Below are 112,364 nucleotides of genomic sequence, written 5' to 3' on the forward strand. Positions count from 1 at the left end.
TCCGCCGCAGGGGAGGGCACGACGCTGACCTGGACGGTTCCGCTCGCCTGAGTGGTACCTCTGCGCGGGGGCGTGCCGCGATCGGGCGACGCATCGCCTCTGCGGTACCACTCGCGCGACAAGCTCGATGCTGTCGTCTGCCTTCTACGTTCGAGGAACTGAGTTCAGTCGACCAGTTCGCGTGTGTGGACGCTGGAGTCGGGGAGGATGACCACCTCGCGGTCGTCCGTCAGGACGTGCAGGAACCCAGGCTCGGCTTCGAGGACATATCCCTCGACGACGCCCTCGTCCGTCTCGATCCGTTCCGCGCCCATCCACGGAACGTCGTTCACCGCGGCGAGGATGAGCACGCCTGCGGCGGCGAGCATCGACACACGTCGACTGATCCGCAGCAGCACGTCGTGCACGGCACCGGTGCGCCACCACAGCCTCATGACCGAGACGACGATTCCGACGGCCGCGGCGCCGAGAGGCGTCCACAGGTTGCCGAAGGTGACGGTCATCGACAGCGCCATCGTCAGCAGTGTCACCGCGCCAAGCACGATCGACACCGTGATCGTTCCGCGGTGCCGATCCATCGGCCACAGCACACGCATCAGCACGATCGGCAGCAGCAACGCGATGAAGACGCCGGTCAGCACGGGCTGGCCGACGACCGTTCCGAACGCGATCGGAAAGGCGTCCGAGAAGTCGAACGTGTCGGCGATCGCCGCGACCGTGTGCCAGTCCCAGTGCGCCACGGCGAGCATCCGCAGCACCAGGAACAGCACGGCCACTGCTGCGGTGGTCCCGAGTTGGACGCTCAGCTCACGGCCGCCGGACGGGTCACGATCCGGCGAGTCGGCGTCAGCGGTCACGACCGCGCAGTTCCGTCGCCAGGACGGCGACCTGGGTGCGACGCTGCATGTCGAGCTTCGACAGGATCCGCGAGACGTAGTTCTTGATCGTCTTCTCGGCGAGGAACATGCGGTCGGCGATCTGCCGGTTGGTGAGTCCTTCGCCGATCAGCGTGAACACCTCACGCTCCTGCGACGTCAGCTGGGCGAGGGGATCGGTGGGCTCGCCCTTGCGCAGCTTCGCGAGAAGCGCACCGGTGCTCTTCGGATCGAGCAGCGAACCGCCGTTGCCGACGGTCCGCACCGCTTCGATCAAGTTGTGGCCCAGGATCTGCTTGAGCACAAAACCCGACGCGCCTGCGAGGACTGCCGCGAGCAGGGCGTCGTCGTCGGCGTAACTGGTCAGCATCAGACAGCGGATGTTCGGATTCTCTGCTCGGACGTCCCGACACAGTTCCACACCGTTGCCGTCGGGGAGTCGGACGTCGAGCACCGCCACGTCGGGTTCTGCTGACGCGATGCCGACCCGGGCCTCACCGACGGTTGCGGCTTCACCGACCACCACGAGATCGTCGGCGGTACCGAGCAGGTCTCGGAGTCCGCGTCGGACGAGTTCGTGGTCGTCGACGAGGAACACGCGTACTCGGCGTCGGTTGGGATCGTGAGGTCCAGCGGTCATGTCAGCAACGTTACCGCAGGTGAGGAGTGGACTCGGGGCCCAATCGACTCGGGACTTTCGGCTCAGGACATGACCGGGTCCGCGTCGTCATGGTGGATGCCATGACTGCATTGATCGGTTCGTCGATGACCGGCTCGGACCTGCTTCGTGAACTCCTTCCCGATTGTGAGCGGGAAGTGGAACGACATATGAAGCTCACGCGCGACTGGCACCCGCACGACTACGTCCCGTGGGACGACGGCCGCAACTTCGCAGCGCTCGGCGGCGTCGACTGGGACCCGGAGCAGTCGCAGCTGTCGGAGACGGCGAAAGCCGCGATGATCACGAATCTGCTGACGGAGGACAACCTGCCGTCGTACCACCGGGTGATCGCCGACAATTTCACTCTCGACGACGCCTGGGGCTTCTGGGTGGGGCGGTGGACGGCCGAGGAGATGCGGCATTCGATCGTCATGCGGGACTACCTCGTCGTCACCCGTGGGGTCGACCCGGTGGAGCTGGAGAACCTTCGGATGGAACACATGACCGGCGGGTACAACCCGCTGCCGGACGACGACGGCCAGCGTGACCACAGTTTCGACATGCTGTATGCGGTGGCGTACGTGTCGTTCCAGGAGCTGGCCACCCGGGTCAGTCACAAGAACACCGGCAAGGCGTGCGGCGACCCGATCGCCGACCGCATGCTGCAGCGCGTGGCAGCTGACGAGAACCTGCACATGATCTTCTACCGGAACATCGTCTCCGCGGCTCTCGACGTGGTGCCGGACGAGGCGATGGAGGCGATTTTCACCATCGTGTCGAACTTCGCCATGCCGGGAGCGACGATGCCCAACTTCCGCCGCAACGCCGTGTTGATCGCCAAGGGCGGGATCTACGACCTTCCGCAGCACATGAACGAGGTGGTGATGCCGGTCCTGCGCAAGTGGCGGATCTTCGATCGCGACGACTTCGGTCCGACGGGCCAGATGTACCGGGAGAAGCTCGCCGCGTTCCTCTCCCAGATGGACGTCAAGGTCACGAAGTTCGAGGAGTCACGCGCACGGGCCCTGGCCCGGGCCGAAGCACGGATGTAACACGTCGCCGACTACTGTCAACGGTCATGGGGCACCCTCATTACCTGGCCGGACTGGACCTGCGGGACCGACGTGTTGTTGTCGTCGGAGGCGGAAGCGTCGCGCAGCGTCGACTGCCGAACCTGCTGGCAGCAGGCGCGGACGTGCATGTGATCGCAGTCGATCCGACACCGACGATCGAGTCTGAACCCACGGTGACGGTCCACCGTCGGCCATACGCCGCCGGTGATCTCGACGGTGCCTGGTACGCCATCGCATGCACCGACGATCCGGCGGTGAACGCTGCGATCGTGGCCGAAGCGACCGAGGACCGGATCTTCTGCGTCCGGGCCGACGACGGTTCGTCCGGCACTGCGGTGACACCGGCGTCCGGCCATCACGGCGATCTTCAGTTCGGAGTGCTCGCCGGTGGCGATCACCGGCGTTCCGCGGCCGCCCGCGCCGCGATCACCGCGGCATTCGCGGACGGCACGTCATTGACCGTCGAGGACGACAACCGTCATGCGCCGGGAGTCGCCCTCGTCGGCGGTGGGCCCGGCGCCGCCGACATGATCACCGTGCGTGGCCGCAGACTGCTCGCCGAAGCCGACGTGGTCGTCGCAGATCGCCTGGCACCCGTTGCACTGCTCGACGAGCTCGGCCCGCAGGTCGAGATCATCGACGCGGCGAAGGTGCCGTACGGCCGTGCGATGCGTCAGGAGCAGATCAACGAGATCCTCGTCGAGCGGGCGAAGGCCGGGAAGTTCGTCGTCCGTCTGAAAGGCGGCGATCCCTACGTGTACGGGCGCGGTTTCGAAGAACTGCAGGCGTGTGTCGAGGCCGGGGTCCCGGTGACGGTGGTCCCGGGTGTCACGAGCCCGATCTCGGCTCCCGGTCTCGCGGGAATCCCGGTGACTCACCGTGGAGTGACCCACGAGTTCGTCGTCGTGTCCGGTCATGTGGCACCGGATCATCCGGACTCGCTGACCGACTGGAACGCGCTCGCCCAGTTGCGAGGCACGATCGTGTTGATGATGGCGGTCAAACGGATCGACGTGTTCGCGCAGGCCCTGCTGGCCGGAGGGCGCCCGGCGGACACGCCCGTCGCCTTCATCGAGAACGCCTCTCGTCCCGATCAGCGGCTCATTCGCACAGACCTCTCGCACGCCGCGCAAGCGGCGAGCGACGAGGGACTGATCGCGCCTGCGATCGCGGTGATCGGGCCGGTCGCCGGATTCACCGACATCGATCGTGCGGTGCTCCTGTGAACGCCCGCATGGCCGCGGGAGTCTCCGGCGCGCTTCTCCTCGTGGCCGCGGTCGCAGCGTGGTTCGTCAGTCCGGTGATCACCGCGGTTCTCGTCGGGCTCGCGGTGGTGGTGATGTCGGGGTGGCAGATGTACCGCCGCCGCGCCGGCATCGAACCGCTTCCCGAATCCGGGTTCACCACGATCGTCGTCCCGCTTGTGTTCGGCGCGCTCGCGGTCACAGCTCTCAACGGCTGGATCTACCGGATCTCCGCAGACGCGGGTTCCGGATCCGGCGACCTGCGCATGCTGATCGGCCTGATCACCGGTGTCATCGGGATGGCTGCAGCGTACGGCTACGGCCGTATCCGGGCCCAGAAGGCTCAGATCGCCGCCATCGACGACGAGGACTGACGAACGCCGGGTCAGCCCTCCGTGACGACGGTGATCTCGACGGGCGAGGTCACCTCCACTCGCTGACCTGCGTCGGACAGCACGGCGGCCAGTCCGTTGACGTCACGGACGTTCCGGCGTGTGCGGACGAGTTCGTGCGCGACGAGACCCTTGTAGTGCTTGTTGAAGTGGCTGACCACCTTGCGCGTCCCGTTCGGGTACTCGGTGACGACGGTTGCGGTCACCGAGCCCGAGACGGGCCCGAGCTTCTGGTAAACGCCCGACCGCAGGTCGATCACGAAGTCGTCGATCGCGTCGAGCGCGGGAGAGAGGACCGGCTTCCACACGGAGCCTAGAGTCCCGAAACCCGGAAGCTTCGATCCGCCCGAGAGGCGGTACGCCGGAATCTCGTCGGTCGCTGAGACGACGCCGAACAGCGCCGATCCCACCATGAGGCGATCCGCCGCCTTCGTCTTCGACGCACGAGTCATGCCCGGGTAGTCGAGGGCGTCGTAGAGAACACCCGTGTACCGAGTGATCGCCGGACGGGTCGGGCTGGTGAACAGCTCTGCGTTGCGAGCGACCTCGGCGATCGCCGCATCACTCGCGCCAAGGCCGAGTGCGTCGCGGGAGGCGTTGAGGTCGGACGACAACCCGACGACGGCGTCGGCCACACGTCGGCGTACGTCGGTGAGCGCGGGGAGCGACAGCGATTCGAGGTCGAGCGGGGCCGACGTCCCGCCGTCGGACTTGGTCTCCGAAGGAGGCAGGATCACGAGCACGCGACCACCCTAACGAACGCCGCGTCACCCGCACTAAGCTGGACTACCGTGATCACACGCATGTCCGCACTGTTCCTCCGCACGCTCCGCGACGACCCCGCCGACGCCGAGGTTCCGAGCCACAAGCTCCTCGTCCGCGCCGGCTACATCCGACGCACCGCACCAGGCGTCTACTCGTGGCTGCCGCTCGGCCTGCGAGTGTTCCGGAACGTCGAGCAAGTGGTGCGCGACGAGATGGACGCGATGGGCGCTCAGGAGATCCTGCTGCCGGCGCTGCTCCCTCGTGATCCGTACGAGTCGACCGGCCGATGGACCGAGTACGGCCCCAACCTCTTCCGCCTCAAAGACCGCAAGGGCGCAGAGATGTTGCTCGGTCCCACCCATGAAGAGATCTTCACTCAGCTGGTGAAGGGCGAATACAGCTCGTACAAAGACCTCCCGGTGATCCTGTACCAGGTTCAGACCAAATACCGCGACGAAGAGCGGCCCCGCGCGGGTATCCTCCGCGGGCGTGAGTTCGTCATGAAGGACTCGTACTCGTTCGACCTCGACGACGCGGGACTGCAGGTCTCGTACGACAAGCACCGTGCCGCATACCAGAGCATCTTCGACCGTCTCGGCGTCAAGTATGTGATCGTCAAGGCGACGGCCGGAGCGATGGGCGGCAGCCAGTCCGAAGAGTTCCTCGCCGAGTGCGAGGTGGGTGAGGACACCTTCGTCCGCAGCACCGAGTCCGACTACGCAGCCAACGTCGAGGCAGTCGTCACCACCGTGCCGTCCGCGCGGCCGATCGACGGCCTGCCTGCGGCGGTGGCACACGAGACCGGCGACACCCCGACGATCGAGACGCTCGTCGACTGGGCGAACGCGACCCTCGACGGGGAGTACACCGCTGCCGACACTCTCAAGAACGTGATGGTCAAGATCCGCAAGCCGGGCGGCGAGTGGGAGATCACCGCGATCGGCGTTCCCGGCGACCGCGAAGTCGACTTCAAGCGGCTCGAGGCGTCCGTTGAGCCGGCCGAGGTCGAGCTTCTCGAGGAGTCCGACTTCGTCGCGAATCCCGCACTGGTCAAGGGCTACATCGGCCCCAAGGGTGTGCAGGGCGCGGGATTCACATATCTCGTCGATCCTCGAGTGGTCGAGGGCACGTCGTGGATCACGGGCGCCGACGTGAAGGGGCAGCACTTCGTTGACCTCGTCGTGGGCCGCGACTTCACTCCGGACGGAGTCATCGAGGCCGCATCGGTGCGCGACGGCGACCCGTCGCCCGACGGCAAGGGAGTTCTGACCTCGGCCAAGGGCATCGAGATCGGCCACATCTTCCAGCTCGGCCGCAAGTACGCCGACGCCTTCGAGCTCGACGTCCTCGGCGAGAACGGAAAGCCGGTCCGCGTCACGATGGGCTCGTACGGTCTTGGAGTGTCGCGGATGGTCGCCGTCCTCGCCGAGCAGATGCACGACGACAAGGGACTGCGCTGGCCGCGCGAGGTCGCGCCCTTCGACGTCCACCTGGTGATCGCCAACAAGGACGAGGCCGCAGTCGCAGGCGCCGAGGACCTTGCCGCCAAGCTCGACGCTGCAGGCGTCTCGGTGCTCCTCGACGATCGCAAGGCGTCACCCGGGGTGAAGTTCAAGGACTCCGAGCTCCTCGGCATGCCGATCGTCGTTGTCGTCGGACGTGGTTGGGCCAACGGCACCGTCGAGATCCGCGACCGCTTCACCGGTGAAGCCGTGGAAGCTCCGGTCGACGGCGCGACTGACGCCGTCCTTGCCGCAGTACGCGGCTAGTCACGCTTAAGGTTCGCCGATTCCACCGATTCTTTCGGCGCACAGCCGGAGATCGCTCGAATCGGGGAACGTTACGCGCCGGGGAAGGGAACCGTCGTCGGAGAGACGCCCTGCGATGCACGCCAGTGCGCGATGCGCAGGGCGGAGTCTGCGAGACCGTCGACGCCGAGCCTGCGGACAGTCGTGTCGGCTGCCTGTTCCACGAGAGCACGGTAGGCCTGGGCACACGCGTTCTCCGCCTGCAGGATGGCCTTTCCAGCGGTGGCGCCGTCGGTGACGTCGAACGGCAGGGTGTAGCCGGCTGCGGGCACCCGTTCGTTCGACCCTGCCGCGACCAGGGCGTTGTTCAGCGCGTCACGGCGCACCCGATGCTCGGCGATGTACGTGCCGACGAGAGTGCGTTCGTCACCCGTGGCGAATGCCGTCGCGAGACCGTAAACGAAGATCGCGGTGTTCTCTGCGTCGGCCGCGGTGGACAGTGCGTCGACTTGGCTCATGCGAGCTGGACCTCCGTGAGGGTGCGGCACGCGGCCGACGTGGATGCGAGTAGACCTGCGACGAAGCCCTCGGCGGCGACGGCCGACGTCGCCGCAGATTTCGTGGACGCGGTGAGCGCAGCGCGCAGTGCGTCGATCGTGGTGATCGCGGGCGCCGCATCATCGATGCGAGCCGCGGACGAGGAGTGCAGTCTGTTCACTTCGTCACGCAGTGCCTGCGCGTGTTCACCGCGCTGTGCCGCGACGACTCCGAGTGCGGCGGTGTACTCGGTGACCCGCGGGCCGAGCGACTGAGCGGCCTTCTGCTCGCGAACTGCCGCTTGCGCGTGCTGGACCAGCATCTCGGCGGTGTCGCGCTGCTCGTCGAGTGTCGGCCCGCATGCTGTGACCGAGACTCCGGCGGCGACGACGAGGGGAACCGCAGCCGCTCCGCGTAGGACTGCGCGGCGAGATGGTCCGGGGTACGGGTAAAGGGCAGTCACGTTGTCGAATTCTGCCAGTCCCTCGAATCGACTACACTCAGCAGGCCCCGAACGGAGCGTTCTCCCACACGTACAGTGGACCGTCAGAACGGGGCGCAGATCAGGAAAGTCACGAGGTGAGGGCACGATGAGCGGCGACAAGACCGAGATGATCGGAGCCGTCGTCGAACCGGTTCTCACCGGCGCAGGCTACGACCTCGAAGAGATCGCACTGCTGACCCCGCCCGGGCGACGCGACGTCCGAATCGTGGTCGACCGCGACGGCGGGGCGAGCCTCGACGCGATCGCCGAGCTGAGTCGTGCCGTCGACGAGGCGCTCGAGGCATCCGGCGTGATGGGCGAACAGCCGTACGACCTCGAACTCACCACGCGGGGCGTCGGGCGGCCGCTCACCGCAGAACGCCATTGGCGGCGCTCGACCGGCCGGACCGTGAAAGTCGCATACACGGCGGACGGAGTCGACAGAGACGTCGTCGGGCGGATCGGGCCGATCACCGATGGCGCCGTGACGCTCGTGAAAGCAGACAAGGGCCGCCTGTCGACAGTCGACGTGGTTCTCGACACGATCACACGCGCCGTCGTCGACGTCGACTTCCATCGGCCGGGTGAAGCGGAGTTGCGGGCCTGCGGCCTCGACGACGCCGAGATCGCGCGGCGACGCGAACGCACAGACAACTGAACAAAGAACTGAACAGACAACTCAACCCGACAAGCGAATAGGAGTCGCCATGCACATCGACATCAGTGCTCTCCGCCTGATCGAAGCCGACAAGGGCGTGTCCATCGACACCGTCATCACGGCCATCGAATCGGCCCTGCTCACCGCGTACCGTCACACCGACGGTTTCGCGCCCAACGCCAGGATCGACGTCGACCGCAAGAGCGGTGCGGTTCGAGTGATGGCGCAGGAGCTCGACGATGCAGGCGTTGTCGTCCACGAATGGGACGACACCCCCGAAGGATTCGGCCGCATCGCCGCCACAACAGCACGCCAGGTGATCCTGCAGCGTCTGCGCGACGCCGAGAACGAGAAGAACTACGGCGAGCTCGCCGCCCACGAGGGTGAAGTCGTCGGCGGCGTGGTCCAGGCGGACGCCCGTCTCAACGCCAAGGGCATCATCGTCGTCCAGATCGGTTCGGACGCGAACGCCACCGAGGGCATCATCCCTCCCGTCGAGCAGGTTCCGGGGGAGCAGTACAAGCACGGCGACCGCATCAAGTGCTACGTCGTCGGAGTGACGCGCGGGATGCGCGGCCCGCAGATCACCCTGTCGCGCACGCACCCGAACCTCGTCCGCAAGCTGTTCGCTCTCGAGGTGCCGGAGATCGCGGACGGCTCGGTCGAGATCGTCGCCGTCGCGCGCGAAGCCGGACACCGTTCGAAGATCGCGGTCCACACCGGCGTCAACGGACTCAACGCGAAGGGCGCGTGTATCGGCCCGATGGGACAGCGCGTGCGGAACGTGATGAGCGAGCTGTCCGGGGAGAAGATCGACATCATCGACTTCGCGTCCGATCCCGCGGTGTTCGTCGGCAACGCGTTGTCGCCTGCGAAGGTCCTGTCGGTCACCGTCATCGATGTCGAGACCAGCGCCGCACGAGTCATCGTGCCCGACTACCAGCTGTCGCTCGCGATCGGGAAGGAAGGTCAGAACGCACGCTTGGCTGCGCGTCTGACCGGGTGGCGCATCGACATCCGGTCCGACACCGGCGACGGCGGTCCCCGCGAGACGCCGGAGAGCAATGAGGGGGACGTCACACCTGACGCGGCGCACGACAATGCGGTGACGTCGGGCCCGTCCGATGAGCTAGACTGACCTGTGGCTCCTCGAACGTCGACCGCGCCGGTCCGTACGTGCATCGGATGCCGCCGTCGCGACAACGCTCCCGAACTGGTGCGTGTTGTCGCTCGGCGAGCGCCCGGTGAATCGAGCGCCGTGGTGGTCGACACCACGAGGAGTCTGCCGGGACGTGGCGCCTGGCTGCATCGCACAGCCGACTGCTTGTCGGCCGCGATGCGGCGACGAGCCTTCGGTCCGGCGCTACGGGATCGCGGTCTCACCGTGAACCCGCAGGACCTCGCCGATCTGATCGACGAGATCACGCCAACAGATCCCACGCGGGATCAGGACAGGTAGCAGAGAACCATGAGCACACCGTGAAGTCTCCACGATGAGCACGTTGACCGAATAAATCGAGGTCGCAGCGGGAAGCCCGCTCGACCTCCAAGTGAGGAGAGCAGTGGCAGGCAAGGCCCGCGTTCACGAACTGGCCAAGGAACTCGGCGTTCCCAGCAAGACAGTGCTGGAGCGTCTGAAGGAGCAAGGCGAGTTCGTCAAATCCGCATCGTCGACAGTGGAAGCCCCCGTGGCTCGTCGACTGCGTGAATCCTTCTCCGGCGGTTCCGCCGGAGGCGACGCCCCCAAGGCGTCCCCCAAGCCCTCGGCTGCGAAGCCGAGTCCCGCGAAGCCGGGTGTCCCCGGTCCCAAGCCCGGTGCACCGAAGCCGGTGCCCGCGGCACCCGCAGCAGCAGCACCCGCACCGTCGGCTCCTTCGCCGCGTCCGGCGGCTCCCGGACCCCGTCCGGGCCCCGCGCCGACTCCGGCGGCACCGGCTCCGAAGCCCGAAACTCCGCAGGCACCCGCCGCGGCTGCGCCGGCTCCGGCGGCCTCCGCTGCTCCGGGCCCGAAGCCGTCCGGACCTCGTCCGGGTCCGCGTCCCGGCCCGCGTGCACCGCGTGTCGGCAACAACCCGTTCTCGTCGGCGCCCGCTCCTGCGCCTCGTCCCCAGGGCGGACCTCGCCCGGGGCCGGGTCAGGCGGGTCCGCGTCCCGGCGGCGGCCGTCCCGGCGCCGCAGGCGGACGTCCCGCACCCGGTCAGGGCGGTCCCCGTCCCCCGGCCGGTGCAGGCGGTCCCCGTCCCAACCCCGGCAACATGCCTCCTCGCCCGTCTCCCGGTGCGATGCCGCAGCGTGCGGCCCGTCCTGACGCTCGGCCCGGTGGCCGTGGCGGTCCGGGCGGCCGTCCCGGCGGCGGTGGCGGCGGATACCGCGGCGGCCCAGGCGGCGGCGGTGCTCCCGGTGCCGGTGGCGCACCCGCGGGCGGTTTCCGCGGTCGTCCCGGCGGCGGTGGCGGTGGCAACCGTGGACGCGGCGGCGCAGCAGGCGCCTTCGGCCGTCCCGGTGGCGCTCCGCGTCGTGGACGCAAGTCGAAGCGTCAGAAGCGGCAAGAATACGATTCGATGCGCGCTCCCGAGGTCGGCGGCGTCCGTCTGCCTCACGGCAACGGCGAGGTCATCCGCCTCGCTCGCGGCGCATCGCTGTCCGATTTCGCCGAGAAGATCAACGCCAACCCGGCGTCGCTGGTCCAGGCCCTGTTCAACCTCGGCGAGATGGTCACGGCGACCGAGTCGGTCAACGACGAGACGCTGGAGCTGCTCGGCGGCGAGATGAACTACACGGTTCAGGTCGTCAGCCCCGAGGACGAGGACCGCGAGCTTCTGCAGAAGTTCGACCTCACCTACGGCGAAGACGAAGGCGACGAGGACGATCTCCAGCAGCGTCCCCCGGTGGTCACCGTCATGGGTCACGTCGACCACGGCAAGACCCGCCTGCTCGACACGATCCGCAAGGAGAATGTCGGCGGCGGCGAGGCCGGCGGCATCACCCAGCACATCGGCGCGTACCAGGTGAACACTCACCTGAACGACGAAGATCGCCTGATCACGTTCATCGACACCCCGGGTCACGAGGCGTTCACCGCCATGCGTGCCCGTGGTGCGAAGGCCACCGACATCGCGATCCTCGTGGTCGCGGCCGACGACGGCGTCATGCCGCAGACGGTGGAGGCGGTCAACCACGCGCAGGCGGCCGACGTGCCGATCGTCGTGGCGGTCAACAAGATCGACAAGGAAGGCGCCGACCCGGCCAAGATCCGCGGTCAGCTGACCGAATACGGTCTGGTGCCCGAGGAGTACGGCGGCGAGACCATGTTCGTCGACATCTCGGCCAAGCAGGGCGAGAACATCGACGCGCTGCTCGAAGCCGTGCTGCTCACCGCGGACGCATCGCTCGACCTGCGTGCCAATCCGGACATGGACGCACAGGGTGTGGCCATCGAAGCCCATCTGGACCGCGGTCGCGGCCCGGTGGCGACGGTGCTCATCCAGCGCGGAACGCTCCGCGTCGGCGACTCGATCGTCGCGGGCGACGCCTACGGTCGTGTCCGTCGCATGGTCGACGAGCACGGCGACGACGTCGACGAGGCGTACCCGTCGCGTCCTGTCCAGGTCATCGGCTTCACGTCGGTGCCGGGTGCAGGCGACAACCTCCTGGTGGTCGACGAGGACCGCACGGCACGCCAGATCGCGGACCGTCGTAATGCACGCAAGCGCAACGCGCTCGCTGCACGCAGTCGCAAGCGCATCAGCCTCGAGGACCTGGATTCGGCCCTCAAGGAGACCAGCCAGCTGAACTTGATCCTGAAGGGCGACAACTCGGGCACCGTGGAGGCGCTCGAGGAGGCCCTGCTGGGCATCGAGATCGACGACGAGGTGTCGTTGCGTGTCATCGACCGCGGCGTCGGCGGCGTCACCGAGACCAACGTCAACCTGGCGGCGGCTTCGGATGCGATCATCATCGGCTTCAACGTCCGTGCCGAAGGCAAGGCGACGGAGCTGGCGAACCGCGAAGGCGTGGAGATCCGCTACTACTCGGTCATCTACCGGGCGATCGAGGAGATCGAAGCAGCGCTCAAGGGCATGCTCAAGCCGATCTACGAAGAGGTCGAGCTGGGACGCACGGAGATCCGCGCGATCTTCAAGTCGTCCAAGGTCGGCAACATCGCAGGCTGCATGGTCCAGTCGGGTGTGGTCCGTCGCAACGCCAAGGCACGTCTGCTGCGCGACAACGCCGTCATCGCCGAGACCGCGACGATCTCGTCGCTGCGACGTGAGAAGGACGACGTCACCGAGGTCCGCGAAGGCTTCGAGTGCGGTCTGACGATCACCTACAGCGACATCAAGGTCGGCGACATCATCGAGACCTACGAGATGGTGGAGAAGGCGCGAGACTGATGGTCGATCATGCACGAGCCGCACGGCTCGCCAAGCGGATCACCACCATCGTGGCCTCCGCCATCGGCTCGGAGATCAAGGATCCCCGGCTGGCGAACGTGACGATCACGGATTGCCGCGTGACCGGAGATCTTCACGACGCCACGGTGTTCTACACGGTGATGGGCGCGTCGGTCGACGCCGAGCCCGACATCGCCGAGGCACAGGCCGGTCTGGCCGCCGCCACCGGTTCCCTGCGCTCCAAAGTGGGTGCGGGGACCGGTGTGCGGTTCACGCCGACACTCCGGTTCGAGCTCGACACGGTGCCGGATGCGACGCGAGCGATGGACGAACTGCTCGCTCGCGCCCGTGCTCAGGACGAGCTGGTCGCTCGGGCCGCACAGGACGCGAAGCCTGCGGGGGAGACCGATCCCTATAAGCACGACGACGAGTCGTCGCCTGGGGAGTCGTGAACCGGGCGTCTGCCTCAGCGGTCGCGTCCGCTTTGCGGGACGCGGGTTCGGTCGTGATCATCAGTCACGTCCGACCCGATCCCGACACCATCGGTAGTGCACTCGGACTCGGACTGGGACTCGCATCGCTCGGCATCACCGTGCGGTGCGGGTTCTCCGGTCCCGAGCCGCTGCCGAGCACACTTGTGGAGCTGCCAGGCGGCGAACTGCTTCAGCCATTGACAACCCCGTCTGCCGGGGAGGTGGCCGTGGCCGTTGATGCCGCGACGCCGAGTCGGCTCGGGGAGTACGAGGCCGTGTTCTCCGCGGCCGACACCACCGTCTGCATCGATCACCACGTGTCCAACCCCGGGTTCGGCGATCTGGACTTCATCGACGCCGAATCGGACTGCACCGCGGTGCTGGTCCTTCAGGTGCTCGACGAACTCGGCGTCGAGCTGAGCGCCGACATAGCGACGTGCTTGTACGCAGGCCTGGTCACAGACACCGGGTCGTTCAAGTGGGCGCGTCCCGCGTCGTTCGAAGTGGCTGCGCGACTGCTGAACGCGGGCGTCGACGGCGGCAAGTGGAGCCGAGTCCTACTCGACTCGCATCCGTACGCCTGGCTGCAGATGGTCTCCCAGGTGCTCGGGACGTCTGTGCTCGACGAGACGGCCTGTGACGGACGTGGGCTCGTCTACGGCTGCGTGAACGCCGATGCGATGGCGGACATGAGCTGGGACGAGTCGGAGAGTGTCATCGACATCGTCCGCACCGCCCGCGAAGCCGAGGTCGCAGCCGTGTTCAAAGAGGCGACGGAGGGATCGTGGACGGTGTCGCTGCGGAGCAAGGGCGCCGTCGACCTGGTCCCGATCGCGCGGGCGCTCGGCGGCGGTGGACACACTCGTGCTTCCGGCTACTCCGACTCCGGGACGGCCGACGAGGTCGTCGCCCGGCTGCGCGCACTTTTGTAGTCGTTCATGCTCAAACTCGCCGCGTCGGCACTGGTCGTCCTCGTGGCGCCGCCGCTCTACCTCATGCTCGACCTCGCCGTCGTCGGGCGGCTCGGCGCTCACGAGTTGGCGTCGCTCGCGGTGTCGACGCTGGTCCTCGGGGTGATCTCCACCCAGTTGACGTTCCTGTCGTACGGGACCACCGCTCGGTCGGCACGCGCGTTCGGCGCGGGTGACCGAGACCGGGCCGTCGACGAGGGGGTGCAGGCCACCTGGATAGCGCTCGGCGTCGGCGCTCTGATCGTCGGCACCGCCTGGGTCGCCGCACCATGGGTCACGGGTGTCCTGGTGCCCGACGACGTCGTGGCGTCCGATGCCGCTCGGTGGCTTCGCATCGCAGTGTTCGGAGTCCCGTTGATCCTGGTGTCGATGGCCGGCAACGGGTGGATGCGCGGCGTGCAAGACACCCGGCGACCAGTGGTCTATGTGGTGGCCGGGCTGTCTGTCGGCGCCGTGCTCTGCGTGGGACTCGTCCACGGACTGTTCGGCCTTCCACGGCTCGGATTGGAGGGCAGCGCTGTCGCCAACCTCGTCGGTGAGTCGATCACCGGCGCGCTCTTCGCGTGGCGACTGATCCGTGAGGCGTCGGGTCGGTTGGCGCCGGTAGCCGACGTGATCCGCGCCCAACTCACGATGGGCCGCGATCTGATCCTTCGCAGCCTCTCGTTCCAGGTCTGTTTCGTGTCGGCGGCCGCGGTCGCCGCACGGTTCGGTGTTGCGCAAGTGGCCGCCCACCAGGTGGTGTTGCAGATGTGGGAGTTCACAGCGCTGCTGTTGGACTCGCTCGCCATCGCCGCCCAGCAACTGGTCGGCGCAGCGCTCGGAGCGAAGCTGTTCGACGACGCGCGTAAGACGTCGACCCACGTCACGAAGGTGTCTGCCGCCGTGTCGGTTGCAGTGGCCGCTGGTCTGGCTCTCGGGGCCGGACTTCTCCCGCGGATCTTCACGTCGGATCAGGGGGTTCTCGACGCAATCGCCACACCGTGGTGGTTCTTCGTGGTGATGCTGCCCATCGCGGGTGTGGTCTTCGCGCTCGACGGTGTGCTTCTCGGCAGCGGCGACGCCGCGTTCCTCCGCACGGCGACCCTCGCCGGTGCGCTCGGCGCATTCCTGCCGATGATCTGGCTGTCCCTTGTATTCGACTGGGGTCTGGCCGGCATCTGGTCCGGTCTGCTGCTGTTCATGATCACCCGGCTCGCCGCCGTCGTCTGGCGGGTCCGCTCAGGCGCCTGGGTGCGATGATCTCGCGATGCGGGGACTTGGTTCAAGCAGATGCGCGTTCAACCATTACCGCTCAGCCTGAGTAGGCGCCGTGTGCGCCGTGTTGCTTCTGAGCGGTAATGGTTAGACGACATAGGCAGTCGGCCAGCCAGATCAGAAATGGGTCCGTCGGGTCGTCGTCGTCCGCTTCAGCGGCGTAGACCTCTTCCGGCGGTAGCGCGTGTCTCCGGCCAACACGGTTCGTCGTACCCGATCGCAAGGAATCGGAGGAAGTCGACGGCGACTTCGCTCTGTGACTCGATGCCGACCGTTGTCGGCGCGCCAGTCGAACATTGTGAGGATCGGTTGTGGCGTGACGGTTCCGGCGGGGAGCTGTGCGACGAGACGGTCGGTGAACGGAGTCATGGACAGGACGTATCGCTGGATCGCGCGCGTAACGCGGTGTACCGTGGTGAACATGTTCAGTGAACATGTTCAATCCACAAGGGCGGATCAGAAGTCCGCAACCCGAGCGCGGGTCGTCGCCTCCGCCCAGAAGCTGTTCGTCGAGCAGGGATTCGGTGGCACGACAATTCGCCGGATCGCCTCAGACGCGGGGGTCAGCGTGGGAACCGTGATGGGCGTCGGCGACAAGGACTCCCTGCTGCTCTCCGCGTTCGACGGATGGATCGGGGCCGTGCACGAAGCCAGAGGAGCGGTGTCGCCTGGCGGCGATCCGGTCACTCGGATCGGCGACGTCGTGCAACCGTTCCTCGACATCTTCGACGCCGACCTCCACCTGGCACGAGAATACGGAGCTGTTCTCGCGCGGGGGTCGCAGTCGACCGAGGTGTTCGGCGCTCTCGCCGTCGCGCTGCAGAACGACTTCGAGGCGGTGTTCGCCGATGCAGGTCTCGGACCGGATGCGGCACCGGCCGCGCGGGCGGTCTACCTTGCCTACCTGGGCCTGGTGATGACGTCCGCCGTCGTCGACAGTGATGCAGTCGCCATCCGTGCCGACCTCGAAGCCGTTGCCGCCGTGCTCATCCGCTCGACCGTCGCAGATACGCAACCCGAGGAGTCATGATGTTCTCAACACCCGATCCGGTCTGGCCCGTCCTGTTGCTCGCCGTTGTCATCGGCGGGGACGCGCTCATGTCGATCCGGCCGCCGGCTTTCATCCGTGACTGCTACGCGGGTGTCGGCTTCCCGCTCGAATGGGGATGGGCTCTTGTGTACATCAAGGTGCTCGCCACCGCGGGCCTGATCGTCGGAGTCTGGCACGACGGAGTCGGAGTGGCGGCGACCGCGGGCGTTGTCGCGTACTTCGTCGCCGCGTCCATCGCACACATCCGAGCGGGCTTCGTCGGTGTCACCTTCTGGGTCAACTGCTTGGGAATGCTGGCGCTGTCTCTCGCGGTCCTGGGCTGGTCGTTCGTCTGGTGATCCGTTCCCGGACCGCTTCCTCGAGCCACAATGCGCCATTGGCGGCGGCAGCCGTCAGCCAAGCGATTAGCACCGCGCCAGACACGCTTTCGGTGAGCTGACCTGACGATGGGGCGGATGTCATGAAATGAACTACCAGCAGCGCGTATCCGAGAATCACCACGATCGCCGCCGTCACGAGCCCGAATACTCCGATCCCGACCCGTCGTGCGGCAGACCATGCAACGACGTACGCGAACGGCCAGCCGATCAGAAACAGCGTCCCGTCGTTGACGACCTGGAGGAGTACGACTGGAACCGCGGTGGCTGCGATCGCAGTAGTTGCTGCGAGAGTGGCTCGGCGGGGCCGAGCGATCGTGTAGAGCACTGCGCCGTAAAGCATCGCATTGACCAGTAGGCCCGCGACGGTGACAGCGCTGGGAATCTCGCCGAAGGACGTGAGCAGCACGACAGAGGCGGCGGTCGACACTAAAAGGGCGGCACCGGCGATCGCAGTGCGCAGCCGAGAGTTCGTCGGCCGCGTCACGCCAGGATCATGTGCTGATACTGCGGGAATCTATCCACGAACTTCTGCACGTACGTGCACACCGGAACCACCTGGCGGCCTTCGGCCTCGAGAGCGTCGAGCAGTTGGACGGTGAGTAGGCGAGCGAAGCCTGCGCGTCCGAACTTCTCGGTCACCACGGTGTGGAGGATGACGATGTCACCACCTGCGGTCGGTTCGTAGCCCACCAATCCGATCAACTCGTCGCCCGACCACATCTCGTAGCGGTCCCGGTCCGGGTTGTGGCGAAGAACAGGGGACGGATCGAGTTCCACTGTCGGCGGTGGAACCGGGGTGGGATGCGTCATGGCTCCACGGTAGCCCTCTCTTCGCGGCGCGCGTCTGATCCCGAAATGAACGAGGCCCTCGCCGACATCCGCGGCACGCATGCATGCCTCGTCTGTCGTCGAATGCCTCGGATGGTGGCGCGCGGCGGTGATCAGCAGTGAACCGACGCGTGCGACGATGAACGCATGGCGACTCTCTGGGCGATCAGCGATCTGCACGTCTCGCACCGCGGCAACGAGCAGATCCTGGAGCAGATCCGGCCCACGGACCCGGGGGACTGGCTGATCGTCGCGGGCGATGTCGCCGAGCGCACCGACGACATCGTCGACACGCTGCGGCGCCTCGCGGCGCGTTTCGCCAAAGTCGTGTGGGTCCCCGGAAACCACGAGCTCTACACGACGGCGAAGGATCCGCTGCAGATCTTCGGCGTCGCCCGGTACGACTACCTGGTGCAGGCGTGCCGCGACCTCGGGGTGGTCACGCCGGAAGACATCTACCCACTGTTCGACGCGGGGGACGGCTCGGATCCAGTGCGGGTCGTCCCGATGTTCCTGCTGTACGACTACACGTTCCGCCCGGAGGGCACCTCGACCACCCTGCAGGCGCTGGCCGTCGCCCGGGAGCGGAATGTCGTCGCGACGGACGAGTTCCTCTTGTCGCCGGAACCGTTCGGAACGCGCGACGCGTGGGGACGAGCCCGGATCGACGCCACCCGGACACGGTTGGAGGCGATCGATCCGAGCGAGAAGACCGTGCTGATCAACCATTGGCCGCTCCGACGAGAACCGTGCGACGCATTGATGTACCCGGAGTTCGCGTTGTGGTGCGGCAGTGAGCTGACCGCCGACTGGCACACCAGGTTCAACGCCGTGTGCAGCGTCTACGGTCACCTGCACATCCCACGGACAACCTGGTACGACAGTGTCCGGTTCGAGGAGGTGTCGGTAGGCTACCCGCGCGAATGGAAGCGGCGCGGTCTTCCGCGCCCGTTGCTGCGCCCCATCGTGCCGGACGGCGGCATCACACCTGACACGCTGCCCGAGCACGGTGCGCGGTTCGACCTGCCGCCGGACTACGAGGAGAAGGCGGCCGAGTTCCGCAAGCGCATCGAGGAGCGGCGCGCCAAGCGCGACAAATGAGCATGGCAAAATCGAACACATGATCTCGCGACTCGTGCCGTCCGGCGTGGGCGCCGCCGAAACATTCGGCGACCCACCCGGACTGACCGCCATGCCCGCCGAAGAGAGCCTCATCTCGCAGGCGGTGGAGAAGCGTCGTCGTGAGTTCATCACGGCCCGACACCTCGCCCGGCAGGCTCTCGGGCAGCTCGGATACGACCCGGTGCCGATCCTGCGGGGCGAACGCGGCATGCCGTTGTGGCCGAACCAAGTGGTCGGCAGCATGACACACTGCGACGGCTACCGCGCCGCCGTCGCCGCGTACACGATGCAGGTCCGCTCGCTCGGCATCGACGCTGAACCGCATCTGGCGTTGCCGGACGGCGTCCTCGGCCACACCTCGGTTCAGGCCGAGCGCGACGTTCTCGCCACCCGTGACGACGACCTGCACTGGGATCGCCTTCTGTTCTGCGCCAAAGAGGCGACCTACAAGGCGTGGTTTCCGATCACGCACCGTTGGCTCGGCTTCGAGGACGCCCACATCACATTCACTCGGGACACCGACGGCTTGAGCGGCACGTTCACGTCCACCATCCTGATCGACGGCTCCACCATCGACGGGGGCGACCCGCTCCTGACGTTGCCGGGGCGGTGGGCCGTGACGGACGGCCTGATCCTCACGACGATTGCGCTCACCTGATGGCCGATTCCAGTATCGACAACGCGGGACTGCTCATCGTCGACAAGGCTGCCGGAATGACCAGCCACGACGTCGTCGCCAAAACTCGCAAGGCGTTTCAGACCCGTAAAGTGGGTCACGCGGGCACCCTCGACCCGATGGCGACCGGTGTCCTGGTGATCGGTGTCGAGAGGGCCACCAAGCTTCTCGGTCTGCTGTCGCTGACGACGAAGTCGTACGCTGCGACCATCCGGCTCGGCCAGAGCACGAACACCGACGACGCCGAGGGCGACGTCCTCGAATCGGCGGACGCGAGCAGCGTTACCGACGACCAGGTCGTGGCCGGCGTCGCTGCGTTGACCGGCGACATCCTGCAGATCCCCGCCAAGGTCAGCGCCATCAAGGTCGACGGTCGACGCGCTCACGTCCTCATGCGCACGGGGGAGGAGTTCGAGCTCGACGCCAGGCCTGTCACCGTGTCGAGGTTCGACATTCTCGACATCCGCCGTGACGGTGCGTTCGTGGATGTCGACGTCGACGTCGACTGCTCGTCAGGAACCTACATCCGTTCCCTCGCGCGGGATCTCGGCGCCGGTCTGGGCGTGGGCGGTCACCTGACCGCGCTACGCCGCACGGCCGTCGGGCCGTTCACCCTCGACCACGCGCGGACGATGGATGCCGTGTCCGAGGCACCGGGGCTGTCCCTCGGCATCGACGATGCGGCGAAACTGTGTTTCCCGCTGCGCGAGATCACCGACGACGACGCGGAGTCGATCAGCCAGGGCCGCTGGTTGGAGCCGGTCGGGATGAAGGGGGTCTACACCGTCGTCGACCCGTCCGGGCAGGCGATCGCGCTGGTCCAGGAGAAGGGTCGCCGCGCGAGCTCGGTCATGGTCGTGCGCCCGGCCACCCTCCGCTGACCACTCACACGAACAGGTGCGGCTGCGCTCCTGTGACGTGAGGTTCCCAACCCGGGTCACCGGCCATGACGAATGCCGTCCAGACGGCGTGCATCCGGGTCGCTAGGGCCTGGTCGGGGGAGTCGCCGACCAGGCGGTGCGCGTCGTCGAGATGATCGAAGACGTAGGGGATCTCGACGGCGTGGCCGGCTCGGATGCCTGCAACCGGGCTGTGCCGGCCGAACTCGTACAGGAAGGTGTGAGCGTCCGGCCGGGCGTCGGCGATGTTGATCGTCGGGTCGGAGAACCCGGTGCGTGTCAGTTCGGCGCACAGCGCGTCGCCCGGAGTGACGCCGCTTGCGACGAGTTCGGTGAACCGATGGGTCTGGAGACCGGACCGAGTCAGGAATGCGGCGGCTCCCGCTTCGTCGACCGCGGCGACGATTCCGGTCGGCGCCAGGAAGAAGTGGAACTCGTCGGCATTCCAGCCCGCGAGCAACGGCACTCCCGCGCCGGCACCCTGCGCGATCGAGGCGACAGGGTGCGCAGGGAGGACGTCACCGTCGATCACTGGAAACAGGCTCATGATCCCTTGGCCCGCGGCGATGACCGACTCGCCCCACATAGATGCATCGGGGTTCATCGACAGTTCGAGCGCCATCTGCGTCTGGGCTGCGAGCAGATCCTCGGACGACACGGACGCCCAGCCGTCGGCGGTCGCCTCGACGCCGAGGATCTCGCTGATCCTGGCACTCAGCTTGCGGGCATCGGCGATCGCCGCGGCCGCAACGCCGTTGCCGCTCTCCATGACGGCCCGCTGGAAGAGTCCGACGGCACGCGGTGACGAGAGGAGCGACGCGACGCTCATGGCACCCGCGGATTCACCGACGATGGTGACCTGCGACGGGTCGCCGCCGAACGCAGCGACGTTGTCGCGCACCCATTCGAGGGCGGCGATCTGATCGAGCAGTCCGCGGTTCTCCGGCGCGCCGTCGATCGACGCGAATCCGGGCGCTCCGAGGCGGTAGTTGATACCGACGAACACGATGCCGTCGCGGGCGAAGGTGTCGCCCGCGTAGATGCCGACCCGGTTGGCACCACGTGTGAAGGCGCCACCGTGGATCCACACGAGAACCGGAAGGTCGTCGGCGTCGGTGTCTGGGGTCCAGACGTTGACGTTCAGGTAGTCGTCGCCGGGAGCGTTGACGTTCTCCAGAATGGAGCCGATCGGCTCCGGGTACCCGACCTGCGGTGCCGCGGGCCCGTATTCACCGGCGTCGCGCGGCTCGGTCCAGGCAGCGTGAGGCCGCGGTGCGGCGACTGCGAGATCGCCGACAGGTGCTGCGGCGTACGGGATTCCGAGGAACGCGGCGACGGTCGAACCGTTGCTCGTGGGGACAAAACGGCCACGGACTGGGCCGGACGCGGTCTCGACGACTGGATGCTCGATTGAGGCGGAGGTCACATCCTGCACCCTATCCGCTTCGGGCTCGGCGAGACGGGTTCCCCAAACTCAGCACTCAGAACACCGGTCGAGGGTTATCTTCCCTCGGCATTCGCTGAGAGTACTGAGTTTGGGTGTGTCAGGCGCGTTCGAGGAAGATCGCGCGGGCGGCGATGTCGCCGAGGTGGATCGGCGTGCCGTCGTCCACGCAGACGGTCACCGTGCCGGCGAAGGGGCGCTTCTCGGTGATCCGTACTCGGCAGTCGAGGCTGATGCCGATCTCTTCGAAGTACCGGAGCATCTCGGGGTCGGAGTCGGAGATCCGGGTGATCGTGCCGACATCATCGACGTTGAGATCGGCGAGCTGGAGCGACGGCGACGAGGGCACCGTTCCGTTGGCGTCCGGAATCGGATCGCCGTGCGGGTCGCGTTTGGGATGGCCGAGCTTCGCGTCGATGCGCTGCAGGAGAAGCTCGGAGACGGCGTGTTCGAGGACTTCGGCATCAGTGTGGACCTCGTCCCAGCCGTACCCGAGTTCGCGGACGAGGAAAGTCTCGAGGAGTCGATGACGGCGGACCATGCCGACGGCGGCTTCACGGCCGGTGTCGGTCAGAGTCACAGCGCCGTAGGGAGCATGGTCCACAAGGCCCTGATCGGCGAGCTTGCGGATACCTTCCGACGCGGTGGACGGGGACACGCTCAGCTTCTCGGCCAGCAGTTTTGTCGTCACCTTGGTGTCGGACCACTCCTGCGACGTCCAGATCACTTTCAGGTAGTCCTGGGTCACTGACGAGAGTTCGTCGACCGGGCGAGAGTCGGGCATGAACCAAACCTTACCCACCGGGCACTGCCGAGAGTGCGCACGAGTCGTACTCTTAGACCCGTGTTGCGTTGGCGAGGTTTGGACGAGGTACCTGCCGGATGGGGTCGCTGTGTGGTGACCATCGGCGTGTTCGACGGCATTCACCGTGGGCACGCCCAATTGGTGAACGCGGCGACGCGTGCGGCGGCGGAGCGCGGAGTGCCCGCCGTCCTCATGACGTTCGACCCGCATCCGTCCGAAGTGGTCCGACCGGGGAGTCACCCGCCGCAGCTGTCGACGCTGCGACGCCGCGCCGACCTCGCGGAGGAGATGGGAGTCGACGTGTTCTGCGTCATCCCGTTCACCCCGACGTTGGCGGCGCAGTCGCCCGAGGAGTTCGTTCACGAAGTCCTCGTCGAGCAACTGCATGCCGCAGAGGTGATCGTCGGCGACAACTTCACGTTCGGTCACAAGGCGCTCGGCGACGTCCCGAAGCTCCGGGAACTCGGCCATCGATTCGGTTTCGAGGTGACCGCGGTGTCGTTGTTCGGTGAGCACGCTGTGACCTACTCGTCCACCTACATCCGTTCGTGCGTCGCGTCGGGCGACGTCGAGTTGGCCGCAGAAGCGCTCGGGCGACCGCACCGGGTCGAGGGTGTTGTCGTCCACGGTGAACGACGCGGCCGAGACCTCGGATACCCGACGGCCAACGTCGCTCCGCCGGAGCATGCGGCCATCCCCGGCGACGGGGTCTACGCCGCCTGGTTCACCGTCCTCGGCGACAAGGAAGCGGACGACATCCGCGTCGGCGAGCGCTACGCGGCGTCGGTGTCGGTCGGAACCAACCCGACGTTCTCAGGACGCAACCGCACCGTCGAGGCGTACGTCCTCGACGTCGACGCCGACCTGTACGGACAGCACGTCGCCGTCGACTTCGTCAGTCGTCTGCGCGGCATGGAGTCGTACGACGGCATCGACGCCCTCATCGCCGCCATCGCCGACGACGTCGACCGCACCCGGACGATCCTCTCGGCGGAGTGAGCGCGCGTCTGTTCTGAGAGGGTGGGCTGCCGACGATTCTGACCTGGGTGGACGACCTGGTAACGTACACCGCTGGTGTCGGCTGCGGTCCGTGGCGGCGCACCCTTTCCCTGGTGGGGAAGTCTGGAGCACGGACTGGAAATCAAGGAGACTCTCATGGCATTGACCACTGAAGAGAAGAAGGCCATCCTCGCCGAGTACGGCGTGCACCCGACCGACACCGGTTCGCCGGAGGCTCAGGTCGCGATGCTGACCAAGCGAATCAAGGATCTCACCGAGCACCTCAAGCAGCACAAGCACGATCACCACAGCCGTCGTGGTCTGCTCCTGCTCGTCGGTCGTCGTCGTCGCCTGCTGAAGTACTTGGCCGGCGTGGACATCAACCGCTACCGCTCGCTGATCGAGCGTCTGGGCATGCGTCGCTGACGTAGCCTCTCGACTCCGCTCGAGAGCGGAGAAGATTTCACCTTCGAGGCCGCGACCCACACGGGTTGCGGCCTCGAAGTGTTTTTGCAGGGTGAATGCTAGAATGTCCGTGCGATGAAGGTGCGGTACGCACGAATGGTCGTGACACGTCAGATCGGTCCTCGGTAGTGGCTGTCGGAAGTGCAAGGGCACATCCGGCCGCTTCGATCGAAGGCCGTCTACTCACAGCGCGAGGTGCGCTGTTCACGACCATAGGGCCGTTCCCACACTCTCATCTCGGTAGACCCCCGCGGCGCCTCGCTGCTGAAGGGTCTGCAACTGCATATCGCCTCGCGTGGATCGCGACGGCACAAACAAAGGAAATTCCACTTCATGACTGATGTCATCAACGACGACTTCGACGATTCGATCACCGAAGTCTCCGCTGTCATCGACAACGGGTCGTTCGGCACCCGCACGATCCGCTTCGAGACCGGCCGCCTCGCGCTGCAGGCCGCAGGCTCGGTCGTCGCGTACCTCGACGAGGGCACCATGATCCTCTCGACGACCACCGCATCGAAGTCGCCGAAGGACCACTTCGACTTCTTCCCGCTGACCGTCGACGTCGAAGAGCGCATGTACGCCGCGGGACGCATCCCCGGATCGTTCTTCCGCCGCGAAGGCCGCCCGTCGACCGACGCCATCCTCACCTGCCGTCTCATCGACCGCCCGCTGCGCCCGTCGTTCGTCGACGGTCTCCGCAACGAGATCCAGGTCGTCGAGACCATCCTCTCGCTCGACCCGAACGACCTGTACGACGTCGTGGCGATCAACGCCGCCTCCGCGTCGACTCAGATCGCCGGCCTCCCGTTCTCCGGTCCGGTCGGCGGCGTCCGCGTCGCCCTCATCCCGACCGACGAGAACAAGGCAGGCCAGTGGGTCGCGTTCCCGACCGTCGAGCAGCTCGAAGGCGCCGTGTTCGACATGGTCGTCGCAGGCCGCATCGTCGCCGGTGAAGGCGCATCAGCCGACGTCGCGATCATGATGGTCGAAGCCGAGGCCACCGAGAACGTCCTCGAACTCATCGCAGGCGGCGCTCAGGCACCGAGCGAGACCGTCGTCGCCGAAGGCCTCGAGGCTGCGAAGCCCTTCATCGCCGCACTCTGCGAGGCTCAGAAGCAGCTGGCCGCGGCCGCCGCCAAGGAGACCCGCGACTTCCCGCTGTTCCCGGCCTACGCCGACGATGTCTTCGACGCAGTCTCCGAGTTCGCATCGGCACGCCTCGGCGACGCCCTCGCGATCTCCGGCAAGCAGGAACGCGACAACGCCACCGACGCGCTCAAGGCAGACGTCCTCGCCGAGCTCGGCGAGCGCTTCGAGGGTCGCGAAGGCCAGATCGGCGCAGCGTACCGCTCGCTGACCAAGAAGCTCGTCCGCCAGCGCATCCTGACCGACCACTTCCGCATCGACGGCCGTGGCATCACCGACATCCGTGAGCTGTCGGCCGAGATCGGGATCATCCCGCGTGCGCACGGCAGCGCACTGTTCGAGCGTGGCGAGACCCAGATCATGGGCGTCACCACCCTCGACATGGTCAAGATGGCTCAGCAGGTCGACTCGCTCGGCCCCGAGACCAGCAAGCGCTACATGCATCACTACAACTTCCCGCCGTACTCGACCGGTGAGACCGGCCGTGTCGGTTCGCCGAAGCGCCGCGAGATCGGCCACGGCGCACTCGCCGAGCGCGCCATCGTGCCGGTGCTCCCGAGCGTCGAGGAGTTCCCGTACGCGATCCGCCAGGTGTCCGAGGCTCTCGGCTCCAACGGTTCGACGTCGATGGGCTCGGTCTGTGCCGCGACCATCTCGCTGCTCAACGCCGGTGTGCCGCTGAAGGCTCCGGTCGCAGGCATCGCGATGGGCCTGGTCTCCGACGAGGTCACCATCGACGGCAAGACCGAGACCCGCTACGTCGCCCTCACCGACATCCTCGGTGCCGAGGACGCGTTCGGCGACATGGACTTCAAGGTCGCGGGCACCAAGGACTTCGTGACGGCTCTCCAGCTCGACACGAAGCTCGACGGCATCCCCTCGAAGGTTCTCGCCGGTGCGCTGAGCCAGGCCAAGCAGGCCCGCCTCACCATCCTCGACGTCCTCGCCGAGGCCATCGACGAGCCCGACGAGATGAGCCCGTACGCTCCGCGGATCACCACCATCAAGATCCCGATGGACAAGATCGGCGAGCTGATCGGCCCCAAGGGCAAGACGATCAACGGCATCACCGAAGAGACCGGTGCCAACATCTCGATCGAGGACGACGGCACCGTGTTCATCGGCGCCGCCGACGGCCTGTCCGCTCAGGCGGCGATCGACAAGGTCAACGCCATCGCCAACCCGCAGCTGCCGAAGGTCGGCGAGCGTTTCCTCGGCACCGTCGTGAAGACGGCCGCCTTCGGCGCGTTCGTCTCGCTCCTGCCGGGCCGCGACGGTCTCGTCCACATCAGCAAGCTGGGCAACGGCAAGCGCATCGGCAAGGTCGAAGACGTCGTCAAGGTCGGTGACAAGCTCCAGGTGGAGATCGCCGACATCGACGAGCGCGGCAAGATCAGCCTCATCCCGGTCAACAACGACGCGGACAAGGCAGACGAGAAGAAGACGGAGGAGAAGGCTGACGCCTGATCCCACAGATTGACCGCTCCGGCCCGCGACACGCACTTCTGTCGCGGGCCGGAGTCGTCTGCACAGGGTGGTGCTGGCTCTACCATGAACTGTCCACCCCGGGCCCGTGACTCCATTCGCGCAGGTCAATAGCGTTCAAGGCATGGCAACGACTGATATGAATCCAACCGTCCGCTCGGCAGACGAGCCGTCGCCCGGTGCACCGTGGCAGCGAATGCGCCAGTCGCCGCTGACATACCTCTTCTCGTCCGCGCCGTTGCGTGCCGCGACGTACACGGGTGTCACGCTGGTTCTCGGTTGGCTGACGATCCTCGTGTACATAGCGATCGTGCTGCTGCCATTTGTACCCGCGTGGGCGAATCTGCTCGGCAAAATCGAACGCCAGCGCGTGAGACTGCTCGGACTGCCCGAGATCGGCGACCCGCACCGACCCGTTGACGGTGGCCTCGGGATGCGGATCGGAGTCCGACTCGGTGAGGCGTCGACGTGGCGCGAGGTGGTCTACACACTCGTGGTGGCGGTCCTGACCCCGGTGTTGACGCTGGTGCTGGTTCTCGAAGGGGTGGTGTTCGGCCTCTTCGCCCTGGCACCGATGTTCGTCGAGCGGGACATGCCGATCGAGCTCGGCTTCTGGACGGTGAGCAGCACTGCGGAGGCCTGGGTGCTCGTCCCGATCGCGATCCCGCTCCTCATCATCACGCTGTACCTGTGGGCGGGCGTAGCGGCTGCGACGGCGTCGATCGCGATCGCTCTTCTCGGACCCCGCCAGGAAGAGCTCACCGCCCGCGTCGAGGCGCTGGAATCGTCCCGCGGTGTGCTCGTCGACTCGTTCGAGGTGGAGCGACGCCGTATCGAGCGGGATCTCCACGATGGACCACAGCAGGAGCTGGTGGGTGCAGCGATGCAGTTGGGCGAGATCGCGCAGATGAACGACGACCCGACCGTCCGCACCGACGTCGAAGCTGTGCAGGCGCGGGTCGAGCGCGCTCTCTCGTCTCTGCGGGACACGGTGCGCGACATCCACCCGCAGGTTCTCGAAGACCACGGTGTTGAGGCCGCCTGCGCCGAGCTCGGCGGCCCGGTGGTCGTTCATGTGAGCGTGGGCGACGGGTGGACGCCAGGTCGACGGCTGTCGGGCCCCGTCGAGAGAGCGCTCTACTACACGGCGAGCGAAGCGGTGACGAATGCCGTCAAGCATGGGGCGGCATCGACGGTGACGATTCACCTCGCCGGCGCGGACACGGTCACGATGACCGTCACGGACGACGGTGCGGGCGGTGCGGACGTCTCGGCAGGCAGCGGGCTCGCCGGACTCATCGAACGGGCCGAGGCCGTCGGAGCCGCTCTCACCGTCGACAGCCCCGTGGGCGGGCCGACTGTCCTTCGGTGGTGCGGCCCGTCGTCCTGACGGCGTCGGGGACAATCGGACGGTGACCCTACGCATCGTCCTGGCCGAGGACTCGATCCTGCTGGCCGAAGGAATCCAACGCATTCTGGAACGGGCAGGCCACGAGGTGGTCGCCGTCGTCGACAACGCCGACGCACTGCGGCTCGTCGATGTGACCGCCGTCGACCTGGTGATCACCGACGTGCGTATGCCCCCGGGGGCGGGGGATGACGGCCTGCGCGCAGCGCTTGAACTCCGCAAAGGCCGGCCCGGACTGCCGGTCCTGGTGGTGTCGCAGTACGTCGCCGCCGCGTATGCCAGGACGATGCTCGCCGAACCCGGGGGAGCGGTCGGCTACCTGCTCAAAGAACGGGTCGGGCGTGTCGCGGACTTCCTGCGGGCCGTCGACACGGTGATCGCCGGTGGCGTGGTCGTCGACCCGGAAGTGGTCGCCTCCATGTTCGCGACGGCGGCACTCGATCGACTCACGCCCCGTGAATCCGAAGTGCTCGAACTCATGGCTCGTGGTGCGAGCAACTCGGAGATCGCGGAGTCGCTCGTCGTGTCCGACGCCGCCGTCTCCAAGCACGTGGCGAACATCTTCGCCAAACTCGACCTGCGTCCTGAGACGGAGAACCGCCGCGTGCGAGCGATCCTTCTCTACCTGGGACGGGTCAGCTGACCTTGATGCGACCCGTGGTGCCGGTGATCTCGCGCAGCGCGCCCGACGCCGACTTCACGTCACCGTAGTACCGGATGCGGTAGTCGCCCGCGGGCGTGTTGCGCGGCACGTGCCAGGACACAGTCACCTTGGACGCCGACGCGCTGCCGCCGGGGCGGACCCACGTCATCTCCGTCGACTCGTGATCGTCGTTGAATGCAACCGTCCACCCGGTGCCGGTGAAGCGCTCCACGGCGAAGTAGCCCTTGGTGCCTTTGCCACGGCGGATCTTGTTGGACGGGAAGGCCCCGCAGAAGCTCGCCGAGACCGTTGTCCCGACCTTCGCCGAGGCCGGGACCTTCGACACGACCTGACCGAACTTGCGGCCGGGCATCGGGGTGTCCGCCGGCTGACCGCCGAGGAGGTCGGGCTGCAGATCGTCGCGGTTCGCCGGGCGCGCGCCGGCAGGCTTGCGGCTGCCGCGCGCCATCGAGCGCGCCATCGAATGGAACTCCTGCATGTATGCGCACAGCGTCCACCGGCCGAACAGGCTCTCGCCGCCCTCGTACTGCTGGGCGATGTACTCCTCCGGAGTCACCGTGTACTGGCTGTAGCCGTTCGAGTAGCCCTGGAGCAGGACGTTCTCCAGCGGCATGCCGAGCGCGTCGGCGACGAGGCGGCGAATACGCAGACCAGCGACGATCGTCGTCTCCGACGGCATCGCCGCAAGAGCGAGATCGCCGATGCGAATCAGCTGGATCGGCAGACGCTGCTCGATCCACGAGCGCGGGGGCAGCAGCCCGAGGGGAAAGAGGTCGGCCTTCGGTGCCTGGACATCGAGCATCCACTGCGCCGGGGTGGGCGTCTTGCCTGCGCCGAGCGCCATCGCGAGCTCGTTGCGCATGCCCTCGTGCAGGATCGCGAGCTGGCTGCGGTTGTTGTCCTCCATGCTCGTCGCGGCCGCGGCCATGCCCATGATGGCGGGCGACGTGCGGGTCGACTTGCCGTTGGGGGTGTAGTGACCCGAGATGTGCAGGTCGTCGAGGTTGAGGTAGCGGGTCGCCGTGTCGACGCCGCCCTTCGACATCGCGCGGGCACCGGACAGTGCACGCTGGCCTGCATCGTCCTGGCGGCGGCCGATGAGCACACGGTTGGTGCGATGATCCTCGGTGGGCCCGCCCGGGTTCATCTTCCGCAACCACAGATTCGGCGTCATGTCGCCCGCGTTCGTCTGCGCGTGTGCCGCGACGACACCTGCGTTGCGCTGTTCGGCGAGGTACGACGCGTAGCCCTTGTTGTCGGGGCCGATCTGGAAGTTGTTGTCGGTCAGTGACGTGCCGTGGGTGGCGAACCAGGTGATCTCACCGATGGTCTGGCCGCCGCGGCGGAGACGGAGCGCGGTCACCTGAGGGTCGATGTTCTCCGGAAAGTGGCGACGGTCTTCGGCGGCGTTGAGTTTGAACGCGGGCATCGACCGGTTCGCGCTGGCGTTGTGCAATTCGTCGTGGCCGAGTTCGACGGTTCCGGGTCCGAGGGTGCGGTGAGCTTCGTCGACGGCGTCGAGCAGGCCGGCGAGTTCGGCCTTCAGGGAGTTGCTGCGGTGACCCATCGCGGCCAGCACGTACGCGTAGTCCCACGACGTGCCGCCGCACGAGTTGTGGTTGTGCGTCGCGTTGATGTTCACGTTGTGCACGTTGTACGTGTCGCCGTAACGCTTGGCGAGTTCCGCCAACAGGAGATTGTGGTGCGAGGTGAAGATGCACGCGATGTCGGCGGTGATGAACAGGACGCGCTTGCCGGTGGCCGCGTCGGCGATGACGTAGGCGCGTGCCCAGGTGCGACCGAGAAGGCCCTTGGCGACCTGCTCGGCGTCGGAGTAGCCCATCATGCCCTGACCTGCGATGGCGCCGGTCATATCGCCTTTGCCTGCGCCGACGAGGTAGCCGGTGGCGGCAGCTGCCGGGCCGGTCTGGCTGACGGCGACTCCGCCGATCGTGGCTGCTGCGGCGGTCGCTGTCGCACCGACTGCGGCTGCCTGCAGGAGTGAGCGGCGAGAGATGTCAGACATGAGTCTCCTCGAAAGTGAAACGCGTACTAGTCAAGCGATTCTGTGACCCTAGCCTCATTCGATCGATCGATCAAGAATCCTCGTCGGATGTGGTCGGGAACGTGCTTCTAGACTGGACGGGAGATCCGCGACAAGAGAGGCTCCGCTCATGGGCAACGGCATCCGCACGGGTGTACTCGGCAGCAACGGCAAGGTCGGCAAGGCCATCATCGAAGGTGTCGAAGGCTCCTCCGACGCCGTGTTCACCGTCGGCGTCGACAAAGGCGACTCTCTGCAGGCCTTCGTCGATTCGGAGACGTCGGTCGTCGTCGACTTCACCCACCCCGACGCCGTGATGGACAACCTGAAGTTCTTGATCGACAACGGGATCCACGCCGTCGTCGGCACCACCGGATTCACTCCGGAGCGCCTCGCGGCGGTCACCGAGTGGCTGGGCACGAATCCGCGAAGTGGTGTCCTGATCGCACCGAACTTCGCGATCGGCGCGGTCCTGTCGATGCACTTCGCGCAGCAGGCCGCACGCTTCTTCGACTCGGTCGAGGTTGTTGAACTCCACCACCCGCACAAGGCGGATGCGCCGTCCGGCACCGCCGGGCGCACCGCGCAGCTCATCGCCGCGGCCCGCGCCGAAGCCGGGCTCGGACCGTCGCCGGACGCCACATCGACGGGTATCGAGGAGGCGCGCGGCGCCGACGTCGACGGTGTCCGCGTTCACTCGATCCGCCTGGCCGGCCTCGTCGCCCACCAGGAAGTGCTGTTCGGCACGCAGGGGGAGACGCTGACCATCCGTCACGACTCCATCGATCGCAACTCGTTCGTCCCCGGCGTGCTCCTGGGCGTTCGTGAGATCGGTTCGCGCCCCGGCCTCACCGTCGGCCTCGAGCACCTGATGGATCTGTGACACGTGTCTGCACGTAGACCCGATTCCCGCCCGATCGTGGCGATGATCGCTTTCCTCGTCATCGCGATGTGCGTCTACTTCGTGATCCTCGGACGCATGGCGGTGAATCTGATCGGGGAGGGGACCGCAGTCTCGATCGGTTTAGGTGTCGGCGTGTTCATCCTCCCGCTGCTCGGCGTCTGGATGATCGTCGCGACGCTCAAGTCGGGGATCGAACACCAGCGCATGTCTGCGGCAGTCGCCGACCTCGGGCGAGAGCTCGACGTCGACGAACTGCCGCGGCGCGCGTCGGGCCGCATCGAACGCGACGCCGCCGACGAACTGTTCGCCCAGGTCAAGGACGAGTGGGAAGCGGACCCGTCCGACTGGGTCCGCACGTACCGCATCGCCCGCGCCTACGACTACGCGGGCGACCGCTCCCGCGCCCGCGAGATGATGAAGCGCGCCGCGGGTCAGTACCGCGCCCGCGCGTAGAATCAGCACCGATATGTCGGGCATCGCCCGAGGTCGGCTCGATATCGCCGAATCGGTGCTCGGAACACGGGGCGTGGCACAGTGAAGACATGGCCCGCCTGCTGATCGTCCACCACACGCCGTCGCCGCACTGCCAGGAGATGTTCGAGGCCGTGCTCGCGGGCGCAACCGACTCCGAGATCGTCGGCATCGACGTGGTGCGGCGTGCGGCGCTCTCCGTGTCGCCCGCCGAGATGCTCGACGCCGACGGCTTCCTCCTCGGCACGCCCGCCAACCTCGGCTACATGAGCGGTGCCCTCAAGCACGCGTTCGACACCTGCTACTACACGATCCTCGATTCCACGAAGGGTCGGCCGTACGGCCTGTTCATGCACGGCAACGTCGGTACCGAAGGCGCAGAACGCAGTGTTCACTCCATCGCGGGCGGGCTCGGCTGGGTCCAGTCGGGGGCCGACGTCATCGTGTCCGGCAAGCCGACAAAAGCCGATCTCGACGCGTGCTGGGAGCTCGGCGCGACGATTGCGGCCGGGCTGATGGGCTGACCTCAGCGTGCGAGGCGGTGATGTCCCGCTCTGCTTCTGTAGCTCGGTGATCGGACGTGCAGGTGCAAGAGCGTGATGATCAGCGCCAGGACCGATGCGATGAGGCATGGACCGATCAACTGCCCCCACCAGTCGGCCCAATTCACCACGCCGACCACTATGAGCGCCATGTACGCAGCGGTCGCCGCGACCGACACTCGGGCACGCATGACACACGCTGCGACGATCGCTGGTGCCAAAAGCACAAGACCGAGCTGGACAAGCGGCCAAATGCCGAACACGTTCACGTAGGTGTCCGTGCATTCGGCATCGGATCGCACGCCTTCGATGTATATCTCACCTGTCTTGCCGCACGAGACTGCACCGTTTCTCGCCTCTGAGAATGCGCGTGACACGATGTCGGCAACGCCGAGGACGGCGAGCAGCATCCACGCGGCACGGATTCGTCTCATGACGCCGAACCTAGTCGTCTGAGTGGCTCCATCGGCCGGTTCCGGCGTCTCGCATATGCGTCGGTCGCGACGGCTTGTCTAACCCATTACCGGTCAGCGGGGGGAGACCTCTGACGGGGCCTGCTCGCCGTGCGCGGCGATGGTTGAACGCAGTCGGCGTCGGAACGTCACCGGCGGATCGTCGGCACCGCCCATGTGGGGCGGCGCGCGTGACACTCGTGGCGTGCCGACGGCCGCGGCGTGGGCGAGGTCAGTAGACTCGGGAGCGTGAGCACGCCGATCCCCACACCGTACGAGGACCTGCTGAAACTGGTCCTGGAGACAGGCACGCCGAAGGCGGACCGTACCGGTACCGGGACCAGGAGCGTGTTCGGGCATCAGATGAGGTTCGACCTGTCGGAGGGCTTTCCGCTCATCACGACGAAGAAGGTCCATCTCAAATCGATCGTTTACGAACTGCTGTGGTTCCTGCGCGGCGACTCGAATGTCGGCTGGCTTCAGGAGCACGGAGTCACTATCTGGGACGAGTGGGCCGACGCGGACGGTGAACTCGGGCCGGTGTACGGCGTGCAGTGGCGCAACTGGCCCACTCCGTCGGGCGATCACATCGACCAGATTCAGAACGCCCTCGACACGTTGACGGCCAACCCGGACTCGCGACGCAACATCGTGTCCGCGTGGAACGTCGGCGAGATCCCGCAGATGGCGCTTCCGCCGTGCCACGCGTTCTTCCAGTTCTACGTCGCCGACGGAAAACTGTCGTGTCAGCTGTATCAGCGCAGCGCGGACTTGTTCCTCGGAGTTCCGTTCAACATCGCGTCGTACGCGCTGCTCACGCACATGATGGCGCAGCAGGCGGGACTGGACGTCGGTGACTTCATCTGGACCGGAGGCGACTGCCACATCTACGACAACCACGTCGAGCAAGTCACCGAGCAGTTGTCGCGCGAGCCGTTCGCCTACCCCCGTCTCGAGTTGCGGAAGGCCGCGTCGATCTTCGACTACGAGTTCGACGACGTCTCCGTGGTCGACTACACGTCGCATCCGGCGATCAAAGCCCCGGTGGCGGTCTGACGTGGTCGGCATACGTAAACAGGATCGGCCCGCCCCTGACTATCGGACCGGTCCGATCACCGGTGCATTCCGTTGGGTGGGCCCTGCTGTGACCGCCATCGTGACCGTCACGCTTCTGGTGACTTATCCGTCACTGCCCGGCGAGGTTCCGACGCATTTCAACGGTTTGGGAGAAGCGGATTCGTTCGGTCCGCGGTGGTCGGTGCTCATCCTGGCGGCGATCTTCACGGTGATCGGTGCAGTGCTTCCGTTCCTCGCGCGCAAGCCGCAACTGTTCAACCTCCCAGTGAGAGTCACCGAAGCCAACGCGCAGGCGCTGTACCGCGAAGGCGAGACGATGCTGGTGTTCGTCGGAGTCGGACTCTCTCTGCTGTACGCCGGCATCGGACTCGCAGTCCACGAGATCGGCAGCGGAATCGCTCTGGCGACAGGCTTCACCGTCATGATGGGCGCCGTACTGATCGGACTGATCCGCACCTTCCGAGTCTCCGCGCGAGCGGAGCAACGATGACGGTCGCACTCGTCTGGGCGCAGGACCGTGTCGGAGCAATAGGGAAGGCCAACACCATCCCGTGGCGCGTTCCCGAGGACATGGCCCGCTTCAAGGCGCTCACCGGCGCCGGAGCGGTGATCATGGGACGCAAGACGTGGGAGTCGCTCCCGGCGTCGTTCCGCCCACTCCCGGGCCGACGAAATGTGGTCGTCACCCGGAACAGTGCGTTCGACGCGCCGGGCGCCGAGGTGGTCGCCGGTCTACAGGATGCTCTCGACCTCGTCGACGGTGTCGCATCCGTGATCGGCGGAGGCGAGATCTACGCGGCGGCGATGACCCTCGCGACGGACCTCCGGGTCACCGAAATCGATCTGCACGTCGAGGGTGCCGATGCGTTCGCACCCGAGATCGACCTCGACATCTGGCAGGCCGAGTCCACAGGGGACTGGATGTACTCGAAGACCGGAACGCTGTACCGATTCGTCGACTATCGACGACGCCCACTGCCGTGACAAGCGAGTTCCTCGTCGGTGCCGCCCGGTCGGGCAAGAGCAGGCACGCGTCGGAGCTGGCAGCGGAGACGGGCGACCGGGTGATCGTGGTCGCCACGGCCATCGCGGGCGACGCGGAGACCCGGGCGCGGATCGCACGCCACCGCGTCGACCGACCGACCGAATGGACAACCGTCGAGGAGCCGTACGATCTCGCGAATGCGGTCAGACGCCACGCCGCCGACGGAACCGTCGTGATCGTCGACTGTCTCACCATGTGGCTGGCCAACCTGCACTACGGCGTCGACCCTCCGACGGACCGCGAGCGTGAACTCGACGACCTGGTGGCTGTCCTCGACGGCCCGCCCGGACGAGTCGTCGTGATCTCCAACGAGATCGGGGCGGGTGTGGTGCCGGCAGACCCGGAGTCCAGGGCGTTCGTCGACAATCTCGGACGACTCAATCAACGGGTTGCCGCCGCCTGCGACCGGGTCACGCTCCTCGCGGTGGGACTCCCGCTTGTACTGAAGGACACACGGTGACCGCTGACATCTCGTTGCCTCAGGCCAGGCGCATCGCGCTCGCCGCGCAGGGTTTCACTGACCCGATGCCGTCGGGAGCGCCGACCCGAAGCCATCTGAAGCGGGTCGTCGGCCGCACCAGGTTTCTGCAGATCGACTCGGTGAACATTCTGGCGCGCGCGCATTACATGCCGACGTTCAGCCGGATCGGGCCGTACGACGAGGGACTTCTCGATCGCGCGGCCTGGTCGGACACCAAACGGTCGCCGCGCCTGTACGCCGAGTACTGGGCGCACGAGGCCGCATTGATCCCGCTCGACGACTGGCCGTTGATGCGCTGGCGGATGGACGACTACCGGGACGGCCGCTACCGCTACACGCGCGATGTGATGCGACGCAACGGCGAGCTCGCGGCGGACATCCGCGCGGTGATCGTCGCGCGGGGAGCGTCGACGCCACGGCAGATCGAAGGCGCGCTCGGCATCGAACGACCCTCGGCGGCGGCCGGAAGCTGGTGGGACCGCGGCGATGTGAAACACGTCTGCGAAGCGATGTTCGCCTCCGGTGACTTGTCCGCGACACGCAACGCGAACTTCGTCCGGCACTACGACCTCGCCGAACGCATCGTCGGTGACGAGCGTGCGAGATTGAAGATTCCGCGGCACGATGCACATCGCGTGTTGGTTGGACAGGCTGCCGCCGCGCACGGTGTCGCAACAGTCGCCGATCTCGCCGACTACTACCGGATGACCACCGCGCAGGTACGTGCCGTTCTGCCGGACCTCGTCGACGACGGAGTCGTGACCGAGATCTCGGTCGACGGCTGGCGCGACGCCGCCTATCTCCATCGGGACGCGCGGACTCCTCGGTCCGTGCGTCGCAGCACCTTGCTGTCGCCGTTCGACCCGCTCGTGTTCTTCCGGCCGCGCACCGAGAGACTCTTCGACTTCCACTACCGCATCGAGATCTACGTGCCCGAAGCCAAACGGGTGCACGGCTACTACGTCCTGCCGTACCTGATGGACGATAGGGTCGTTGCGCGCGTCGACCTCAAGGCCGATCGTGCGGCCGGGGTGCTGCAGGTTCTGGCGTCGCACGTCGAACCGGACGTCGACAGGGCAGAGGTGGCGCAGCGGCTCGCTGTCGACCTGCAGGCGATGGCCCGCTGGCGCGGGCTGGACGAGGTGAACGTCCACGCCCGCGGAGAATTGGCGACGCACCTAAGCTGTTCGGTGTGAACACTTTCCAGCGTGTTGCCAAGGCTGTCAATGCAGTGATGCTGCCGATCATGAAGGCCCCGATCATCGGACCGAAACTGCGGTCGTCGATGACCGAGATCACCTACACCGGGCGTCGGAGCGGTCGGACGATCAGTCTGCCGGTCGCCTTCCAGCGTAAGGGCGACGACACCGTGGTCATCGGGGTGGCCGCTCCGTCGCAGAAGACGTGGTGGCGCAACTTCCAGCCGGGACCCGAGCCGATCAGCATCGTGCTCGACGGTGTCGCCCGCACCGGTACGGGTGTGGCGAAGAGCGGCGACAAGGGCACCGCAGTCATCGTCACCCTCGACGCACTGCCTGCTTGATGGCTCGCCGACTGCCGTTGGACGGTGTGCGGGTTCTTGAACTCGGCAACTACATCGCCGCGCCGACCGCTGGGCGCATGCTCGCCGACTTCGGTGCCGAGGTCATCAAAGTGGAACGCGAGACCGGCGACGAACTGCGCAACTGGCGCCTGTACGACGGCGAAACATCGATGCTGTTCCGCACGATCAACCGGAACAAGAAGTCCATCGTCCTCGACTTGCGGACCGATGAGGGTCGCGACGACGTGCGGGCGCTCGCCGCGCACTGCGACGTTGTCCTCGAGAACTTCCGTCCAGGGACGATCGAGAAGTGGGGACTCGGCCCCGCGGAGCTCAGCGAGGCCAATCCGGACCTGATCTTCGTGCGCATCTCAGCGTTCGGGCAGACCGGGCCCTACGCCGAACGGCCGGGCTTCGCGGCCGTCGCCGAGGCCTACGGCGGCTTCCGGGAACTCGTCGGAGATCCCGATCGGCCACCGGTGCGCGTTGGCGTGTCCATCGGCGACTCGATCGCGGGGTTGTACGGCGCGTTCGGCGCGGTCATGGCCTTGTACGGGCAGCTGCGCCGCCGCGACGAGTCGCCCGAACCGCTGCCGCTCGAGGACAGGATCGTCGACGTCGCACTCAACGAGGCGATCTTCTCGATGATGGAGTCGTTGGTGCCCGACCTCGGCGCGTACGGCGTCACCCGCGAGCGGACCGGCGGTCGGATGGAAGGCATCGCACCGTCCAACGGCTACACCTGCGGCGACGGACTGTCGGTGGTGATCTCCGGCAACGCCGACGCGATCTTCGGACGCTACATGCGGGCCATCGGTCGCCCCGATCTCGCCGACGACCCCGACCTGTCGACGAACGACGGGCGCTGGCGGCGTCGCGACGAAGTCGACGACGCGATCGGCGCCTGGACCGCGACCCTGCCTCGCGCAGAGGTGCTCGCAGTACTCGACGACGCGGGCGTTCCGGCCGGCCCGATCTACACCGCCGCCGACATCGTCGCCGACCAGCAGTACCAAGCGCGGAACATGGTGCAGCACTTCGATGTCGACACCGGGGCAGGCACCCTGCGCAGCGTCGGATTTCCCGGCATCGTGCCTGTCCTCGGCGAGAGGTCGCTGCCGATCCGCTCCGTCGGACCGGACCTCGGTGAGCACACCGACGAGATCCGGGCGCGATTCCTCCACGATGGATGACTCGCTCGAAGCGTCGATACACTCGCGACATGACAGCCCTCCGCGACGCGATCCTGCGCGATGTGACTCTCCGTGACGGTTTGCAGTTGACGGGCAAGGCACTCGATGTGCAGACCCGTGTCGGCCTGGCGCGGACGTTGCTGGCCGCGGGAGTGCCTGAGCTCGAGATCGGGTCGATGGCCCGGCCCGATCTGGTGCCGCCGATGGCGGGGTCGCTCGACGTGGTCGCCGCCCTCACGCCGGAGGAGCTCGAACGCTGCTGGATCTGGGTCGCGACGCCTCGACACGTGGAGAGGGCGATCGCGGCGGGAGCGCGCAACGTGCAGTACTGCTTCTCGGCGTCCGACGCCCACAACAAGGCGAACATCGGTCGCCTGACGGAGGACAGCGTTGCCGCGATGCCGCAAGCGATCGACATGATCCGCGAAGCGCGCGGGCGTATCCAGTTGTGCATCGCGACGGCGTTCACGTGCCCGTTCGACGGGCCTGTCGATCCCGCCCGAGTCCGGGGCATCGTCGCCGATCCGCGCACGGTGGAGGCCGACGACATCGTCCTCGCCGACACGCTCGGCCAAGCGCACCCGGCACAGGTGTCCGACCTCTTTCGAACAGTCGACGCCGCAGCGCGACGCCTCGTCTTCCACGGCCACGACACGTGGGGGATGGGCGTCGCGAACTCGCTCGCCGCGATCGAAGCGGGCGCCCACATGGTGGACGGTGCACTCGGCGGTCTGGGCGGCTGCCCGTTCGCCCCGGGAGCGAGTGGCAACACGTCGTCGGAAGACCTGTTGTTCGCGACCCGGCCCGACTACCTCACACCGAAGCTGCTCGGGACGCTCGTCGAAGCGGGCGAGGAGTTGCTCGCCGAACTCGGGGAGACCTCGCGATCGAAGACGGCGCAGGGGGCGCGGTCGAGGGCATCGGCGTTCGAATGGGTGATCGGCGGTACCGGCCAGTAAAGTCCCAGCCATGGTTGATGGAGTCACTCGCGACGGAAAGTCGTACAAGCTCGTCATGTTCGATCTCGACGACACCCTCGCGCCGTCGAAGACGGCGATGAGCGATGAGATGGTCGAACTGTTCCGCGAACTGCTGGCGACGAGCCTCGGATGCATCATCTCCGGCGGACAGTACGGGCAGTTCCAGTCACAGGTCCTCGACCGACTCGGCGACTTCCCCGACAAGGCGAACCTCCACCTGATGCCCACCAACGGCACCCGCTACGTCCGCTGGTCCGGCGACGAGTGGGAGACCGTTTACGCCGAAGACCTCTCCGCGGAGCAGAAGTCACTCGCGATGGCCGTCGTCGAAGAGGGCGCTCGCGAACTCGGCCTCTGGGAGTCCAAGACGTGGGGCCCGATCCTCGAAGACCGCGGCAGTCAGGTCACCTTCTCCGCGCTCGGCCAGTCGGCGCCCGTCGACGCGAAGGCGGCGTGGGATCCGGACGGCCGTAAGAAGGAGGCGCTGCGCTCGTACGCCGCGGCCCGCCTGCCCGAGCTCGAGGTCCGCAGCGGGGGTTCGACGTCCGTCGACATCACTGCGAAGGGCATCGACAAGGCGTTCGGCGCGCGTCGTCTCATGGAGATCCTGGACCTCGACATCGACGACATCCTGTTCTTCGGTGACCGCCTCGACGACGGCGGCAACGACCGCCCCGTCGCCGACCTCGGCATCGACTCCGTCCACGTCCACGGCTGGGAAGACACCTACACCAAGCTCGGGGCCGTCGTCCGCGACTGAGTTTGGTGTGGGGTGCGGGCCTTTCGACTCGCAGGCTCGCCCAAGGAGCAGTGGGAGCAAGCTCGCTTAAGGAGCAGTGGGAACCAAGCTCGCTCAAGGAGCAGTGGAGGAAGAGCGCTTCCCACTGCTCCTTGAGCGAGCGGAGCGAGTCGAAAGGACCGCCCGGTCAGCGCAGGAGGCTCGCGCGGAGAGAGTTGATGTCGGCGTCGGTCAGGCGCAGACCCTTGCGGATGTAGCCGTCCATCGAGCCGTACTTGCGGTTCGCCGCCGCGAACGACGTGTTCAGCAGACCGATATTGACTCCGTTGAGAACGTCGTTCGGCGATGCGTGACGGAATCGGTTCGAGGCGAGGAAGTCGGCCTTGATGGTTCCGCGGTCGACGCCGAGGATCGTCAGCAGCGTCGCGGACACCCAACCGGTCCGGTCCTTGCCCGCCGAGCAGTGGTACAGCGTCGTCTGGCCGTGGGCGGCGGTCGACTTGATGGTGAGGAGCGCACGGCGGATCTCCGTGCGGGCCTGCTTGTCGGTGACAAAAGCGGAATAGGCCTGCTTCAGGTCGACGAGCGCGATCGGCGGCAATCCGCCGAGGACGTCGGCGTTCACCGTGCGGGCGCCGGGGACGGGTCGGTTGGCCTGGAAGCGCTTCTCCAGGCCGGTGCGCAGGTCGACGATGGTCGTGACGTGACGCTTGGTGAGCTTGCGGGTGTCGGCGGCGGTGATCTTCGAGAGATTGTCGCTGCGCAGGACGAGGTTGTTGACGTGCTTGCCGCCGAGTCCTCGATAGCCGTCGAGAGTACGAGTGTTCTGAGTACCGACGAGGCCGATCTCGCGGCCGGGTGTGAAGACCGCCGACGACAGCGCCGGGCTCGCGCCCGGAGCGGCAGACGCGGGTGAGGCGAGCGTGGTCGAGGCCACAGGTGCTGCGAGAAGCGTGGTGGATAGGGCGATCGCCGCAGTACGGCGACGGAGGGAGAAAGTGTTCACGACGATCATGATGCACCCGATCGTCCACCTGCGCAGGGCAACTGCACCGGCAGACAATATGAGTGAACGTATGTACACTCAATTCTCATGACCGCAGTTCACGACACGCTCACCGACGTCCGCACCGACGAAGTCCGTGCGCTCACCGACCTCGCTTTCACCGAGATCGGGGTCGCGGTCGGAGGGGTGCATCGCACTCACCGCGGCATCTCCGACCGCGTGTTCCGTTGTGTCGGCCTCGTCGCGGGCCGAGCGTCCGATCCGGTCAAGACGGTGCACGACGCGATCACCGACGGGGTCTACTCGGCGATACGAGCAAGCACCGACACCGCGGCAACTGTCGGCGGTGCGTTCGCCGACCTGCCGCTCGCCGTCCCTCCATCGCACACCAAGACCGGAGCGACGGTCATCGCCGCGGTCGCCGGGCTCATCGGCGACGACCTCGCGGACCGCCGGTCCGTTCTCGCCGACGGCGGGGTGACGCTCCGAGTGGACGGTGCGCCGGTGGAGTTCGGAACCGACGCCGTCGCGGCTGCGTATCCGGACGCGACGGGCAAGATCATCGTCTTCGTGCACGGACTGATGGAGACCGAGCACGCGTTCGAGATCGGGGAGGGGCCGCACTACGGGCCGCTGTTCGCCGAGCTCGGACACACTCCGGTGCACGTCCGATACAACTCCGGACGCCACATCTCGGTGAACGGTCGCGGACTCGCGCAGCGGCTGGACCAACTCGTCCAGGATTGGCCGGTCGACGTCGAACAGATCATTCTGGTCGGACATTCGATGGGCGGACTGGTGCTGCGTAGCGCCGTTCATCACGCCGATCAGGTCGGACAGGGCTGGGTCCGCCACGTCACCGCCACCGCGAGCCTCGGAACGCCTCACCTGGGCGCTCCGCTGGAGAGCCTCGCCCACTACGGCAGCGCCGCACTGCTGGCCTTCCGCGAGACGGCGTCGTTCGGCACCCTCCTGCGACGGCGGAGCGCCGGCATCCGGGACCTGCGCGGTGGCAGTCTCGTCGACGCCGACTGGGAGCATCGCGATCCCGACGAACTCGGCGCGGCGATCGCCCAAGAGCTCCCGCTGCTGCCCGGCGTCGACCACTACTTCGCGTCGGCGACGATCACTCGCTCGCCGCGCAACCCGATAGGGCGCCTGATCGGCGACGGCCTCGTGCTGCGGACCAGTGCGAGCGGCGAGAACCGCGCGCGCCGCATCGGATTCGACCCCGCGAACGGAGTCCACCTGGACCGAGCTCATCACTTCTCGCTGCTGGCGAACGAAGACGTCGCCATCGCACTGATCGACTGGGTCGGCTGACTCCGACAGTCGACCCTGCGAGACAATGAGCTCAACAGGGTCCGACACTCGCCGGGCCGCAGACCGGCTTGTCAGGAGTCCAACGGTGTCCGAACTCGTGCCGCTCAAGGTGCAACTGGTGGCCTCGACGCAGTTCACGCCGCCCGCCGACATCGACTGGAGCACCGACACCGACGGTGGCGAAGCGCTCATCGAATTCGCCGGTCGCGCGTGTTATGAGAGCTGGGACAAGCCGAACCCGCGCACGGCGACCAACGCCGGCTATCTGCGGCACGTCCTCGAAGTGGGACACACCTCCTTGTTCGAGCACTCGAACGTCACCTTCTACATCACTGGAATCTCCCGGTCGTGCACACACGAACTGATTCGTCACCGGCACTTCTCGTACTCGCAGCTCTCTCAGCGTTTTGTGCCCGAACACGACTCCAACGTGGTCGCGCCGCCCGCGATCCGGGGCGACGAGCGTCTTGAAGAGTTGTTCGTCAGAGCCACCGATGCGTCGCGTGCCGCGTACACCGAGCTGCTGACCGAGCTCGAAGCCAAGTTCGACGACGTCCCGAACGCGATTCTGCGACGCAAACAGGCCCGCCAAGCGGCCCGCGCCGTGCTCCCGAACGCGACGGAGACTCGGATCGTCGTGACCGGCAACTATCGGGCGTGGCGTCATTTCATCGGCATGCGCGCCACCGAGCACGCAGACGTCGAGATCCGCCAACTCGCTGTCGAATGTCTGCGGCAGCTCGCAGACATTGCGCCGACCGCGTTCGGAGACTTCGAAATCGGTGAACTCGCGGACGGAACCCACGTTGCGACATCACCGTTCGTTTTCGAGGGCTAACGGTCGATCACACCTGCCCAGGCGGTAGCCTGAGCGGCATGGAAACCGCAGACGCAGGGCGCGTGAAACACCCGTTTGGAACGGTCTCGGTGGCGATGGTGACCCCCTTCACGTCGAAGGGTGAGGTCGACCTCGACAAGGCGGCTGAGCTGGCCGACCAACTCGTCTCGCGAGGCTGTGACGGCCTCGTCGTCTCCGGCACCACAGGAGAGTCTCCGACGACCACCGTTCCCGAGAAGGCCGAACTCCTCAAGGTCGTCCTCGACACCGTAGGCGACCGCGCCCGCGTCATCCAGGGCGCAGGCAGCTACGACACCGCGGAGACGATCCGACGCTGTCGCGACGCTGCTGACGCGGGTGCGCACGGACTGCTCATCGTGACCCCCTACTACAGCAAGCCGCCGCAGGCCGGCGTGTATGCCCACTTCACCGCCGTCGCCGACGCCACGGACCTGCCGGTGATGCTCTACGACATCCCGCCGCGATCGGTTGTCCCGATTGAGACCGAGACGATTCTGCGCCTGGCCGAGCATCCCAACATCAAGGCCGTGAAGGACGCCAAGGGCGACCTGCACGCCGGCGCCACGATCATGGCGCAGACCGACCTGGAGTTCCTGTCCGGCGACGACGGCATCAACCTGCCGTGGCTGTCCGTCGGCGCCTCCGGATTCGTCAGCGTGATCGGCCACCTGGTCCCGGACCGGCTCGCCGCCCTGCGCGACGCCGCGGCCGCAGGCGACCTCGACCGCGCTCGCTCGCTCACCCGCTCGATGGCACCGCTGGTCGATGCGATGGGTCGGCTCGGGGGAGTGACGATGGTCAAGGCCGCACTCCGGATCACCGGCCTCGACGTCGGCGACCCGCGACTGCCTCAGGTCGCCGCAGACGGCCCGCAGATCGAGGCACTCATCAACGATCTGCGCACCGCGGAGGTGATCTGACATGGCAGGCTCACAGCGTCGTCGTCGCGCCGGGCGTCCGGCAGGACCTCCGAGCGAGAACCAGAAGCCCCCGAAGAAGGCGGGCCCCGCCGTTCCCGAGGCGACGGGCATCGGCGTCACCGGTGACATCATCGATCGCCTGACCGCGCCGAAGCCGCTGGTCAAGGGTGGCCTCCGCGTCGTCGCGCTCGGCGGTATCGGTGAGATCGGCCGCAACATGACGGTCTTCGAGTACGACGGCAAGCTCCTCATCGTCGACTGCGGTGTACTCTTCCCCGAAGACCAGCAGCCGGGCGTCGACCTGATCTTGCCCGACTTCAGTTACCTCGAGGGACGCACCGACGACATCGAGGCCGTCGTCCTGACACACGGCCACGAGGATCACATCGGCGCCGTTCCGTTCCTGTTGAAGCTCCGGGCCGACATCCCCGTCGTGGGTTCGCGATTCACCCTGGCGCTTGTCGCCGCCAAGTGCCGAGAGCACCGCCTGCGGCCGAAGCTCATCCAAGTCGCCGAGGGCGACCGTCAGGACTTCGGCGCGTTCGACTGCGAATTCTTCGCGGTCAACCACTCCATTCCCGACGCGGTGGCCGTCGCGATCCGCACTCCAGCGGGTCTCGTCCTGCACACCGGCGACATCAAGCTGGACCAGCTGCCCCTCGACGGCCGCCTCACGGACCTCGCGGGCTTCTCACGACTCGGTGACGAGGGCGTCGACCTCTTCCTCGTCGACTCCACGAACGCTGAGGTCCCCGGCTTCGTGACGCCAGAGCGCGACATCGGCGGCGTTCTCGACAACGTGATCGGCAAGGCTAAGCAGCGGGTCATCGTCGCGTCGTTCGCGAGCCACGTCCACCGCATCCAGCAGATCGTCGACGTCGCGTACCGCCACGGCCGCCGCGTGACATTCGTCGGTCGCTCGATGGTCCGCAACATGCAGATCGCGCAGGATCTCGGGTACCTCTCGGTGCCCGAAGGTGTTGTCGTCGACATGGACACGGCCGCCACGCTGCCCGACCACCGCCTCGTCCTCATCTCGACCGGCTCGCAGGGCGAGCCCCTGTCTGCGCTGTCCCGGATGGCACGCGGCGAGCATCGCCAGATCAACGTGCGCGCCGACGACCTCGTCGTCCTCGCGTCGTCGTTGATCCCCGGCAACGAGAACTCGGTGTTCGCCGTGGTCAACGGTCTCGCCAAGCGGGGCGCGACGGTCATCACGCAGGCCAGCGCCAAGGTTCACGTGTCGGGTCACGCGTCCGCGGGCGAACTGCTGTACCTGTACAACGCGGTCCGGCCGTCCAACGCCATGCCGGTTCACGGCGAATGGCGCCACCTGCGCGCCAACGCGGCGCTCGCCGAGGCGACCGGAGTGCCCTCCGACCGCATCGTGCTGGCCGAGGACGGCGTGGTTGTCGACCTCGTCGACGGACGCGCGCAGATCACCGGCCGGGTACCGGTGGGTCACGTCTACGTCGACGGGCTGTCCGTCGGCGACGTCGGCGACTCCACACTGTCCGATCGCCTCGTTCTCGGCGAGGGTGGATTCATCTCGATCTCCGTCGCCGTCGACACCACGACCGGCGTTGCGGTCAGCGCACCCAAAGTGGACGGCCGCGGCTTCTCCGACGACCCGACCGCGCTCACCGAGGCCGTTGTGCTGGTGGAGAAGACGCTCACCGAACTCGCCAACGAAGGCGTCACCGACACTCATCGCATCGCACAGGCCGTGCGCCGGGTGGTCGGCCGCTGGGTGGCGGGCAAGTACCGCCGCCGACCGATGATCGTGCCGACCGTGATCGCCGTCGGAGACGACTAGCGGTGTCCCTCGCCCGAGACGAACGTGCGGCTCTCGTCGCGACGCTCCGGAACGTCGGCCCCGACGCTCCGACGATGTGTGAGGGTTGGACGGCCCGTGACCTGGCCGTCCACCTCGCCATCCGGGAGCGACGCCTCGACGCCGCGGCCGCGATGATTCTGCCTCCGCTGTCCGGGCACGCTCGGTCGGTGGAAGCGTCGTATGCCGCCAAGCCGTGGCCGGTGCTGATGCGGACCGTGCTCGACGGTCCGCCGTGGTACTCGCCGTTCCGGCCTCTCGACTCGGTGCTCAATCTCGCCGAGATGTTTGTCCATCACGAGGATCTGCTGCGTGGGGGAGCGGACCCGACCGGCCCGTTCCTGCCGCGGAAACTGTCGTCGGCGATGAACCGGGCGCTGGAGACTCCACTGTCCCTGGTGGGACGCCTCACACTCGCGAAGGCTCCCGCTCGAGTCACCCTCGGGTCGCCTGACGGGCGTGAACTGTTGACCGTCGGTCGTGGGGAATCGGTCGCCGTGACCGGCTCGGTAGGTGAACTGCTGCTCTTCGCATTCGGACGCGCACCAGTCGACGTGACCGTGACCGGCCCCCAAGCGGCGGTCGACGCGGTCCGCAAAAGCGAACGCTCCGTCTGACGCCGACCGCGGCCCAACGTCACGAAAAGAACACGACCCGTGCCGTTCCGGTGTTGCGGGTGTGACTGTTGTGACGGAGGGGCACTAGTCTGGACCCATGGCTTCTCAAGCAACCACGCGTCGACGTGCGGCTGCCGGCACCTCCGCGCCTCGGGCGGCTGCGAGCCGGAAGCCCGCAAGCAATCGGCAGCCCCAGAAGGATCGTGCACAGAAGGATCGTGCACAGAAGGATCGTGCACAGAAGGGTCGCGGCGGAAAACCGCAGGCGGGTGCGCGCAAGGCGCCCGCCGGTCGGGCGGCGCCGCGCGCCGCCACCAAGTCTCAGGACCTGCACCGTCCATCGGTCGTCGTGACCGTCGGGCACGGTGCCGCATCCGCGTGGACCATGCTCGCCAAGGGAGTCGGCAACGTCGCCCGAATCGGTGCACAGCGTGATGACGAGCCGTCCGCGCGCCGGGACGGGCTGGCCTTGGCCATTCTCCTACTCGGTGGGATCGCCGCCGTGGGTGTCTGGTTCCATGCACTCGGGCCCGTCGGTGCATTCATCGACACCCTGATCAGGGCCTGCGTGGGATCGCTGGCTTACGCGGTGCCGGTGGCGCACCTCGCGTTGGCCGCCTGCTTGATGCGCTTCGCGCCGAACCCTGACCGTCGTGTCCGCAACGTCGGCGGTACTGTGCTGCTCTCGATCGCATTGCTGGGGATGACACACCTGATCCAGGGTGCGCCCCGCGACTACGACGGCCGAGCCGATGCGGCCGGATTCGCCGGCTACGCAGTGGGCGGTCCGCTCACCGATGCGGTCACCGTGTGGCTGTCGGTTCCGGTGTACCTGTTGTGCGCTGCGTTCGGCATCCTCGCACTCAGCGGTCGGACCCTGCGCGACGTGATCCACGGCGCGTCGGAGTACCTCGGCCTCGGCCGCGACTACCGGTACGGCGAGGACGACTACTACTCGGACGACGACTACGACTACGACTACGACGAGTACGACGACGACATCGCAGAGGATGATGTCGACGCGACACCGGACCCAGCTCCGTTCGACACCGGCGACTCGTCCGACGATGCCGACGACGGTTACGGCGATCCGTACGACAACTACCCGCCCGACGAGCGTCGCCGGCCGCAGGAGCGTCGCGCACGCAGCGACAGGCCGACGAGGGAGCGGCCCGCGCGGTCGAGCAGTCGTGCCGAGCACGACCGCGCTTCCCGGACGTCGCCCTCGGTGTCGGGGCGACGCACCGCGGGAGAGGACCGCGATGCGCACATGCCGGATCTGGTGACAGAGCCGATCCTGCCCGATACGCAGATCACTGAGCCGATCGGTCCGCTGGCCGACCTGGATCCGGCGCCTGCGTCGGCCGTCGAACCTGCGCCGCGTCGACGCCCCGCGCGCCGTGAGCCCGCGCCGACTCCGTCGCCCGCGCCTCGCGCTCCCGCGGTGCCGCGTGCGAACGACAGCGGCTACGAACTGCCACCCGCCGACCTGCTGATCGCAGGCGACCCGCCGAAAACGGGGAGCTCGGCCAACGAGGACATGATCGACCGGATCAACTCCGTCCTCGAACAGTTCAAGGTCGACGCAGCCGTCACCGGCTACACCAGGGGCCCGACAGTCACGCGCTACGAGGTTGAACTCGGACCGGCGGTCAAGGTCGAGAAGATCACCCAGTTGCAGCGAAACATCGCATATGCGGTCGCGACCGACAACGTGCGCCTGCTGGCGCCGATCCCCGGCAAGTCCGCCGTCGGCATCGAGGTGCCCAATTCCGACCGCGAGATGGTGCGCCTGGCCGACGTCCTCGACGCGCCCAGCACCAGGCGTGACGATCACCCGTTGATCATCGGCCTCGGTAAGGACATCGAAGGCGACTTCGTCAGCGCGAACCTCGCGAAGATGCCGCACCTGTTGGTCGCCGGTTCCACGGGCTCGGGTAAGTCGAGCTTCGTCAACTCGATGCTCGTGTCCTTGCTGACCCGGGCTACGCCCGAAGACGTTCGGATGATCCTGATCGATCCGAAGATGGTCGAGCTGACGCCGTACGAGGGTGTTCCGCACCTCATCACGCCGATCATCACCGAGCCGAAGAAGGCCGCCGCGGCCCTCGCATGGCTCGTCGAAGAGATGGAACAGCGCTACATGGACATGAAGATGTCCCGTGTGCGCCACATCAACGACTTCAACGAGAAGGTGCGTTCGGGTGAGATCAGCACACCGCTGGGCTCCGAGCGCGTGTACAAGCCGTACCCCTACATAGTGGCGATCGTCGACGAGCTGGCCGATCTGATGATGACCGCGCCGCGTGACGTGGAGGACGCCATCGTCCGCATCACGCAGAAGGCGCGTGCGGCGGGAATACACCTGGTGTTGGCCACTCAGCGTCCGTCGGTCGACGTCGTGACCGGCCTGATCAAGACCAACGTGCCGTCACGACTCGCGTTCGCAACGAGCTCGCTCACGGACTCTCGAGTGATCCTCGATCAGCCGGGTGCCGAGAAGCTGATCGGCATGGGCGACGGTCTGTTCCTGCCGATGGGAGCCAACAAGCCCATCCGCATGCAGGGTGCGTTCATCACCGACGAGGAGATCTCTGCGGTCGTCGAGTTCACCAAGGAGCAGTCGGAGCCCGAGTACACCGAGGGCGTGACCTCTGCCAAGGCGTCGGACAAGAAGGAGATCGACTCCGACATCGGCAACGATCTCGACGACCTCCTGCAGGCGATCGAACTGGTCGTGTCCAGCCAGTTCGGGTCGACGTCGATGCTGCAACGCAAACTGCGTGTGGGCTTCGCGAAGGCGGGACGGCTCATGGACTTGATGGAGACGCGCGGCGTCGTCGGGCCCAGCGAGGGATCCAAGGCGCGCGACGTTCTGGTGAAGCCGGAGGACCTCGCCGGGGTGATCGCATCGATCACCGGTGGCGGGTCCGACGACGGTTCGCTAGACTGACGGTGATCAGGAGGGGAGTATCCCCTTACCTATGGCGTCTCCGTCAATACGGACTTGCCGCGGGCATCCGCCGATCGGATGTCGGGCTCGCTCCCGGAGCGCCGCCGTCACTCGGGTGACGGTGGGAGAGACCTCCAGCATCGCTCAATCGAGCTGAACGCTGGAGGTTTTTTTCATGCACGTTTCTCTGACCACCTGGATCATCACCGGGTTGGTGATCCTGGGGCTGTTCGTCTTCGACTTCTTCGCCCACGTCCGCACTCCGCACGAACCGACACTCCGCGAGTCGGGATTCTGGTCGGCGGTCTACATCGCCATCGCCATCGCCTTCGGCGGATTCGTGTGGTGGCAGTGGGGCGGCGTGTACGGCGGGGAGTACTTCGCCGGTTACGTCACGGAGAAGGCGCTGTCCGTCGACAACCTGTTCGTGTTCGTCGTCATCATGGCCAAGTTTGCGGTACCGAAGATCTACCAGCAGAAGGTCCTTCTGCTCGGCATCGTGATGGCGCTCGTGATGCGCGGCGCATTCATCGCCGTCGGCGCGGCCGCGATCAACACCTACAGCTGGGTGTTCTACCTGTTCGGCCTGTTCCTGCTGCTCACCGCCGTCAAGCTGCTCACCGAGAGCGATGCGCCCGTCGAGCACGAGAAGGAGCGCGAAGGCCGCCTCGAACGAGTGGTCAAGAAGTTCTTCCGGACCTCTGACACCTACGACGGCGATCGTCTGATCACCAAGGTGGACGGCAAGCGAATGATCACTCCGCTGCTGCTGGTCCTGGTTGTCATCGGATTCACGGACGTGCTCTTCGCCCTCGACTCGATCCCGGCGATCTACGGGCTCACCCAGGAGCCGTACCTGGTGTTCACCGCCAACGCATTCGCCCTGATGGGACTGCGCCAGCTGTACTTCCTGCTCGGCGGACTGCTCGACAAGCTGATCTACCTGTCGTACGGACTCTCGCTGATCCTCGCGTTCATCGGCGTGAAGCTGGTCCTGCACGCACTGCACGAGAACACCCTCGGCTTCATCAACGGCGGCCAGTCGGTGCACGTCCCGGAGATCTCGACTCCGCTCTCGCTGGCGGTGATCGGCGGAACCCTGCTGGTGACCACCGTCGCGAGCCTGGTGGTGTCCAAGCGGCGCGACGCTTCGGTCTGATCAGACGAATCTGCTCCGACCCCGCGACGGGTGGATTGGTGAGGGCGTAGCTTCCTGGTGGACGACCCCACCAGGAGGCTCCTCATGAAGTTCACACGTCTGCGCTCCATCGCGGTCGCCGTGCTCACACTCGCGGCGACCGCGACCGCGACAGCGTCACCCGCCTCGGTCGGTGCGGAGCCTGCTGCCGGTTCGGGTATCCGGGTGTCCGCCACAGCCGACGACTGGCGATGCACGGTCACGCTCACGATGGAGAACTACACCAACGCCCACAACTGGTACACGCTCGACTACTGGTTCGCGCAAGAGGATCAGCCGTGGGCGCCCGCGGACGCCGAACTGGTCACCGGGTACAACCGGAATCCCGGCTATCCGAATCCCTTGCCTGCGCCCTGGCGGTTGATCGCGGGTGCGAAGGAAGCAGTGGGGCGGTACTCGCCGCCGAACGACGAGGCCGCCGCGGCGAACCTGGGATCACTGCGCAGCGCAGTGCCCACCGACTTCCCGGCGGAGCAGCGCTACGGGTACGGCGGCGTGTACACGAACTTCAACGGCTCGGCTCTGACAACGCCGTACACCACCGAGGTCACGTTCGACCTGCGGACCGTGACGCCTGCTCCACCCGCGAGCAGCGACGGGACGTACACCATTCGTTATCGCGTGTACCTCGGTCCGCAGACACAGGCGCTTGCGTTCTGGAAGCCCCGTTCGATCACGGTCCGAGGCTGCACGACTCCGACAGGCAGCTCCATGGGCAGCTCCGACGGTTCGTGGGGATCGTCGCTGGGCTGATGAGTCAGAACGGCCCGAAGACCTGCTTCCATTCGGTGACGCGGACGGCGGAGACGGCGTCGACGATCGCGAACGGGTCGCGGTCGAGCAGTGCACGCGCGGCCTGCTCGTCGTCCGCGGTCACCATGAGTGCTGCGCCGGTGCCGTCGACGAACGGGCCGACGAATTGGAGTTCACCGGTCTCGTGGAGGGCTCCGAGGAACTCGCGGTGCGCGGGGCGATGTTCGTCCCGGACGTCTGCCTTGTCGGCGGCGTAGGTGTACTCGACGTGGAACAGTGGCACTTCGGGGCTCCTGAGGGCTAGAGGTGGGCGAGCATGCGGGTGTTGCCGAGCGTGTTCGGCTTCACGAAGCTGAGGTCGAGGAACTCCGCGACGCCGGTGTCGTACGAGCGGGTCATCTCCTCGTAGACCTCCTTCGTGACCGGGGTTCCGTCGATCTCGACGAAGCCGTGTCTGCCGAAGAACGTCGTCTCGAAGGTCAGGACGAACACCCGCTGGAGACCGAGGTTGCGCGCCTCGTCCATCAGTCTCGCGACCACGCGGTGACCTACGCCGCGACCCGCACACTCTCGTGCGACCGCGACCGTGCGCACCTCGCCGAGATCGGACCACAGAACGTGCAGGGCGCCGCAGCCGACGACCGTGTCGTCGATCTGCGCCACCCAGAACTCCTGGACCGCCTCGTACAGGGTGACGAGATTCTTCTCCAGCAGGATCTTGCCCGCGTAGACGTCGATCAGCTGCTTGATGCGCGGTACGTCTGAGGTCCGGGCTCGGCGCACGACGATCTCCGACGACCCGTCGGGACGTGGCGGCGACTGCTGGTGCGACATGGAAGACAAGAATAGTCGCAGGTATGCGTCTGCCCGGCAGCGGTCGTCGGACGGCGTGCCGATAGGCTTACGTCCGTGACTGAACCAGTGCGCCGTGTCGACGGTGATCATGTGTCGGCCGTGCCGCCGGTGATCAACGTCGCGAACGCGTTGACGATGTTCCGCATCGTCCTGGTGCCGGTGTTCGTGGTGGCGTTGTTCATCGATTCGGGGGAGTCGACGACGTGGCGCATCGCCGCGTTCGTCATCTTCGCGGTCGCCGCGATCACCGACCAGGTCGACGGCCGGATCGCCCGCGGGTGGAATCTGGTGACGGACTTCGGCAAGATGGCCGACCCGATCGCCGACAAAGCGCTGATCGGAGCAGCGCTCCTTGGACTATCGATACTCGGTGTCCTTCCGTGGTGGGTGACGATCGTGATCCTCGCCCGCGAGATCGGCGTGACAGTGCTGCGGTTCTGGGTCATCAGGCACGGCGTCATCGCGGCGAGCCGCGGCGGCAAGCTGAAGACACTGCTGCAGGCGGTGGCGATCGGCTTGTTCACGCTCCCCGACGTCGGACCGCTGCACACCATCGGTTGGATCGTGATGATCGCCGCGGTGGTGGCCACAGTCGTCACCGGCCTGGACTACGTGTGGCAGGCGATCCGCCTGCGCAAGTCGGGATCGGCGTCGGCGTGAGGTCGGTCCGATGGCTGATGAGGAACACGACGTCGGCGACGAGCGTTGGTAAATTCGGATAGTGTCGTCGACACGGCTTGTGAGAATGATTTCGCGACCTGAGAGTGCGGGAGGAGAACACGTGACAGTGCTGCTGCGTGAGGCGATCGGCGATCAGCTGCGCCGTGTGCGGACCGGCCAGGGCCGGACACTGCGGGACGTGTCGACTGATGCGCGCGTGAGCCTCGGCTACTTGTCTGAGGTGGAGCGCGGGCAGAAGGAGGCGTCGAGCGAACTGCTCGCATCGATCTGTGTCGCACTCGAGGTCGAGATCAGCGACGTGCTGCGCGATGTGGCCGGTGCGATGGCGCCGGTCGCGACCCTCCAGACCGACGCACTCGTCGAGGTCATCGCACCACAGGGTGACGCTGCTGCGCTCGCCGCGGCCTGAAACACTCATTCGTCCGAGCAACTTCTCAGCATCGATTCTCTTAAGGAACTAGGCATGGCGAACCCCTTCGTGAAGTTCTGGAACTACATGATGGCTCTGGGCAACTCCAAGATCGACGAGCACGCCGACCCGAAGGTCCAGATCCAGCAGGCCATCGAGGACGCCCAGCGTCAGCACCAGGCGCTGTCGCAGCAGGCGGCCGCCGTGATCGGCAATCAGCGTCAGTTGGAGATGCGACTGAACCGCCAGCTCGAGGAGATCGAGAAGCTTCAGGGCAACGCCCGCCAAGCGCTCACTCTCGCCGATCAGGCCGCCACCGCGGGCGACGCCGCGAAGGCTGCGGAGTACACGAATGCCGCAGAGGCGTTCGCCGCGCAGCTGGTGACCGCTGAGCAGAACGTCGAAGATCTCAAGGTGCTGCACGACCAGTCGCTGACAGCGGCTGCGCAGGCCAAGCAGGCAGTCGAGCGCAACGCGATGGCCCTGCAGCAGAAGCTCGCCGAGCGGTCCAAGCTGCTCAGTCAGCTCGAGCAGGCCAAGATGCAGGAGCAGGTCAGCGCTTCGCTCAACAGCATGAGTGAGCTCGCGGCTCCGGGGAACACACCGAGCCTCGACCAGGTGCGCGACAAGATCGAACGTCGCTACGCGAACGCGCTCGGATCCGCGGAATTGGCCAAGGGATCGATCGGAGGCCGCATGGCGGAAGTCGAGGCCGCCGGCGTGCAGCTCGCCGGCCACGCCCGTCTCGAGCAGATCCGCGCCAGCATGAATGGGGGATCGCTCACCGCGGGCACTCAACCCGCCGCGGGCCAGGTTGCTCCAGCACCTTCCACACCCGCGGTGGACACGGAGAAGCACTGACTCGGATCGCGGTGGTGGCGGGCTCCGACGCCGGCCACGCCTTTCCAGCGCTCGGACTCGCGTCGAAGCTTGTCGCCGCAGGCGATGAGGTGATCGTCTACACCGGTGGCCGCTGGTCGACCGAGGAGTCGCGTTCCGGGGCGAGCGTCCGGGAACTGCCCGGTCTCGCCGCACTGCCGGGGGAAGACGACGACGATGCGGGCGCCAAGCTCAGTGCACGAGCAGCTCGCATGGCGTTGGCTCTTGCTCCCGAACTGGCAGAGGCAGACGTGGACCTCGTGGTCAGCGACGTGATCACCCGCGCCGGGGGATGGGCCGCCGAACTGCTCGGTGTTCCGTGGATCGAGCTGTCACCGCACCCGCTGTACGAGCAGTCGCGTGGACTCCCGCCGATCGGAGCCGGCATGGCGGCTGGCCACACCACGGCTACACGACTGCGCGACACGGTGCTGCGGTCGATGAGCGCGCGCGCGGTCGCGTCCGGGGAGCGCGCCACAGCGGTCGCTCGACGCGGGATCATGCTGCCGCCGAAGCCGCAGCCCGCCGCTCGCCTCGTCGCGACCCTGCCGGGCCTGGAGGTGCACCGACCTGACTGGCCCGAGCGGACTCACCTGATCGGACCGCTTCTGCACGAGCCGACCGACGCAGTGTTCGATCGTCCGGGCGTCGATGGGCCGCTCGTCGTCATCGCTCCGTCGACGGCACGCTCCGGTGAGGCCGACCTCGGTGGCGCGGCTCTGGAGGGGCTCGCCGATGTGTCGTCCGTGCGTCCGGTGCGTGTGGTGTACTCCGCCCTCACTCCGCCCCCGGCGGGCGTCCGGGCCCCGTCGGCACTCGTGGCCGGAACCGCTCGTCAGGACGACGTCCTGGTCGATGCGGCGGTCGCCGTCTGCGGGGCCGGACACGGGATGCTCGCCAAGGCCCTGCTCGCAGGCGTGCCCGTCGTGACCGTGCCCGGTGGCGGTGATCAGTGGGAACTGGCGAATCGAGTGTCGCGCGCCGGAGCGGGCGTCATCGTCCGCCCGGCGACTCCGGCTGCGATCGCCGCCGCCGTGGAGAAGGTACTCGACGATCCGTCGTACACCGTCAACGCTCGGCGGATCGGGGCAGGAGCGGCCGCGACCGTCGATCCTGTCCCGATCGTTCGTCGAATCCTCACGAGAGCGCCCCTGACATGCGTCTGACAGAGTTCAACGAGATGGTCGGCATCGAATTCGGACGCCTGCGGTCGGATGCGATGCTCGTCGACCACGTGCTCATCGAACTGGGTGGCAGGACAGGCGCTCAGGCTATCGCCGACGGTGTGGATCCGCGCGAAGTGTGGCGTGCACTCTGCCGCGATTTTGAGGTCCCGCCGGAACGTTGGTGAGGTTCCGTCACACGATGTTCGGGCGTGTCGCTTGCAGTCGAACATCTGTTCGCTAGACTGCAGTGGAACCGAATCGCCGTTCCGTGCGTCCAACCTTGTATGAAGACGATCAGCAAGGTCTCGGACACCAGCACCACAACGCAGACTCGGAACGGCACGACGAAATTGTCGGAGGTCGGCTCTACGGTGGTCTCAGAACCGCCGGATGAGCCGGAGAAAGACCAGAACGAGGAGACCAGCATGGCACCCGTCACCGATCGACAGAAGGCGCTCGACCTCGCACTCGCGCAGATCGATAAGAACTTCGGCAAGGGCTCGGTCATGCGACTGGGCGAAGACACTCGCCCGCCGATGGAGGTGATCCCGACCGGTTCGGTCGCGCTCGACATCGCGCTCGGCATCGGAGGCCTGCCTCGCGGCCGCGTCGTTGAGGTCTACGGCCCGGAATCGTCGGGTAAGACCACCGTCGCGCTGCACGCGGTCGCGAACGCACAGGCTGCGGGCGGCATCGCGGCGTTCATCGACGCCGAGCACGCGCTCGATCCCGACTACGCCGCCAAGCTGGGCGTCGACGTCGACGCCCTCCTCGTGTCGCAGCCCGACACCGGAGAGCAGGCGCTGGAGATCGCCGACATGCTGATCCGCTCGGGTGCCCTCGACATCCTGGTCATCGACTCCGTCGCGGCTCTGGTGCCGAAGGCCGAGATCGAAGGAGAGATGGGCGACAGTCACGTCGGCCTGCAGGCTCGCCTCATGAGCCAGGCCCTCCGCAAGATGACCTCCGGTTTGAACAACTCGAACACCACCGCGATCTTCATCAACCAGCTTCGCGAGAAGATCGGTGTCATGTTCGGCTCGCCGGAGACCACAACCGGCGGCAAGGCGCTCAAGTTCTACGCTTCGGTCCGCCTCGACGTGCGTCGTATCGAGACCTTGAAGGACGGCACCGACGCTGTCGGCAACCGCACTCGTGTCAAGGTCGTCAAGAACAAGGTCGCACCGCCGTTCAAGCAGGCCGAGTTCGACATCCTGTACGGCCACGGCATCAGCCGCGAAGGCTCGCTGATCGACCTGGGTGTCGCTGAAGGCTTCATTCGAAAGTCCGGCTCGTGGTTCACCTACGAGGGCGACCAGCTCGGTCAGGGCAAGGAGAAGGCCCGTACCTTCTTGATCGAGAATCCCGACATCGCCAATGAGATCGAGACCAAGATCAAGGACAAGCTCGGTATCGGTCGTCGTGACGCCGTGGACGCCGACGCGGTGGCGCCCGAACCCGTCGACTTCTGATCGGAGTCCACGGTGGAGCGTAAATCCACCGGCTCGGGCCCGTCCGCCTGGGACGCCGCACTGCGGCTCCTCGGCGCACGGGCCCGCAGTCGTCAGGAGATGCATGATCGGCTCGTCGCGCGGGAGTTCCCGCCGGACGAGATCGAACGAACCATGACACGACTCGACGAGTGGAATCTGCTCGACGACGCGGAGTTCGCGCACCAATGGGTGCGGTCGCGCAGTGCCACGTCGCAGCGGGGCAGGCTCGCCCTCAAACGTGAACTTCGGACCAAGGGGATCGACGACGACGTCGCCGCAGAGGCTCTCGAGACGATCGACGCCGACGCCGAACGAGAGATCGCGTACACCCTCGCAGAGAAGAAACTCACATTCGACGCCGCTGACCTCGCGGACCCCGCCGTGCGGGCGAAGGCCTACCGTCGACTGACCGGGGCGCTCGGACGACGCGGGTACCCGCCGGACGTGATCACCTCCGTGGTGAAGGACGTGATCGCCGCCCGGCGGGAGGCCGCTGACTGATCGATCAGCCGCCCGCGTCGGCCTTCGGAGCGTCGGCGTCGAGCGCGGGCAGCTTGCCCGACTTCCGCTTGCCCTCGCGAAGACGCCGCTCCATGCGGCGCGCGAGGGTGGTGAGCGCGAAGTTCAACACGATCATGATCACCGCTACCACGATCAGCGACGGCAGATAGTTGCCGAAGTACGATGCGGCCTTCTGCCCTGATCGGACCACCTCGATGTATCCGATCGCGTAGCCCAGGGCACTGTCCTTCAAGGCGATGACCATCTGCGACACCAGGGCGGGCAGCATCGCCGTCACTGCCTGGGGGAGCAGGATGAGTCGCATCATCTGCGATTTGCGCATGCCGATCGACTGCGCGGCCTCGGCCTGCCCCTTCGGAAGTGATTCGATGCCCGCCCGGAGGATTTCGGCGATCACCGAACCGTTGTAGAAGGTCAGACCGAAGACGACGGCCGCGAACGCCAACTGCGACGACGGGACCACCGCGTATGCGGCGAAGAAGTAGTAGGCGAAGTAGATCAGGATCAGCACGGGGATCGCGCGGAACACCTCGACGAGCACGCCGGACAGCTTTCGCACCCAGGCATGATCGGACAGGCGTCCCACGCCGAGGACCGCGCCGAGGACCAATGCGAAGACGACGGAGAGCACCGCAGCCTTCAAAGTGCCGAGGATGCCGGGGAGGATCCATGTCGTCCACGTGCCGGCCTGCGTGAACGGCTCCCACTTCTCCGAGGTGAGCTGGCCGTTGTCGTTCAACGCCATGACGATGTACACGATCACGGCCACCAGTACCGCCAGGAAGACGACGGTGCTGATCATGTTGCGGGTTCGGGCGCGTGGGCCCGGTGCGTCGTAGAGGACGGTCGCCTGCTGACTCATCGCTTCACCGCCCATCGCTTGGCGGCCCAGCCGAAGACGGCGCCCTCCGACAGCGTGATGATCATGAAGCCGACCGCGATGATGGCGAAGATCGCCATGATCTGATCTCCATTGGTCTCCAATTCGGTCTTCATCAGCAGCGATGCCTCAGCAACGCCGATGACCGATGCGATCGTCGTGTTCTTGGTGAGGGCGATCAGCACCGATCCCATCGGGGCGATGACCGTCCGCATTGCCTGCGGAAGAACAACGAGGCCGAGCACCTGCGGGAACGACATGCCAAGTGACCGTGCGGCTTCGGCCTGCCCGAGCGGAACGGTGTTGATGCCGGAACGGAGAGTCTCGCAAACGAACGTCGCCGTGTAGAGGACAAACGCGAGGATCGCGAGTCGGAAGTTGTTGTTGACGATGAAATCGCTGTCCTCGGGCGCCATCGCCAGACCGAGGTTCTGGTAGAGGCCGACGGAGCAGAACAGAACGATCAGGGTCAGCGGGGTGTTGCGGACGATGTTCACGTACGTGCTCGCGAACCCGCGCATGATCGGAACGGGCGACACAGCCATCGCTGCGAGGAGCGTTCCCCAGATGAGAGCTCCGACTGCGGAGATCAGCGTCAGCTTGATCGTCACCCAGAATGCGGGCCACAGTGCCGGGCCCATGGTGTCCCAGAGTGTGGACATCAGGCGGCTCCTTCACAGGGTGTGGACTTGCTTGTCAGGAATTCGAGGTCGCCGACTGTGGGCAGCAGATCGTAGTCGACCTTCGGGTCGTCGGCGCGAGCGGCGAACGCGTCCACGTCCTTGTCTCCGAGGTTCTCGCGCAGCGCGATCTCCCACGGGGACTGGCCGCCGGGCGGGGCGACGAGCATCGCCGTGAGTGCCTTGTTCACAGCGTCCACGGCCTCCGGATACTCCTGCGCCATGCCGATGCCGTAACGCTCCTTCGAGAAAGGCGCTCCGGCCTTCTTCAGGGCGTCCTTCACACACGCGTCTTTCGGATATGTCATGGAGACGAGCTTGAACTCGCCGGGGTACCGATTGGAGTATCCGGCGAGGATCGTCTCGTCCGTGGTCAGCGCGTCGACCTTGCCGCGGCGCAGTGCCTCGACGCACGACGAGTACGAGTCGTACTCCTGCAGCTGCACGCCGCTGAGCTGTGCCTTCACGTTCTGCGCGGGTGTCGACCCGGACACCGAGCAGAGCTTCTTACCGTTGTTGAGATCCGTCAGCGAGGTCAGAGTGTCGTCGTCCTGCCGAACGAGAAGTCCCTGGTAGGTGATGAGGTAAGGGCCTGCGAACGCCACCTTCTTGGAGCGTGCCGCGTTGATCGAGTAGGTGGCGGCGATCATGTCGACCTCGCCGTTGTTGATCAGCGTCTCGCGCTGCGCGGACGGCGTCTCACGCCACGAGATCTCCGGGTGGGCGACGCCGAGTTGGTCGGCGATGTGGTTGACGACGAACTCAGACACCTCGGGATCGAATCCGACGACTGACGCGTCGGGCTTCTGCATGCCCATGCCCGGCTGGTCGAACTTGGTTCCGAGGATCACTTTGCCGTTGCGGATCGAGTCGAGGAGATTGCGGGGCTCGGAACTGCCGCATGCGGCCAACACGGTCGCCAGTACGGCGATCACCGCCGCGACGACGGCGAGCCGTCGTAGGGGAGAGGGTCTGGTCATGTCAGTGCCCCAAGATCTTGGACAGGAAGTCCCTGGCCCGTTCGGACTTGGGTGCGGTGAAGAAGCTCTCCGGATCGGTGTCCTCGACGATCGCGCCGTCGGCCATGAAGATGATGCGGTCGGCGGCTTTGCGGGCGAAGCCCATCTCGTGGGTGACGACGACCATCGTCATGCCTTCACGGGCCAGGGACACCATCACGTCGAGCACTTCGGAGACCATCTCGGGGTCGAGCGCCGACGTCGGCTCGTCGAACAGGATCACCTTCGGATCCATCGCGAGCGAGCGGGCGATCGCGACGCGCTGTTGCTGACCACCGGACAGCTGAGCCGGGTACTTGTCCTTCTGTTTGGTGACACCGACACGGTCGAGGAGTTCCAGCGCCTTCTTCTCGGCGTCGGCGGAGCTCACCTTGCGGACCTTCGTCGGACCCATCGTGACGTTCTGCAGGATCGTCTTGTGGGCGAAGAGGTTGAAGGACTGGAAGACCATGCCGACATCGGATCTCAGGCGCGCGAGGTCCTTGCCTTCGGCCGGAAGCAGTTCACCTTCGATCCGGATCTCGCCGCTGTCGATGGGTTCGAGTCGGTTGATGGTGCGGCAGAGAGTCGACTTGCCCGAGCCTGACGGCCCGAGCACGACGACCACTTGGCCGCGTGGGATCTCGATAGTGATGTCTTGCAGCACATGGAGGTCGCCATAGTGCTTCTGAACATGCGTCATCGAGATCATCGGTGTGACGTTCGAGTCGTTCATGTGTACCAACGTAGTTGTGGCAACGGCCACAGGTCTGCAGGACTGGCGAAGAACTGTGTTTCAGACGTGTAAAGATCGGCGGTCCGGTCGATTTGCCCCGCCACGTAATCTGGAGGGGTGAGTGGTGCAGCGATGAAGTCGTATTCGGTACGGACCTACGGGTGTCAGATGAACGTCCACGATTCCGAGCGCATCGCCGGATTGCTCGAGGACGCCGGGTACATCGCCGCACCCGATGGTGACGACGCCGACCTGGTCGTCTTCAACACCTGCGCAATTCGCGAGAACGCCGACAACAAGCTGTACGGCAACCTGTCGCACCTCGCGCCCGTGAAGTCCGCCCGGCCGGGAATGCAGATCGCCGTCGGCGGCTGCCTCGCACAGAAGGACAAGGACGTCGTCCTGAAGAAGGCGCCCTGGGTGGACGTCGTCTTCGGCACCCACAACATCGGATCGCTGCCCGCGTTGCTCGAGCGCGCCAGGCACAACGAAGAGGCGCAGGTCGAGATCCTCGACTCGCTCGAGACCTTCCCGTCGACGCTGCCGGCACGCCGGGACTCGGCATACTCGGGTTGGGTGTCGGTGTCGGTCGGCTGTAACAACACCTGCACGTTCTGCATCGTCCCGTCGCTGCGCGGCAAGGAGGTCGATCGCCGACCGGGTGACGTGCTCGCGGAAGTGCAGGCACTCGTTGATCAAGGGGTCCTCGAGGTGACGCTGCTCGGCCAGAACGTCAACGCCTACGGCATGTCGTTCGCCGACCCGGACACACCTCGCAACCGAGGGGCGTTCGCCGAGCTGCTTCGTGCCTGCGGAGACATCGAGGGCCTGGAACGGGTCCGATTCACGTCGCCTCACCCTGCCGAGTTCACCGACGACGTCATCGAGGCGATGGCACAGACTCCCAATGTGTGCCCGCAACTGCACATGCCATTGCAGTCGGGTTCCGATCGGGTGCTCAAGGCGATGCGTCGCAGTTACCGCAAGGCCAAGTACCTCGGCATCCTCGAGCGTGTCCGCGAGGCGATGCCGCACGCCGCGATCACGACCGACATCATCGTCGGGTTCCCCGGCGAGACTGAAGAGGACTTCGTCGAGACTCTCGACGTCGTCGAGAAGGCCCGCTTCTCCAGCGCGTTCACCTTCCAATACTCGGCGCGTCCCGGCACGCCCGCTGCGACCATGCCCGACCAGGTTCCGCAGGACGTGGTGACCGAGCGGTATCAGCGGCTCATCAAACTGCAGGAACGCATCTGCCTGGAAGCGAACGAGGAACTCGTCGGCACCGACGTGGAGTTGCTCGTCGTCGCCGACGAGGGACGCAAGAGTTCGGCGACCGGCCGGATGACGGGCCGCGCCCGTGACGGTCGGCTTGTGCATTTCGCCGTCGACGACCGCACCTCGGTCCGCCCGGGTGACATCGTGACGAGCACGATCACCGAGGCCGCACCACACCACTTGATCGCCGACGCCGGCGTCGCCTCGGTCCGACGGACTCGAGCCGGCGACGCTCATCAAGCGGGGACCACACCCACGACGGCTCCTGTCGGCGTGGGACTCGGAATGCCGATGATAGGCGCGTCGCCGATCGTCGAAACGGCTTCGGCCTGCGGAACTGGAGGATGCGCATGAGTGCGGACGAGACGTCGACGTTCGGCGAATACGAAGACGACCTGAAGAAGGCCGAGCAGAAGGTCGCAGGCGAGATCGATCCCGGCGCGCGCGCCGTGGTCGTGGCCGTCTGCGTGCTGGTCGCGCTGCTGTCGGTGATCCTGCCGCATGCGGGCGCCGCCAACGGTCTCGACGTCATGACCATGTCGGACACGGCGCACGCCGAAGCGATCGCGCTTCCCTCGCGGGTGTTCGTCTACCTGCTGGTGATCTTCGGAATCGGCTTCTCGATCGTCGCTCTGCTCACCCGGCGGTGGGTGTTGGCCTGGCTCGCCCTCTGCGGCTCTGCCGTCGCATCGGTCGCGGGCATGCTGGCGATCTGGACGCGGAACACCGTCGGTGTCGCCGACTGGACCGTGCCGTCGGGTGCTGGCATCGGACTGCTCCTCGGCTGGTTCGCCGTGATCGTGCTGACCTTCCACTGGTCGCGCACGGTCTGGGCGCGCAGCAACTACCACCTCGCGTTGGAGGCCGAACGCCGCGAGAAGGCAGCAGAGCAGGAAGCGGCCGGCCTCGCTCTCCAGCGGAAGTCGGGCACCGGAGGCAACTGACTCGGCGCCCGACCGTGGCCGGCTACCGGTCGGAGAGCGCGGACTGCGCGGCGCCTGCCCACTCGCGCCACTGCGTGGCCTGCTCGCGGAACTTCGCGGCGTCCCGGTCCTTGCCCGCCTCGGCGGCCTTCGCGGCCTGCTCCTCGAGCTTCTCGGCGCGCTCGGTGAACTGGGCCGCACGTGCCTGTGCTTCGGGGTCGGTACGACTCCAGTCGGCGTCCTCAGCGTCGCGAAGCGCCTTCTCGAGGGCGCGGACCCGTCCTTCGAGGGCGTGCATCTGCTCGCGGGGGACCTTGCCGATCTCTTCCCACTTGTCGCGGAACGCGCGGAACTGAGTACGGGCCGCTTCGAGGTCCCTCTCCGGGTCGATGGACGACTCGGCCTCAGCGAGGAGATCGAGCTTTGCCTTAGCGTTCTCTGCGAACTCGGCGTCGCGTTCGGAGTTGACGGCGTTGCGCGCGGCGAAGAACACGTCCTGGGCTGCCTTGAAACGCACCCACAGTGCTTCGTCGGCGTCGCGCGGCGCACGGCCCGCGGCTTTCCACTCCTGAAGCAGATCACGGAAGCGGCCGGCGGTCGGCCCCCAATCGGTGGACGACGAGAGCGCCTCGGCCTGAGCGATCAGCTCCTCCTTGCGCGACTTGGCGCCGGCACGTTCGCGATCGAGGTCGGCGAAGTACGCGCCGCGTCGGCGGTTGAACGCGTCCCGCGCCTTGGAGAACCGTTTCCACAACGCGTCGTCGGTCTTGCGGTCGACGCCCTTGATCGTCTTCCACTCGTCCAGAATCGCGCGAAGGCGGTCGCCGCCGGTCTTCCACGACGTGCCCTCGGAACCGATCTTCTCGGCTTCGGCGGCGAGTTCCTCCTTGCGGGCGATCGCCGATGCACGCTGTTCACCGCGTTCGGCCTTCACCTCTTCCGCGACGCCGTCGGCGTTCGAGACGATTCCGGCCAGACGCGTGGTGAGTTCGTCTACGTCGCCGATCACCTGGGCGTTCGGCAGCTCCTCGAGGAGATGCGCCGCTGCGGTCTGGGTCTTGCGGGGATCGCCGGACCTGGCCGCGAGGCGCTCTTCGAGTATCTCGACCTCGGTCGCGAGGTCGGCGAATTTTCGGGCGAAGTGAGCCAACCCCTCGTCGACCGTTCCCGCCTGCCACGACCCGATACTGCGTTCGCCCGATGACGTGATCAGCCAGACGGTTCCGTCCGCGTCGATGCGACCGTGCTTGGACGGATCGCCGACGGCCACGTGGTGTACCGGGACCGCAGGGGTCGGTGCACCATGTGGGCGAGGGCCGGGCTTGGGCCCGGACGTCGTCGGACCTGGCTTGGGGGCGGGGGTCGGGCTGGTCATCTCGGGTGTCCCTACTGTTATCGCCGCGCGTCACGGCTGCCGTTCACTACGGACTTCATTCAAGCAGGTCAGATCGGGGCGCGGGGCCGCCCACCGCAGATTTGGGTAAAGCTGCAGCGATCCCGGTACGGTCGGTCCCGTGCTAGCCCAGGTTGCGATCGTCCCGAGTGCTCCGATTCTGGTCCCCGAATTGTCCGGGCCCGACGCGGCCGAGGTGATCGGCGTCCGCGCTGCAGCCCTGGCCGCAGGCGAGAGTCTCGGTGCCGTGGCGGACAGGTGGGTCGCGATCGGCGCCGACGGTCCGAACAGGCGTTTCTCGTCATACGGCGTTGATGTGCCGGTCACACTTCGGGCGGGAGGCGATGACGAGCCGTCTCCGCTCACGATGCTGATCGCCGCATGGCTGCGCGGTGAGACGGCGCCGGCCGCGTCCATTCGGCCGCTCGTGGTGGATCCGTCGTGGACGCCGCTGGAAGCAGCGTCGGCGGGGCTCGACCTCGCGGCGAGCATCAACGACTACCCGATCCCGGTCGGCGTGTTGGTCGTCGCCGATGGCGCCACTGCGTTGACGCCGTCGGCACCGGGTGGCGGTGACCGCGCATCTGCACACGAGCTGCAGCGAAGGATCGACGACGCGATCGCGTCGGCCGACCTGGAGGCGTTGGCCGCACTTGATCCCGCGGCGTGTGAAGTCGACGGAGTCGGTGGGCGGGTCGCTCTGCAAGTTCTCGCCGCACTGGCTCGCGGACACGAGATGACGTCGGAGCTCCGGTATGCGGATGCACCGCTCGGTGTCGGGTACACGGTCGCCACGTGGACTCTCCGGTGACCGCCCCGATCGCGGTTGTCGGGCCCACCGCCAGCGGAAAGTCGGCACTCGCCCTCGACCTCGCCGAACGTCTCGACGGGCAGATCGTCAACGTCGACGCGATGGCTCAGTACCGGGGGATGGACATCGGGACCGCAAAACCGCCGATTGACGAGCGGCGCGGAATACCCCATCACCTGTTCGACGTCCTCGACGTCACCGAGACCGCGACCGTCGCCGGCTACAAGGCCGCGGCGACCGCGGTGATCGAGACGTTGCTGGCGGACGACGTCACACCGGTCATCGTCGGCGGATCGATGATGTACGTGCAGGGCCTGCTCGACGATTGGGAGTTTCCAGCCACCGATGCACACGTGAGGGCTCGATACGAGGCGGAGCTCGACCGGATCGGATCACTCGCGCTGCACGCACGTCTCCGAGAGGTGGACCCAGCTGCAGCATCGACGATCCTGGACACGGACGGCAGACGGATCGTGCGGGCGCTGGAAGTGGTCGAGATCACCGGCCGACCGTTCGCAGCGTCCGCTCCGACCATCGGGGAGCCGCGTTGGGCCACCCGGATCCTGGCTGTCGACCGCGAGCGCGAACTGCTCGACGCTCGTATCGAGGAACGGACGGCGCAGATGTTCGCATCGGGCTTCCGGGACGAGGTCGTCGCACTGTGCGAGCAGGGACTGCGCGACGGGAAGACCGCGTCGCAGGCGATCGGTTACGCGCAGATGCTCGCTCACCTCGACGGCGAGTACAACCTGGACACGGCGCAGGAGCTGACGTTCATCGGGACTCGACGCTACGTCCGCAGACAGAGGTCGTGGTTTCGGCGGGACCACCGGGCCATCTGGCTCGACGGGGCGTCACGCGCGCTCATGGACGACGCCCTCCGCGCGCTCGACGCGTAAAATCGCCTTCATGACAGCAGCGCCCGCACTCTCGTTCGTCAAAGGCCACGGTACGCAGAACGATTTCGTGCTCATCCCGGATCCGACGGTGTCCGTCGATCTGACGACTGACCTGGTGAGCGCATTGTGCGACCGGCAGCGAGGTGTCGGCGCCGACGGGGTGCTGCGCGTAGCCACAGCGGGCTCACTCGTCGGCGCGGGTGTGATCGACGCTCTGCCGGACGGCGTCGCCGCCGACGACTGGTTCATGGACTACCGAAACGCGGACGGGTCGATCGCCGAGATGTGCGGTAACGGTGTCCGGGTGTTCGCCCACTACTGCCGGGCCGCAGGACTCGTCGACTCGGACTCGTTCGCCGTCGGCTCGCGGGCCGGGTCCCGACCGGTGGTGGTGCACCACTTCGACGCGGTCACCGCCGACGTCAGCGTCGCGATGGGTCGGGTCCGACTCGACGGTTCGAGCGCGGTCGGCATCGCTCGCGGTCGTTACATCGGCGAGCGCGTCGACGTCGGCAACCCGCACCTGGCCTGCGTCGTCGACGGACTCACGGTGGACGCGCTCGCTGCACTCGATCTGACAACCGGCCCGCAGCTCGACGCCGCAGTGTTCCCGAACGGTGCGAATGTGGAGGTCCTCACGCCGTTGGCCCCGGCCGACACCGACGTCGACTTCACCGCGCACATGCGTGTGTTCGAACGGGGAGTGGGGGAGACACGATCGTGCGGAACCGGTCTCGTCGCTGCGGCGAGTGCCGCGCTCCACGGGATCGGACGCGACGCCGGAGTCGTCGGCATCACCATCCCCGGCGGGGACGTTGTGGTGACCGTCGCCGACGGCGCAGCTGTCCTGCGCGGACCGTCGCGGCTCGTCGCCCGCGGTGAGCTCAATCCCGGCTGGGCCGTTCTCTAGACGGCCTCGCCGGAAAGTCACGTGCATCCTGCACACCTCACCGGGCACAATGGTGCACAGAATGACTGAAACTCACATCGACACCCCCGAACATCCCACCACCGGTGAACTCGCCCTCGACGATCGTGCGTCACTGCAACGTGTCGTCGGACTGTCCACCGAGCTCGACGACGTCACCGAAGTCGAGTACCGCCAGCTCCGACTCGAGCGCGTTGTGCTCGTCGGCGTCTGGACGTCCGGCACTCTCGCGCAGGCCGAAGCGAGCCTCGCCGAACTCGCCGCCCTCGCCGAGACCGCGGGCTCCGAGGTTCTCGAAGCACTCTTCCAGCGCCGCTCCAAACCAGATCCGGCCACGTACCTGGGGTCCGGAAAGGCGCAGGAGGTACGCGAGGTCGTCCTGGCCACCGGTGCCGACACCGTCGTCTGCGACGGTGAGCTGACACCCGCCCAGCTGACCGCGCTCGAAAAGGTCGTCAAGGTCAAGGTGATCGACCGGACCGCGCTGATCCTCGACATCTTCGCTCAGCACGCCACGTCGCGAGAGGGCAAGGCGCAGGTGTCCCTCGCCCAGATGGAGTACATGCTCCCGCGTCTGCGCGGCTGGGGCGAGTCGATGTCCCGCCAGGCCGGCGGCCGTGCCGGTAGCAACGGCGGCGTCGGCCTCCGTGGACCCGGTGAGACCAAGATCGAGACCGACCGCCGCCGTATTCGTGAGCGGATGGCGAAACTCCGTAAGGAGATTCGGGGAATGAAGACGGCGCGCACCGTGAAACGCGCGGCCCGCCGCCGCGGTACCGTTCCTGCGCTCACCGTGGTCGGCTACACGAACGCGGGCAAGTCGAGCCTCGTGAACGCCATGACCGGGGCCGGTGTGCTGGTGCAGGACGCGCTGTTCGCCACCCTTGACCCGACTACCCGTCGCGCGGAACTCGCCGACGGACACGAAGTGGTCTTCACCGACACGGTCGGCTTCGTCCGGCATCTGCCCACACAACTCGTGGAAGCGTTCCGATCGACGCTCGAAGAGGCGGTCGACGCGGATCTGCTGATCCACGTCGTCGACGGCGCCGATCCCTTCCCGGACCTGCAGATCTCCACGGTCCGTCAGGTGCTGCGCGAGGTTCTCGACGAGGAGAAGCTCCCACCACCGCCTGAGATGCTGGTGATCAACAAGATCGACGCGATCGACGATGTGCGCATGACAACCTTGCGTGCGGAGTTCCCCGACGCGGTCTTCGTGTCCGCCCGCACCGGCGAAGGGCTGCCCGGGCTGTTCGACCGCATCACCGCGTTTGTCCAGCGTGACGATGTCGAAGCAGAACTCCAGGTGCCGTTCGCCCGGGGCGAGGTGATCTCACGGCTGCACCAGTACGCTCATGTGCTGTCGACCGAGCACACTGCCGACGGCACTCGTCTGCATGTGCGGATGCCGTCCGCGCTGGCGGGAGAACTCGCAGACCTCATCGTCTAGGGCGTGTTGCGCCTGACCGCTGGAACATCGAAGGCGCCCGCACGGATGCGGGCGCCTTCGGCGTTCGTGTCGAAAGAGGAGCTCTATTCGGCGTCGAGGTCCTTCGCGACCAGAGCCGCGATGGTGTCGACTGCGGACTGGTCGTCGCTCTCGACGGTGATGGTCGCGCCCTTCTCTGCGCCGAGCGTCATGATCATCAGTGCACTTCCAGCGTCGACCGGGTCGCCGCCGTCTGCGGCGAGGGTGACCGATGAGCCGAGGGCGGCCGCGGCTTCTGCGATCAGGGTCGCCGGGCGAGCGTGGAGACCGACTGCGGAGCCGACGGTCACGGTGGTGCTGGGCATGTGGTGCGCCTTTCGGATTGTTGTACTTCAGGGTCAAGCGGAGTCGGAGTCAGGCGGTGGCGGCGGCGGGAGCGGTGTCCGCTGCGTCGTCGGTGGCGCGTGGCTTGATCTGCTTGGCGGCGATCACCGCGAACGCGGAGACAACCATGCCAACGAGGATAGCGATCAGGAACTTCCACCACGTTCCGTTCATCGCGAATAGTACGAAGACGCCGCCGTGCGGGGCGCGCAATTCTGCGCCGAGGGCCATCGACAGTCCGCCGGTGACGGCGCCGCCGAGCATCATCGACGGGATGACGCGCAACGGGTCCGCCGCGGCGAACGGGATGGCGCCTTCAGAGATGAACGACGCGCCGAGCAGCCATGCCGCCTTGCCGTTCTCCCGCTCGGGCTCGGTGAACAGACTCGGACGGAGAGTGGTCGCGAGCGCCAGAGCCAGCGGCGGCACCATGCCGGCGGCCATCACGGCCGCCATGAACTGCCACTGGCCCGCGCCGGCGTCGGCCGCGGCGAGTCCGGCCACGCCCACCGCGTATGCGGCCTTGTTGACCGGTCCACCGAGGTCGAAGCACATCATCAAGCCGATGACGATGCCGAGGATCACCTTGGAGCTGCCCGACATCGAGTTGAGGGCGTCCTCGAGTGACGTGTTCACCCACGACAGGGGGCCTGCGAGCAGCATGTACATGACGGCGCCGGTGACCAGGGTGCCTAGCAGCGGGATGATCACCACCGGCTGCAGGCCGCGCGCCCACTGGGGAAGCGGCAGCTTGGAGAGCCACAGCGCGACGACACCCGCGATCAGACCACCGACGACTCCGCCGATGAATCCGGAGCCGACCGTGACGGCGATGACACCGGCGGTGAAACCGGGTGCGAGGCCGGGCCGATCGGCGATCGCATAGGAGATGTAGCCGGCGAGAACCGCGACCATCAGACCCATCGCTGCGCCGCCCACAGCGAAGCTGACGCCGCCGATGTACTCGGCGAGCCCACCCGGTGGGAGATCCCAGAGGGTGTTGTTGAGCGCGACGTACGCTCCGTTCGACAAACCGGAGTCGCCGTGGGAGTTGCCGATCTCGTATCCGGCGATCAGGAACCCAAGGGCGATGAGCAGACCGCCCGCCGCGACGAACGGGATCATGTAGCTGACGCCGGTCAGGAGAGCCTGCTTGAGTCGACCTCCGACACCGATGCCGCCGTCGTTCGTCTCACCCGTGTCGTCGGCACCGTCTCCGGCAGCGACTCGACGTGCGTGCGGGTCGGTGGATGCCGCGACCGCTTCGCCGATCATGGTGTCGGGTTCGTTGATCGCGCGTTTGACTCCCGACTCGATCACCGGTTTGCCGGCGAACCGCTCGCGGCCCTTGACTCCGACGTCGGTCGCGAAGATCACTGCGTCCGCAGCGGACAATTGCGCCGCGGTGAACGGTGTTGTCCCGCTGGACCCCTGCGTCTCGACGGCGAAGTCGACGTCGGCCCGTTCGGCGGCGAGCTTGAGGGCGTCGGCGGCCATGTAGGTGTGGGCGATGCCGGTGGGACAGGCTGTGATCGCGAGGATCGACGTCTTGCCGGTCGGCGCGGGCGCAGGTTCCGGAGTCGGTGTCGGTGCCACGGGTTTGGGGGTGACGGCGTCGGTGACGAGCGAGACGATCGTGGCGTCGTCGGGCGCGTCCCGCAGACTCTGGACGAACTCCGGGCGGACCAGAGCCCGTGCGAGGGCGCTGAGCACCTTCATGTGCTCGCTGCCGGCCCCGGCGGGTGCGGCGATCAGGAAGACGATGTCCGCCGGTCCGTCCTTGGCGCCGAAGTCGACGGGGCGGGACAGTCGGGCCATCGCAAGAGTCGCCGAGGTGACCGATTCCGCGCGAGCGTGGGGGATCGCGATGCCGCCGGGCAAGCCGGTCGGCGAGCTCGCCTCTCGGGCGAGTGCACCTGCGATCAGATCGGACGGGTCGGCGGAGCGGCCCGATTCACCGACGAGCGCCGCGAGAGTGCGGACGACGGCCTCGGTGTCGGCGCCTGCGTCGGCGTCGAGCAGCACCAGTGATGGAGCGATGATGGGATCAGACATTGTCTTCTACCTTGCTGTGGGACGGGGGAGGGGATCTTAGAGACGGGTGACGGTGATGCCTGCGTGGTCGAGCTGGCCGGGTGTCGGCGGTGTGGTTCCCGGCAGTGACGCGGCTGCAGAGCCGTATGCGACTGCCCGGGCCAGCCGGTCGGCAGGGCCGGCACCGGCGTGTTCGGCGATCAGATAGCCGGCGAGGGAGGCGTCGCCTGCTCCGACGGTGCTCCGAACCCGCACCTGGGGCGCCGACGCGAACCAGGCTTCGCCTCCGACCGCGAGGACGGCCCCGGCCCCGCCGAGAGTGGTGAGGACCGCTCCGCCGGTGGACCCGGCGAGGGAGATCGATGCGAGTGCCGCGGCCGAGGGGTCGCCATCGGCTGCGGCGGACTCGAGTGCGCCGGGATCGGCGCCGGTCAGTTCCGCAAGCTCCTCGGAGTTCGGCTTCATCAGATCCGGGCCCGCGGCCGCCACATGATGCAGAGGTGCGCCCGAGGTGTCGACCGCGATGTGCACCCCGACGCCGCGAAGTGCGCCGATGACGTCGGCGTACCAGGTTGCGGGCAGACCAGGGGGAAGAGAGCCGCACAGTGCCAGCCAGTCCGCGTGGGAGGCGCGCTCGACGATCGCCGTCATCAGGGACCGCGCCTCTGCATTGTCGAGATCCGCACCGGGTGCGTTGATCTTAGTGGTGACACCGTAGGGGTCGGCGATCGTCAGGTTCACCCGTACGTCCCCGGCCACGTCGATAGCGCTGTGCGGCAGGCCTGCTCGTTCGAGGTGATGGACGAACGCGTCGCCCGCATGCGCGGGCACCACCGCCATCGTCGGCAGGCCTGCGGCATCGACGACTCGGGCCACGTTCACGCCCTTCCCTCCGGGCTGGTCCACGACGCCGACCGGTCGGTGGACGCCGCCGGGTATCAGAGGCCCGTCCAGCTGGACCGTGCGATCGATGCTCGGATTGGCTGTGACTGTCAGAATCATGCGACGACCACCTCGATGTCGTGTTCGGTCAGTTCGGTGACGAGCGCCGGGTCGATCCCGGCGTCGGTTATGAGGACGTCGATGTTCTCCAGGCCGGAGAAGCCGACGAGTTCCTGGCGGTTCATCTTCGTCGAGTCGGCCAACACGACGACGCGGTCGCAGCAGGCGATCATCGCTCGTTTGGTCGCGGCTTCGTCGGAGTCCGGAGTGGACAGGCCGTGATCCGCGGTGAGCCCGTTCGTGCCGATGAACCCGACACTCACATGCAGTCGTGCGAACGCCTCGACGGCGTCGGCTCCGACGGCGGCCTGTGTCTTCGGTCGGAGCCTGCCCCCGATCAGCAGGACCGTCGACCGTGACAGACCGGTGAGCGACGATGCGATCGGAACGCTGTTGGTGACCAGTTGCAGGCGCGCGTCGCCGCTCACCGCGGTCGCGGCCTGGTACGTGGTGCTACCGGCGTCGAAGAGGACCGAGCCTCCGGTGGCAGGCAGGAAGCGTTGCGCCGCGACGCCGATCGCCGCCTTCTCGGACTGCCGCGCGGCCTCTCGCGACGGGAGGTCCGGTTCGTCGACGACGGCGGCGACGTCGAGCCGCACCGCTCCGCCGTGCACTCGCATCAGGCTGCCGGAACGCTGCAGTACTGCGAGGTCGCGACGGACGGTTTCGCCGGTGACCGCGAATCGTTCCGCCAACTCGGCGACGGACACGCGGCCGCGTTGGCGGACCTCGTTCGCGATCGCTTGTTGGCGTTCTTCGGCGTACATGTGACTACTCCTGGTCAGCTACGTGCTGGCGTGTTGATTCATCTGTATTTACTTGGATTACATCTTTGTTTACTCCCGTACTGTCGGGGGCGTCAAGGACTTCTTGTAATCTCTCTCACATGACCAAGATCGATGCCGCGCCCGTGCAGTCCGCAGACAATCCGTTCGCCGCCAGCTCAGTCGTGACCGGAACTCCGGTGGTCGGAGGGCTCGCGTACGGCCCGATCATCCGCGTCGGCGAGCGGCCCACGTACGACGCAGCAGCCGCGCCCGTCGCCGAGGGGGAGCGTGAGTCCGAGACCACCCGTTTCGTCGACGCCGCGACTGTCGTGGCTGCACGGCTCTCCGACCGGGCATCACACAGCACCGGCGTCTCTGCTGAAGTCCTCACTGCGACAGCGGGTCTCGCGCGCGATCGAGGATGGATCGGTGCGGCGTCCAAGCTGATCGCCGCAGGCAGACCGGCGCCGGCCGCCGCAGCGGCGGCCACCGAACAGTTCGTCGAGATGTTCACCAAACTCGGTGGTCTGATGGCCGAGCGGGTGACCGACCTGCGCGATGTCCGTGACCGCGTGATCGCCGAACTCCTCGGCCTTCCGGAGCCGGGCATCCCGACACCCGAGGTGCCGTCCATCTTGTGCGCCGACGATCTCGCGCCGGCGGACACCGCAGGGCTCGATCCTGCGTTGGTCGTGGGGTTGGCGATGCGGCTCGGCGGACCGAGCAGTCACACGGCCATCATCGCGCGTCAGCTCGGCATCCCGTGCATCGTCGCGGCGGCCGATCTCGACGACATCCCCACCGGAGCACACGGGTACGTCGACGGCGCAACGGGCACGATCGGCATCAATCCCGACGACGCGTTGATCTCAGCCGCGATCGCGGCGGCGCGGGAGCAGTCGGAGAAGGTCGCCGCCTGGCGGGGTCCCGGTGCCACGGCCGACGGTGAGCCGGTGCTCATTCTCGCGAATGTGGCCGACGGAGTGTCGGCGCGAGCCGCGGCCGAGGCGCCAGTCCAGGGAGTCGGCCTGTTTCGCACGGAGCTCGCATTTCTGGACCGCGCGACCGAGCCGACGCTCGAAGAGCAGACCGCGCTGTATCGCGAGGTCATCGACGCATTCGATGGACAGAAAGTGGTCATTCGAACTCTCGACGCCGGCTCGGACAAGCCGCTGAAGTTCGTCGCCAGCGCCGACGAGCCGAATCCGGCGATGGGCGTCCGAGGCAATCGGATCGTCTCCACGTACCCGGAGATCCGGAACGGCCAGCTCGATGCGCTCGCAGCCGCGGCGCAAGGGGCGGGAGCTGTTCCGTGGGTGATGGCGCCGATGATCGCAACCGTCGACGAGGCTCGCGAATTCGCCGGTCAGGTCCGTGATCGGGGCATGGTCCCCGGCGTCATGATCGAAGTGCCCTCCGCGGCGATACTGGCCGACAAGATCTTGGCCGAAGTCGACTTCGTGTCGGTCGGGACCAATGACCTGACCCAGTACACGATGGCGGCCGATCGCATGTCGCCGGAGCTCGCATCGCTCACCGATCCGTGGCAGCCCGCTGTCCTCGCGCTCATCGCGATGATCGGTGAGGCGGGAGAGAAGCAGGCCAAGTCCGTCGGTGTCTGCGGTGAGGCCGCGGCAGATCCGTTGTTGGCCTGCGTCCTGGTCGGGCTCGGTGTGCGATCCCTGTCATCGGCCCCCGCGGCGTCGGCCGCCGTTGGACTCAAGCTGGGCGGCGTGACCCTGCAGCAGTGCCGTGAGGCCGCGGCCGCAGCGCTCGCGGCGACCAGCGCGTCGGGCGCGCGTGACGCTGCACGCGCGGTGGTCGGCGCCTGACGAGGGGCGCCGACCACAAGCGGTGATGCGTCAGATGCGACGCATCACCGTGACGACCTTGCCGAGGATCGCGGCGTCGTCGCCGGGGATCGGCTCGAAGTGCTCGTTGTGAGGGAGCAGCCACACGTGGCCGTCCTTGCGCTTGAAGGTCTTCACCGTGGCCTCGCCGTCGATCATGGCGGCGACGATGTCGCCGTTCTCTGCGACGTTCTGCTGACGGACGACGACCCAGTCGCCGTCGCAGATGGCGGCGTCGATCATCGACTCGCCGACCACCCGGAGCATGAACAGTGAGCCGTCGCCGACGAGTTCCTTCGGCATCGGGAACACTTCTTCGACTGCTTGCTCGGCGAGGATCGGACCGCCCGCGGCGATGCGGCCGAGCACTGGCACGAACGTCGGTGTCGGCAGCGACTCCGAGGACTCGTCGGCAGGGGGAGTGCGGTTGTCGTCGCGGACGTTCACCGCACGCGGACGATGAGGATCGCGCTTGAGCAGGCCGCGGCGTTCCAGTGTGCGCAACTGGTGTGCCACCGACGATGTCGACGTGAGGCCGACGGCTTCGCCGATCTCGCGGATGCTCGGCGGGTAGCCGCGTTCCCGGACCGACTTCCGGATCACCTCGAGCACTTCACGCTGACGCTGAGTCAGCGACGCCTCCAGGGTGGAGGTCGAGAGCAGGGGATCTGGATTGTCCGCCATCATCGGTCCTTTCCATTCGAACATCGCGTGTGAACTGACCTCGACGTTAGTCGACTGGATCACAGATTTCAAACAATTGTTCGACGTGTTGCTGACTTTGTCAGACCCATGGTGTTAACTATCGAACAAAGGTTCTTCGAACAGTTGATCGAACAGGAGGCTCCGATGAGTCAGGCACTGATCACCCGCCCCGCAGCCGGTATCGCTCGCGGACCCCAGAATGCGCGTGTTGCAGCGATGACCTGCGATATCCCGCTCGTCGAGGCGCGTCGGATCGATCACACGACTCCGCGTGTGGATGGAGACGTGTGCCGTCCGACGGGACGAGGGCGACGGCGATCGGCGGGTGTCGATTCGCTCAAGCACGAGCCGGAGGCTCAGTGGGAGGCGCGTGATCGTGGCGTCGTCCGGTCCGGTCGAGCCTCCCGTTCGGCCGGGGCCGCAGCGATGACGAACCGTTCGAACATCGAGGCCGTGTTCCGTCGTCGTCGGGTGGTCGGTGCGGTGCTTCTCGGTGCGGTCTTGGCCGGCGCGGTGTGGATCCTTGCGATCATCGGTGGTTCGTATCAGGATGCCGCGACGTCGGATGTTCCGGCGGCGACTCAAGTGATTCACGTCAGGTCGGGTGAGTCGTTGACTGACGTCGCACGCCGGATAGCGCCGGAGCTGCCCGCTGCGGGCGTCGTTGCACAGTTGCGTGCGATGAACGGGCTGGAGACTTCAGGTCTCCGCGTGAGTCAGTCGCTGGTGGCTCCCGCGTACTGACCTGAGTGCGACGGACGTTATCATCGGGGGATGCGCTGCCCGTTCTGCAAGAACGACGACACACGAGTGGTGGACTCCCGCGTTGCCGATGACGGCTTGGCGATCCGCCGCCGTCGGTCATGCGCGGAATGCGGTCGACGCTTCAGCACAGTCGAGGCGGCAGTGCTGTCCGTTGTGAAGCGGAACGGTATCACCGAGCCTTTCAGTCGCGAGAAGGTCATGAAGGGCGTCCGCCGGGCGTGTCAGGGCCGCAGTGTCGACGAAGACGCACTCGCCAAACTCGCCTCGCAGGTGGAGGACACTGTGCGCGGCCTCGGTTCGGCCGAGATCCCCAGTAATGAGGTCGGACTCGCGATCCTGCGTCCGCTCCGTGACCTCGACGAGGTCGCCTACCTGCGGTTCGCCTCGGTCTACAAGTCGTTCGAATCGGCCGACGACTTCCAGAAGGAGATCAACGAGCTCCGCGAGCGCGTCTGACTCCCTCAGAACTGAGTGATTGCCTTGAGCACCCGTTTCTCGGATATCGGGCCCGCAGTGCCGAGCTGCTGTGCGAACAGGCTCACTCGCAGTTCCTCCAACTGCCACTGGACGAGATCGTTCAGGGCATCTTGTCGAGCCTCCGGTACCTGCGCCAGCCGCTGATTCCATGCAGCGATCACGCGGTCGACGACGACCATGCCCTGATTGTCGCGCGCGGCCGAGCCGGGGAGTGATTCCAGGCGGAGCCGTGCAGCCGTCAGGTAACGCGGCAGTGATCGAAGCGCCGACCCTGGAGTGACGGCGATGAATCCGTCGAACACGAGATTGGCTGCCTGATCGGCGACGTCGTCCGCTGCGAGCGAGCCCGTGCGCGAATCGATGGTGCGCCGGAGCTCGGAGTACTCCGCGAGCGTCGCGACTGCGAGGTCGAAGTACTCGGGTGCCAACGAGCGCACCGTCGGTGCGATCCGACCGGACATGGCCGCGAAGTCGGAGGGGCTGCGGAGGTCGCCGAGTGTGGTCTCGCGTGCGAGGACATCTGCCACTGCCCGCCGTGTGCAGTCCGCGAGCAGTGCGTCGACGTCTTGGTACGGGCTCTGACTGAGCGCGAGTCTGCGTGCAGGAGGCAACGACGAAGCGAGTTTCCGGCTCGGCGGGGCGATCGCCAGCGTCAGCAGTTCACGGACGCCTGCGGTGATACCAGCGTCACGTGCCACCGGGCTCGGGACGGTGGTGACCCGGACGCCGCGGCCGGGGATCACATGGAGTGTCGGGTACCGCGTCACCTGCTGACCTGCGAGCGTCTGCACTCGACTGTCGTCGAGAGTTCCGATGCCGTCGGATGCCCAGGTGGTGTAGACGGCGTCGTCCGCGGCGGGACTCGCGGTGGCCGGGGCGAATTGCGAGCGGAGGTCGCCGAGACGACCGCTTCGAGCGATGACGGCGCCGTTCGCATCATCGACGACGGCGAAGTGCATCCGCAAGTGGTCGGGCAGGGTGTCTGGGCGGAAATCGCGAGGACCGAGCGACATGCGGGTGATCGACGATAGCTCTCGCGCGAGCGCCGGAACCAACGCCTCCGAGCGAGGCGTGAGCTGGTCGAGGGCGAGATCGGCGTACCGCTGCGCGGGTGACATCGACTTGCGCAAGCCCTTGGGGAGAGACTTGATCAGCGCTGTCGCGAGCTCACTGCGCATGCCCGGCACCAACCAGTCGAAACCGCCGTCGTGGACGTGGGAGAGCAGTGCGCGCGGAATGACGACCGTGACACCGTCGTCCGGTGCTCCGGGGGAGAAGTTGTATCGCAACTCGAGGCGTGTCTCGCCCTGCTGCCAGGCCTCGGGGAAATCTGCCGCGGACGGACCATCGTCAGACCGGAGCATGTCGACCGACAAGTTCAGCAGCGTCGGATCAGCTCGGCCCGCCTTCTTCCACCACGAGTCGAAGTGCCGTGCGGACACGACGTTCGCCGGGACGCGCGCGTCGTAGAAGTCGAAGAGCTCTGTGTCCGAGAGGCCGAGGTCTCGGCGTCGTGTTCGGTGCTCGAGGTCCTCCGCGCTGGAGATGATGTCGGCGTTGTGGCGGACGAAGGCGTGCCGACTGCGCCACTTTCCGCCGACGAGGGCCTCGGTGATGAAGATCTCGCGGGATGTCTTCGGGTCGATGGGCCCGTAGTGCACACGGCGCTGCACGACGAGCGGCACCCCGTACAGGCTCACACGCTCGTAGGCCATCACCGCGGCTCGGCGGGTGGACCAGTGCGGCTCGCTGTACGTGCGGGTCACGAGGTCGCCGGCGGCCGCCTCGACCCATTCCGGGTTGATCGTCGCGACTGTGTGCGCGAACAGTCGGGAGGTCTCCATGAGTTCGGCGGCCATCACGAATGCGGGCGGCTTCGACGACAGGAACGATCCGGGGAAGATTGCGAACTTCGTACCGCGGGTGCCCAGGAATTCGCGTGTGTCGCCCTGGCGCGCGCCGATGTTCGTGAGCAGTCCGGTGAGCAGGGACGTGTGGATCGCTGTCGCATCGACCTCGGTAGTCGGAACCTGCCAGTCGAGGTCGCGGACCGTGCGGGTCAGCTGGCGATGCAGATCGATCCATTCGCGGACGCGCAAGAAGTGGATGAATTCGCGTTCGCACTGTCGTCGGAACTGATTGCTCGACAGTGCGGAGCGCTGTTCTTGCAGGTACGACCACAGTTGAACCTGACCGAGGAACTCCGAGCCGGGGACCGCGTGCTTCTTGTGCGCGGCGGTGGCGGCGTCGCGCTTGTCGGACGGGAACTCTCGTACGTCGGGCAGCGCGAGAGCCGCGGCGATCACCAAGACGTGATCGAGGCAGCCGTTCTCGTGACCGGCCACGAGCATACGGCCGAGTCGCGGGTCGACGGGAAGCCGTGCGAGCGTCCGACCCACCTTGGTCAGTCGAGCCGAGGCGGAGTCGGTGTCGGTGACGGCGCCGAGCTCGGACAGCAAGGCCATGCCGTCTCGGATCGCCCGCGACTCGGGCGGCTGAACGAACGGGAAATCGGCGATGTCGCCGAGTTTCAGCGACAGCATGGACAGGATGACGGCGGCGAGGTTGCTGCGGAGGATCTCGGGATCGGTGTACTCGGGGCGTGCGTCGAAGTCGTCCTCGGCGTATAGGCGAATGCACACGCCCGGGGCGACACGACCGCAGCGTCCGGCGCGTTGACGAGCGCTCGCTTGCGACACCTTCTCGATGGGGAGCCGCGTGACCTTCGTCCGCGTCGAGTACCTGGAGATGCGTGCGGTTCCCGAATCGATGACGTAGCGGATTCCCGGCACGGTCAACGATGTCTCGGCGACGTTGGTCGCCAACACGATGCGACGGCCGTCAGACGGGCTGAACACCTTGTGCTGCTCCGCGACCGAGAGCCGGGCGTACAGGGGGACGACCTCCACGTCGGGTCGTCGGCCGAGCGTGTCCGCGGTCTCCCGGATGTCGCGCTCGGTCGGGAGGAACACCAGGATGTCGCCGTTTCCGCCGGACCACAGTTCTCGGACGGCGGCCTCGATAGCGGCGATCTGGTCGAGGTCGGCGTGGTCCTCGTCGTCGGTCGCGAGGGGGCGATAGCGCACCTCGACGGGATACGTCCGGCCGGAGACCTCGATGATGGGGACCGCGTCGTCCGGCCCCGCGAAGTGTTTGGCGAATCGATCGGGTTCGATAGTCGCCGACGTGATGACCAGCTTCAGGTCGGGCCTGCGAGGTAGGAGCTGCTTCAGATATCCGAGCAGGAAGTCGATGTTGAGGCTGCGTTCGTGAGCCTCATCGATGATCAGCGTGTCGTATCGACGAAGTAGCGGGTCGGTCGTGATCTCACGCAGGAGGATGCCGTCGGTCATCACCTTGATCTGTGTGTTCTTCGAACTCTTGTCGGAGAACCGCACCTGGTAGCCGACTGCGTCGCCGATCTCTGTCTGCAGTTCGTCGGCGATGCGCCGCGCCACCGACGTCGCTGCGATGCGCCGCGGCTGCGTGTGGCCGATGGACGTTCGCCCCATCTCCAGGCAGATCTTCGGGAGTTGAGTGGTCTTGCCCGATCCCGTCTCGCCGGCGATCACCACCACTTGGTGATCACGGATCGCTTCGGCGATGTCCTCGCGGCAGGCGCTGACGGGCAGCTCGGGCGGATAAGTGATGGTCAGCGTCGACGACATGATCCGTCAATCCTACGTGCGTGCTGGGTCGAACCGTTGCCATGCCGTCGCGTGACTGGTGAGGTGTCGGTCATGACGAATGACTCACGACGCGTGATCTCCGCCCAGCGAACGGTTGCCGCTCCAACCGAGGTCATCTTCGACCTCATCGCCGATCCGACACGCCAACCGGAATGGGACGGCAACGACAATCTGCGGAGTGCGGCCCCCGGCCAGCGAATCCATGCCGTCGGCGACACCTTCGACACCGTTCTGACGACCGGCGACGTGCGCCGCAATCACGTCGTCGAGTTCACCGAGGGGCGGCTCGTCGCATGGCAGCCGTCTCCGGTGGACGCACCGCGTCCCGGGCACCTCTGGCGGTGGGAGGTGACGCCGACCGACGGTGGCGCCGTCGTGACGCACACGTACGACTGGACGGAACTGCACGACACCACCCGGCAGGCGCGCGCGAAGGCGACGACGGTAGACAAGCTCGCCGCGTCTGTCGATCGGCTCGCCGAACTGGCCGAGGGACAGGCGCCGAGCGCCTGACGTGGCAGGTCAGAAGCGAATGTGCCGTACGGCGACCTCAGCTCGACGGACCGCCGCGGCCGGTCGTGACAGCCGGTTCCGCGTCAGTGGCAGGCCGACGTCCGCTGCGATGGCTTCGACGACCTCGTCGAGTGTGAGATCGTCGGTCTCGACGTGCACACCGAATGAATCGTCGGCGAGCGCAGTCCGACATCGGTCGATCTGAGCGTGAGCCCACGACTCGTCTCGGCCGAGAAGCCGAGCGCCGAGCGTCGACACCCGTGAGGCCAGGCGGCGTTCGAGCGTCTCTCGACTCGCGATGAGCGCGTAGTGGTGGACGTCGATCCCGCGGCGACGGAGTTCGGCCACCGTCTGATCGAAGTACCGAGGGTCGACGACTGTCATCGGCACGAAGACCGGCTCGTCACCTGCGGCAGCCGACTGCTGGAGAGTGTCGGCGACGCCCGCTCGCCACTGAGGCAGGTCTTGGAAGTCGGTGCGTGCGAACGCAGGCAGCATCTTGTGCATCGCGTAACCGAGTATCTCGGGATCTGCGATGTGACCCCGTCCGTGCCTGCGATGCAGTTCGTGGACAGTGTGCGTCTTCCCGGACCCGAATGCGCCGTTGACCCAGATGATCATGGGATTCACGGTACCGACGGGCGGCGATCGGTCGCCTCGTGCGATATTTGACGCATGGGTTCACTCTGGCACGGTTTTGCAGACATGGGCGCGGTCACGGCGAGCGGTCCGTTCGTCGTCACCCGAGGTGACGGCACGCGCATCTACGACGACAAGGGCAACGAATACCTCGACGCCACGGCGGGCCTCTGGTTCACCAACATCGGCCACGGTCGTACCGAGGTGGCCGAGGCGGTTGCGAAGCAGCTCTCGACGATCGCGCACTACTCGAACTTCGGCGACCTCGCGTCCGATGTGACGATCGAATTGGCCGATCGCGTAGCCGCCATCGCCCCGGTCGAGGGGTCGAAGGTCATGTTCACCCTCGGTGGCTCCGATTCCGTCGACAGCGCCTACAAGCTCGCTCGTCGCTATTGGGTGGAGCAGGGGAAGCCCGGCAAGACCATCGCGGTCGGACGCACCAAGGCGTACCACGGCATGCATGCGGCGGGCACCTCGCTTGCCGGCATCCCGCTCAACGCCGAGGGCTACGGCGAGATCATCCCCGACACCGAGACCGTCGACTGGGACGATGCGAAGAGCCTCCTCGGCCTCATCGAGCGCATCGGCGCGGACAAGATCGCGGCGTTCTTCGTCGAACCGATCATCGGTGCCGGCGGCGTGTACCTGCCGCCGGACGGCTACCTGGCCGAGGTGCGCGACATCTGCCGTGAGCACGACATCCTGTTCATCGTCGACGAAGTCGTCACCGGTTTCGGCCGTATCGGCGGCGGTGCGTGGTTCGCGTCGGCCCGCTTCGATCTGCAGCCCGACATGATCACCACCGCGAAGGGTCTGACCAGCGGTTACGTCCCGATGGGCGCCCTCATCGTGTCGCCCCGCGTGGCTGAGCCCTTCTTCGCCGGTGGAACCTGGTTCCGCCACGGTTACACCTACGGTGGCCACAACGCGTCGGCCGCCGCTGCACTGGCGAACCTGGACATCATCGAGCGCGAGAACCTGCTCGACGGCGCGAACCGCCTCGAATCCGATCTCGCGCAGGCGTTCACGCCGCTCGCCGAGCTCGATTCGGTCGCCGAGGTCCGAACGGGTCTCGGTGCGGTGACCGCGGTCCAGCTGGCTGACCCGGCGAAGGCGATGGCCGCCATCGGCAAGCTCCGTGAGCACGGTGTGAGCGGCCGTGCGGCCGGCCAGGGCGCGCTGCAGATCTCGCCTGCGTTCGTCATGACGACCGACGAGGTCGGCGAGCTCGCCGACCGTTTCGCCGCGGCACTGAAAGAACTGTAGAAAACCCGTTGCGGCCCCTCCGGGCCCGGGCGTAGCGTCGTCTTCGTCAAGGGAAAGGAGGTGGTCCAGACAATGGTTTCATTCAGGACCGAGGAGGTGGCCGCCGCCTGACGGCGGTCGCCCACCTGAACGAAGACGAACCCCTCCGCACGCGAGAATCGCGAGCGGAGGGGTTCGCTCATTCGATGACCGGGCCCGCTGTGGCGGCCTACCGTGGATTCTGCTGACCATCGCGACACTTGGAGGACTCATGTCCGGAGAATCCGATTCCGCCGGTTGTGGATCGACAGGCGTGGCAGGTCGACGTCGAGCGCCTACGCGAGCGAGAGAAGGCCGCCACCCGTGAACTCGACGCCATCGCGGCGCAACGCAGGCGCATGCCGGTTGTTGAGCTCCCCGAATACGTGCTCACCGCCGAGGACGGTTCGAAGGTCTCTCTCGCCGGTGTCTTCGGCGGCCGCTCCCAGTTGGTCGTGTACAACCACATGTGGGCCGACGGCGCACAGTGGCAGTGTTCCGGGTGCACCGGGTTCACCTCGCAATTCGTCCGCCTCGAAGGGCTGGACGCGTACGACGCGCGGTTCGTCATCGTGAGCAACGGACCGATCGACGAGCTCGTCGCCTACAAACAGGCGACGGGCAACCGGATGTCCTGGTATTCGTGTGCGGGGACGGACTTCGGCGCAGACGTCGGGGCTCCGGCGGGCGGAGGCTTCGCCCTCAATACATTTGTCCGCGCCGGCGATCGGGTGTTCCATCAATGGCAGACGTTCAGCCGTGGCGTCGAACAGATCTCCTCGGTGTTCGGGCTGCTCGACCTGCTGCCGTACGGGAGGCAGGAGCAATGGCAGGACGTCCCGGACGGCTGGCCGCAGTCGCCGACTTTCACCCGCTGGGCGAGCTCGGAGGACATCGCGGACTGGCACGGCGCGGGAGGCGACATCGGCGCAGACCGCGACTGAGAAGACACACGACTGACAAAACACCGGTGCCCCGTCGACTGATCGACGGGGCACCGGTGTGTGCAGCTGAATGCGGCGTTACGCGAGGGTCTCGGCGATGCCGATCGCCTGGCCGACGCCTGCGACGATCGACGCGACCTTGAGAGCTTCGAGGACGGCTTCACGGTCGACGCCCGCTTCACGGACGACGTTCTCGTGTGCGCCGACGCAGTGCTCGCAGCCGTTGATGGCCGAGACGGCGAGCGACCACAGCTCGAACGTCGACTTGTCGACGCCGGGGTTGCCGATGATGTTCATCCGCAGTCCGGGACGCAGGTCGTCGTACTTGCCGCCGAGGAATCCACGACCGCGGTAGAACACGTTGTTCATGCCCATGATCGACGCCGCGCCGAGGGCGGCGTTGTACGCCTCCGCGGACAGGGTGTCGGCGGCCTCGTCGGAGATCTCCTTGAGGACGGTCGCATTGCGGGTGGCTGCGGCGGTGGCCAGCAGTGTGCCCCACAACTGCTCCTCGGTCAGCACGGTGGTGCGGCTGATCGAGCCGAGGTTGAGCTTCAGATCCTTGGCGAACTCGGGGAGAGCGCTCTTCAGGTTGTCGATGCTCATCAGGCGGTCATCAGTTCGCCGGCGTTGATGGTGGGGTCACCCTTCTTCCAGTTGCAGGCGCACAGCTCGTCCGACTGCAGGGCGTCGAGGACACGGAGGACCTCGTCGACGTTGCGACCGACGGATCCGGCGGTCACGGAGACGAACTGGACCTCGTTGTTCGGGTCGACGATGAAGGTCGCGCGATCGGCGACACCGTCGGCGTTCAGGACGCCTGCGGCCTCGGCGAGCTCACGCTTGAGGTCCGAGAGCATCGGGAAGGGAAGGGTCTTGAGGTCCTCGTGCTGTGCACGCCACTGGAAATGGACGAACTCGTTGTCGACCGAGGCGCCGAGGACCTGGGTGTCGCGGTCCGCGAACTCGTCGTTGAGCTTGCCGAAGGCGGCGATCTCGGTGGGGCAGACGAAGGTGAAGTCCTTCGGCCAGAAGAAGACGACGCGCCACTTGCCCGCGTAGTCGTCCGAGGTGACGGTGGTGAAGTAGTCGTCGGGCTGCTGCGCGTCGACCTTCGAGAGGTCGCCGCCGATGACTGCGGTCAAGTTGTAGGCCGGGAACTGGTCGCCGATGGTCAGCAATGCCATGACACGTACTCCTGTTTTCGTTGAAAGGGGTGCGATGAGAATCGATCCGCCGCGAGCGTGCCGGGGTGACCGTCGCTCGGGCTCGCCTCCAGTGTGCCCCTAAACGGTTAGAAAGTAAACGTGATGACACGCACTATACTGATAGGCATGGTCAATCAAAGCTATCAGCCGTCGATCGGCGGACTCCGCGCCTTCGTCGCCGTCGCGAAGAAGCTCCACTTCGGAACGGCAGCAACGGATCTCGGTGTGAGTCAACCCTCACTGTCCCAGGCCCTCGCGGGTCTCGAAGCGGGCCTCGGACTCCAGCTGGTGGAACGCACAACACGACGAGTGATGCTCACTCCCGAGGGTGCGCGGCTGCTCCCCGCGGCCATCGCCGCCTGTGACGCGGTCGACGACTTTCTGCTCGACGCGGCAGGGGATCTGGATCCGCTCGTGGGTCGGCTGCGCCTCGGATTCATTCCGACCATCGCGCCGTACATCCTGCCGCGAGTGCTGAGGGGACTGGCGTCGAGGCGTCCGTCTCTCGACCTGATGGTGATAGAGGACCAGACGGATCGGCTGCTCGGACAACTGCGTGACGGGACTCTCGACGCCGCGGTGCTCGCGTTGCCGACCGGTGTCGCGACGTTGGGCGAGGTCACGATGTACGACGAGGACTTCCTGTTGGCGCTGCCTGCTGATCATCCGCTCGCGGGGCGTAAACGGCTGTCACCGCAGCTGCTCGCCGACCTGCCGTTGCTGCTGCTCGACGAAGGCCACTGCATGCGGGACCAGGCCCTCGACGTGTGTCAGAGCGCAGGCGTACAGCCCGATCTTCAGCAGACGCGTGCCGCGTCGCTGACCACGGCCGTGCAGTGTGTCGAAGGCGGACTCGGCGTCACGCTGATACCGAAGACGTCGGTAGCGGTGGAGACCGCCGCCGGTGCACTCGCCGTCGCGGAGTTCGCGCGGCCGCGACCCGGCCGCCGGATCGGCCTGGTCTACCGACAGTCGTCGGGACGTGCCGACGCGTACCGCGCCTTGGCGGCCGACATCACCGAGCTCGTTGCCCAGAGCGGTGACGTCACCGTTCCCGTCAGACCTGCGCACCCGTGAGCTCGGCCCACTCGTCGAGCAGGCTGGAGTCCACCCCGCGGATGAGCGCACCGAGTTCGTCGGTGAGGTCTTCGATCTCGTCGGTGACGGCCGACATCGGCAGACCGTTCGACAACGCTCGGTAGCAATCCGTCAAGTACCGCAGTACAACACCTTCGCTGCGGGCCAGGCCGAACTGGGAGATCAACTCGGCGAATGTCATCGACCGTTCGCGCATGTGTCGAAGGACGGATTTGCACGACGGTGTCGAGCCTGCGAGCCACGGGTGGCCCCGCTTGTAGACCTCGTACGCGAAACCGATCTCCTCGGCGAGCGGCTGCGGCCAGGTGATCTCCTCGAGGCGCTCCATCCGCTCCTCGTACTCGATGCCGTCGGCCTTCATCTCGGCGATCGCCGCATCACGGGCCGCCTTGCGCTGGGCGATGAGCACGGGACGGGGATCCTCGAGGATGCTCTCGACAACGGACACTACGTCGAGTGTGTAGGTCGAGGATTCCTTGTCGAGAAGCTCGAACGCCGCGACGGCGAAGGCCGACAGCGGGTTGGTGAGTGCGAAGTTCTCCGGCAGATCGACCGACAGCTCCACGTTCTTGCCGTCGGGCGCGGGACTGTCGAGTCTGGTGACGATGCCCGTCTCGCACAGGTCACGGTAGAGCGCGATCGTGTGCTTGATGTGGCGCAACTGACGGTTGCGCGGTTCGTGGTTCTCCTCGAGCAGATGACGGAGTGCGGCGAAGCAGTCGCCTGGCCGCTCCATGACCTCCATGAGCATGGCGGTCGTCATCCGGAAATGGGAGCGCATCTCTTCGTCCGGAGCGTCGATCAGGGTGGTGAACGTCTGCTCACCCCAGCTCACGAAGCCCTCCGGTGCTTTGCGTCGCACCATCTTCTTCAGCTTCTTCGGATCGTCGCCGGCTTTGGCGAGCGCACGGGCGTTCTCGACGTCGTGATCGGGCGCCTGGGCCACGACGTATCCGACGGTGTCGTACCCGGCGCGTCCTGCGCGTCCGGCGATCTGATGGAACTCGCGGGCTCGCAGGCGTCGGACCCGGTTGCCGTCGTATTTGGTGAGGCCGGCGAACAACACGGTGCGGATCGGAACGTTGATCCCGACCCCGAGGGTGTCTGTGCCGGCGACGACCTTGAGGAGTCCGGCCTGTGCGAGGCGTTCGACGAGGCGGCGGTACCGGGGGAGCATGCCCGCGTGGTGCACACCGATGCCCGAGCGCAGAAGCTTGCTGAGGGTGCCGCCGAATCCGGTGCTGAACGCGAAGTCACCGATCGCCTCGACGATCGCGGCCTTCTCCTCCTTGGTGCACAGTTTGGCCGACAGCAGCGCCTGCCCGCGTTCCACCGCCTGCTGCTGGGTGAAGTGAACGACGTACACCGGTGCACGGCCTACGGAGACGAGTTCTTCGATGGTCTCGTGGATCGGAGTCATAGCGTACCGGTGTTCCAACGGCACCGGCCGCTCCACACCCGTGACGGGCACTGTTGCCCGACCGGTGCGCTTGGTCAAGTCGTCGACGAAGAACGACGTGTCGCCCAGAGTCGCGGACATGAGGAGGAACTGTGTGTTCGGGAGTTCGATCAACGGCACCTGCCACGCCCACCCGCGGTCGGACTCGCCGTAGTAATGGAATTCGTCGGCCACGAGCACACCGATGTCGCTCTCGGGACCCTCACGAAGGGCGATGTTGGCCACGATCTCAGCGGTCGCGCAGACGATCGGCGCATCGGAGTTGACCGAGGCGTCGCCGGTCGCCAGCCCGACGTTCTCCGCGCCGAACTGCTCGCACAGATCAAAGAACTTCTCGCTGACCAGGGCTTTGATGGGTGCCGTGTAGTACGCGCGCTGCCCGCGGCACCGTGCGAAGTAGATCGCTCCGGACGCCACGAGCGACTTTCCCGAGCCCGTCGGCGTCGCCAGAATGACGTTGCTGCCCGACACGAGCTCCAGGAGCGACTCCTCCTGATGCGGGTACATGTCGATACCGCGAGCAGCCCACCAGTCGGAGAACCTCTCGAACGCGAGGTCCTCGTTCTCGGTGGGCTGCAGCGGTTCAGGTGTGGTGGGGGTCTGGTCGATCAGACCTGATCACGTCCTTCATCCGGGTCGCCGAACTCGGCGGCGTGTTCGGCGAGGAACTTCTCGAACTCGGCGCCGAGTTCGTCGCCGGTGGGCATGGATTCGTCCGGCGCGAGGAGAGAGGCCTGCTCCTCCTGCGATCTCATGTAGGCGTCGTACTGGTTCTCGAGTGCGGCGACGACCGACGAGATCTCCTCGTTGCCCTCGACTTCGCCGTCGATCTGCTTACGCACTTCGGCGGCCGCGTTGGTCAGCGCGGCGATCGGCAGGTCCAGACCGGTGACGACGCCGATGTTCTCGACCAGCGACGCGGCGGCGGCCGGATAGTTCGTCTGTGCCAGGTAGTGCGGCACATGCGCGGACAGTCCCGCGGTGCGGTAGCCCGCCTCGCCGAGCCGGAGTTCGAGCAGCATCGACGCGCTCGCGGGCAGCTTCAACGGGTTGCCCCACTTGTTGAGGTCGGCGAGCGCGTCCTTGTCGGTGCCATGCGCGGTGACCGACGCGGGCCGGGTGTGGGGGACGGCCATCGGGATCGAGTTGAGACCGACGACCTGGGAGACTCCGAAGTGCTCTGCCAGGGCGGCGAGCGCTTCGGTGAACCGGTCCCACCGCAGGTCGGGCTCGGGGCCCTCCAGCAGCAGGAATGGAACGCCCGCATTGTCCTTGACGGCGTGCATGGTCAGCTTCGGCATGGTGATGCCGTCGAACTGAGTGCCGGAGAACGAGATCATCGGTCGACGTGACCGGTAGTCGATCAGCTCGTCCGTGTTGAACGTCGCGACGAGTTCGGTGTCGAGGGCGTCGCGCAGGTGCGATGCGGCGAGCGCAACGGCGTGCCCGGCGTCGGCGTAGCCCTCGAGCGCGTGGATCAGCACCGGGCCGTCGCCCTCGGCGCCGGAGACGGCGGGTGCAGGGAATTCGAGCTCGTACAGCGAACGCGGCTCCATCGAGTTGTCGTCCACGGTTGCCCCTTCCTTGACGATGGTGCGTCGAGTGCACCACAAGAGTTTCCATTGTCCCGTACGGGAGTCATGCGCTTCAACACGGTTTCCGATGCGACCATTCCCCGCAGGTGGCAGACGTGGCACAGTGAGGGGCGTGCAGGTTGTGACTGGAGTGAAGTGTGGTGTTGTTGCGATGGCCGTGCTGGCCGGCGTGACCGCGTGTGGTGTGGACGGCGGCGCCGTCCGCGAACCCGATCTCTCGACGAAGGTGGTTGAGGTGTCCGCGTTCCCGTACGGCCCTGCGACCGCGGTTCCCGAGTCCGGAGTGCCCGGAGCGATCGCCGACATCACGTTCCGCCCGCTGCGCGTGGCGAACGATCCCCAGGAGTGCACCCCGGCGCCGGTTGACGTCGGCAGCGCACACGTCGTGGTGGGCCCCGGCGGCCCAGCAGGCGGCACGCTGACCGTTATGGTCGCACGCGCGTCCGACAGCCGGGCCGACTTCGTCGACGGCATTTGTGAGACGTTCCGACTCGGCGGCACCGTCGGCACAACCGTGACGACCACTGTCGACACGTCGACGGAGACGATCGTCAACCGCCGCGACCTGATCACCAACGGAACCGCGTACGCCCACGTGTACGAGCTGGTCCGACAGGAGGGCTCGACCCGGCTGTACGTCCAGAACCGGTATCCGTCGGCGTCGCTGTCCGCCGACGAGGAGGCTGCGACGCGCACGCTCTTCGAGGCCGCGTCCGCAGCCGCGTTCGGCGACTGACCAAGCGCACGTCCCCCGAGGCGGGGCATCACCGCAGGTGAATCTGTGGACAATCGAATCAGTCGTCCACAGATGGCCCTCGCCGCCGTCGACGAGGTGATTCCGGGCGCACAGTGAGCGCATGAAGATCACCATCACCACTCGTATCCAGGGCTCAACCACCGTCGCCGACCCCGATCCGCTTCTCGCTGCCATTCCGGCGCTGTTCGGGTTCGTGCCGGAACGGTCCATCGTCCTGATGTGCTTCGACGCTCAATCACAGGTCACCGCTACGATGCGGCACGATCTGTTGTGGACTCGCGGCGGACGACCGCCCGCGGCCCTCAAGAAGGTGTTCGCCCAGCTCGCCGATCTCGGTGCTGACTACGGCACGGCGAATGTCATCGCGGTCGCAGTCGACGACCGCTTCCCGCCAGACCATCCGGCGTTCACACACCTGTTCCGCGAACTGCACCGCGCGCTCCGGCCCGCCGGGGGAGTGACGGCTGCTTTCGCCGTCGGGGACATGTCAGAAGGGGCGGCGTGGCGAACAGTGTGGCGGTCGGCGGCACCGTTCGCGATGTTTCCGATCGACATCGCCGAGTAGGGTGTGCTCAGTGACCCTCAGTGCTCACCGGTGGCGTTGGCGAAGGCAGTAGAGCACGGACGCGGCATCCTTCGTCGTCGCTCGGAGATGACCGACCTTCTCGCGTCGGCGCCGCATTGTGACGACTCGGACACTTGTCGTGCGGGCGCTCCGATCCCGGCTCACGGTCCGTCGACCAGCACCGACGCAGATCGGCTCGCGCTCGTGTACGCGACCGTCCTGGCTCGCTCGGCGGGTCGCTGCGAAACCATGCCGTGCGCCCGGGTGGACGCGTTGGCCGATGCGTTGAGCTCGGTCCACGTTCGAGACGCACTCCTCGGCCTGTGCCTCACGGTCCACCGCGAAGCGGCTGAAGAAATGTGGCTCGACCTCACGAGACGACTCTCCGGGACGCCGCGCGCGGCCGCCGCCACCCTCCTCGGATACCTGCACTACATGGAGGGATCGGGGGCCATGGCGTCCGTCGCGTTCGAGGCGGCGCATGCGGCGGATCCGTCGTACGCACTCGCCAACCTGCTCGACACGGCACTTCTCAACGGGATGCGTCCACGGGACCTCGACGGGCTCGCCGACCTGTCGTTCGATCTCGCACGCCGCCTCGGGGTTCAGATCCCGCCCGCGACCTACAGTGCCGCAGGATGACGGTCAGGCGGGGACGACGGTCAGGCGGGGACGACGAAAATCGCGTGCGCCATCTCCGACGACAGCGTGAGGCCCTCGTGGCCGGGCGTGCTGATGATGACGGCTCGCGGTCCGACAGTTGCACTCACGCGAGCATTCGGGACCACACCGGCCTCGCGAAGGTCGGCGATCAACTCGGGATCGGCCTGCGCGTGCTCGGACATCCGTCGCACGATCACCGCGGACTCGCCCTCAGGCAGGTCGACGAGGCGGACCACTGTGTCGCCCGAATCCGGTGTCGGCTGCACGCCGAGCTCTTCGAGGCCGGGAATCGGGTTGCCGTAGGGCGATGTGGTCGGGTTGTCCAGGACGGCCAGGAGGCGTCGCTCGACGTTCTCGCTCATCACATGCTCCCAGCGGCATGCCTCGTCGTGGACCTCTTCCCACGGCATGCCGATGACGTCGACGAGCAGACGCTCGGCGAGGCGATGCTTGCGCATCACTGAGACGGCGAGGGAACGGCCTGCCGGAGTCAGTTCGAGGTGGCGATCGCCGGCGACTCGCACCAGCCCGTCGCGTTCCATGCGCGCAACAGTCTGCGACACGGTCGGGCCGCTCTGCTCCAAACGTTCTGCGATGCGTGCGCGGAGGGGGACGATTCCCTCCTCTTCGAGGTCGTAGATCGTCCGCAGGTACATCTCGGTGGTGTCGACAAGATCGTTCACGGCAGCCATGGTCCTTTCGCTGAACTCTCAGGTTACCCAAAGTGATCGGGCTGCGTTGACTACCGGTCGGGTCACTCGATTCGGCGAGTGTCGGCCACATGCGTGCGGGGACAACCTATAGCGTGGTCGGGGTGAATGCCGCGATCATCTGGAGTGATCATTTCCTCGACTACAAGTGGGCGTACACCCACCCGATGAGCCCGATCCGGCTCGCGTTGACGATGTCGCTGTCGCGGAGCCTCGGCCTGCTCGACGACGTCGATCCCGCCGAACCGCTCCCGGTCGACGACACGATCCTCTCGACCGTCCACACGCAGTCGTACATCGACGCGGTGCGTGCCGTCGGGTCGGGGGCCACCGCGTCCAACAATGCGCTGTTGCAGCGACTCTTCGGGCTGGGCAACGACGACAACCCGGTGTTCGAATCGATGCACGAGGCAGGATCGATGCTGGTCGGTGGCACTCTCGCCGCAGCGCAAGCGATCACCTCGGGGGCGGTGACTCGTGCGGTGAACATCGGAGGCGGCATGCATCACGCCATGCCGGGTCACGCGGCGGGCTTCTGCATCTACAACGACTGCTCGATCGCCATCGAGTGGCTGCTGGCGCAGGGATACGACCGGATCGCGTACGTCGACATCGACGCCCATCACGGCGACGGCGTCCAGCACCAGTTCTACAGCGACCCGCGCGTCATGACCGTTTCCGTCCACCAGCACCCGGCGACGCTCTGGCCGGGCACCGGATGGACCACCGAGATCGGCGACGGACACGCGGAGGGCGCATCGGTGAACCTCGGCCTCATGCCCGGCGTCACCGACCGGTTGTGGCTTCGGGCGTTCCACGCCGTCGTCCCGGCGATGATCGCGTCGTTCAAGCCGCAGATCATCGTCACACAGGCGGGTGTGGACTCTCACGTCGCTGACCCGCTCACCGATCTGGCTCTCACCGTCGACGGCCAGGCATCTGCCATGCGTGCCCTGCGAGACCTCGCGGACAAGTACTGCGACGGGCGATGGCTCGCCGTCGGCGGCGGCGGATACGGCGTGATCAACGTGGTGCCGCGCGCCTGGACACATCTGATCGGCATGGCGCTCGGCCGTGACGTCGACCCGACGACGCCGATCGGCGCCGAGTGGCTCGCCGAGGCCGCCGCGGCCGAGCAGGCCGTCCACCCCGACTATTCGCGTCCGCCCGAGTCGACGATGGGCGACGGCGGCGACCTCGCCTACGTGCCGTGGGACGGCGACACCGGCGCGCCACCTCCGGACGGCATCTCCGAGAACGCCCAACGACAGACCGACAAGGCGATCCTCGCCACCCGCCGCGCCGTGTTTCCGCTGCACGGCCTCGACCCGGAGGACCCCCGTGACTGACACCGAATACCCCCGCCACTGGGTCGCCGACGTACTGGCCTCGGACGGCGGCGTCGTTCACCTCCGACCGATCGTCCCCGCCGACGCCGACGCCCTCGTCGAGTTTCACAACGGGTTGAGTGAGCGCACGCGGTACCTCCGCTACTTCGGACCCACCCCGACGTTGCCGCCACGCGAGGTGGTCCGCATGACCACCGTCGACTACAAGAACCGCGCCGCCTTCCTGGCCCTCCTCGGTGACGAGATCATCGCGATGGGTGTCTACGAAGGACTGGCGGCCGACGGCAAACCGGAATCCGCCGAAGTCGCGTTCGTCGTGGCGGACCATCATCAGGGGCGTGGCCTCGGGCCGATCCTGCTCGAGCATCTCGCCGGCGCAGCAGCCGAACACGGATTCACTCGCTTCGAGGCTGAAGTGCTCTCGGAGAACCCGAACATGGTCGCGGTGTTCCGCGACGCCGGATACCAGGTGAGCCGTGCATTCGACGGAAGCACGGTGCACGTTGAGTTCCTGATCGACCCGAGCGAAGCTCTCACATCGGTGCGCAACGCTCGGGAACGCGCGTCGGAGGCGCGGAGCATCGCCAATCTCCTTCATCCGCAGTCCATCGCGGTGATCGGCGCGTCGACGGACACCAAGAAGGTCGGCAACGTCCTGCTCGCGAACATCATCGCGGGCGGTTTCACCGGGCCCGTGTTCCCGGTGAACGGCCCCGGCGCAACGGTCGACAAGGAACCCGTGCCGGAGCAGCACGTCTCCAGGTTCGCGGCGCCGACTCATCGCAGGCCGGTCCGCGAACCGCGACCCGCCCCGCCGTCGGTGCGTGGCATCAGGTCGTACCCTAGTGTCCGCGCCATTCCCGATCCGGTCGACCTCGCCGTGGTCGCCGTCCCCGCCGCGGGCATGGACGACGTGCTCAGCGACTGTCTCGCCAAGGGCGTCCGGACGCTGGTCGTGGTGTCGGCGGGATTCGGTGAGAGCGGCGAGGCCGGGCTGGAGTCCGAACGCCGCCTCGCCGAGCGGGTCCGCGCCCACGGGATGCGGTTGGTGGGGCCGAACGCGCTCGGAGTCATCAACGCGGACCTCGACATCGCGCTCAACGCGACCCTCGCACCCCGCGTCCCCGGCCCGGGTCGGGTCGGCTTCTTCTGCCAGTCGGGCGCATTGGGCATCGCGATCCTCGACACCGCCGCCCATCGTGGGCTCGGCCTGTCGACGTTCGTGTCGGCGGGAAACCGTGCCGACGTGTCGGGCAACGACGTGCTGCAATTCTGGGACACCGATGAGCGCACCGACGTTGTGCTGCTCTACCTGGAGAGTTTCGGAAACCCGCGCAAGTTCAGCCGAATCGCCCGACGTGTGGCGGCGTCGAAGCCGATCGTCGCGATCAAGTCCGGACGCGGCGCGATGACGCAGAGCCGGGCGGCACGGACCCGTGAAGCCGGTCGCGACGACGCCATCGCACACATGGTGCTCGGCCAGGCCGGGGTGATCCAGGTTGAGACGCTGACCGAGCTGTTCGACTGTGGGGCGATCCTCGCCTACCAGCCGCTGCCGGCCGGCCCTCGAACGGCGATCATCGGCAACTCGTCGGTCATCGCGTCCTTGGCCGCGAACACGGCGCGCGCCTCCGGACTCGACGTCGTGGCCATGGTCGATCTCGGTCCCGCGGTGACGCAGCCGGATCTGTCAGCGGCCGTCGCCGTCGCGATGAACGACACGTCCGTTGATGCGGTGATCGTGGTGTTCGTGCCGCCGGTCGCGGTCGACGCAGCCGACTACGCACACGGTCTGATGGAGGCGGTGCGGCCCGCGGACGGGGGAGACGTGCCCGCGAAGCCGGTGGTCACGACCTTCCTCGCGGTGGAGGGTGTGCCGCCGGGGTTATCCCGCTCAGGTCCTGACGGGATGCCCGTGCGCGGTTCGATCCCGTCGTACTCGACACCGGAACGCGCTGCGAATGCGCTCGCGCACGCGTGGAAGTACTCCGCCTGGAGGTCGCGTCCGCCGTCGCAGGTTCGAACGTTCGAGGGTGCTGCGGCCGAGGACGCCCGGTCGTTCGTCCGCGAGGCGATGGCCGACGGCCCGCGCGAGCTCACCCGTGTCGAGTCGGCGCGAGTGCTCGCCTACTTCGGCATCAACGTGGTGCCGTTCCGCGAGGTCCGCACGATGCAGGAGGCGTCGGCCGCCGCACGTGAGTTCGGCTTCCCGGTCGCAGTGAAGGCGACGTCGAAGTCCTGGGTCGGCCGAGTGGACCGAGAAGGCGCACGGCTCGACCTGCCCGATGCCACAAGCGTCCTGACCGCGTTCGCCGAGCTGCAGGCGCTGACCGGTGACACGGTGCTACATGTGCAGAAGATGGCGCCCAAGGGCTTGGGCACGTCGATCTCGGTGACCGACAACGCCTCCTTCGGCCCGCTCCTCAGTTTCGGGTTGTCGGGTCGCCTGTTCGACGTCCTCGGCGATCGTGGCTACCGGGCCGTGCCGTTGACCGAGGCGGACGCGCGAGAGCTGGTCGTGGAGCCGCAGGCCGCGATGCTGTTGGAAGGTGGGCCGGTGGACGACGCCGTCGACACCGAGCACCTCGTGGACCTGCTGCTGCGAGTTTCGGCGCTGGTCGACGCGGTGCCGGAGATCCGCAGTGTGCGATGCGACCCGGTCCTCGCGTCGGCGGACGGCATCGCGGTGTTGGGGGCCTGGATACGCGTCGGCCCGGTGCCCACTCTCGCGGACACCGGGCCGAGGCGGCTCGGGTAGGAGTACGTACCCGGGCGGATCAGCTCGCGTATGCGCGCAGCTTGTCCGCCCGGTCGCCCTGGCGCAGCTTGCCCATCACGTCGCGCTCGATCTGCCGGACGCGCTCGCGTGACAGCCCGAACGCACGGCCGATCTGGTCGAGTGTGCGCGGCTGGCCGTCGTCGAGTCCGAAGCGCATCGTGATGACCGCCTGCTCACGTTCGTCGAGGGTGCCGAGCACCAACCGGATGTCCGAGTGGAGCAGATTGGCGATCACGACGGTCTCTGCCGACGTCGCCTCGGAGTCTTCGATGAAGTCGCCGAGCGGCGCCTCCTCATCGGATCCCACGGGCATGTCCAGGCTCACCGGGTCCCGGCTGTGATCCATCAGGTCGGCGATCTTCTCAGCGGGGATGCCCGACTCCGCGGCCAATTCGTCGTCGGTCGCTTCGCGTCCGAGCTGCTGGTGCAGTTCACGACGGATGCGGGCGAGCTTGTTGACCTGCTCCACGAGGTGGACGGGCAGGCGGATCGTGCGGCTCTGGTCCGCCATGCCGCGACTGATCGCCTGACGAATCCACCAGGTGGCGTACGTCGAGAACTTGAAGCCCTTCGCGTAGTCGAACTTCTCGGCCGCGCGGATCAGACCGAGGTTGCCTTCCTGGATGAGGTCCAGGAGCGGCATGCCGCGGCCCGTGTAGCGCTTGGCGAGCGAGACGACGAGGCGGAGATTGGCCTCGAGCAGATGGGCACGCGCGGCGTCGCCCTCGCGAGCGATGATGTTCAGATCGCGCTTCTTGGCGGCCGTCAGGCGCTTCTTGGTTGCAAGGAGGTGTTTCGCGTACAGACCTGCTTCGATCTGCTTGGCGAGCTCAACCTCCTGCTCGGCGTTCAGCAGGGCCGTGCGGCCGATGCCGTTCAGGTAGACGCGGACCAGGTCGGCGGATGGTGACTGAGCGTCGAGATCCTGCTCTGTCAGTGCCGGGCGGGTCCGGGCGGCGGGAACTGCAGTGGGGCGTGCAATCGTCGTGCGAGACATACGACCTCCAAGTGTGCGCTGTTCGTGTGCGTTCACGAGGTTCAACGTGTTCGGTCGACGAAAGGTTCCCGAGGTCCCTGAGAAGTCTCTGAGACCTTCTACAGGCCGAAACGTCGACGAACCGCTGCGGTCAATTCGGCCGGTGTCGGCGTCGCGCCGAACAGATGCGACGCCGCGATTCCCTCACAGAAGACCAGCAGGTCGGCGGCGTCGGCCGCCGGTGTGGGGGAGCCGAGAGAAGCGAACAGCGCGGTTGCGCCGTCACGGGAGAAGAGACAGTGCGCGAGGTCGTTCCGAAGCTCGTGGTCGTGTGAGGTGTCGGAGGCCAATGCGAATCTCGCGCGCACGTCGCGACTCCGATCGGTCACGAGGGTGTGCAGGTAGGCGCCGACGGCCTCGGCGGGATAGGCCGGGGCGAGGGCGGCGAACGCGGCGCGGGACTGATCGGTGAGACGCCGAACGGCGCCGTCGAGGAGTGCTCGACGGGTGCGGAAGTAGTACGAGGTCGACCCGGTGGGCAGTTCGAGGAGCCGATCGACGCCGCTGTGGGTCACCGCGCGGTTGCCGCCGTCAGCGGCCAGTTCGAGGGCGGCGTCGCATATTGCGTCGCGCCGAGTGAGGTCGGGCACGTCTGCCATCCAACCAGACTCTATGAACGTAGAGTCTCGGCCATGAACGGATTCACCATCGCGAGATCGCGACTGCGGCGGCGGGCGCGCACGACGGTGATGTCCGCAGACACGATCGTCGACGGGATCACACGGGAGGCGTCGCGTGCCGGAATGAGACTGACCGACGCTCAGTCCGCCGCGGCGGAGGCGCTGGCCGGCGACGCGCATCTGTATCTGTGCGGACCGCCCGGTCGGGGGAAGACGCAGGTCGTCGACTGGTTCATCTGCGTCGTCTCCGCCACCGGGACGACCGTGCGTCGCCGTCACGTCCACGAGTTCTTCGCCGATATCCATGCGGCGATCGACAGGAACGGCGGATGGCGTGGCGGACTGGACGACGTGCTACGCGGGGTGGACGTGCTGTGCCTCGACGAGTTCGCCGTGCACGATCCGGCAGACGGCGTGTTCCTGGATCGGATTCTGCGGGCTCTGACGTCACGCGAGATCAGAGTGATCGTCACGTCCAACCGAACTCCGGCAGAGCAGATGCCGAACCCGCTCTTTCACGTCGGCTTCGAGCCGACGGTCGCGTTCATCGACGAGGTGTTCACGATGGTCGACGTCGGTGGAACACGTGACCTGCGGGCAGGTGGCGGCACGTCGGGATTCCGCGGCGGCCAGTGGATCGTCGGGGCGGCGCCTGGGCCGCCACCGGTCGGCACGTGGAGTGCGCCCGCGAGAGCTGTTCGCCTGTCGGGCACTGACGGCCGGACTGCCTGGATGGATTTCGCAGCTCTGTGCGAGGCGCCGACCGCTGCTGCGGACTACCTGCAGCTCGCCGAACGGTTCGATCACTGGGTGATCGTCGGAGTCGACATCCCGGACGGCGTCGACCCCCTTGCACGATGGGCGACGGTCCTCGACGTCGCACACGACTCGGACGTCCGGGTCGACGTGTGGGCGTCCTGCGAGCGCGACGACCTGGCATCGGCGTTGACTCGCACGCTTCCCGACGCCGCACGGACCGTCAGCCGGATGACCGCCTGGCGGGTCAGTCGAGGGTCGTGAGGATCCGTGGGCCGTCGTCGGTGACCGCGACCGTGTGCTCGGAGTGCGCCGTCATCGACCCGTCGGCCGACCGCAGGGTCCAGCCGTCCGGATCGGCGACGAGCCGTTCGGTTCCGATCGCCCACCACGGCTCGAGCGCAAGCGTCGCTCCGGGACGGAGGAGCGGGCCTTTGCCGCGACGGCCGAGGTTGGGGACGTGCGGATCCTCGTGCATCGTCCGACCGAGACCGTGTCCGCCGAACTGGGTGTTCACTCGGTATCCCTCGGCGTCGGCGACCTCGCCGATCGCGCAGGACACGTCACCGAGTCGGTGGCCCGGAACCATCTCGGCGATCGCTGCCGCGAGCGCTCGTTCGGTCGATGCGATGAGCCGGGCGTCGGGGTGTGTCGGATCGTCCTCTACGCCCACGCGTACCGTGCGGGCGGCGTCGGCCACCCACCCGTCGATCGAGACCGCGAAGTCGAGAGTCAACACGTCGCCGGGGGCGAGCACGTGGTCGCGGGGCAGGCCGTGCAGGACTGCGTCGTTGACCGACAGGCAGATCACGTTGCCGAACGGGCCGCTCCCGAACGACGGCGCGTAGTCCCAGTAGCAGCTGACGGCTCCGCGGTCGGCGACCATCTTTCGTGCGCGCTGCTCAAGGTCGAGCAAGTTGACGCCCGGTTCGGCTCGGCGTGCTAGATCGTCGAGGACCTGGGCCACGAAGCGGCCGGTCGTGGCCATCTTCTCGACTTCGGCTGGAGTCTTGAGTTCGATCATCGTGCTGAGTCCTGTCCGTCTGCTGTGTTCCCGCCTGCTGTGTCCCCGGACTGATCCGGAGCCTCGATCTCGGCGTCGATCACCGGGTGATCGTCGTCGGTGAAACGGTCGCGGGACGGTTCGGCGGCCAACTCGGCCTGCCCGACGGTGTACCCGCCGCCGTAGTGGTATGTCGGAACCTCGCCGCGTTTGCGGGGTTCGCGGTCGTTGGCCCGCAGAACGGCGATCCAGGGGATCGGAATCGACACGACGATGATGGCCAACGCGATCCACCCGTTCTGCGTCATCGAGTACACGATCGCAGCGATGATCAGCGCGGGAACACGGATCGACATCATGATGAGGTAACGCCGTTTGCGGGCCCGGTACACCGCCTCGAGGTCATCGTCGGCGCCGGTGATCAAGAATGTCGTGGGGTCGGATTCGTCGCGCGCCATACCCCGATCCTTCCACAGTGCGTAACAATGGCTGTATGGCAACGCAGACGATTGAACGGCCCGATATCGATGAACGGACCGAGCAGGACGACGACACTCCCAAGGTCTTCCACTACGTGAAGAAGGACAAGATGGCCGAGAGCGCCGTCATGGGCACTCACGTCGTTGCCCTGTGCGGTGAGACCTTTCCGGTGACGAAGGCGGCCAAGCCCGGCTCGCCGGTGTGTGAGAAGTGCAAGAAGGTCTACGAGAAGATGAAGAAGTAACAAAGACGCTGCGAATCAGCCGGTCAATCCGGGGAACCGCGCCGCCCGACGGCGCGGTTCCGCAGAGTGTCGGTCAGCTCGGTGGTCTGCGACGTGACCCAATGCCGGACGACGGCCCCGTCCTCCCTCGCAGGCCAGAACTCCTGAATCACTGAGTTGAGCTCGGCGCCCGCCACGATCGCGAAGCCGAGGAAGTACGTGAACAGCAGGAACGCGATCGGCGTCGCCAGCGCGCCGTACGTGTACCCGGCGTCGGTGACCGCGGTGAGGTAGAAGCGGAGCACGTACGAAGTCAGCCAGAACCCTACGCCCGCGAGGATCGCGCCGGGCACCAGTCGCCTGCGCGGCAGCGGATTGGGCAGAGCGAAGCGGTACAGCGCCGACAGGGCTCCGATCAGCAGGAGGCCGACAAAAGGGAAGTACAGCCAGTCGATCAGGTCGCTGATCGCCGGTCCCCATGACGCGGGGACGATGTTCCGCAGATATGTCGGCCCCAGGGCCACCAGTGGCAGCACGAGGATCGCCATCACCAGGAAGAACAGATAGATGATGAGCGCGAAGATGCGCTGCCACACCGGATTCCGGACGTCGTGCTGACCGTGCGCGTGGACGATCGACGAGACGAAGCACGACATCGCGGACGAACCCGCCCACAGTGACAGGATGAAGCCGACGGACATGATCGTGACCCGTCCTCGACCCAGGACGTTCTCGACTGTCGGCTGGATCAGGTCGTTCACGACTTGCGGGGTGAATGTGCGGTCGGCGAACGAGAGAATCCGTTCAGTGACGACCTGGACGGTGTCCGGGCCGAACCACCCGGCTACGTAGCCGATACTGCCGAGCACTCCGAGCAGGAGCGGCGGCAGTGACAGCGCCTGCCAGAAGGCCGCCTGGGCGGCCCATCCGATGATGGAGTCGTCCCACGACTTGACGATGGTGCGCCACAGCAGCCGTGGAATGCTCCGGAATACCGGCCGTCGCGCCTGCTCGGGCTCCGGCGGTGGAAGCTCGGCGGCGTCGTCGCTGGGGTACGTGCCGTGGGTGTTGATGTGTCAAGCATGGCCGATGCGGGTCGCCTGGTCGATCACCGACCCGGTTTCCTGGCGTGGCGAACCGAGTCCGCGAGGCGGGTAGAATCGTCGGGTCGGGTGCGGGGGAGACTGCACGACGAGCCACAGTCGAGCCACAGGAGCAAGGTGACCAGTACCGATGTCGACACTGACCGCAGAATCGTCTCGGGGGCACCGCTTCGCGCATGGCAGCGACGGGCCCTCACTCGCTACCTGACGTCGAACCCGACGGACTACCTCGCCGTCGCCACGCCCGGTGCGGGCAAGACCACATTCGGCCTGCGCGTCGCGTCGGAACTGCTGGCGGACCGCACGGTGGAGCGCATCACCGTCGTGGCGCCGACCGAACACCTCAAGCATCAGTGGGCGGCGTCCGCGGCCCGCAACGGGATCGCGCTCGATCCGAACTTCTCCAACTCGACCGGCTCGACGAGTTCAGACTTCGACGGCGTCGTTCTCACGTACGCGCAGGTGGCCGCGCACCCGTATCGGCATCGGGTGCGCACCGAGCAGTACAAGACGCTGGTGATTCTCGACGAGATCCACCACGGCGGTGACGCGAAGTCGTGGGGTGACGGGATCCGGGAGGCCTTCGGCGACGCCACGCGGCGTCTGGCCCTGACGGGTACCCCGTTCCGGTCGGACGATTCGCCGATTCCGTTCGTGACCTACGAGCCCGAGCCCGGGGGCGGCCAGCGGTCGAAGGCCGACAGCACGTACGGATACTCCGAGGCGTTGCGTGACGGCGTGGTCCGTCCCGTCGTGTTCCTCGCCTATTCGGGTGAGGCGAGCTGGCGGACCAGCGCGGGTGAGGAGTTCACCGCGCGACTCGGCGAACCGCTGTCTCAAGAACAGACCGCACGCGCGTGGCGGACGGCACTCGATCCACACGGCGATTGGATCTACGCGGTGTTCACCGCGGCGCACCGACGACTCGTGCGCCTGCGGGAGTCGGGTGTGCCCGACGCCGGCGGCCTGGTGATCGCCACCGACCAGCAGAATGCCCGCGACTACGCCGACCTGCTCCTCTCCATCACGGGGAAGAAGCCGACAGTGGTGCTCTCGGACGACCCGAAGTCGTCGTCGCGCATCGAGGAGTTCTCGAACTCGACCGACGAGTGGATGGTCGCGGTCCGCATGGTGTCCGAAGGCGTCGACGTGCCGCGCCTGTCGGTCGGCGTCTACGCGACCAACGCGTCCACCCCGCTCTACTTCGCGCAGGCGATCGGTCGTTTTGTGCGTTCGCGCAGGCCCGGTGAGACGGCGAGCGTCTTCTTGCCGTCCGTCCCGGTTCTGCTGCAACTGGCGAGCGAGTTGGAAGCAGAACGTGATCACGTCCTCGGCAAGCCGCACCGTGAGTCGGACGGGCTCGAGGACGCGATGCTCACCGACGCCAACAAGCGCAAGGATGAGCCGGGTGAGGAGGAGAAGGCGTTTCAGTCGTTGCACGCCGACGCCGAGCTCGATCAGGTGATCTACGACGGCTCGTCCTTCGGGACGTCGACGTTCGTCGGCTCCGAGGAGGAGTCGGACTACCTCGGCCTGCCCGGACTCCTCGACGCGGACCAGGTTCGCACACTCCTGCAACAGCGGCAGGCTCAGCAGGTGACGAATCGGTCGTCCCGTCCGCGCGACGAGGAGGCGGCGAAGGCCGCGCCGAACGCGAACGAGCGGACCAGTGAGAATCTTCTCGCGTTGCGCAAGGAACTCAACACCCTCGTTGCACTGCACAACCAGCGCACCGGCAAACCGCACGGCCAGATCCACAACGATCTTCGTGAACGCCTCGGCGGCCCGCCGACCGCGATGGCCACCGGCGACCAGCTCCGCGAACGCATCGCCGCTCTGCGAAGCTGGTAGCGCACACCGCGACAGCACAGACCAGAGGCGAGCCGATCGGCTCGCCTCTGGTCTGTTGTGGGTGCTCGCCCCGGATCAGGCTTCGATGGTCACCACGGCGCCGAGCTCAACGAGGCGGGCTTCGTGGTCGTTGTAGTGGTGGCGGCAGAACAGGAGCTCGCCTCCGGTGGGGAGCTCAGCGCGCACCTTGGCCGCCGCGCTGCACCGATCGCAGCGATCAGCGAGTGTCAGCGGGGTGGAGACGACAGTGTCGGGCGTTGCGATGTCTGGCATGGCTTCCTCCGTCTCATCATTGACGTACCTGGTCGGTGCATCATTGCTACACCTTGTCAGACGTACGGGGCCACCTATTTGTTCCCGGTGGTCCCGGGTGTGTCGCAGATCATCGGGTCAGCCGAGATCATCCGCCCGCACCGACGACGCGCAGACTGGTCCTCGCGTAGAAGTCGCCGAGTTCGGTGGGAGAGAGGTGGCCGTCCTCGCGATACCAGCGCGCGATGTCGATGCCCATGGACAGGAGGGTGTTCGTGGTGCTCTGCGGATCGTCGACGTCGAACTGCCCCGATTCGGCACCCGCGTCGACGATGGATCGGACGCGGCGGGTGATCTCGCGGCGGAGTGTCAGGATCTCTCGCAGATGATCGGGTTCGAGCGCCGTGAGCTCGTAGTTCACGATTCGAGCGCTGGTGTGGCCCTTGGCATGGTGTTCGCTGAACGCGCGCATCACCGAGGCGAGCCGGGTCGCCGGGTCGGCGTCCGGGTCGTCGGCGTCGTTGATCATCGCGATGGTGGCGACGTGCCCGCTGTGGGACAACTCGTAGAGCAGCTCTTCCTTCGACCGGTAGTGGACGTAGACGGCTGCTGAGCTCATCCCGGCGGTCGACGCGATGTCGCGGGTCGTCGTCGCGTGGAACCCGCGTTCGGAGAAGGCTTCCAGGGCTGCGGCGAGGAGTCGGCCGCGAGTGGTCTCGGCTCGGGATGCGGACGGTTCGTCGGGCACGGGAATCCTCTCGATGGTCTCGCCTGCGGTGTGAGACGGGTCTAGTTCTGAAGAACAGTTGACGAACATCTCAGTGTCAGGCATTGTGAATCGTAACACTAAGCAAGCGCTTAGTAATCCACCGTGTTCACTTCAGGAGGCTATCCGTGGTTCAGATCGATCCCCAGCGTTTCAAGGGACAGTCCGCCATCGTCACCGGCGCCAGTCGCGGCATCGGACTGGCGATCGCCGAACGGCTCGTCGCCGAGGGCGCCAAGGTCACGATCACCGCACGCAAGCAGGACGCACTGGACGAGGCCGTTGCGCGCCTGGGAGGCTCCGATGTTGCACTCGCCGTCGCAGGCCGCGCCGACGATCCCGATCATCAGGCCGACACCGTCGCGAAGACGATCGAGGCATTCGGCAGCGCCGACCTCCTGGTCAACAACACCGGGATCAATCCGGTGTACGGCCCGATCATGCAGATCGACCCCGAGGCCGCCCGCAAGATCATGGACGTCAACGTCATCTCCGCGCTTCGCTGGACCCAAGCGGTCAACGCCGCGTGGCAGGCCGAGCACGGCGGCGCGATCGTCAACGTCGCATCGGTCGCCGGCCTCCGTCCCGCGCCCGGCATCGCGTTCTACGGAGTGTCTAAGGCCGCGGTCATCCACTTGACCGAAGAGCTCGCCTGGGAACTCGGCCCGCACATCCGGGTCAACGCAGTGGCTCCGGCGGTTGTCAAGACCAAGTTCGCGACCGCGCTCTACGAGGGGCGAGAGGACGAGGTCTCGCAGGCCTACCCGCTCAAGAGGCTCGGCGAGCCCGACGACATCGGTTCGGTCGTCGCCTTCCTGCTCTCGAACGACGCGGGCTGGATGACCGGCCAGACACTCGTCATCGACGGAGGCGTCACCCTGGGCGGTGGCGCCTGATGCCCGGCTTCGAACCCGCAGGCTCCACCGTTGTCGTGACGGGTGCGGGCAACGGAATCGGCGCCGGACTCGCAAGGTCGATGGCACGCAGGGGCGCACGTGTTGTGGTCGCCGATCTGGACGCCGACGGCGCGCAACGGACGGTCGACGAGATCGTCGCGGCAGGCGGCACCGCACTCGCGGCACCCGGCGACGCCGCGTCGCAGGAGGGGGTGGACGCACTCATCGCCGCCGCGCGAACTTCGTACGGCCCGATCGACGCATGGTTCGCCAACGCCGGCGTCGACCGAGGTCGGGGACTCGACGCGACCGACGCGGATTGGGACCTGTCGTGGAACGTCAACGTGCTCGCTCACGTGCACGCCGCGCGTCGCCTGGTTCCGGAGTGGATCGAACGTGGGGGAGGGCGCTTTGTCGTCACGGCCTCCGCGGCGGGCCTGCTCACCATGCTCGGCGCGCCCGCCTACTCGGTCACCAAGCATGGCGCAGTCGCATTCGCCGAATGGCTGTCCACCACGTACCGCCACCGTGGAGTCGTGGTGCAGGCGATCTGCCCGCAGGGTGTGCAGACTCGCATGCTCGCACAGTCGGGCGAGCTCGAGGAACTGCTCAGTCACGACGTCGCGCTGACCGTCGACGACGTCGCGGCAACCGTCGAGAAGGCTCTCCAGGGTGACGATTTCCTCATCCTGCCGCACGCCGAAGTGGCCGGCTACTACCAGGTGCGAGCCGCCAAGACCGACAAGTGGCTCGCCGGAATGAACAAGCTCCAGCAGCGGCTGGACGATGCGACCTCACAAGGAGACAAGCAGTGAAGGCATGGCACGCGACAAGCCTCGGCGAACCGTCCGCGGTCCTCGAAGCGGTCGAGATCGACACCCCCGCTCCGGGACGCGGCCAGGTGACAGTCCGCGTCCTCGCGTCGGCGGCGAACTTCCCCGACGTCCTGATGTGCCGGGGGCTGTACCAGGTGCGTCCGGAGCTCCCGTTCACGCCCGGCGTGGAACTGTGCGGTGAGATCACCGCACTCGGCGACGGCGTCGACGGCTTCGCAGTCGGCGACCGGGTGCTCGGTGGTGCGGTGCTGCCGTACGGCGGCTTCGGCGAATACGCGCTGATGTCGGCGGCCGAGACGTTCCCCGCCCCCGCCTCATTGGACGATGCGCAGGCTTCGTCGCTGTTCATCGGCTACCAGACCGGATGGTTCGGCCTGCATCGCCGCGCGAACATTCAGCCGGGGGAGACCCTGCTCGTCCATGCTGCGGCCGGTGGTGTCGGCAGCGCCGCCATTCAACTGGGCAAAGCCGCAGGGGCGCGTGTCATCGGAGTCGTCGGGGGAGAGGCGAAGGCCGACGTCGCCAGGAGACTCGGCGCGGACGTCGTCGTCGACCGACACACTCAGGACTTCGTCGAGGTCGTCAAGGCCGAGACGGGTGGCCGTGGTGCCGATGTGATCTACGATCCCGTGGGCGGCGACACCTACCTGCGGTCGACCAAGTGCATCGCCTTCGAGGGCCGAATCCTGGTGATCGGCTTCGCAGGCGGAGCGATCACCGAGACCGCTCTCAACCACGCACTCATCAAGAACTACTCGATCGTCGGCCTCCACTGGGGTCTCTACAACAAGATGGCCCCCGGGCTGGTGGGTGAATGCCACACAGAGCTCACCCGCCTCGCCGACGCTGGAGCCATCGCGCCCCTGGTCAGCGAGCGGCTTGCGCTCGCCGACGTCCCGGACGGCCTCCAGCGGCTGGCCGACGGAGTGACCGTCGGACGGGTCGTCTACGAGGGAGGTGTGTGATGACCGATGACGTCAGCACTCTGGTCCGAAAGTTTCTCGCCGACCACGATCCCGCCGCGACGGAGCCGCTCGAGTGGCTCCGAGCCCGGTACGACGCGGGTCTGGCGTGGGTGAACTACCCGGTGGGACGCGGTGGGCTCGATCTGTCGAGGTCCCTGCAGCCCGAGGTGGAGCGACTGTTCGCGGAGGCGGGGTCACCCGGCAACCGCAGCGAAGTGAACGGGATCGGTCTCGGCATGGCAGCGCCGACCATCCTGCGGTACGGGACGCCGGAACAGGTTGATCGATTCCTCAGGCCGTTGTGGACGGGTGAGGAGATCTGGTGCCAGCTCTTCAGTGAGCCCGGTGCCGGATCCGATCTCGCGGCCGTCGCGACGCGGGCCGTCCGTGACGGCGACGACTGGGTCGTCAACGGGCAGAAGGTGTGGACCTCTGGCGCACACAACGCCGCAATGGCGATCCTCGTCGCCCGTACCGACGGCGACCTGCCCAAGCATCGGGGACTCACGTACTTCCTGTGCGACATGACCGACCCCGGCGTCGACGTCCGCCCACTCCGCCAGATCACCGGCGAAGCCGAGTTCAACGAGGTGTTCCTCTCCGACGTCCGGATTCCCGACAGCCGTCGGCTCGGAGCCGTCGGCCAGGGATGGGAGGTCGCCAACGCCACGCTGAACAATGAGCGAGTCGCGATCGGCGGCCGCGCCGCACGTCGTGAGGACGGGATGATCGGCGTCGTCGCGCGGACGTGGCGAGACCGCCCCGACCTACGCACCCCGGACCTTCACGACGACCTCTTGAAGCTGTGGGTCGATTCCGAGGTCGCCAGGGTGACGGGCGTCCGGCTGGGCCAGAAGCTCGCGTCCGGCCAGCCCGGACCGGAAGGCGCGGCGATGAAGCTGTCGTTCGCCCGCATCAACCAGCAACTGTCCGGGCTGGAACTGGAGATCCTCGGCGCCGACGGACTGCGCTACTCGGACTGGACGATGGTGCGACCCGACCGCGTCGACTTCTTCGGGCGCGACGCCGGGTACCGCTACCTGCGTGCCAAAGGCAATTCGATCGAAGGCGGGACATCGGAGATCCTGCGGAACATCGTCGCCGAACGAGTGCTCGGCTTGCCGCCGGAACACCGCGTCGACAAGGACATCCCCTGGAAGGACGTCGCGAAATGACCGACCCCATCGACCCCATCGACCGCACTGACTACGTGCCGACGCTGCTGCTCGACGAGGTGGAGGAGGATCTGCGTGCAGCGGTCCGCGATCTGCTGTCCCGCCGTGTCGGCGTCGATCAGTTGATCGCCGCGTACGACGGCGTGAAACTGCCCGACTTCTGGTCGGAGATGACGGGCCTCGGACTCGCCGGACTCCTGATCGGTGAGGAGTTCGGCGGGGCAGGCGCGACCCCGGCGGTGGCGTCGGTCGTCCTCGAGGAGTTGGGCGCACTGCCCGTCCGCACCCCCATGCTGACCAGCGCCGTCGTCGCGACCACGGTCCTTCAGGAGTCAGGTGACACTGTCTTGCTGCCTGGTCTGGCGGACGGGTCGGTCGTCGCAGCTCTTGCAGTCCCGTTGTCGGCTGATCCGTACTCGACCGTCCCGGCGGTGGAGGTCGGGGAGGGCGGTCTCACCGGGACTGTGCGGTCGGTCGCAGGCGCGGAAGCCGCGACGGTGCTCATCGTCCCCGGCTCGGACGGTGCCCTCTACGCCGTCGACCGGACCGACGCCGTGGTCGCGTCGGTCGTGTCGCTCGACATGACCCGGCCGGTCTCCGACGTGACGTTCGACGCTGCGCCAGGTCGCCGGATCACCGACGACGCGGACTCGGCGGCCCGCGCCGGCCTGCGGCTCGGTGCGGCACTCCTCGCGTCCGAGCAGGCGGGGGTAGCCCGCTGGTGCGTGACCGAAACAGTTGGTTACCTGCAGCAGCGTCGCCAGTTCGGACGCGTTGTTGGAGGGTTCCAGGCGATAAAGCATCGGCTCGCCGATCTGTACGCCGATACCGAACAGGCATCGGCGATCGCCCGAGCGGCCGCCGTGACTGCAACCGACCTCGGCGTTGATCATGAGGAGGCGGCGCTGATGAGCGCGGTCGCGGCCGCATACAACGGCGATCACGCGGTACGAGCCGCGGAGGAGGCGGTGCAGCTGCACGGAGGTATCGGCATGACGTGGGAGCACCCCGCTCACCTGTATCTGAAGCGGGCGAAGGCAGATCAGATCGCCTTCGGAACCCCTGGACGGCACCGCGCCGCACTCGCCGACCTGGCCGACGTCCCGGCCTGACGTTCACCGACGAAAGGAGAAGACATGTCATTCAACCTGGCGATCATGCTGCAGGAGTCGGTGACGGCGGCGCCGTCCGCGCCGATGCTGTACCAAGGCGAGACGACGATCACCTACGGCGAGGTCGACGACCGGTCGCGTCGTGTCGCGACCGCGTTGCGTGAGCGCGGCCTGCGGCCCGGCGACAAGGTCGCCGTCCAGGTGCCCAACGTCCCCGAGTTCGTGTACGCATACTTCGGCATTCTGCGGGCCGGTCTCACCATGGTCCCGCTGAACCCGTTGTTCACTGCGCGCGAGATGGCCTATCACCTGGACGACAGCGACACTCGGCTGCTGATCACCTCGGTGTTCTCCCTGGCGGGGGCCGTCGAGGGGGCGGCGGAAGCGGGCGTCTCCGACGTCGTTGTGGTCCCGCTCGGTCCGGAGCTCCCGGACGGCTCGGTGGCGTTCGACAGTCTTCTCGACGCCGATCCGTTCGACGACCTGCATCCGACATCGGCGGACGACACCGCGGTGCTGCTCTACACTTCCGGCACCACGGGTCGGCCCAAGGGCGCAGAGCTGACCCACTACCAGCTCTACATGAACTGCACGGTGGCCCCGGAACTGTTCGGCATGACGGCGTCGGACGTGTCGATCGGAGTGCTTCCGCTGTTCCACGTCTTCGGCCTGTCGAGTGTGCTGAACGCGACCACACGCTGGGGTGCGTCGGTCGCGCTGCTGCCGCGGTTCGACGCGACGGCTGTCCTCGACGAGATCGAGCGGCGACGGGCGACGGTTTTCGCCGGGGTGCCGACGATGTACGTGGCACTCGCCGAAGCGGATGCGACCGGACGCGACCTGTCGACACTGCGGGCGGCGGTGTCCGGTGGCGCGTCCATCCCCGGAGAGGTGATCAAAGCGGTCGAGGCGAAATTCACCGGGCTTGTCGTCCTCGAGGGCTACGGTCTGTCGGAGACGGCGAGCACCACGACGTTCAATGTCAGCGCCACCGAACGGAAGGTGCTCTCGATCGGCAAGCCCGTGTGGGGAGTCGAGATGAAGGTGATCGACGACGAGGGGAACTCGCTCCCCGCGGGTTCCGACAACGTCGGGCAGCTCCTGGTCCGCGGCCACAACATCATGAAGGGGTATTACAAGAGGCCGGATGCGACCGCCGACGCTCTGCGCAACGGATGGCTGCACACCGGTGATCTCGGATATCGCGACAACGAGGGCTACTACTTCGTCGTCGACAGGCTCAAGGACATGATCGTCCGCGGCGGGTACAACGTGTATCCCCGCGAGATCGAAGAGGTCCTGTACTCCCACCCCGACGTCGTCGAGGCCGCCGTGATCGGCGCACCCGACGACCGGCTAGGGGAGGAGGTGGTCGCCTACGTCGCCGTGCGCGACGGAGCAGACCTCTCCGAGGCCGACCTGATCGCCTTCTCGAAGGGCCAGCTGGCGGCCTACAAGTACCCGCGTTCGGTGGTGTTCGTGACCGAACTGCCCAAGGGGGCAACCGGCAAGATCTTGAAACGAGAACTGCGCACGTCGTGAGCTGACGACGGCGCGCCCGCCTCGTCCCGAGAGTTCCTCGGCGACGGGGCAGTTTTTCAGCCAAATCCATTGACGTTGACGTCAATGTAAAGCAAAATCGTGACAGAGGTCACGCATTCACAGTTGGAGGAGATCAATGACAGAGTCCGTCTCGACGACGACGGGAGTGGGGGCGACCGACCGCTCCGCTCACCGGAAACTGCTCGCTGCAGGACTGTTCGGCAGTTCCATCGAGTGGTACGACTTCTTCGTCTACGGCACCGCCGCAGCGCTGGTGTTCCCGAAGGTCTTCTTCCCGGACGCATCCGCACTCGTCGGCACCCTGCTCGCGTTCAGCACGTTCGCGATCGGCTTCATCGCCAGGCCGCTCGGCGGCATCCTCGCCGGACACTACGGCGACAAGATCGGCCGCAAACCGATGGTCCTCATCTGCCTCATCTCGATGGGTCTGGCGACCTTCCTCATCGGGTGCCTGCCGTCGGCGGCGGCGATCGGTTCGGCCGCGCCGATCCTGCTGGTGACTCTCCGGTTCATCCAGGGCCTCGCGTGCGGTGGCCAGTGGGGCGGGATCGTTCTGCTGCTCACCGAGTCCGCAGGTCCCAAGCGCCGCGGCTTCGCGGGGACGTTCGGCCAGATGGGGGTGCCGCTCGGACTGGTCCTCGGCAACCTCTCGATGATCGTCGTCAACAGCCTCGTCTCCGACGCCGCGTTCCTCAGTTGGGGCTGGCGCATCCCGTTCTGGGCGAGTGCAGCACTGATCCCCGTCGTGCTCTACATCCATTTCAAGGTTGAGGACTCACCCGAGTTCCGGGCTCTGCAGGCCGAGGCCGAAGCCAAGCGCGGTGACGGCGAGCAGGTCGCACAGGCGCCGCTGTCGGAGGCCGTTCGCTTCCACTGGCGCAAGATCGTGCTCGGCGCCGGACTCCTCGCGGCCACCAACTCGGCGTTCTACGTCGCCATCGCGGGCTTCCTCGCCTACGCCACCAAGTCGCCCGACGAGAACGGCCTCGGCATGGACCGCAACACCGTTCTGACGGCTGTGATGGCCGTATCGCTGATCATGCCGTTCGCCGTCATGTGGGCGGGCAAAGTGTCGGACCGCGTCGGTCGACGTCCGCTGATCATCCTCGGCGGAGGAGTGCTGCTGCTGTGGGCGTTCCCGTTCTTCTGGCTCGCCAACACCGCCTCGGGCGTGCTGCTGTTCTTCGCGATGCTGATCAGCAGCTGCGGACAGTCGCTCACCTACGGTCCGCTCGCGGCATTCATGGCCGAACTGTTCGAACCTCGACTGCGGTACTCGGGTGCATCGCTCGGTTACCAGCTCGCCGCCGTGGCCGTGTCCGGCGTGGCGCCGCTTCTGATGACCTGGATCATCGCCGAGACCGCGTCGACCGCGGGTGTGTCGCTGTACCTCGCCGCGATGGCGGTCGTCACGATGTACTGCGCGTGGCGCCTCCCGGAGACCAACACCGAAGCCGTCCGCAACGATCCGGTGGCAGTTCCGGGCCTACCCGCCTCGGCCTGACGCCGTATCGTGCCCGGCGTCCTTGAAAGGCCGACGATGGCACAGCAGACTGTCACCGTGAGTAACGCTCAAGAGCGTGCGCGGGCCAGTCGCAAGGACGCCGGGGCCGCACGCCGTACCCAACTGCTCGACGCCGCAGCCGACTGCTTCGACGAATTCGGCTACGCCGCGGTGACCGTG

General features: G+C 66.8%; 113 protein-coding genes and 1 pseudogene (2 of these 114 only partly in view). 77 read left to right on the forward strand and 37 right to left on the reverse strand.

Going from position 1 to position 112,364, the window contains the following annotated elements:
* Positions 1 to 51, forward strand: the final stretch of a protein-coding gene (locus JVX90_RS06470) for a GAF domain-containing protein (protein WP_205331576.1). Its footprint begins 1,545 nt before the window's first position; only the last 51 of its 1,596 coding nucleotides appear in the window; its start codon lies off the left edge, out of view; its stop codon occupies positions 49 to 51.
* A 113-nt stretch (positions 52 to 164) separates the two neighbouring features.
* Here JVX90_RS06470 and JVX90_RS06475 read toward each other — a convergent pair whose 3' ends face one another.
* Positions 165 to 857: a hypothetical protein gene (locus JVX90_RS06475; protein ID WP_205331577.1), complete on the reverse strand. Its 693-nt coding sequence runs from the start codon at positions 855 to 857 to the stop codon at positions 165 to 167.
* On the reverse strand, positions 847 to 1,515 hold the full coding sequence (locus tag JVX90_RS06480; protein ID WP_205331578.1) for a response regulator transcription factor: 669 nt from the start codon (positions 1,513 to 1,515) through the stop codon (positions 847 to 849). Before JVX90_RS06480 ends, JVX90_RS06475 begins: the two co-directional genes overlap by 11 nt.
* Before the next feature lie 101 nt (positions 1,516 to 1,616).
* On the opposite strand from JVX90_RS06480, the gene JVX90_RS06485 reads away from it, so the two are divergent.
* From JVX90_RS06485 to JVX90_RS06495, 3 genes are read left to right on the forward strand one after another with little or no spacing between them, the layout of a single operon-like run.
* Positions 1,617 to 2,588: an acyl-ACP desaturase gene (locus JVX90_RS06485; protein WP_205331579.1), complete on the forward strand. Its 972-nt coding sequence runs from the start codon at positions 1,617 to 1,619 to the stop codon at positions 2,586 to 2,588.
* Between the two features lie 26 nt (positions 2,589 to 2,614).
* On the forward strand, positions 2,615 to 3,835 hold the full coding sequence (cobA, locus tag JVX90_RS06490; RefSeq protein ID WP_205331580.1) for a uroporphyrinogen-III C-methyltransferase: 1,221 nt from the start codon (positions 2,615 to 2,617) through the stop codon (positions 3,833 to 3,835).
* Positions 3,832 to 4,227, forward strand: a complete 396-nt coding sequence (locus tag JVX90_RS06495; RefSeq protein ID WP_205331581.1) for a hypothetical protein — start codon at positions 3,832 to 3,834, stop codon at positions 4,225 to 4,227. The genes cobA and JVX90_RS06495 overlap by 4 nt, the downstream gene beginning before the upstream one ends.
* 11 nt (positions 4,228 to 4,238) lie before the next feature.
* Here the strand turns inward: JVX90_RS06495 and JVX90_RS06500 are convergent, their stop codons facing one another.
* Positions 4,239 to 4,988 carry a peroxide stress protein YaaA gene (locus JVX90_RS06500; protein WP_205331582.1) on the reverse strand — a complete coding sequence of 250 codons (750 nt, stop codon included), beginning with the start codon at positions 4,986 to 4,988 and terminating at the stop codon, positions 4,239 to 4,241.
* Positions 4,989 to 5,048: 60 nt separating this feature from the next.
* Here JVX90_RS06500 and JVX90_RS06505 point away from each other — a divergent pair, with 60 nt between their 5' ends.
* Positions 5,049 to 6,779 (forward strand): proline--tRNA ligase, encoded by a 1,731-nt coding sequence (locus JVX90_RS06505; protein ID WP_205332301.1) that lies wholly within the window; start codon positions 5,049 to 5,051, stop codon positions 6,777 to 6,779.
* Positions 6,780 to 6,850: 71 nt separating this feature from the next.
* Here JVX90_RS06505 and JVX90_RS06510 read toward each other — a convergent pair whose 3' ends face one another.
* Entirely contained in the window at positions 6,851 to 7,276 is a 426-nt protein-coding gene (locus tag JVX90_RS06510; RefSeq protein ID WP_205331583.1) for a ferritin-like domain-containing protein, read from the reverse strand.
* Positions 7,273 to 7,758: a hypothetical protein gene (locus JVX90_RS06515; RefSeq protein ID WP_205331584.1), complete on the reverse strand. Its 486-nt coding sequence runs from the start codon at positions 7,756 to 7,758 to the stop codon at positions 7,273 to 7,275. Before JVX90_RS06515 ends, JVX90_RS06510 begins: the two co-directional genes overlap by 4 nt.
* Positions 7,759 to 7,885: 127 nt before the next feature.
* Here JVX90_RS06515 and rimP point away from each other — a divergent pair, with 127 nt between their 5' ends.
* The 9 genes from rimP to JVX90_RS06560 all read left to right on the forward strand — a co-directional run bounded on the left by rimP (position 7,886) and on the right by JVX90_RS06560 (position 16,921).
* Positions 7,886 to 8,437 carry a ribosome maturation factor RimP gene (rimP, locus tag JVX90_RS06520; protein ID WP_205331585.1) on the forward strand — a complete coding sequence of 184 codons (552 nt, stop codon included), beginning with the start codon at positions 7,886 to 7,888 and terminating at the stop codon, positions 8,435 to 8,437.
* A gap of 49 nt (positions 8,438 to 8,486) precedes the next feature.
* Complete coding sequence (gene nusA / locus JVX90_RS06525) at positions 8,487 to 9,575, forward strand: transcription termination factor NusA (RefSeq protein WP_205331586.1); 1,089 nt, start codon at positions 8,487 to 8,489, stop codon at positions 9,573 to 9,575.
* 3 nt (positions 9,576 to 9,578) lie between these two features.
* On the forward strand, positions 9,579 to 9,896 hold the full coding sequence (locus tag JVX90_RS06530) for a YlxR family protein (protein WP_205331587.1): 318 nt from the start codon (positions 9,579 to 9,581) through the stop codon (positions 9,894 to 9,896).
* Between the two features lie 103 nt (positions 9,897 to 9,999).
* Entirely contained in the window at positions 10,000 to 12,831 is a 2,832-nt protein-coding gene (infB, locus tag JVX90_RS06535) for a translation initiation factor IF-2 (RefSeq protein WP_205331588.1), read from the forward strand.
* The gene (gene rbfA / locus JVX90_RS06540) at positions 12,831 to 13,283 is read left to right on the forward strand and encodes a 30S ribosome-binding factor RbfA (RefSeq protein WP_205331589.1); all 453 of its coding nucleotides are present in this window, start codon (positions 12,831 to 12,833) and stop codon (positions 13,281 to 13,283) included. The genes infB and rbfA overlap by 1 nt, the downstream gene beginning before the upstream one ends.
* On the forward strand, positions 13,280 to 14,236 hold the full coding sequence (locus JVX90_RS06545) for a DHH family phosphoesterase (protein WP_205331590.1): 957 nt from the start codon (positions 13,280 to 13,282) through the stop codon (positions 14,234 to 14,236). Before rbfA ends, JVX90_RS06545 begins: the two co-directional genes overlap by 4 nt.
* A 6-nt stretch (positions 14,237 to 14,242) precedes the next feature.
* Positions 14,243 to 15,517: an MATE family efflux transporter gene (locus JVX90_RS06550; protein ID WP_205331591.1), complete on the forward strand. Its 1,275-nt coding sequence runs from the start codon at positions 14,243 to 14,245 to the stop codon at positions 15,515 to 15,517.
* Between the two features lie 436 nt (positions 15,518 to 15,953).
* Positions 15,954 to 16,562: a TetR/AcrR family transcriptional regulator gene (locus JVX90_RS06555; protein WP_205331592.1), complete on the forward strand. Its 609-nt coding sequence runs from the start codon at positions 15,954 to 15,956 to the stop codon at positions 16,560 to 16,562.
* A complete protein-coding gene (locus tag JVX90_RS06560; protein ID WP_205332302.1) occupies positions 16,562 to 16,921 on the forward strand; it encodes a DoxX family protein in 360 nt (119 codons plus the stop codon). The genes JVX90_RS06555 and JVX90_RS06560 overlap by 1 nt, the downstream gene beginning before the upstream one ends.
* A 522-nt stretch (positions 16,922 to 17,443) precedes the next feature.
* On the opposite strand, the gene JVX90_RS06565 is transcribed toward JVX90_RS06560, so the two are convergent.
* A complete protein-coding gene (locus tag JVX90_RS06565; RefSeq protein WP_205331593.1) occupies positions 17,444 to 17,773 on the reverse strand; it encodes a GNAT family N-acetyltransferase in 330 nt (109 codons plus the stop codon).
* 165 nt (positions 17,774 to 17,938) lie between these two features.
* On the opposite strand from JVX90_RS06565, the gene JVX90_RS06570 reads away from it, so the two are divergent.
* The 3 genes from JVX90_RS06570 to truB are packed head-to-tail and all read left to right on the forward strand — an operon-like array spanning position 17,939 to position 20,470.
* Positions 17,939 to 18,892 carry a metallophosphoesterase gene (locus JVX90_RS06570; protein WP_205331594.1) on the forward strand — a complete coding sequence of 318 codons (954 nt, stop codon included), beginning with the start codon at positions 17,939 to 17,941 and terminating at the stop codon, positions 18,890 to 18,892.
* Between the two features lie 19 nt (positions 18,893 to 18,911).
* Positions 18,912 to 19,571: a 4'-phosphopantetheinyl transferase gene (locus JVX90_RS06575; protein WP_205331595.1), complete on the forward strand. Its 660-nt coding sequence runs from the start codon at positions 18,912 to 18,914 to the stop codon at positions 19,569 to 19,571.
* Complete coding sequence (gene truB, locus JVX90_RS06580) at positions 19,571 to 20,470, forward strand: tRNA pseudouridine(55) synthase TruB (protein WP_205331596.1); 900 nt, start codon at positions 19,571 to 19,573, stop codon at positions 20,468 to 20,470. Before JVX90_RS06575 ends, truB begins: the two co-directional genes overlap by 1 nt.
* 4 nt (positions 20,471 to 20,474) lie before the next feature.
* Here the strand turns inward: truB and JVX90_RS06585 are convergent, their stop codons facing one another.
* Entirely contained in the window at positions 20,475 to 21,914 is a 1,440-nt protein-coding gene (locus JVX90_RS06585) for a carboxylesterase family protein (protein ID WP_205331597.1), read from the reverse strand.
* 118 nt (positions 21,915 to 22,032) lie between these two features.
* On the reverse strand, positions 22,033 to 22,716 hold the full coding sequence (locus JVX90_RS06590) for a metal-dependent transcriptional regulator (protein WP_205331598.1): 684 nt from the start codon (positions 22,714 to 22,716) through the stop codon (positions 22,033 to 22,035).
* Positions 22,717 to 22,776: 60 nt separating this feature from the next.
* Between JVX90_RS06590 and JVX90_RS06595 the strand changes: the two genes are divergently transcribed.
* The 5 genes from JVX90_RS06595 (at position 22,777) to JVX90_RS06615 (ending at position 28,886) form a co-directional block, all read left to right on the forward strand.
* Positions 22,777 to 23,736 (forward strand): bifunctional riboflavin kinase/FAD synthetase, encoded by a 960-nt coding sequence (locus JVX90_RS06595; RefSeq protein WP_205331599.1) that lies wholly within the window; start codon positions 22,777 to 22,779, stop codon positions 23,734 to 23,736.
* Positions 23,737 to 23,892: 156 nt separating this feature from the next.
* A complete protein-coding gene (gene rpsO, locus JVX90_RS06600; protein WP_008382178.1) occupies positions 23,893 to 24,162 on the forward strand; it encodes a 30S ribosomal protein S15 in 270 nt (89 codons plus the stop codon).
* 372 nt (positions 24,163 to 24,534) lie between these two features.
* Positions 24,535 to 26,817, forward strand: coding sequence for a polyribonucleotide nucleotidyltransferase (locus tag JVX90_RS06605; RefSeq protein ID WP_205331600.1), 2,283 nt, complete (start codon positions 24,535 to 24,537; stop codon positions 26,815 to 26,817).
* A gap of 142 nt (positions 26,818 to 26,959) precedes the next feature.
* Entirely contained in the window at positions 26,960 to 28,225 is a 1,266-nt protein-coding gene (locus JVX90_RS06610) for a sensor domain-containing protein (RefSeq protein ID WP_205331601.1), read from the forward strand.
* Between the two features lie 22 nt (positions 28,226 to 28,247).
* The gene (locus tag JVX90_RS06615) at positions 28,248 to 28,886 is read left to right on the forward strand and encodes a response regulator transcription factor (RefSeq protein ID WP_205331602.1); all 639 of its coding nucleotides are present in this window, start codon (positions 28,248 to 28,250) and stop codon (positions 28,884 to 28,886) included.
* On the opposite strand, the gene JVX90_RS06620 is transcribed toward JVX90_RS06615, so the two are convergent.
* The gene (locus tag JVX90_RS06620) at positions 28,879 to 30,933 is read right to left on the reverse strand and encodes a neutral/alkaline non-lysosomal ceramidase N-terminal domain-containing protein (protein ID WP_205331603.1); all 2,055 of its coding nucleotides are present in this window, start codon (positions 30,931 to 30,933) and stop codon (positions 28,879 to 28,881) included. The genes JVX90_RS06615 and JVX90_RS06620 overlap by 8 nt on opposite strands.
* Positions 30,934 to 31,081: 148 nt before the next feature.
* Between JVX90_RS06620 and dapB the strand changes: the two genes are divergently transcribed.
* The 3 genes from dapB to JVX90_RS06635 all read left to right on the forward strand — a co-directional run bounded on the left by dapB (position 31,082) and on the right by JVX90_RS06635 (position 32,850).
* Entirely contained in the window at positions 31,082 to 31,834 is a 753-nt protein-coding gene (gene dapB / locus JVX90_RS06625; protein ID WP_205331604.1) for a 4-hydroxy-tetrahydrodipicolinate reductase, read from the forward strand.
* 42 nt (positions 31,835 to 31,876) lie between these two features.
* A complete protein-coding gene (locus JVX90_RS06630; protein ID WP_240194152.1) occupies positions 31,877 to 32,308 on the forward strand; it encodes a hypothetical protein in 432 nt (143 codons plus the stop codon).
* 89 nt (positions 32,309 to 32,397) lie between these two features.
* Positions 32,398 to 32,850 carry an NAD(P)H-dependent oxidoreductase gene (locus JVX90_RS06635; RefSeq protein WP_205331606.1) on the forward strand — a complete coding sequence of 151 codons (453 nt, stop codon included), beginning with the start codon at positions 32,398 to 32,400 and terminating at the stop codon, positions 32,848 to 32,850.
* A gap of 2 nt (positions 32,851 to 32,852) precedes the next feature.
* Here JVX90_RS06635 and JVX90_RS06640 read toward each other — a convergent pair whose 3' ends face one another.
* Positions 32,853 to 33,302 carry a hypothetical protein gene (locus tag JVX90_RS06640; protein ID WP_205331607.1) on the reverse strand — a complete coding sequence of 150 codons (450 nt, stop codon included), beginning with the start codon at positions 33,300 to 33,302 and terminating at the stop codon, positions 32,853 to 32,855.
* A 267-nt stretch (positions 33,303 to 33,569) separates the two neighbouring features.
* Between JVX90_RS06640 and JVX90_RS06645 the strand changes: the two genes are divergently transcribed.
* The 9 genes from JVX90_RS06645 to JVX90_RS06685 all read left to right on the forward strand — a co-directional run bounded on the left by JVX90_RS06645 (position 33,570) and on the right by JVX90_RS06685 (position 40,399).
* Positions 33,570 to 34,376, forward strand: coding sequence for a thymidylate synthase (locus tag JVX90_RS06645; RefSeq protein ID WP_205331608.1), 807 nt, complete (start codon positions 33,570 to 33,572; stop codon positions 34,374 to 34,376).
* A gap of 88 nt (positions 34,377 to 34,464) precedes the next feature.
* Positions 34,465 to 34,887 (forward strand): DUF1648 domain-containing protein, encoded by a 423-nt coding sequence (locus JVX90_RS06650; protein ID WP_205331609.1) that lies wholly within the window; start codon positions 34,465 to 34,467, stop codon positions 34,885 to 34,887.
* Positions 34,884 to 35,381 (forward strand): dihydrofolate reductase, encoded by a 498-nt coding sequence (locus JVX90_RS06655; RefSeq protein WP_205331610.1) that lies wholly within the window; start codon positions 34,884 to 34,886, stop codon positions 35,379 to 35,381. The genes JVX90_RS06650 and JVX90_RS06655 overlap by 4 nt, the downstream gene beginning before the upstream one ends.
* Positions 35,378 to 35,902: a bifunctional adenosylcobinamide kinase/adenosylcobinamide-phosphate guanylyltransferase gene (cobU, locus tag JVX90_RS06660; RefSeq protein ID WP_205331611.1), complete on the forward strand. Its 525-nt coding sequence runs from the start codon at positions 35,378 to 35,380 to the stop codon at positions 35,900 to 35,902. The genes JVX90_RS06655 and cobU overlap by 4 nt, the downstream gene beginning before the upstream one ends.
* A complete protein-coding gene (locus JVX90_RS06665; protein WP_205331612.1) occupies positions 35,899 to 37,119 on the forward strand; it encodes a crosslink repair DNA glycosylase YcaQ family protein in 1,221 nt (406 codons plus the stop codon). Before cobU ends, JVX90_RS06665 begins: the two co-directional genes overlap by 4 nt.
* Positions 37,116 to 37,466, forward strand: coding sequence for a nitroreductase/quinone reductase family protein (locus tag JVX90_RS06670; RefSeq protein WP_205331613.1), 351 nt, complete (start codon positions 37,116 to 37,118; stop codon positions 37,464 to 37,466). Before JVX90_RS06665 ends, JVX90_RS06670 begins: the two co-directional genes overlap by 4 nt.
* Entirely contained in the window at positions 37,466 to 38,659 is a 1,194-nt protein-coding gene (locus JVX90_RS06675; RefSeq protein ID WP_205331614.1) for a CoA transferase, read from the forward strand. The genes JVX90_RS06670 and JVX90_RS06675 overlap by 1 nt, the downstream gene beginning before the upstream one ends.
* 29 nt (positions 38,660 to 38,688) lie before the next feature.
* Positions 38,689 to 39,618 carry a hydroxymethylglutaryl-CoA lyase gene (locus JVX90_RS06680; protein WP_205331615.1) on the forward strand — a complete coding sequence of 310 codons (930 nt, stop codon included), beginning with the start codon at positions 38,689 to 38,691 and terminating at the stop codon, positions 39,616 to 39,618.
* A gap of 10 nt (positions 39,619 to 39,628) precedes the next feature.
* Complete coding sequence (locus tag JVX90_RS06685) at positions 39,629 to 40,399, forward strand: HAD-IIB family hydrolase (protein ID WP_205331616.1); 771 nt, start codon at positions 39,629 to 39,631, stop codon at positions 40,397 to 40,399.
* 166 nt (positions 40,400 to 40,565) lie between these two features.
* On the opposite strand, the gene JVX90_RS06690 is transcribed toward JVX90_RS06685, so the two are convergent.
* The gene (locus JVX90_RS06690) at positions 40,566 to 41,393 is read right to left on the reverse strand and encodes a tyrosine-protein phosphatase (RefSeq protein ID WP_205331617.1); all 828 of its coding nucleotides are present in this window, start codon (positions 41,391 to 41,393) and stop codon (positions 40,566 to 40,568) included.
* Between the two features lie 78 nt (positions 41,394 to 41,471).
* Between JVX90_RS06690 and JVX90_RS06695 the strand changes: the two genes are divergently transcribed.
* From JVX90_RS06695 to JVX90_RS06730, 8 genes are all read left to right on the forward strand, one after another.
* A complete protein-coding gene (locus JVX90_RS06695) occupies positions 41,472 to 42,707 on the forward strand; it encodes an alpha/beta fold hydrolase (protein WP_205331618.1) in 1,236 nt (411 codons plus the stop codon).
* Positions 42,708 to 42,792: 85 nt separating this feature from the next.
* Positions 42,793 to 43,545: an FAD-dependent thymidylate synthase gene (gene thyX, locus JVX90_RS06700; protein WP_205331619.1), complete on the forward strand. Its 753-nt coding sequence runs from the start codon at positions 42,793 to 42,795 to the stop codon at positions 43,543 to 43,545.
* A 38-nt stretch (positions 43,546 to 43,583) separates the two neighbouring features.
* Positions 43,584 to 44,486 (forward strand): 4-hydroxy-tetrahydrodipicolinate synthase, encoded by a 903-nt coding sequence (gene dapA, locus JVX90_RS06705; RefSeq protein ID WP_205331620.1) that lies wholly within the window; start codon positions 43,584 to 43,586, stop codon positions 44,484 to 44,486.
* 1 nt (position 44,487) lies between these two features.
* Entirely contained in the window at positions 44,488 to 46,302 is a 1,815-nt protein-coding gene (locus JVX90_RS06710) for a ribonuclease J (RefSeq protein ID WP_240194077.1), read from the forward strand.
* 2 nt (positions 46,303 to 46,304) lie between these two features.
* Positions 46,305 to 46,937 carry a TIGR03085 family metal-binding protein gene (locus JVX90_RS06715; protein ID WP_008379293.1) on the forward strand — a complete coding sequence of 211 codons (633 nt, stop codon included), beginning with the start codon at positions 46,305 to 46,307 and terminating at the stop codon, positions 46,935 to 46,937.
* A gap of 97 nt (positions 46,938 to 47,034) precedes the next feature.
* Entirely contained in the window at positions 47,035 to 49,890 is a 2,856-nt protein-coding gene (locus tag JVX90_RS06720; protein WP_205331621.1) for a DNA translocase FtsK, read from the forward strand.
* 175 nt (positions 49,891 to 50,065) lie between these two features.
* The gene (locus JVX90_RS06725; protein ID WP_205331622.1) at positions 50,066 to 51,049 is read left to right on the forward strand and encodes a TerC family protein; all 984 of its coding nucleotides are present in this window, start codon (positions 50,066 to 50,068) and stop codon (positions 51,047 to 51,049) included.
* Positions 51,050 to 51,133: 84 nt separating this feature from the next.
* Positions 51,134 to 51,841, forward strand: coding sequence for a hypothetical protein (locus tag JVX90_RS06730; protein WP_205331623.1), 708 nt, complete (start codon positions 51,134 to 51,136; stop codon positions 51,839 to 51,841).
* 4 nt (positions 51,842 to 51,845) lie between these two features.
* Here the strand turns inward: JVX90_RS06730 and JVX90_RS06735 are convergent, their stop codons facing one another.
* Both JVX90_RS06735 and JVX90_RS06740 read right to left on the reverse strand, forming a co-directional pair.
* A complete protein-coding gene (locus JVX90_RS06735; protein WP_205331624.1) occupies positions 51,846 to 52,124 on the reverse strand; it encodes a YciI family protein in 279 nt (92 codons plus the stop codon).
* 17 nt (positions 52,125 to 52,141) lie between these two features.
* Positions 52,142 to 52,675, reverse strand: a complete 534-nt coding sequence (locus tag JVX90_RS06740) for an amino-acid N-acetyltransferase (protein WP_205331625.1) — start codon at positions 52,673 to 52,675, stop codon at positions 52,142 to 52,144.
* Between the two features lie 75 nt (positions 52,676 to 52,750).
* On the opposite strand from JVX90_RS06740, the gene pgsA reads away from it, so the two are divergent.
* The 7 genes from pgsA to JVX90_RS06775 all read left to right on the forward strand — a co-directional run bounded on the left by pgsA (position 52,751) and on the right by JVX90_RS06775 (position 57,825).
* Positions 52,751 to 53,356 (forward strand): CDP-diacylglycerol--glycerol-3-phosphate 3-phosphatidyltransferase, encoded by a 606-nt coding sequence (pgsA, locus tag JVX90_RS06745; protein ID WP_240194078.1) that lies wholly within the window; start codon positions 52,751 to 52,753, stop codon positions 53,354 to 53,356.
* Between the two features lie 121 nt (positions 53,357 to 53,477).
* Complete coding sequence (locus JVX90_RS06750; RefSeq protein WP_205331626.1) at positions 53,478 to 53,786, forward strand: helix-turn-helix transcriptional regulator; 309 nt, start codon at positions 53,478 to 53,480, stop codon at positions 53,784 to 53,786.
* Between the two features lie 54 nt (positions 53,787 to 53,840).
* A complete protein-coding gene (locus tag JVX90_RS06755) occupies positions 53,841 to 54,647 on the forward strand; it encodes a PspA/IM30 family protein (RefSeq protein WP_205331627.1) in 807 nt (268 codons plus the stop codon).
* Positions 54,648 to 54,661: 14 nt separating this feature from the next.
* Entirely contained in the window at positions 54,662 to 55,831 is a 1,170-nt protein-coding gene (locus JVX90_RS06760) for a nucleotide disphospho-sugar-binding domain-containing protein (protein ID WP_240194079.1), read from the forward strand.
* The gene (locus JVX90_RS06765) at positions 55,822 to 56,016 is read left to right on the forward strand and encodes a DUF3046 domain-containing protein (protein ID WP_205331628.1); all 195 of its coding nucleotides are present in this window, start codon (positions 55,822 to 55,824) and stop codon (positions 56,014 to 56,016) included. The genes JVX90_RS06760 and JVX90_RS06765 overlap by 10 nt, the downstream gene beginning before the upstream one ends.
* Before the next feature lie 240 nt (positions 56,017 to 56,256).
* Positions 56,257 to 57,303 (forward strand): recombinase RecA, encoded by a 1,047-nt coding sequence (recA, locus tag JVX90_RS06770; protein WP_008379280.1) that lies wholly within the window; start codon positions 56,257 to 56,259, stop codon positions 57,301 to 57,303.
* Between the two features lie 12 nt (positions 57,304 to 57,315).
* A complete protein-coding gene (locus JVX90_RS06775) occupies positions 57,316 to 57,825 on the forward strand; it encodes a regulatory protein RecX (protein ID WP_205331629.1) in 510 nt (169 codons plus the stop codon).
* Positions 57,826 to 57,829: 4 nt separating this feature from the next.
* Here JVX90_RS06775 and JVX90_RS06780 read toward each other — a convergent pair whose 3' ends face one another.
* From JVX90_RS06780 to JVX90_RS06795, 4 genes are read right to left on the reverse strand one after another with little or no spacing between them, the layout of a single operon-like run.
* Positions 57,830 to 58,708 (reverse strand): amino acid ABC transporter permease, encoded by an 879-nt coding sequence (locus tag JVX90_RS06780; protein ID WP_205331630.1) that lies wholly within the window; start codon positions 58,706 to 58,708, stop codon positions 57,830 to 57,832.
* Positions 58,705 to 59,388 (reverse strand): amino acid ABC transporter permease, encoded by a 684-nt coding sequence (locus JVX90_RS06785; protein WP_205331631.1) that lies wholly within the window; start codon positions 59,386 to 59,388, stop codon positions 58,705 to 58,707. The genes JVX90_RS06780 and JVX90_RS06785 overlap by 4 nt, the downstream gene beginning before the upstream one ends.
* Positions 59,388 to 60,386 carry a glutamate ABC transporter substrate-binding protein gene (locus JVX90_RS06790; RefSeq protein ID WP_205331632.1) on the reverse strand — a complete coding sequence of 333 codons (999 nt, stop codon included), beginning with the start codon at positions 60,384 to 60,386 and terminating at the stop codon, positions 59,388 to 59,390. The genes JVX90_RS06785 and JVX90_RS06790 overlap by 1 nt, the downstream gene beginning before the upstream one ends.
* A 1-nt stretch (position 60,387) precedes the next feature.
* Positions 60,388 to 61,116, reverse strand: a complete 729-nt coding sequence (locus tag JVX90_RS06795) for an amino acid ABC transporter ATP-binding protein (RefSeq protein ID WP_205332306.1) — start codon at positions 61,114 to 61,116, stop codon at positions 60,388 to 60,390.
* Between the two features lie 156 nt (positions 61,117 to 61,272).
* On the opposite strand from JVX90_RS06795, the gene miaB reads away from it, so the two are divergent.
* Both miaB and JVX90_RS06805 read left to right on the forward strand, forming a co-directional pair.
* Entirely contained in the window at positions 61,273 to 62,772 is a 1,500-nt protein-coding gene (miaB, locus tag JVX90_RS06800; RefSeq protein ID WP_205332307.1) for a tRNA (N6-isopentenyl adenosine(37)-C2)-methylthiotransferase MiaB, read from the forward strand.
* Positions 62,769 to 63,362 (forward strand): hypothetical protein, encoded by a 594-nt coding sequence (locus JVX90_RS06805; protein ID WP_008379273.1) that lies wholly within the window; start codon positions 62,769 to 62,771, stop codon positions 63,360 to 63,362. The genes miaB and JVX90_RS06805 overlap by 4 nt, the downstream gene beginning before the upstream one ends.
* 22 nt (positions 63,363 to 63,384) lie before the next feature.
* Here the strand turns inward: JVX90_RS06805 and JVX90_RS06810 are convergent, their stop codons facing one another.
* Entirely contained in the window at positions 63,385 to 64,716 is a 1,332-nt protein-coding gene (locus tag JVX90_RS06810) for a DUF349 domain-containing protein (RefSeq protein WP_205331633.1), read from the reverse strand.
* Between the two features lie 139 nt (positions 64,717 to 64,855).
* Between JVX90_RS06810 and JVX90_RS06815 the strand changes: the two genes are divergently transcribed.
* From JVX90_RS06815 to hflX, 4 genes are all read left to right on the forward strand, one after another.
* The gene (locus tag JVX90_RS06815; protein ID WP_205331634.1) at positions 64,856 to 65,545 is read left to right on the forward strand and encodes a hypothetical protein; all 690 of its coding nucleotides are present in this window, start codon (positions 64,856 to 64,858) and stop codon (positions 65,543 to 65,545) included.
* Entirely contained in the window at positions 65,542 to 66,444 is a 903-nt protein-coding gene (gene miaA, locus JVX90_RS06820) for a tRNA (adenosine(37)-N6)-dimethylallyltransferase MiaA (protein ID WP_240194080.1), read from the forward strand. Before JVX90_RS06815 ends, miaA begins: the two co-directional genes overlap by 4 nt.
* A 10-nt stretch (positions 66,445 to 66,454) precedes the next feature.
* Complete coding sequence (dapF, locus tag JVX90_RS06825; RefSeq protein ID WP_205331636.1) at positions 66,455 to 67,354, forward strand: diaminopimelate epimerase; 900 nt, start codon at positions 66,455 to 66,457, stop codon at positions 67,352 to 67,354.
* 61 nt (positions 67,355 to 67,415) lie between these two features.
* Positions 67,416 to 68,825 (forward strand): GTPase HflX, encoded by a 1,410-nt coding sequence (gene hflX, locus JVX90_RS06830; protein ID WP_205331637.1) that lies wholly within the window; start codon positions 67,416 to 67,418, stop codon positions 68,823 to 68,825.
* An 83-nt stretch (positions 68,826 to 68,908) separates the two neighbouring features.
* Here the strand turns inward: hflX and JVX90_RS06835 are convergent, their stop codons facing one another.
* The 4 genes from JVX90_RS06835 to JVX90_RS06850 are packed head-to-tail and all read right to left on the reverse strand — an operon-like array spanning position 68,909 to position 72,991.
* Positions 68,909 to 69,169, reverse strand: a complete 261-nt coding sequence (locus tag JVX90_RS06835) for an HPr family phosphocarrier protein (protein ID WP_205331638.1) — start codon at positions 69,167 to 69,169, stop codon at positions 68,909 to 68,911.
* 49 nt (positions 69,170 to 69,218) lie between these two features.
* Complete coding sequence (locus tag JVX90_RS06840) at positions 69,219 to 71,243, reverse strand: fructose-specific PTS transporter subunit EIIC (protein WP_205331639.1); 2,025 nt, start codon at positions 71,241 to 71,243, stop codon at positions 69,219 to 69,221.
* Positions 71,244 to 71,279: 36 nt separating this feature from the next.
* Positions 71,280 to 72,224 (reverse strand): 1-phosphofructokinase family hexose kinase, encoded by a 945-nt coding sequence (locus JVX90_RS06845; RefSeq protein ID WP_205331640.1) that lies wholly within the window; start codon positions 72,222 to 72,224, stop codon positions 71,280 to 71,282.
* A complete protein-coding gene (locus JVX90_RS06850) occupies positions 72,221 to 72,991 on the reverse strand; it encodes a DeoR/GlpR family DNA-binding transcription regulator (protein WP_205331641.1) in 771 nt (256 codons plus the stop codon). Before JVX90_RS06850 ends, JVX90_RS06845 begins: the two co-directional genes overlap by 4 nt.
* Positions 72,992 to 73,110: 119 nt before the next feature.
* Between JVX90_RS06850 and JVX90_RS06855 the strand changes: the two genes are divergently transcribed.
* Positions 73,111 to 74,823, forward strand: coding sequence for a putative PEP-binding protein (locus JVX90_RS06855; protein ID WP_205331642.1), 1,713 nt, complete (start codon positions 73,111 to 73,113; stop codon positions 74,821 to 74,823).
* A gap of 30 nt (positions 74,824 to 74,853) precedes the next feature.
* Here the strand turns inward: JVX90_RS06855 and lexA are convergent, their stop codons facing one another.
* The gene (gene lexA / locus JVX90_RS06860; RefSeq protein WP_205332308.1) at positions 74,854 to 75,525 is read right to left on the reverse strand and encodes a transcriptional repressor LexA; all 672 of its coding nucleotides are present in this window, start codon (positions 75,523 to 75,525) and stop codon (positions 74,854 to 74,856) included.
* A gap of 165 nt (positions 75,526 to 75,690) precedes the next feature.
* Between lexA and JVX90_RS20545 the strand changes: the two genes are divergently transcribed.
* Complete coding sequence (locus JVX90_RS20545) at positions 75,691 to 76,290, forward strand: LysM peptidoglycan-binding domain-containing protein (protein WP_240194081.1); 600 nt, start codon at positions 75,691 to 75,693, stop codon at positions 76,288 to 76,290.
* Between the two features lie 30 nt (positions 76,291 to 76,320).
* Positions 76,321 to 76,767 (forward strand): transcriptional regulator NrdR, encoded by a 447-nt coding sequence (gene nrdR / locus JVX90_RS06870; protein WP_205331643.1) that lies wholly within the window; start codon positions 76,321 to 76,323, stop codon positions 76,765 to 76,767.
* A 5-nt stretch (positions 76,768 to 76,772) separates the two neighbouring features.
* Here the strand turns inward: nrdR and hrpA are convergent, their stop codons facing one another.
* Positions 76,773 to 80,456 (reverse strand): ATP-dependent RNA helicase HrpA, encoded by a 3,684-nt coding sequence (gene hrpA, locus JVX90_RS06875; RefSeq protein ID WP_205331644.1) that lies wholly within the window; start codon positions 80,454 to 80,456, stop codon positions 76,773 to 76,775.
* Positions 80,457 to 80,528: 72 nt separating this feature from the next.
* On the opposite strand from hrpA, the gene JVX90_RS06880 reads away from it, so the two are divergent.
* Positions 80,529 to 80,990 (forward strand): SRPBCC family protein, encoded by a 462-nt coding sequence (locus JVX90_RS06880; RefSeq protein ID WP_205331645.1) that lies wholly within the window; start codon positions 80,529 to 80,531, stop codon positions 80,988 to 80,990.
* 9 nt (positions 80,991 to 80,999) lie between these two features.
* On the opposite strand, the gene JVX90_RS06885 is transcribed toward JVX90_RS06880, so the two are convergent.
* The gene (locus tag JVX90_RS06885; RefSeq protein ID WP_205331646.1) at positions 81,000 to 81,611 is read right to left on the reverse strand and encodes an AAA family ATPase; all 612 of its coding nucleotides are present in this window, start codon (positions 81,609 to 81,611) and stop codon (positions 81,000 to 81,002) included.
* Positions 81,612 to 81,665: 54 nt separating this feature from the next.
* Here JVX90_RS06885 and JVX90_RS06890 point away from each other — a divergent pair, with 54 nt between their 5' ends.
* Together JVX90_RS06890 and JVX90_RS06895 are read left to right on the forward strand one after the other, a co-directional pair.
* The gene (locus JVX90_RS06890) at positions 81,666 to 82,898 is read left to right on the forward strand and encodes an aminotransferase class III-fold pyridoxal phosphate-dependent enzyme (RefSeq protein ID WP_205331647.1); all 1,233 of its coding nucleotides are present in this window, start codon (positions 81,666 to 81,668) and stop codon (positions 82,896 to 82,898) included.
* A 239-nt stretch (positions 82,899 to 83,137) separates the two neighbouring features.
* A complete protein-coding gene (locus JVX90_RS06895) occupies positions 83,138 to 83,860 on the forward strand; it encodes a DUF899 family protein (protein ID WP_205331648.1) in 723 nt (240 codons plus the stop codon).
* Between the two features lie 78 nt (positions 83,861 to 83,938).
* Here JVX90_RS06895 and JVX90_RS06900 read toward each other — a convergent pair whose 3' ends face one another.
* Both JVX90_RS06900 and JVX90_RS06905 read right to left on the reverse strand, forming a co-directional pair.
* A complete protein-coding gene (locus tag JVX90_RS06900; protein WP_205331649.1) occupies positions 83,939 to 84,466 on the reverse strand; it encodes a carboxymuconolactone decarboxylase family protein in 528 nt (175 codons plus the stop codon).
* Positions 84,466 to 85,047, reverse strand: a complete 582-nt coding sequence (locus JVX90_RS06905) for a peroxiredoxin (RefSeq protein WP_008379253.1) — start codon at positions 85,045 to 85,047, stop codon at positions 84,466 to 84,468. The genes JVX90_RS06900 and JVX90_RS06905 overlap by 1 nt, the downstream gene beginning before the upstream one ends.
* A 147-nt stretch (positions 85,048 to 85,194) precedes the next feature.
* On the opposite strand from JVX90_RS06905, the gene JVX90_RS06910 reads away from it, so the two are divergent.
* Positions 85,195 to 86,145: a hydrogen peroxide-inducible genes activator gene (locus tag JVX90_RS06910; RefSeq protein WP_205331650.1), complete on the forward strand. Its 951-nt coding sequence runs from the start codon at positions 85,195 to 85,197 to the stop codon at positions 86,143 to 86,145.
* Here JVX90_RS06910 and JVX90_RS06915 read toward each other — a convergent pair.
* Entirely contained in the window at positions 86,126 to 88,132 is a 2,007-nt protein-coding gene (locus JVX90_RS06915) for a DUF3516 domain-containing protein (protein WP_240194082.1), read from the reverse strand. The two genes, JVX90_RS06910 and JVX90_RS06915, sit on opposite strands and share 20 nt — an antisense overlap.
* 101 nt (positions 88,133 to 88,233) lie before the next feature.
* Positions 88,234 to 89,196, reverse strand: a complete 963-nt coding sequence (locus JVX90_RS06920) for a PAC2 family protein (protein ID WP_205331651.1) — start codon at positions 89,194 to 89,196, stop codon at positions 88,234 to 88,236.
* A 136-nt stretch (positions 89,197 to 89,332) separates the two neighbouring features.
* Between JVX90_RS06920 and JVX90_RS06925 the strand changes: the two genes are divergently transcribed.
* Both JVX90_RS06925 and JVX90_RS06930 read left to right on the forward strand, forming a co-directional pair.
* Entirely contained in the window at positions 89,333 to 89,956 is a 624-nt protein-coding gene (locus JVX90_RS06925) for a hypothetical protein (RefSeq protein ID WP_240194083.1), read from the forward strand.
* A 121-nt stretch (positions 89,957 to 90,077) separates the two neighbouring features.
* A pseudogene (locus JVX90_RS06930) lies at positions 90,078 to 91,184 on the forward strand (DUF4192 domain-containing protein).
* Between the two features lie 20 nt (positions 91,185 to 91,204).
* Here JVX90_RS06930 and JVX90_RS06935 read toward each other — a convergent pair.
* The gene (locus JVX90_RS06935) at positions 91,205 to 91,888 is read right to left on the reverse strand and encodes a metal-dependent transcriptional regulator (protein WP_205331652.1); all 684 of its coding nucleotides are present in this window, start codon (positions 91,886 to 91,888) and stop codon (positions 91,205 to 91,207) included.
* Positions 91,889 to 92,019: 131 nt separating this feature from the next.
* On the opposite strand from JVX90_RS06935, the gene JVX90_RS06940 reads away from it, so the two are divergent.
* Both JVX90_RS06940 and JVX90_RS06945 read left to right on the forward strand, forming a co-directional pair.
* Positions 92,020 to 93,264 (forward strand): acetoin utilization protein AcuC, encoded by a 1,245-nt coding sequence (locus tag JVX90_RS06940; RefSeq protein ID WP_205331653.1) that lies wholly within the window; start codon positions 92,020 to 92,022, stop codon positions 93,262 to 93,264.
* Positions 93,257 to 96,022 carry a bifunctional GNAT family N-acetyltransferase/acetate--CoA ligase family protein gene (locus JVX90_RS06945; protein ID WP_205331654.1) on the forward strand — a complete coding sequence of 922 codons (2,766 nt, stop codon included), beginning with the start codon at positions 93,257 to 93,259 and terminating at the stop codon, positions 96,020 to 96,022. The genes JVX90_RS06940 and JVX90_RS06945 overlap by 8 nt, the downstream gene beginning before the upstream one ends.
* Positions 96,023 to 96,041: 19 nt before the next feature.
* Here the strand turns inward: JVX90_RS06945 and JVX90_RS06950 are convergent, their stop codons facing one another.
* Positions 96,042 to 97,040 carry a sigma-70 family RNA polymerase sigma factor gene (locus tag JVX90_RS06950; protein WP_008379244.1) on the reverse strand — a complete coding sequence of 333 codons (999 nt, stop codon included), beginning with the start codon at positions 97,038 to 97,040 and terminating at the stop codon, positions 96,042 to 96,044.
* A gap of 98 nt (positions 97,041 to 97,138) precedes the next feature.
* Positions 97,139 to 97,678 (reverse strand): TetR family transcriptional regulator, encoded by a 540-nt coding sequence (locus JVX90_RS06955; RefSeq protein WP_205331655.1) that lies wholly within the window; start codon positions 97,676 to 97,678, stop codon positions 97,139 to 97,141.
* A 33-nt stretch (positions 97,679 to 97,711) separates the two neighbouring features.
* On the opposite strand from JVX90_RS06955, the gene zapE reads away from it, so the two are divergent.
* Positions 97,712 to 98,719, forward strand: a complete 1,008-nt coding sequence (zapE, locus tag JVX90_RS06960) for a cell division protein ZapE (protein ID WP_240194084.1) — start codon at positions 97,712 to 97,714, stop codon at positions 98,717 to 98,719.
* On the opposite strand, the gene map is transcribed toward zapE, so the two are convergent.
* Complete coding sequence (map, locus tag JVX90_RS06965) at positions 98,703 to 99,479, reverse strand: type I methionyl aminopeptidase (RefSeq protein WP_205331656.1); 777 nt, start codon at positions 99,477 to 99,479, stop codon at positions 98,703 to 98,705. The genes zapE and map overlap by 17 nt on opposite strands.
* Positions 99,476 to 99,916, reverse strand: a complete 441-nt coding sequence (locus JVX90_RS06970; protein ID WP_205331657.1) for a DUF3099 domain-containing protein — start codon at positions 99,914 to 99,916, stop codon at positions 99,476 to 99,478. Before JVX90_RS06970 ends, map begins: the two co-directional genes overlap by 4 nt.
* Positions 99,917 to 99,951: 35 nt before the next feature.
* Between JVX90_RS06970 and JVX90_RS06975 the strand changes: the two genes are divergently transcribed.
* On the forward strand, positions 99,952 to 100,182 hold the full coding sequence (locus JVX90_RS06975) for a DUF3039 domain-containing protein (protein ID WP_008379238.1): 231 nt from the start codon (positions 99,952 to 99,954) through the stop codon (positions 100,180 to 100,182).
* A 23-nt stretch (positions 100,183 to 100,205) separates the two neighbouring features.
* On the opposite strand, the gene JVX90_RS06980 is transcribed toward JVX90_RS06975, so the two are convergent.
* Positions 100,206 to 101,234: a YihY/virulence factor BrkB family protein gene (locus tag JVX90_RS06980; RefSeq protein ID WP_205332313.1), complete on the reverse strand. Its 1,029-nt coding sequence runs from the start codon at positions 101,232 to 101,234 to the stop codon at positions 100,206 to 100,208.
* Between the two features lie 147 nt (positions 101,235 to 101,381).
* Here JVX90_RS06980 and JVX90_RS06985 point away from each other — a divergent pair, with 147 nt between their 5' ends.
* Entirely contained in the window at positions 101,382 to 103,115 is a 1,734-nt protein-coding gene (locus JVX90_RS06985) for a DEAD/DEAH box helicase (protein ID WP_205331658.1), read from the forward strand.
* Positions 103,116 to 103,190: 75 nt separating this feature from the next.
* Here the strand turns inward: JVX90_RS06985 and JVX90_RS06990 are convergent, their stop codons facing one another.
* On the reverse strand, positions 103,191 to 103,388 hold the full coding sequence (locus JVX90_RS06990; protein WP_205331659.1) for a hypothetical protein: 198 nt from the start codon (positions 103,386 to 103,388) through the stop codon (positions 103,191 to 103,193).
* 127 nt (positions 103,389 to 103,515) lie between these two features.
* Positions 103,516 to 104,115 carry a TetR/AcrR family transcriptional regulator gene (locus JVX90_RS06995; RefSeq protein WP_205331660.1) on the reverse strand — a complete coding sequence of 200 codons (600 nt, stop codon included), beginning with the start codon at positions 104,113 to 104,115 and terminating at the stop codon, positions 103,516 to 103,518.
* A gap of 146 nt (positions 104,116 to 104,261) precedes the next feature.
* On the opposite strand from JVX90_RS06995, the gene JVX90_RS07000 reads away from it, so the two are divergent.
* The 8 genes from JVX90_RS07000 to JVX90_RS07035 form a co-directional block, all read left to right on the forward strand.
* Positions 104,262 to 105,029, forward strand: coding sequence for an SDR family oxidoreductase (locus JVX90_RS07000; RefSeq protein WP_205331661.1), 768 nt, complete (start codon positions 104,262 to 104,264; stop codon positions 105,027 to 105,029).
* Positions 105,029 to 105,844: an SDR family oxidoreductase gene (locus JVX90_RS07005; RefSeq protein WP_205331662.1), complete on the forward strand. Its 816-nt coding sequence runs from the start codon at positions 105,029 to 105,031 to the stop codon at positions 105,842 to 105,844. Before JVX90_RS07000 ends, JVX90_RS07005 begins: the two co-directional genes overlap by 1 nt.
* Positions 105,841 to 106,830, forward strand: a complete 990-nt coding sequence (locus JVX90_RS07010) for an NADPH:quinone oxidoreductase family protein (RefSeq protein WP_205331663.1) — start codon at positions 105,841 to 105,843, stop codon at positions 106,828 to 106,830. Before JVX90_RS07005 ends, JVX90_RS07010 begins: the two co-directional genes overlap by 4 nt.
* Complete coding sequence (locus JVX90_RS07015) at positions 106,830 to 108,005, forward strand: acyl-CoA dehydrogenase family protein (RefSeq protein ID WP_205331664.1); 1,176 nt, start codon at positions 106,830 to 106,832, stop codon at positions 108,003 to 108,005. The genes JVX90_RS07010 and JVX90_RS07015 overlap by 1 nt, the downstream gene beginning before the upstream one ends.
* Positions 108,002 to 109,117, forward strand: a complete 1,116-nt coding sequence (locus JVX90_RS07020) for an acyl-CoA dehydrogenase family protein (RefSeq protein ID WP_205331665.1) — start codon at positions 108,002 to 108,004, stop codon at positions 109,115 to 109,117. Before JVX90_RS07015 ends, JVX90_RS07020 begins: the two co-directional genes overlap by 4 nt.
* A 24-nt stretch (positions 109,118 to 109,141) precedes the next feature.
* Entirely contained in the window at positions 109,142 to 110,659 is a 1,518-nt protein-coding gene (locus JVX90_RS07025) for a long-chain fatty acid--CoA ligase (RefSeq protein WP_205331666.1), read from the forward strand.
* Between the two features lie 136 nt (positions 110,660 to 110,795).
* Positions 110,796 to 112,184 carry an MFS transporter gene (locus JVX90_RS07030; RefSeq protein ID WP_205331667.1) on the forward strand — a complete coding sequence of 463 codons (1,389 nt, stop codon included), beginning with the start codon at positions 110,796 to 110,798 and terminating at the stop codon, positions 112,182 to 112,184.
* 57 nt (positions 112,185 to 112,241) lie between these two features.
* A protein-coding gene (locus JVX90_RS07035; protein ID WP_240194085.1) for a TetR/AcrR family transcriptional regulator crosses the window boundary here: on the forward strand, positions 112,242 to 112,364 show its 5' portion. 495 nt of this gene lie beyond the right edge of the window; only the first 123 of its 618 coding nucleotides appear in the window; the start codon lies at positions 112,242 to 112,244; its stop codon lies beyond the right edge, outside the window.

Source organism: Gordonia sp. PDNC005 (genome assembly GCF_016919385.1).
In the GTDB taxonomy this organism is placed as follows: Bacteria; Actinomycetota; Actinomycetes; order Mycobacteriales; family Mycobacteriaceae; genus Gordonia.

Excerpts from the sequence above, each read along its gene's own strand:
- JVX90_RS06480 (WP_205331578.1), bottom strand. The coding sequence starts at position 1,515 with ATGACCGCTGGACCTCACGATCCCAACCGACGCCGAGTACGCGTGTTC.
- JVX90_RS06485 (WP_205331579.1), top strand. The coding sequence starts at position 1,617 with ATGACTGCATTGATCGGTTCGTCGATGACCGGCTCGGACCTGCTTCGT.
- cobA (WP_205331580.1), top strand. The coding sequence starts at position 2,615 with ATGGGGCACCCTCATTACCTGGCCGGACTGGACCTGCGGGACCGACGT.
- JVX90_RS06505 (WP_205332301.1), top strand. The coding sequence starts at position 5,049 with ATGTCCGCACTGTTCCTCCGCACGCTCCGCGACGACCCCGCCGACGCC.
- JVX90_RS06510 (WP_205331583.1), bottom strand. The coding sequence starts at position 7,276 with ATGAGCCAAGTCGACGCACTGTCCACCGCGGCCGACGCAGAGAACACC.
- rimP (WP_205331585.1), top strand. The coding sequence starts at position 7,886 with ATGAGCGGCGACAAGACCGAGATGATCGGAGCCGTCGTCGAACCGGTT.
- nusA (WP_205331586.1), top strand. The coding sequence starts at position 8,487 with ATGCACATCGACATCAGTGCTCTCCGCCTGATCGAAGCCGACAAGGGC.
- rbfA (WP_205331589.1), top strand. The coding sequence starts at position 12,831 with ATGGTCGATCATGCACGAGCCGCACGGCTCGCCAAGCGGATCACCACC.
- JVX90_RS06550 (WP_205331591.1), top strand. The coding sequence starts at position 14,243 with ATGCTCAAACTCGCCGCGTCGGCACTGGTCGTCCTCGTGGCGCCGCCG.
- JVX90_RS06555 (WP_205331592.1), top strand. The coding sequence starts at position 15,954 with ATGTTCAGTGAACATGTTCAATCCACAAGGGCGGATCAGAAGTCCGCA.
- JVX90_RS06560 (WP_205332302.1), top strand. The coding sequence starts at position 16,562 with ATGTTCTCAACACCCGATCCGGTCTGGCCCGTCCTGTTGCTCGCCGTT.
- JVX90_RS06565 (WP_205331593.1), bottom strand. The coding sequence starts at position 17,773 with ATGACGCATCCCACCCCGGTTCCACCGCCGACAGTGGAACTCGATCCG.
- JVX90_RS06570 (WP_205331594.1), top strand. The coding sequence starts at position 17,939 with ATGGCGACTCTCTGGGCGATCAGCGATCTGCACGTCTCGCACCGCGGC.
- JVX90_RS06575 (WP_205331595.1), top strand. The coding sequence starts at position 18,912 with ATGATCTCGCGACTCGTGCCGTCCGGCGTGGGCGCCGCCGAAACATTC.
- truB (WP_205331596.1), top strand. The coding sequence starts at position 19,571 with ATGGCCGATTCCAGTATCGACAACGCGGGACTGCTCATCGTCGACAAG.
- JVX90_RS06590 (WP_205331598.1), bottom strand. The coding sequence starts at position 22,716 with ATGCCCGACTCTCGCCCGGTCGACGAACTCTCGTCAGTGACCCAGGAC.
- rpsO (WP_008382178.1), top strand. The coding sequence starts at position 23,893 with ATGGCATTGACCACTGAAGAGAAGAAGGCCATCCTCGCCGAGTACGGC.
- JVX90_RS06605 (WP_205331600.1), top strand. The coding sequence starts at position 24,535 with ATGACTGATGTCATCAACGACGACTTCGACGATTCGATCACCGAAGTC.
- JVX90_RS06610 (WP_205331601.1), top strand. The coding sequence starts at position 26,960 with ATGGCAACGACTGATATGAATCCAACCGTCCGCTCGGCAGACGAGCCG.
- JVX90_RS06620 (WP_205331603.1), bottom strand. The coding sequence starts at position 30,933 with ATGTCTGACATCTCTCGCCGCTCACTCCTGCAGGCAGCCGCAGTCGGT.
- dapB (WP_205331604.1), top strand. The coding sequence starts at position 31,082 with ATGGGCAACGGCATCCGCACGGGTGTACTCGGCAGCAACGGCAAGGTC.
- JVX90_RS06630 (WP_240194152.1), top strand. The coding sequence starts at position 31,877 with ATGATCGCTTTCCTCGTCATCGCGATGTGCGTCTACTTCGTGATCCTC.
- JVX90_RS06635 (WP_205331606.1), top strand. The coding sequence starts at position 32,398 with ATGGCCCGCCTGCTGATCGTCCACCACACGCCGTCGCCGCACTGCCAG.
- JVX90_RS06640 (WP_205331607.1), bottom strand. The coding sequence starts at position 33,302 with ATGAGACGAATCCGTGCCGCGTGGATGCTGCTCGCCGTCCTCGGCGTT.
- JVX90_RS06655 (WP_205331610.1), top strand. The coding sequence starts at position 34,884 with ATGACGGTCGCACTCGTCTGGGCGCAGGACCGTGTCGGAGCAATAGGG.
- JVX90_RS06675 (WP_205331614.1), top strand. The coding sequence starts at position 37,466 with ATGGCTCGCCGACTGCCGTTGGACGGTGTGCGGGTTCTTGAACTCGGC.
- JVX90_RS06680 (WP_205331615.1), top strand. The coding sequence starts at position 38,689 with ATGACAGCCCTCCGCGACGCGATCCTGCGCGATGTGACTCTCCGTGAC.
- JVX90_RS06685 (WP_205331616.1), top strand. The coding sequence starts at position 39,629 with ATGGTTGATGGAGTCACTCGCGACGGAAAGTCGTACAAGCTCGTCATG.
- JVX90_RS06690 (WP_205331617.1), bottom strand. The coding sequence starts at position 41,393 with ATGATCGTCGTGAACACTTTCTCCCTCCGTCGCCGTACTGCGGCGATC.
- JVX90_RS06695 (WP_205331618.1), top strand. The coding sequence starts at position 41,472 with ATGACCGCAGTTCACGACACGCTCACCGACGTCCGCACCGACGAAGTC.
- dapA (WP_205331620.1), top strand. The coding sequence starts at position 43,584 with ATGGAAACCGCAGACGCAGGGCGCGTGAAACACCCGTTTGGAACGGTC.
- JVX90_RS06710 (WP_240194077.1), top strand. The coding sequence starts at position 44,488 with ATGGCAGGCTCACAGCGTCGTCGTCGCGCCGGGCGTCCGGCAGGACCT.
- JVX90_RS06720 (WP_205331621.1), top strand. The coding sequence starts at position 47,035 with ATGGCTTCTCAAGCAACCACGCGTCGACGTGCGGCTGCCGGCACCTCC.
- JVX90_RS06725 (WP_205331622.1), top strand. The coding sequence starts at position 50,066 with ATGCACGTTTCTCTGACCACCTGGATCATCACCGGGTTGGTGATCCTG.
- JVX90_RS06730 (WP_205331623.1), top strand. The coding sequence starts at position 51,134 with ATGAAGTTCACACGTCTGCGCTCCATCGCGGTCGCCGTGCTCACACTC.
- JVX90_RS06740 (WP_205331625.1), bottom strand. The coding sequence starts at position 52,675 with ATGTCGCACCAGCAGTCGCCGCCACGTCCCGACGGGTCGTCGGAGATC.
- JVX90_RS06755 (WP_205331627.1), top strand. The coding sequence starts at position 53,841 with ATGGCGAACCCCTTCGTGAAGTTCTGGAACTACATGATGGCTCTGGGC.
- JVX90_RS06765 (WP_205331628.1), top strand. The coding sequence starts at position 55,822 with ATGCGTCTGACAGAGTTCAACGAGATGGTCGGCATCGAATTCGGACGC.
- recA (WP_008379280.1), top strand. The coding sequence starts at position 56,257 with ATGGCACCCGTCACCGATCGACAGAAGGCGCTCGACCTCGCACTCGCG.
- JVX90_RS06780 (WP_205331630.1), bottom strand. The coding sequence starts at position 58,708 with ATGAGTCAGCAGGCGACCGTCCTCTACGACGCACCGGGCCCACGCGCC.
- JVX90_RS06785 (WP_205331631.1), bottom strand. The coding sequence starts at position 59,388 with ATGTCCACACTCTGGGACACCATGGGCCCGGCACTGTGGCCCGCATTC.
- JVX90_RS06790 (WP_205331632.1), bottom strand. The coding sequence starts at position 60,386 with ATGACCAGACCCTCTCCCCTACGACGGCTCGCCGTCGTCGCGGCGGTG.
- JVX90_RS06795 (WP_205332306.1), bottom strand. The coding sequence starts at position 61,116 with ATGATCTCGATGACGCATGTTCAGAAGCACTATGGCGACCTCCATGTG.
- miaB (WP_205332307.1), top strand. The coding sequence starts at position 61,273 with ATGAAGTCGTATTCGGTACGGACCTACGGGTGTCAGATGAACGTCCAC.
- JVX90_RS06805 (WP_008379273.1), top strand. The coding sequence starts at position 62,769 with ATGAGTGCGGACGAGACGTCGACGTTCGGCGAATACGAAGACGACCTG.
- JVX90_RS06810 (WP_205331633.1), bottom strand. The coding sequence starts at position 64,716 with ATGACCAGCCCGACCCCCGCCCCCAAGCCAGGTCCGACGACGTCCGGG.
- dapF (WP_205331636.1), top strand. The coding sequence starts at position 66,455 with ATGACAGCAGCGCCCGCACTCTCGTTCGTCAAAGGCCACGGTACGCAG.
- hflX (WP_205331637.1), top strand. The coding sequence starts at position 67,416 with ATGACTGAAACTCACATCGACACCCCCGAACATCCCACCACCGGTGAA.
- JVX90_RS06835 (WP_205331638.1), bottom strand. The coding sequence starts at position 69,169 with ATGCCCAGCACCACCGTGACCGTCGGCTCCGCAGTCGGTCTCCACGCT.
- JVX90_RS06840 (WP_205331639.1), bottom strand. The coding sequence starts at position 71,243 with ATGTCTGATCCCATCATCGCTCCATCACTGGTGCTGCTCGACGCCGAC.
- JVX90_RS06845 (WP_205331640.1), bottom strand. The coding sequence starts at position 72,224 with ATGATTCTGACAGTCACAGCCAATCCGAGCATCGATCGCACGGTCCAG.
- JVX90_RS06850 (WP_205331641.1), bottom strand. The coding sequence starts at position 72,991 with ATGTACGCCGAAGAACGCCAACAAGCGATCGCGAACGAGGTCCGCCAA.
- JVX90_RS06855 (WP_205331642.1), top strand. The coding sequence starts at position 73,111 with ATGACCAAGATCGATGCCGCGCCCGTGCAGTCCGCAGACAATCCGTTC.
- lexA (WP_205332308.1), bottom strand. The coding sequence starts at position 75,525 with ATGGCGGACAATCCAGATCCCCTGCTCTCGACCTCCACCCTGGAGGCG.
- JVX90_RS20545 (WP_240194081.1), top strand. The coding sequence starts at position 75,691 with ATGAGTCAGGCACTGATCACCCGCCCCGCAGCCGGTATCGCTCGCGGA.
- nrdR (WP_205331643.1), top strand. The coding sequence starts at position 76,321 with ATGCGCTGCCCGTTCTGCAAGAACGACGACACACGAGTGGTGGACTCC.
- hrpA (WP_205331644.1), bottom strand. The coding sequence starts at position 80,456 with ATGTCGTCGACGCTGACCATCACTTATCCGCCCGAGCTGCCCGTCAGC.
- JVX90_RS06880 (WP_205331645.1), top strand. The coding sequence starts at position 80,529 with ATGACGAATGACTCACGACGCGTGATCTCCGCCCAGCGAACGGTTGCC.
- JVX90_RS06885 (WP_205331646.1), bottom strand. The coding sequence starts at position 81,611 with ATGATCATCTGGGTCAACGGCGCATTCGGGTCCGGGAAGACGCACACT.
- JVX90_RS06890 (WP_205331647.1), top strand. The coding sequence starts at position 81,666 with ATGGGTTCACTCTGGCACGGTTTTGCAGACATGGGCGCGGTCACGGCG.
- JVX90_RS06900 (WP_205331649.1), bottom strand. The coding sequence starts at position 84,466 with ATGAGCATCGACAACCTGAAGAGCGCTCTCCCCGAGTTCGCCAAGGAT.
- JVX90_RS06905 (WP_008379253.1), bottom strand. The coding sequence starts at position 85,047 with ATGGCATTGCTGACCATCGGCGACCAGTTCCCGGCCTACAACTTGACC.
- JVX90_RS06910 (WP_205331650.1), top strand. The coding sequence starts at position 85,195 with ATGGTCAATCAAAGCTATCAGCCGTCGATCGGCGGACTCCGCGCCTTC.
- JVX90_RS06915 (WP_240194082.1), bottom strand. The coding sequence starts at position 88,132 with ATGTACCCGCATCAGGAGGAGTCGCTCCTGGAGCTCGTGTCGGGCAGC.
- JVX90_RS06950 (WP_008379244.1), bottom strand. The coding sequence starts at position 97,040 with ATGTCTCGCACGACGATTGCACGCCCCACTGCAGTTCCCGCCGCCCGG.
- JVX90_RS06955 (WP_205331655.1), bottom strand. The coding sequence starts at position 97,678 with ATGGCAGACGTGCCCGACCTCACTCGGCGCGACGCAATATGCGACGCC.
- zapE (WP_240194084.1), top strand. The coding sequence starts at position 97,712 with ATGAACGGATTCACCATCGCGAGATCGCGACTGCGGCGGCGGGCGCGC.
- map (WP_205331656.1), bottom strand. The coding sequence starts at position 99,479 with ATGATCGAACTCAAGACTCCAGCCGAAGTCGAGAAGATGGCCACGACC.
- JVX90_RS06970 (WP_205331657.1), bottom strand. The coding sequence starts at position 99,916 with ATGGCGCGCGACGAATCCGACCCCACGACATTCTTGATCACCGGCGCC.
- JVX90_RS06975 (WP_008379238.1), top strand. The coding sequence starts at position 99,952 with ATGGCAACGCAGACGATTGAACGGCCCGATATCGATGAACGGACCGAG.
- JVX90_RS06990 (WP_205331659.1), bottom strand. The coding sequence starts at position 103,388 with ATGCCAGACATCGCAACGCCCGACACTGTCGTCTCCACCCCGCTGACA.
- JVX90_RS07005 (WP_205331662.1), top strand. The coding sequence starts at position 105,029 with ATGCCCGGCTTCGAACCCGCAGGCTCCACCGTTGTCGTGACGGGTGCG.
- JVX90_RS07015 (WP_205331664.1), top strand. The coding sequence starts at position 106,830 with ATGACCGATGACGTCAGCACTCTGGTCCGAAAGTTTCTCGCCGACCAC.
- JVX90_RS07020 (WP_205331665.1), top strand. The coding sequence starts at position 108,002 with ATGACCGACCCCATCGACCCCATCGACCGCACTGACTACGTGCCGACG.
- JVX90_RS07025 (WP_205331666.1), top strand. The coding sequence starts at position 109,142 with ATGTCATTCAACCTGGCGATCATGCTGCAGGAGTCGGTGACGGCGGCG.
- JVX90_RS07030 (WP_205331667.1), top strand. The coding sequence starts at position 110,796 with ATGACAGAGTCCGTCTCGACGACGACGGGAGTGGGGGCGACCGACCGC.